This window comes from Bacillus sp. PK3-037, assembly GCF_054161355.1.
The window spans coordinates 3,218,888-3,334,230 of sequence record NZ_CP096408.1; the positions used below are offsets into that span (position 1 = coordinate 3,218,888).

Annotated in this window: 107 protein-coding genes and 5 pseudogenes; 41 read left to right on the forward strand and 71 right to left on the reverse strand. The window is 44.7% G+C overall.

Annotated elements, in window-relative coordinates:
* Window positions 1-34: 34 nt before the first annotated feature.
* Window positions 35-1,066 carry a FecCD family ABC transporter permease gene (locus M1D69_RS16665; RefSeq protein WP_458105474.1) on the reverse strand — a complete coding sequence of 344 codons (1,032 nt, stop codon included), beginning with the start codon at window positions 1,064-1,066 and terminating at the stop codon, window positions 35-37.
* Window positions 1,063-2,064, reverse strand: coding sequence for a FecCD family ABC transporter permease (locus tag M1D69_RS16670; protein WP_458106125.1), 1,002 nt, complete (start codon window positions 2,062-2,064; stop codon window positions 1,063-1,065). Before M1D69_RS16670 ends, M1D69_RS16665 begins: the two co-directional genes overlap by 4 nt.
* A 156-nt stretch (window positions 2,065-2,220) precedes the next feature.
* Between M1D69_RS16670 and M1D69_RS16675 the strand changes: the two genes are divergently transcribed.
* Window positions 2,221-3,198, forward strand: a complete 978-nt coding sequence (locus tag M1D69_RS16675; RefSeq protein ID WP_213418442.1) for an ABC transporter substrate-binding protein — start codon at window positions 2,221-2,223, stop codon at window positions 3,196-3,198.
* Window positions 3,199-3,215: 17 nt separating this feature from the next.
* Here the strand turns inward: M1D69_RS16675 and mprF are convergent.
* Window positions 3,216-5,787: pseudogene (gene mprF / locus M1D69_RS16680) on the reverse strand (bifunctional lysylphosphatidylglycerol flippase/synthetase MprF).
* 172 nt (window positions 5,788-5,959) lie between these two features.
* Here mprF and M1D69_RS16685 point away from each other — a divergent pair.
* A complete protein-coding gene (locus M1D69_RS16685) occupies window positions 5,960-6,442 on the forward strand; it encodes a MarR family transcriptional regulator (RefSeq protein ID WP_059291612.1) in 483 nt (160 codons plus the stop codon).
* Window positions 6,443-6,555: 113 nt separating this feature from the next.
* Complete coding sequence (locus tag M1D69_RS16690) at window positions 6,556-8,112, forward strand: MFS transporter (protein ID WP_458105473.1); 1,557 nt, start codon at window positions 6,556-6,558, stop codon at window positions 8,110-8,112.
* Here M1D69_RS16690 and bstA read toward each other — a convergent pair.
* The gene (bstA, locus tag M1D69_RS16695) at window positions 8,109-8,645 is read right to left on the reverse strand and encodes a bacillithiol transferase BstA (protein WP_458105472.1); all 537 of its coding nucleotides are present in this window, start codon (window positions 8,643-8,645) and stop codon (window positions 8,109-8,111) included. The two genes, M1D69_RS16690 and bstA, sit on opposite strands and share 4 nt — an antisense overlap.
* A gap of 122 nt (window positions 8,646-8,767) precedes the next feature.
* Between bstA and M1D69_RS16700 the strand changes: the two genes are divergently transcribed.
* Together M1D69_RS16700 and M1D69_RS16705 are read left to right on the forward strand one after the other, a co-directional pair.
* Window positions 8,768-10,021, forward strand: coding sequence for an MFS transporter (locus M1D69_RS16700; RefSeq protein WP_458105471.1), 1,254 nt, complete (start codon window positions 8,768-8,770; stop codon window positions 10,019-10,021).
* Complete coding sequence (locus M1D69_RS16705; RefSeq protein ID WP_458105470.1) at window positions 9,987-10,604, forward strand: TetR family transcriptional regulator; 618 nt, start codon at window positions 9,987-9,989, stop codon at window positions 10,602-10,604. The genes M1D69_RS16700 and M1D69_RS16705 overlap by 35 nt, the downstream gene beginning before the upstream one ends.
* Window positions 10,605-10,641: 37 nt before the next feature.
* On the opposite strand, the gene M1D69_RS16710 is transcribed toward M1D69_RS16705, so the two are convergent.
* Window positions 10,642-11,730: an acyltransferase family protein gene (locus M1D69_RS16710; protein ID WP_458105469.1), complete on the reverse strand. Its 1,089-nt coding sequence runs from the start codon at window positions 11,728-11,730 to the stop codon at window positions 10,642-10,644.
* 602 nt (window positions 11,731-12,332) lie between these two features.
* On the opposite strand from M1D69_RS16710, the gene M1D69_RS16715 reads away from it, so the two are divergent.
* The 4 genes from M1D69_RS16715 (at window position 12,333) to M1D69_RS16730 (ending at window position 15,427) form a co-directional block, all read left to right on the forward strand.
* Window positions 12,333-13,052, forward strand: coding sequence for an ABC transporter ATP-binding protein (locus M1D69_RS16715; protein WP_458105468.1), 720 nt, complete (start codon window positions 12,333-12,335; stop codon window positions 13,050-13,052).
* Window positions 13,049-14,056 (forward strand): ABC transporter permease, encoded by a 1,008-nt coding sequence (locus tag M1D69_RS16720; protein WP_458105467.1) that lies wholly within the window; start codon window positions 13,049-13,051, stop codon window positions 14,054-14,056. The genes M1D69_RS16715 and M1D69_RS16720 overlap by 4 nt, the downstream gene beginning before the upstream one ends.
* Window positions 14,057-14,072: 16 nt before the next feature.
* Window positions 14,073-14,711, forward strand: coding sequence for an NAD(P)H-binding protein (locus M1D69_RS16725; RefSeq protein WP_458105466.1), 639 nt, complete (start codon window positions 14,073-14,075; stop codon window positions 14,709-14,711).
* A gap of 74 nt (window positions 14,712-14,785) precedes the next feature.
* Window positions 14,786-15,427 (forward strand): TetR/AcrR family transcriptional regulator, encoded by a 642-nt coding sequence (locus tag M1D69_RS16730; protein WP_458105465.1) that lies wholly within the window; start codon window positions 14,786-14,788, stop codon window positions 15,425-15,427.
* A gap of 187 nt (window positions 15,428-15,614) precedes the next feature.
* Here M1D69_RS16730 and M1D69_RS16735 read toward each other — a convergent pair whose 3' ends face one another.
* Complete coding sequence (locus M1D69_RS16735; RefSeq protein ID WP_458105464.1) at window positions 15,615-16,247, reverse strand: esterase/lipase family protein; 633 nt, start codon at window positions 16,245-16,247, stop codon at window positions 15,615-15,617.
* Window positions 16,248-16,602: 355 nt separating this feature from the next.
* On the opposite strand from M1D69_RS16735, the gene M1D69_RS16740 reads away from it, so the two are divergent.
* Together M1D69_RS16740 and M1D69_RS16745 are read left to right on the forward strand one after the other, a co-directional pair.
* Complete coding sequence (locus M1D69_RS16740) at window positions 16,603-17,166, forward strand: PadR family transcriptional regulator (protein WP_458105463.1); 564 nt, start codon at window positions 16,603-16,605, stop codon at window positions 17,164-17,166.
* Window positions 17,167-17,201: 35 nt separating this feature from the next.
* Window positions 17,202-17,801, forward strand: a complete 600-nt coding sequence (locus M1D69_RS16745) for a GNAT family N-acetyltransferase (RefSeq protein WP_458105462.1) — start codon at window positions 17,202-17,204, stop codon at window positions 17,799-17,801.
* 32 nt (window positions 17,802-17,833) lie between these two features.
* On the opposite strand, the gene M1D69_RS16750 is transcribed toward M1D69_RS16745, so the two are convergent.
* The 12 genes and pseudogenes from M1D69_RS16750 to glvA form a co-directional block, all read right to left on the reverse strand.
* The gene (locus M1D69_RS16750) at window positions 17,834-18,991 is read right to left on the reverse strand and encodes an ABC transporter permease (RefSeq protein WP_458105461.1); all 1,158 of its coding nucleotides are present in this window, start codon (window positions 18,989-18,991) and stop codon (window positions 17,834-17,836) included.
* Window positions 18,992-19,005: 14 nt separating this feature from the next.
* Window positions 19,006-20,195: pseudogene (locus M1D69_RS16755) on the reverse strand (ABC transporter permease).
* An 11-nt stretch (window positions 20,196-20,206) separates the two neighbouring features.
* Complete coding sequence (locus M1D69_RS16760; RefSeq protein WP_458105459.1) at window positions 20,207-21,142, reverse strand: ABC transporter ATP-binding protein; 936 nt, start codon at window positions 21,140-21,142, stop codon at window positions 20,207-20,209.
* Window positions 21,143-21,285: 143 nt separating this feature from the next.
* A complete protein-coding gene (lnrK, locus tag M1D69_RS16765) occupies window positions 21,286-21,948 on the reverse strand; it encodes a two-component system response regulator LnrK (protein ID WP_059353371.1) in 663 nt (220 codons plus the stop codon).
* Entirely contained in the window at window positions 21,945-23,147 is a 1,203-nt protein-coding gene (locus M1D69_RS16770) for a sensor histidine kinase (protein ID WP_458106124.1), read from the reverse strand. Before M1D69_RS16770 ends, lnrK begins: the two co-directional genes overlap by 4 nt.
* A gap of 280 nt (window positions 23,148-23,427) precedes the next feature.
* Window positions 23,428-24,285 (reverse strand): VOC family protein, encoded by an 858-nt coding sequence (locus tag M1D69_RS16775; protein ID WP_458105458.1) that lies wholly within the window; start codon window positions 24,283-24,285, stop codon window positions 23,428-23,430.
* 17 nt (window positions 24,286-24,302) lie between these two features.
* A complete protein-coding gene (gene catD, locus M1D69_RS16780) occupies window positions 24,303-24,707 on the reverse strand; it encodes a DoxX family oxidoreductase CatD (RefSeq protein WP_458105457.1) in 405 nt (134 codons plus the stop codon).
* A gap of 162 nt (window positions 24,708-24,869) precedes the next feature.
* Entirely contained in the window at window positions 24,870-26,684 is a 1,815-nt protein-coding gene (locus M1D69_RS16785) for an ABC transporter ATP-binding protein (RefSeq protein ID WP_458105456.1), read from the reverse strand.
* Window positions 26,678-28,399: an ABC transporter ATP-binding protein gene (locus tag M1D69_RS16790; protein WP_458105455.1), complete on the reverse strand. Its 1,722-nt coding sequence runs from the start codon at window positions 28,397-28,399 to the stop codon at window positions 26,678-26,680. The genes M1D69_RS16785 and M1D69_RS16790 overlap by 7 nt, the downstream gene beginning before the upstream one ends.
* A gap of 104 nt (window positions 28,400-28,503) precedes the next feature.
* The gene (malP, locus tag M1D69_RS16795) at window positions 28,504-30,090 is read right to left on the reverse strand and encodes a PTS maltose transporter subunit IIBC (RefSeq protein WP_458105454.1); all 1,587 of its coding nucleotides are present in this window, start codon (window positions 30,088-30,090) and stop codon (window positions 28,504-28,506) included.
* A gap of 14 nt (window positions 30,091-30,104) precedes the next feature.
* Window positions 30,105-30,869: a MurR/RpiR family transcriptional regulator gene (locus M1D69_RS16800; protein ID WP_458105453.1), complete on the reverse strand. Its 765-nt coding sequence runs from the start codon at window positions 30,867-30,869 to the stop codon at window positions 30,105-30,107.
* Between the two features lie 65 nt (window positions 30,870-30,934).
* Window positions 30,935-32,284, reverse strand: coding sequence for a maltose-6'-phosphate glucosidase (gene glvA / locus M1D69_RS16805; RefSeq protein ID WP_458105452.1), 1,350 nt, complete (start codon window positions 32,282-32,284; stop codon window positions 30,935-30,937).
* A 334-nt stretch (window positions 32,285-32,618) separates the two neighbouring features.
* On the opposite strand from glvA, the gene M1D69_RS16810 reads away from it, so the two are divergent.
* Genes M1D69_RS16810 through M1D69_RS16835 form a run of 6 tightly spaced genes read left to right on the forward strand, consistent with a single transcriptional unit; the run spans window position 32,619 to window position 36,462 of the window.
* The gene (locus M1D69_RS16810; RefSeq protein ID WP_458105451.1) at window positions 32,619-32,933 is read left to right on the forward strand and encodes a WXG100 family type VII secretion target; all 315 of its coding nucleotides are present in this window, start codon (window positions 32,619-32,621) and stop codon (window positions 32,931-32,933) included.
* A gap of 5 nt (window positions 32,934-32,938) precedes the next feature.
* A complete protein-coding gene (locus tag M1D69_RS16815; protein WP_458105450.1) occupies window positions 32,939-34,162 on the forward strand; it encodes a hypothetical protein in 1,224 nt (407 codons plus the stop codon).
* A gap of 11 nt (window positions 34,163-34,173) precedes the next feature.
* On the forward strand, window positions 34,174-34,941 hold the full coding sequence (locus M1D69_RS16820) for a hypothetical protein (protein ID WP_458105449.1): 768 nt from the start codon (window positions 34,174-34,176) through the stop codon (window positions 34,939-34,941).
* Window positions 34,942-34,972: 31 nt separating this feature from the next.
* Window positions 34,973-35,530, forward strand: coding sequence for a YfjD family protein (locus M1D69_RS16825; RefSeq protein WP_458105448.1), 558 nt, complete (start codon window positions 34,973-34,975; stop codon window positions 35,528-35,530).
* Between the two features lie 10 nt (window positions 35,531-35,540).
* Window positions 35,541-36,083: a YfjD family protein gene (locus M1D69_RS16830; RefSeq protein WP_458105447.1), complete on the forward strand. Its 543-nt coding sequence runs from the start codon at window positions 35,541-35,543 to the stop codon at window positions 36,081-36,083.
* Window positions 36,084-36,132: 49 nt separating this feature from the next.
* A complete protein-coding gene (locus tag M1D69_RS16835; RefSeq protein WP_458105446.1) occupies window positions 36,133-36,462 on the forward strand; it encodes a YnfA family protein in 330 nt (109 codons plus the stop codon).
* 35 nt (window positions 36,463-36,497) lie between these two features.
* Here the strand turns inward: M1D69_RS16835 and M1D69_RS16840 are convergent, their stop codons facing one another.
* The 21 genes from M1D69_RS16840 to M1D69_RS16940 all read right to left on the reverse strand — a co-directional run bounded on the left by M1D69_RS16840 (window position 36,498) and on the right by M1D69_RS16940 (window position 59,516).
* Window positions 36,498-36,677 (reverse strand): small acid-soluble spore protein H, encoded by a 180-nt coding sequence (locus tag M1D69_RS16840; RefSeq protein ID WP_003239795.1) that lies wholly within the window; start codon window positions 36,675-36,677, stop codon window positions 36,498-36,500.
* A gap of 52 nt (window positions 36,678-36,729) precedes the next feature.
* The gene (locus M1D69_RS16845) at window positions 36,730-38,547 is read right to left on the reverse strand and encodes a sigma-54-dependent Fis family transcriptional regulator (protein ID WP_458105445.1); all 1,818 of its coding nucleotides are present in this window, start codon (window positions 38,545-38,547) and stop codon (window positions 36,730-36,732) included.
* 104 nt (window positions 38,548-38,651) lie between these two features.
* The gene (lpdA, locus tag M1D69_RS16850; RefSeq protein WP_458105444.1) at window positions 38,652-40,028 is read right to left on the reverse strand and encodes a dihydrolipoyl dehydrogenase; all 1,377 of its coding nucleotides are present in this window, start codon (window positions 40,026-40,028) and stop codon (window positions 38,652-38,654) included.
* A gap of 16 nt (window positions 40,029-40,044) precedes the next feature.
* Window positions 40,045-41,241 carry a dihydrolipoamide acetyltransferase family protein gene (locus tag M1D69_RS16855; RefSeq protein WP_458105443.1) on the reverse strand — a complete coding sequence of 399 codons (1,197 nt, stop codon included), beginning with the start codon at window positions 41,239-41,241 and terminating at the stop codon, window positions 40,045-40,047.
* A 13-nt stretch (window positions 41,242-41,254) separates the two neighbouring features.
* Window positions 41,255-42,283: an acetoin:2,6-dichlorophenolindophenol oxidoreductase subunit beta gene (acoB, locus tag M1D69_RS16860; protein ID WP_458105442.1), complete on the reverse strand. Its 1,029-nt coding sequence runs from the start codon at window positions 42,281-42,283 to the stop codon at window positions 41,255-41,257.
* 1 nt (window position 42,284) lies between these two features.
* The gene (gene acoA / locus M1D69_RS16865) at window positions 42,285-43,286 is read right to left on the reverse strand and encodes an acetoin:2,6-dichlorophenolindophenol oxidoreductase subunit alpha (protein ID WP_458105441.1); all 1,002 of its coding nucleotides are present in this window, start codon (window positions 43,284-43,286) and stop codon (window positions 42,285-42,287) included.
* A 229-nt stretch (window positions 43,287-43,515) separates the two neighbouring features.
* Window positions 43,516-44,205 (reverse strand): YfjL-like protein, encoded by a 690-nt coding sequence (locus M1D69_RS16870; RefSeq protein ID WP_458105440.1) that lies wholly within the window; start codon window positions 44,203-44,205, stop codon window positions 43,516-43,518.
* 2 nt (window positions 44,206-44,207) lie between these two features.
* Entirely contained in the window at window positions 44,208-44,687 is a 480-nt protein-coding gene (locus M1D69_RS16875; protein ID WP_458105439.1) for a DUF6884 domain-containing protein, read from the reverse strand.
* Window positions 44,688-44,814: 127 nt separating this feature from the next.
* Window positions 44,815-45,375: a GNAT family N-acetyltransferase gene (locus M1D69_RS16880; protein ID WP_458105438.1), complete on the reverse strand. Its 561-nt coding sequence runs from the start codon at window positions 45,373-45,375 to the stop codon at window positions 44,815-44,817.
* A gap of 255 nt (window positions 45,376-45,630) precedes the next feature.
* Window positions 45,631-46,614, reverse strand: a complete 984-nt coding sequence (locus tag M1D69_RS16885; RefSeq protein WP_458105437.1) for a tRNA dihydrouridine synthase — start codon at window positions 46,612-46,614, stop codon at window positions 45,631-45,633.
* A gap of 1,151 nt (window positions 46,615-47,765) precedes the next feature.
* Entirely contained in the window at window positions 47,766-48,887 is a 1,122-nt protein-coding gene (locus M1D69_RS16890; protein ID WP_458105436.1) for an alcohol dehydrogenase catalytic domain-containing protein, read from the reverse strand.
* 37 nt (window positions 48,888-48,924) lie between these two features.
* Window positions 48,925-49,740 (reverse strand): ABC transporter permease, encoded by an 816-nt coding sequence (locus tag M1D69_RS16895; protein WP_010787966.1) that lies wholly within the window; start codon window positions 49,738-49,740, stop codon window positions 48,925-48,927.
* Window positions 49,737-50,666, reverse strand: a complete 930-nt coding sequence (locus tag M1D69_RS16900; RefSeq protein WP_121591531.1) for an ABC transporter ATP-binding protein — start codon at window positions 50,664-50,666, stop codon at window positions 49,737-49,739. The genes M1D69_RS16895 and M1D69_RS16900 overlap by 4 nt, the downstream gene beginning before the upstream one ends.
* Window positions 50,667-50,715: 49 nt before the next feature.
* The gene (locus tag M1D69_RS16905; protein WP_458105435.1) at window positions 50,716-51,423 is read right to left on the reverse strand and encodes a hypothetical protein; all 708 of its coding nucleotides are present in this window, start codon (window positions 51,421-51,423) and stop codon (window positions 50,716-50,718) included.
* 53 nt (window positions 51,424-51,476) lie between these two features.
* A complete protein-coding gene (locus M1D69_RS16910) occupies window positions 51,477-52,379 on the reverse strand; it encodes an ABC transporter ATP-binding protein (protein WP_458105434.1) in 903 nt (300 codons plus the stop codon).
* Between the two features lie 693 nt (window positions 52,380-53,072).
* Window positions 53,073-53,960 (reverse strand): T3SS effector HopA1 family protein, encoded by an 888-nt coding sequence (locus tag M1D69_RS16915; RefSeq protein WP_088679810.1) that lies wholly within the window; start codon window positions 53,958-53,960, stop codon window positions 53,073-53,075.
* A 28-nt stretch (window positions 53,961-53,988) separates the two neighbouring features.
* Complete coding sequence (locus M1D69_RS16920; RefSeq protein ID WP_072183600.1) at window positions 53,989-54,957, reverse strand: phosphotransferase; 969 nt, start codon at window positions 54,955-54,957, stop codon at window positions 53,989-53,991.
* Between the two features lie 3 nt (window positions 54,958-54,960).
* Entirely contained in the window at window positions 54,961-56,076 is a 1,116-nt protein-coding gene (locus M1D69_RS16925) for a serine hydrolase (protein ID WP_072183599.1), read from the reverse strand.
* A 100-nt stretch (window positions 56,077-56,176) separates the two neighbouring features.
* Window positions 56,177-56,341 carry an LxmA leader domain family RiPP gene (locus tag M1D69_RS16930; RefSeq protein WP_200900436.1) on the reverse strand — a complete coding sequence of 55 codons (165 nt, stop codon included), beginning with the start codon at window positions 56,339-56,341 and terminating at the stop codon, window positions 56,177-56,179.
* 797 nt (window positions 56,342-57,138) lie between these two features.
* Window positions 57,139-58,539 (reverse strand): 23S rRNA (uracil(1939)-C(5))-methyltransferase RlmD, encoded by a 1,401-nt coding sequence (gene rlmD / locus M1D69_RS16935; protein ID WP_458105433.1) that lies wholly within the window; start codon window positions 58,537-58,539, stop codon window positions 57,139-57,141.
* 113 nt (window positions 58,540-58,652) lie between these two features.
* Window positions 58,653-59,516, reverse strand: coding sequence for a DNA-3-methyladenine glycosylase family protein (locus tag M1D69_RS16940; RefSeq protein ID WP_458105432.1), 864 nt, complete (start codon window positions 59,514-59,516; stop codon window positions 58,653-58,655).
* Between the two features lie 118 nt (window positions 59,517-59,634).
* Here M1D69_RS16940 and corA point away from each other — a divergent pair, with 118 nt between their 5' ends.
* Together corA and M1D69_RS16950 are read left to right on the forward strand one after the other, a co-directional pair.
* Window positions 59,635-60,594, forward strand: coding sequence for a magnesium/cobalt transporter CorA (gene corA, locus M1D69_RS16945; RefSeq protein ID WP_458105431.1), 960 nt, complete (start codon window positions 59,635-59,637; stop codon window positions 60,592-60,594).
* 99 nt (window positions 60,595-60,693) lie between these two features.
* Complete coding sequence (locus M1D69_RS16950) at window positions 60,694-61,557, forward strand: NAD(P)-dependent oxidoreductase (RefSeq protein ID WP_458105430.1); 864 nt, start codon at window positions 60,694-60,696, stop codon at window positions 61,555-61,557.
* Between the two features lie 34 nt (window positions 61,558-61,591).
* On the opposite strand, the gene pdaA is transcribed toward M1D69_RS16950, so the two are convergent.
* Both pdaA and M1D69_RS16960 read right to left on the reverse strand, forming a co-directional pair.
* Window positions 61,592-62,383 (reverse strand): delta-lactam-biosynthetic de-N-acetylase, encoded by a 792-nt coding sequence (gene pdaA / locus M1D69_RS16955; RefSeq protein ID WP_458105429.1) that lies wholly within the window; start codon window positions 62,381-62,383, stop codon window positions 61,592-61,594.
* A 99-nt stretch (window positions 62,384-62,482) separates the two neighbouring features.
* Window positions 62,483-62,668, reverse strand: a complete 186-nt coding sequence (locus M1D69_RS16960; RefSeq protein ID WP_010333401.1) for an SE1561 family protein — start codon at window positions 62,666-62,668, stop codon at window positions 62,483-62,485.
* A gap of 145 nt (window positions 62,669-62,813) precedes the next feature.
* Between M1D69_RS16960 and yfkAB the strand changes: the two genes are divergently transcribed.
* Both yfkAB and mscC read left to right on the forward strand, forming a co-directional pair.
* Entirely contained in the window at window positions 62,814-63,935 is a 1,122-nt protein-coding gene (yfkAB, locus tag M1D69_RS16965) for a radical SAM/CxCxxxxC motif protein YfkAB (protein ID WP_059291645.1), read from the forward strand.
* The gene (gene mscC, locus M1D69_RS16970; RefSeq protein ID WP_458105428.1) at window positions 63,936-64,778 is read left to right on the forward strand and encodes a mechanosensitive ion channel protein MscC; all 843 of its coding nucleotides are present in this window, start codon (window positions 63,936-63,938) and stop codon (window positions 64,776-64,778) included. It abuts the gene before it with no gap.
* A gap of 34 nt (window positions 64,779-64,812) precedes the next feature.
* Here mscC and M1D69_RS16975 read toward each other — a convergent pair whose 3' ends face one another.
* A complete protein-coding gene (locus M1D69_RS16975) occupies window positions 64,813-65,607 on the reverse strand; it encodes a YfkD family protein (protein WP_458105427.1) in 795 nt (264 codons plus the stop codon).
* A 70-nt stretch (window positions 65,608-65,677) separates the two neighbouring features.
* A complete protein-coding gene (gene cax, locus M1D69_RS16980; RefSeq protein WP_458105426.1) occupies window positions 65,678-66,733 on the reverse strand; it encodes a calcium/proton exchanger in 1,056 nt (351 codons plus the stop codon).
* A 167-nt stretch (window positions 66,734-66,900) separates the two neighbouring features.
* Here cax and M1D69_RS16985 point away from each other — a divergent pair, with 167 nt between their 5' ends.
* On the forward strand, window positions 66,901-68,076 hold the full coding sequence (locus M1D69_RS16985) for an MFS transporter (RefSeq protein ID WP_458105425.1): 1,176 nt from the start codon (window positions 66,901-66,903) through the stop codon (window positions 68,074-68,076).
* 116 nt (window positions 68,077-68,192) lie between these two features.
* Window positions 68,193-69,343, forward strand: a protein-coding gene (locus tag M1D69_RS16990) for an IS3 family transposase (RefSeq protein WP_458105424.1) whose coding sequence is annotated in 2 segments (ribosomal slippage) — window positions 68,193-68,466 and window positions 68,466-69,343 — 1,152 coding nt in all. Because the reading frame shifts where the segments join, the coding sequence is not laid out codon by codon here.
* Between the two features lie 223 nt (window positions 69,344-69,566).
* Here the strand turns inward: M1D69_RS16990 and M1D69_RS16995 are convergent.
* Genes M1D69_RS16995 through M1D69_RS17005 form a run of 3 tightly spaced genes read right to left on the reverse strand, consistent with a single transcriptional unit; the run spans window position 69,567 to window position 71,230 of the window.
* Complete coding sequence (locus M1D69_RS16995; protein ID WP_458105423.1) at window positions 69,567-70,394, reverse strand: YihY family inner membrane protein; 828 nt, start codon at window positions 70,392-70,394, stop codon at window positions 69,567-69,569.
* Window positions 70,395-70,417: 23 nt separating this feature from the next.
* Window positions 70,418-70,741: a hypothetical protein gene (locus M1D69_RS17000; RefSeq protein WP_458105422.1), complete on the reverse strand. Its 324-nt coding sequence runs from the start codon at window positions 70,739-70,741 to the stop codon at window positions 70,418-70,420.
* 18 nt (window positions 70,742-70,759) lie between these two features.
* Window positions 70,760-71,230, reverse strand: a complete 471-nt coding sequence (locus M1D69_RS17005) for a low molecular weight protein-tyrosine-phosphatase (protein ID WP_059291648.1) — start codon at window positions 71,228-71,230, stop codon at window positions 70,760-70,762.
* 198 nt (window positions 71,231-71,428) lie between these two features.
* Between M1D69_RS17005 and M1D69_RS17010 the strand changes: the two genes are divergently transcribed.
* Window positions 71,429-71,644 carry a DUF1128 domain-containing protein gene (locus M1D69_RS17010; RefSeq protein WP_044163637.1) on the forward strand — a complete coding sequence of 72 codons (216 nt, stop codon included), beginning with the start codon at window positions 71,429-71,431 and terminating at the stop codon, window positions 71,642-71,644.
* Between the two features lie 163 nt (window positions 71,645-71,807).
* Window positions 71,808-73,004: an MFS transporter gene (locus tag M1D69_RS17015; protein ID WP_458105421.1), complete on the forward strand. Its 1,197-nt coding sequence runs from the start codon at window positions 71,808-71,810 to the stop codon at window positions 73,002-73,004.
* Between the two features lie 34 nt (window positions 73,005-73,038).
* Here M1D69_RS17015 and M1D69_RS17020 read toward each other — a convergent pair whose 3' ends face one another.
* Window positions 73,039-73,557, reverse strand: coding sequence for a type 1 glutamine amidotransferase domain-containing protein (locus M1D69_RS17020; protein WP_059336024.1), 519 nt, complete (start codon window positions 73,555-73,557; stop codon window positions 73,039-73,041).
* A gap of 242 nt (window positions 73,558-73,799) precedes the next feature.
* Between M1D69_RS17020 and M1D69_RS17025 the strand changes: the two genes are divergently transcribed.
* Window positions 73,800-78,176, forward strand: a complete 4,377-nt coding sequence (locus M1D69_RS17025; RefSeq protein WP_458105420.1) for a multifunctional 2',3'-cyclic-nucleotide 2'-phosphodiesterase/3'-nucleotidase/5'-nucleotidase — start codon at window positions 73,800-73,802, stop codon at window positions 78,174-78,176.
* A 34-nt stretch (window positions 78,177-78,210) separates the two neighbouring features.
* Here the strand turns inward: M1D69_RS17025 and M1D69_RS17030 are convergent, their stop codons facing one another.
* The 4 genes from M1D69_RS17030 to treP all read right to left on the reverse strand — a co-directional run bounded on the left by M1D69_RS17030 (window position 78,211) and on the right by treP (window position 82,925).
* Window positions 78,211-78,876, reverse strand: a complete 666-nt coding sequence (locus M1D69_RS17030; protein WP_044163631.1) for an NAD(P)H-dependent oxidoreductase — start codon at window positions 78,874-78,876, stop codon at window positions 78,211-78,213.
* Window positions 78,877-79,014: 138 nt separating this feature from the next.
* Window positions 79,015-79,731: a trehalose operon repressor gene (gene treR, locus M1D69_RS17035; protein ID WP_024120578.1), complete on the reverse strand. Its 717-nt coding sequence runs from the start codon at window positions 79,729-79,731 to the stop codon at window positions 79,015-79,017.
* Between the two features lie 20 nt (window positions 79,732-79,751).
* Complete coding sequence (gene treC, locus M1D69_RS17040) at window positions 79,752-81,440, reverse strand: alpha,alpha-phosphotrehalase (protein ID WP_458105419.1); 1,689 nt, start codon at window positions 81,438-81,440, stop codon at window positions 79,752-79,754.
* A gap of 72 nt (window positions 81,441-81,512) precedes the next feature.
* Window positions 81,513-82,925: a PTS system trehalose-specific EIIBC component gene (gene treP / locus M1D69_RS17045; RefSeq protein ID WP_458105418.1), complete on the reverse strand. Its 1,413-nt coding sequence runs from the start codon at window positions 82,923-82,925 to the stop codon at window positions 81,513-81,515.
* Between the two features lie 520 nt (window positions 82,926-83,445).
* On the opposite strand from treP, the gene M1D69_RS17050 reads away from it, so the two are divergent.
* Window positions 83,446-83,628, forward strand: a complete 183-nt coding sequence (locus M1D69_RS17050) for a hypothetical protein (protein WP_458105417.1) — start codon at window positions 83,446-83,448, stop codon at window positions 83,626-83,628.
* Between the two features lie 133 nt (window positions 83,629-83,761).
* Here M1D69_RS17050 and M1D69_RS17055 read toward each other — a convergent pair whose 3' ends face one another.
* Together M1D69_RS17055 and M1D69_RS17060 are read right to left on the reverse strand one after the other, a co-directional pair.
* Window positions 83,762-85,177: an alanine/glycine:cation symporter family protein gene (locus tag M1D69_RS17055; protein ID WP_458105416.1), complete on the reverse strand. Its 1,416-nt coding sequence runs from the start codon at window positions 85,175-85,177 to the stop codon at window positions 83,762-83,764.
* A gap of 138 nt (window positions 85,178-85,315) precedes the next feature.
* Window positions 85,316-85,708, reverse strand: a complete 393-nt coding sequence (locus M1D69_RS17060; RefSeq protein ID WP_044163616.1) for a DnaJ family domain-containing protein — start codon at window positions 85,706-85,708, stop codon at window positions 85,316-85,318.
* Between the two features lie 255 nt (window positions 85,709-85,963).
* On the opposite strand from M1D69_RS17060, the gene ltaS reads away from it, so the two are divergent.
* Window positions 85,964-87,910 (forward strand): lipoteichoic acid synthase, encoded by a 1,947-nt coding sequence (gene ltaS, locus M1D69_RS17065; RefSeq protein ID WP_458105415.1) that lies wholly within the window; start codon window positions 85,964-85,966, stop codon window positions 87,908-87,910.
* 34 nt (window positions 87,911-87,944) lie between these two features.
* On the opposite strand, the gene nagE is transcribed toward ltaS, so the two are convergent.
* A complete protein-coding gene (nagE, locus tag M1D69_RS17070) occupies window positions 87,945-89,303 on the reverse strand; it encodes an N-acetylglucosamine-specific PTS transporter subunit IIBC (RefSeq protein ID WP_458105414.1) in 1,359 nt (452 codons plus the stop codon).
* 169 nt (window positions 89,304-89,472) lie between these two features.
* On the opposite strand from nagE, the gene map reads away from it, so the two are divergent.
* The 4 genes from map to M1D69_RS17090 all read left to right on the forward strand — a co-directional run bounded on the left by map (window position 89,473) and on the right by M1D69_RS17090 (window position 91,168).
* Window positions 89,473-90,222 (forward strand): type I methionyl aminopeptidase, encoded by a 750-nt coding sequence (map, locus tag M1D69_RS17075; RefSeq protein WP_024120572.1) that lies wholly within the window; start codon window positions 89,473-89,475, stop codon window positions 90,220-90,222.
* 74 nt (window positions 90,223-90,296) lie between these two features.
* Window positions 90,297-90,611 (forward strand): DUF3243 family protein, encoded by a 315-nt coding sequence (locus M1D69_RS17080; RefSeq protein ID WP_458105413.1) that lies wholly within the window; start codon window positions 90,297-90,299, stop codon window positions 90,609-90,611.
* 105 nt (window positions 90,612-90,716) lie between these two features.
* A complete protein-coding gene (locus M1D69_RS17085; protein WP_458106123.1) occupies window positions 90,717-90,872 on the forward strand; it encodes a hypothetical protein in 156 nt (51 codons plus the stop codon).
* A 158-nt stretch (window positions 90,873-91,030) separates the two neighbouring features.
* Window positions 91,031-91,168 carry a YflJ family protein gene (locus M1D69_RS17090; protein WP_010333376.1) on the forward strand — a complete coding sequence of 46 codons (138 nt, stop codon included), beginning with the start codon at window positions 91,031-91,033 and terminating at the stop codon, window positions 91,166-91,168.
* A gap of 37 nt (window positions 91,169-91,205) precedes the next feature.
* Here the strand turns inward: M1D69_RS17090 and M1D69_RS17095 are convergent, their stop codons facing one another.
* Entirely contained in the window at window positions 91,206-91,871 is a 666-nt protein-coding gene (locus tag M1D69_RS17095) for an MOSC domain-containing protein (RefSeq protein WP_458105412.1), read from the reverse strand.
* A 67-nt stretch (window positions 91,872-91,938) separates the two neighbouring features.
* Between M1D69_RS17095 and M1D69_RS17100 the strand changes: the two genes are divergently transcribed.
* Entirely contained in the window at window positions 91,939-92,214 is a 276-nt protein-coding gene (locus M1D69_RS17100) for an acylphosphatase (RefSeq protein ID WP_010333374.1), read from the forward strand.
* Here the strand turns inward: M1D69_RS17100 and nosA are convergent.
* The 6 genes and pseudogenes from nosA to M1D69_RS17130 all read right to left on the reverse strand — a co-directional run bounded on the left by nosA (window position 92,205) and on the right by M1D69_RS17130 (window position 99,013).
* Window positions 92,205-93,296, reverse strand: a complete 1,092-nt coding sequence (nosA, locus tag M1D69_RS17105; RefSeq protein WP_458105411.1) for a nitric oxide synthase — start codon at window positions 93,294-93,296, stop codon at window positions 92,205-92,207. The genes M1D69_RS17100 and nosA overlap by 10 nt on opposite strands.
* 120 nt (window positions 93,297-93,416) lie before the next feature.
* Window positions 93,417-94,211 (reverse strand): MBL fold metallo-hydrolase, encoded by a 795-nt coding sequence (locus tag M1D69_RS17110; protein ID WP_458105410.1) that lies wholly within the window; start codon window positions 94,209-94,211, stop codon window positions 93,417-93,419.
* Window positions 94,212-94,266: 55 nt separating this feature from the next.
* Complete coding sequence (gene citM / locus M1D69_RS17115) at window positions 94,267-95,568, reverse strand: citrate transporter CitM (protein ID WP_458105409.1); 1,302 nt, start codon at window positions 95,566-95,568, stop codon at window positions 94,267-94,269.
* 198 nt (window positions 95,569-95,766) lie between these two features.
* Entirely contained in the window at window positions 95,767-96,726 is a 960-nt protein-coding gene (locus M1D69_RS17120; protein ID WP_059353399.1) for a tripartite tricarboxylate transporter substrate binding protein, read from the reverse strand.
* A gap of 2 nt (window positions 96,727-96,728) precedes the next feature.
* On the reverse strand, window positions 96,729-97,409 hold the full coding sequence (locus M1D69_RS17125) for a response regulator (RefSeq protein WP_101860956.1): 681 nt from the start codon (window positions 97,407-97,409) through the stop codon (window positions 96,729-96,731).
* Window positions 97,381-99,013, reverse strand: a pseudogene (locus M1D69_RS17130) (ATP-binding protein). Before M1D69_RS17130 ends, M1D69_RS17125 begins: the two are co-directional and overlap by 29 nt.
* 253 nt (window positions 99,014-99,266) lie before the next feature.
* Between M1D69_RS17130 and M1D69_RS17135 the strand changes: the two are divergent.
* Window positions 99,267-99,458, forward strand: a pseudogene (locus tag M1D69_RS17135) (glycosyltransferase family 2 protein); the annotation flags it as partial.
* Window positions 99,459-99,644: 186 nt separating this feature from the next.
* On the opposite strand, the gene M1D69_RS17140 reads toward M1D69_RS17135, so the two are convergent.
* From M1D69_RS17140 to M1D69_RS17150, 3 genes are all read right to left on the reverse strand, one after another.
* Window positions 99,645-101,081, reverse strand: coding sequence for an anion permease (locus tag M1D69_RS17140; RefSeq protein WP_024120552.1), 1,437 nt, complete (start codon window positions 101,079-101,081; stop codon window positions 99,645-99,647).
* A 128-nt stretch (window positions 101,082-101,209) separates the two neighbouring features.
* Complete coding sequence (locus M1D69_RS17145) at window positions 101,210-102,472, reverse strand: pectate lyase (protein ID WP_458105408.1); 1,263 nt, start codon at window positions 102,470-102,472, stop codon at window positions 101,210-101,212.
* A 202-nt stretch (window positions 102,473-102,674) separates the two neighbouring features.
* Entirely contained in the window at window positions 102,675-103,022 is a 348-nt protein-coding gene (locus M1D69_RS17150) for a general stress protein (protein WP_458105407.1), read from the reverse strand.
* A gap of 236 nt (window positions 103,023-103,258) precedes the next feature.
* On the opposite strand from M1D69_RS17150, the gene M1D69_RS17155 reads away from it, so the two are divergent.
* From M1D69_RS17155 to M1D69_RS17180, 6 genes are all read left to right on the forward strand, one after another.
* Window positions 103,259-103,627 carry a DUF3212 family protein gene (locus M1D69_RS17155; protein WP_024120548.1) on the forward strand — a complete coding sequence of 123 codons (369 nt, stop codon included), beginning with the start codon at window positions 103,259-103,261 and terminating at the stop codon, window positions 103,625-103,627.
* Between the two features lie 115 nt (window positions 103,628-103,742).
* The gene (locus M1D69_RS17160) at window positions 103,743-104,693 is read left to right on the forward strand and encodes an ABC transporter substrate-binding protein (protein ID WP_458105406.1); all 951 of its coding nucleotides are present in this window, start codon (window positions 103,743-103,745) and stop codon (window positions 104,691-104,693) included.
* 71 nt (window positions 104,694-104,764) lie between these two features.
* Complete coding sequence (gene fecD / locus M1D69_RS17165) at window positions 104,765-105,766, forward strand: Fe(3+) dicitrate ABC transporter permease FecD (RefSeq protein WP_458105405.1); 1,002 nt, start codon at window positions 104,765-104,767, stop codon at window positions 105,764-105,766.
* Entirely contained in the window at window positions 105,763-106,764 is a 1,002-nt protein-coding gene (gene yfmE / locus M1D69_RS17170; RefSeq protein ID WP_458105404.1) for a Fe(3+)-citrate ABC transporter permease YfmE, read from the forward strand. The genes fecD and yfmE overlap by 4 nt, the downstream gene beginning before the upstream one ends.
* A 12-nt stretch (window positions 106,765-106,776) precedes the next feature.
* The gene (yfmF, locus tag M1D69_RS17175; RefSeq protein ID WP_458105403.1) at window positions 106,777-107,574 is read left to right on the forward strand and encodes a Fe(3+)-citrate ABC transporter ATP-binding protein YfmF; all 798 of its coding nucleotides are present in this window, start codon (window positions 106,777-106,779) and stop codon (window positions 107,572-107,574) included.
* A gap of 108 nt (window positions 107,575-107,682) precedes the next feature.
* Window positions 107,683-108,702, forward strand: coding sequence for an NADP-dependent oxidoreductase (locus tag M1D69_RS17180; RefSeq protein WP_458105402.1), 1,020 nt, complete (start codon window positions 107,683-107,685; stop codon window positions 108,700-108,702).
* Window positions 108,703-108,756: 54 nt separating this feature from the next.
* Here M1D69_RS17180 and M1D69_RS17185 read toward each other — a convergent pair whose 3' ends face one another.
* Window positions 108,757-109,203, reverse strand: coding sequence for a GNAT family N-acetyltransferase (locus M1D69_RS17185; protein WP_458105401.1), 447 nt, complete (start codon window positions 109,201-109,203; stop codon window positions 108,757-108,759).
* A gap of 66 nt (window positions 109,204-109,269) precedes the next feature.
* Complete coding sequence (locus M1D69_RS17190; protein ID WP_458105400.1) at window positions 109,270-110,403, reverse strand: DEAD/DEAH box helicase; 1,134 nt, start codon at window positions 110,401-110,403, stop codon at window positions 109,270-109,272.
* 172 nt (window positions 110,404-110,575) lie between these two features.
* Between M1D69_RS17190 and M1D69_RS17195 the strand changes: the two genes are divergently transcribed.
* Window positions 110,576-112,132, forward strand: coding sequence for an ABC-F family ATP-binding cassette domain-containing protein (locus M1D69_RS17195; protein ID WP_458105399.1), 1,557 nt, complete (start codon window positions 110,576-110,578; stop codon window positions 112,130-112,132).
* Between the two features lie 119 nt (window positions 112,133-112,251).
* Here the strand turns inward: M1D69_RS17195 and M1D69_RS17200 are convergent.
* From M1D69_RS17200 to M1D69_RS17220, 5 genes and pseudogenes are all read right to left on the reverse strand, one after another.
* A pseudogene (locus M1D69_RS17200) lies at window positions 112,252-112,405 on the reverse strand (hypothetical protein).
* A gap of 384 nt (window positions 112,406-112,789) precedes the next feature.
* Window positions 112,790-112,948 (reverse strand): hypothetical protein, encoded by a 159-nt coding sequence (locus M1D69_RS17205; RefSeq protein WP_021481224.1) that lies wholly within the window; start codon window positions 112,946-112,948, stop codon window positions 112,790-112,792.
* A 170-nt stretch (window positions 112,949-113,118) separates the two neighbouring features.
* Window positions 113,119-113,295 carry a hypothetical protein gene (locus M1D69_RS17210; RefSeq protein WP_445209078.1) on the reverse strand — a complete coding sequence of 59 codons (177 nt, stop codon included), beginning with the start codon at window positions 113,293-113,295 and terminating at the stop codon, window positions 113,119-113,121.
* Between the two features lie 15 nt (window positions 113,296-113,310).
* Window positions 113,311-114,237 carry an SAR2788 family putative toxin gene (locus M1D69_RS17215; protein ID WP_021481226.1) on the reverse strand — a complete coding sequence of 309 codons (927 nt, stop codon included), beginning with the start codon at window positions 114,235-114,237 and terminating at the stop codon, window positions 113,311-113,313.
* Window positions 114,221-115,117: a S8 family peptidase gene (locus M1D69_RS17220; RefSeq protein WP_458105398.1), complete on the reverse strand. Its 897-nt coding sequence runs from the start codon at window positions 115,115-115,117 to the stop codon at window positions 114,221-114,223. The genes M1D69_RS17215 and M1D69_RS17220 overlap by 17 nt, the downstream gene beginning before the upstream one ends.
* Window positions 115,118-115,343 lie beyond the last annotated feature (226 nt).

The window sequence follows — 115,343 nt, forward strand, 5'->3', positions numbered from 1 at the left end:
CCCATTTTCTTTGCAGAGAAATGGGTTCTTACGATCAGGAATTTCTTGTTTTATAGAGCAAATAAATAAAATAGGGGGCGCCGATCGCCGCTGTAAAAACGCCTGCCGGAACTTCGATCGGAGCAAATAAGGTTCTGCCGATGATGTCTGCTCCTAATACGAGCAGAGCCCCGATCAGTGCAGATGCCGGGAGCAGCGCACCGTAAGACGAGCCGACGAGACGCCTTGCGATGTGCGGCGCCATCAGACCGACAAAACCAATCGTTCCGGCAACAGAAACCGCACAGCCCGTAAGAGCCGTACTCAGCAGAAGCAGGAAGAACCGGTTTCTTTGCACGGAGCTTCCCGCGCCTGCCGCAATATCTTCACCGAGCATCTGTATATTCATATTTTTAAGACAGATAAAACAAATGAATAAGAGAATGACAGACAGCAACACGGCTATTTTTACATGCTGCCAGTTAGATCCGTAGACCGAACCTGTTATGTATACATTGGCTTGGGACGCCCTGTAGATCGGTCCTTTGATCATGAGCAATGTGGTCATCGCTTGTGCAGACATTGAAAATCCGATTCCGATCAGCACCAGCCGAAACGTGGAGGCGCCATTTTTGTATGCGAGTAAATAAACGATAAGTCCAACAACTGATGCCCCGATAAATGCGGCAGCCGGAAGCCATGACAGACTGATCGTCAGTGAATCGCTTCGGTCTGAGAAGAACATCATGACAAGCACCACAGCCACAGCCGCTCCGCCCGTGATTCCGATAATATCCGGGGATGCGAGAGGGTTTCTGACCAGCCCCTGCAAAATTGCGCCTGCCGCAGCGAAGCAAACGCCGGCGCATACAGCTGTCAATATTCTTGGCATGCGGAACGACATCACCATCATTTCATCGAGCTTTGAACCTGCACCGAAAAATGTTTTGGCCACATCCCAAGGAGGAATGAACCGCTGTCCGAGACCGGCGCTTATAATGAACACAGCCGCTGTTAAACCGAGTAAAACAAAAAAGACAATCCATGCTTTCTTTTCAGCCGCTGTAATGCCAAAACGAAGTTTCATAGATTCGCCCCCCTTCTTGCGATGTAAACAAACACAGGCATGCCGATAATCGCCGTCATGACCCCGACAGGAACTTCCTGAGGCATAATGATATATCGTGCCCCGATGTCCGCGGCAACAAGTAAAATCGCACCCAAAACAGCGGAAAACGGCAGAACCCAGCGATAATCATTGCCGATGATAAAGCGGGCAAAGTGCGGGATGATGATGCCGATAAAGGAAATCGGCCCGGCAATGGCGACAGCCGAACCGGCCAGCAGGACAATGCATAGTGCCATAGCGAATTTCAGCAGTCCCGTTTTTTGACCAAGTCCTTTGGCAACATCTTCTCCCATTACAAGAAGATTAATTTTTCGGCCGAGGAAACAGCTGATCAAAAGCGCCGCCGCGGCATATGGAAGCATTGTCATCAGCAAATTGAGACTCCTGCCCTGCACAGAGCCCGTCAGCCAAAATAGCACCTGAGCCAGCTCGAGTTCATTGACGGAAAGCATGCCTTGTGTCAGCGAAGAAAACATTGCCGCCATGGCTGCTCCAGCCAGCGTCAATTTGATCGGCGTGAGCCCTTCTCTTCCAAGCGAACCTGCGGCATAGACAATCGCGGCGGTAAAGGAAGCACCGAGAAACGAGCTCCATACAAGCGCTTGGGGTGATTGAATATGCAGAAAAAATGATCCGGCAACAATAAAAAAGCCGGCCCCCGCGTTGATTCCGAAAATCCCTGGTGATGCTAGCGGGTTTTTTGTCAGCGCCTGCATCAGAGCGCCGGCAGCCGCAAGGGAAGCGCCGACGACCGTGGCAACCAAGGCGCGCGGGAGCCTGACGTCTTTAATGATGACTTGCTCATTTGATCCGTTAAAAGATGTAAACGCTTGATAGACCTGTCCCCATGACGTACCGGTATAGCCGTATATGACACTTGCGCAGACAGCCGCCAGCAAAACGAAAAGCAGACATAATAACAAAATCCATTTCGAATAAGCCTTTTTGAAGATCATCATCCAATTCTCCTAGTGATTTACTATGTAACATTCTTCAACATGACTGCAGTAAATTGATTGTTTTTGAGAATCATCCTCAATTAATGATTGACACTCTCACCACTGCTTATTATGATCTAAATGATAATGAATTTCAATATTGGGAGGAAAAAGATGAAAAAGCACATCAGCATGCTATTTGTATTACTTATGGCCGTTATGGTGCTTTCTGCCTGTAATAGTTCAGAAAGTTCAAGTAACAGCGAGGGGTCAAGCAGCAAAACAAGAACGGTTAAACATGCAATGGGGACATCAGACAACATTCCAGCCCATCCAAAACGGATTGTCGTCTTAACAAATGAAGGAACAGAGGCGCTTTTAGCGCTTGGCATTAAACCCGTCGGGGCCGTGAAGTCATGGAAGGGCGACCCGTGGTATGACTACCTGAAAGACGATATGGAAGGTGTTAAAAACGTCGGGCTAGAAACTGAACCGAATGTGGAAGCCATCGCGGAATTAAAGCCTGATTTGATTATTGGAAATAAAGTGCGCCAAGAAAAGATTTATGATCAGTTAAATGCGATTGCGCCCACGGTTTTTGCTGAATCTTTAGCCGGGAACTGGAAGGATAACCTGACTCTTTATGCCGACGCGGTGAATAAGGCGGACAAAGGCAAAGAAGTCATTGCCGATTTTGATAAGCGCGTTGCCGATATGAAAGATAAGCTTGGCGATCAGACAAACAAAACCGTGTCTGTTGTACGCTTTCTGTCCGGCGAGTCGAGAATCTATTATAAAGATTCATTCTCTGGCATTATTTTAGACCAGCTTGGTTTTAAACGTCCTGAGAAGCAAGTGGAACTATTCAAGAAACAAAAGGACCAATTCACGTTCTCAACAGACAGCAAAGAATCCATTCCCGATATGGATGGCGATGTGCTTTTTTATTTCACTTATAAAGCCGATAATGCAAAAGATAATGAGAAATGGGCCAATCAGTGGACGAGCAGTTCACTATGGAAAAACCTCAAGGCTGTAAAATCAGGGAACGCCCATGAGGTCGATGACGTCGTGTGGACAACCGCAGGCGGAATCAAAGCCGCAAACTACCTGCTTGACGATATTGAAACGTATTTCTTAAAGTCTAAATAAAAAAGAACTCCGTCTGTTTAGACGGAGTCTTTTTTGCTTTTGCCGATCAGACGCGTGACGAGGAACATCGTGACAGAAAGAGATCTGTTTTTCCGATACGCCAAGTATTTTCCGCGCCATTCGGGTTTGTATTTTTCTTTAAATGCCCGGAGCCCGCTGAAACTGTACATGTACCGAACATTATTAAAAATGACAGCCGCGAAGCGTTCTGACCAGAAGGATGTAAAGGCTGTGCCGACATTGGCCAAGGGCGCCATGCCCATGTTAAATGACGTGCACCCCTCCTCCTTCGCCCATAAAAACATGCGGATGAACAATGCATCCATAATACCGTTCGGGGCGTCGCTGCGATAGCGCATCAGATCGACCGAGATTTCACCCTCCTGATACATCGGCATGATATTTGCGAAAGCGACAATGTCCCCTTCGGCATTTTTCATATAGGCGATCGGCGCTCTCTGTAAATATGACGGATCAAAGAACCCGAGCGAAAAGCCCTTCTCCTTTTTCGAGCCGAGCCAATCATCGGAGATTTGTTTGAGCTCTTCTAAAAACGCTTCTGAAAATGGAGGATGATCTACATGGAAAGTATATTCCTCCCGTTCAAACCGGTTATTGATTGCCCGCAGGCCGGCTTTTTTCTTCCCTGATATGGTAAACGTGTTTAAATCCACATAGGCTTCCTCGCCAAGTTTAAAAAAGTTGTAGCCAAAATCGTGGTACAGCGCCATGTCCTCTCGTTCGATTTGATAGAACAGAACACTGAACCCTTTTTGATGTGCTTCGTTAAGAAATTCTTCGAGCACAAGCGGGAACGACTCCTTTTGGCCGGACGGATCGCCGAGCACGACCAGCCGTCTTGCGATTTTCCCAAACAGAAGCAATGCATTGCCATCGCTAGAGAAATAAAACCGCTTATCCCCCAGAAAGCCGAGATGGCTGAGCGCGTTGCCGCCTTTTTCATTCAAAAACTCAGCAAGACGTTCTGGATCAGCTTTTTCCCCAATTGGTTTGGTTTTCTTATGATACACCACTGTAAAAATAAAGAAGAACAGCGGAACGGCGATGACTGCCATGATGGTCGCATGTGTAATATGAGAAGTGCTGTGGACGAAATATTCGTGGCGCAGCACTTTTTTCATCCGATCCCAGATGAAGCTTGCGATAATGTTATAGTTAAACAGCGCCACAGTAAACAGGGCCGCAGCGAAAATCATTTGCCCGAGCGTATAGGAAGCCTGTTCTCTGACAAATTGTTTTTTCAGCAGCACAAGCAAGACGATGATAATCGGCAATATGAATATTGCACTGATATTGAGCCCTTTTAAAAAGCTGAAAACAAATCCGCCCACAAGTGCTGTAATCGCCATTGTATAGGACCGTTTTGTCCGTTTATAAAGCTCGATCGGCAATATCAGCAAAATGAGCGCTGAGCTTAAGGACAGCCCGTTGAACAGCAAAAGGACCGGGCGGGGAATGTGCGGAATGACTGTCAGCCGATCAATCGGCAGTGACACCGACGCAAGGACAATGAGACCGGCTACGAACACAATGAGTGAAAGCGATCCCTGCAAAATCCTCACTAACATGGCCCGCTGTACGACAAGCAGCACGTTTGTCGTTTCGATAGCCGGTGCAATTCGCGGGTTCGTTTCAAGCCGTTTCATCGTACTTTCGGTCAGATCGCCGGCAGCAAAGAACAGTCCCAAAACGAACGGGATAAATGAATAGACGAGCCGGTACAGCACAATCGACGTCACAATGGCTTCCTGATGGTAGCCAAGCTGCTCCATTCCGAGCAAAAACAAAAGGTCAAACGAGCCGAAGCCGCCCGGAACAAGACTGATCATGCCTCCGATTGCCGCAATCACGAAAACCCCGAACACATACCTGATGTCAGCATGAATTCCCATGGCGAACAGAGACAGATAGATTACGATTCCAGCCATAAGCCATTCTGCAACGGAAGCGCCCATATAAGCGAAAATCGGATTTTTCACTTTGTCTGCGCCCTCTTCATTCCCTGCTTTGCGGCCTTTTCGTTTAGCCGCCGCCAAAGAGATCGGCACAATCAGCGCGAAGCCGATAACAACCGCCCACAGCCATGGTTTTTCATTGATGACTTCATCCACGGGCAGCAATCTTGCGACAACGAAAATGCTGAAAAACTGAAAGGCCGAGCAGCATAGAAGATGTAAGCCAGGCAATTCCTTTCACCAGCGCTTTATGGTCTTTTGTATGCTCCTTATAAAACATCATTCTTAACCCGACTCCGGCTAGCCCTCCGAAGCCAAGGACATTATTAAATGAATTGGCAATCCAGGATACTCTGAACACCTTTCCGTTTGTGATCGAAAGGCGCAGCGAATATTTAAGAACGTAATCATATAGTGACATGGCCGCAACAGCAAGCAGGCCTATGAGCACAAGAATGAATAAATCGGTCCGCTCCAGCCCATTGATTACCATAAGCGTTCGTTTGAATGACAGGTTTGTCAATTCTTTTTTCGACTGATAAAACACAAATAGTAAAACAGCAACAGGAAAAACGATTTTTAAAATTGATAAAGCATTTTTTTTAATCAGCAATGGTCTCTCCAATCATATACAGTTCGATATTTCTTTCCCCAATAATCTCCAACTCATTATACACTACCGCTATTTTTCGGACAAAGTCTCATCTGCGGTTTATGCTGACTTTCTTTCAGCGGTTAAAATCGAGTAATATGGTAAGAGGAGCGAATGACGAGGAAGTGATCAAATGGAATATAACTTACATGATACAACAGTATTAAACGAAAATATTCTTTCATCTGAGGAACGTGAAATTTGGGTGCTTTATATGAAAGTCTTAACATCTGCCGGGCTCGGTGATGTGTCTGAGTGGATGAAGCTGGATATGAGCATGCCGCAAATGAAAGTGCTCATGCTTTTAAACAATCACGGAACGCTGAAGGTCAGTGACATTGCAGAGAAAATGGGGGCTTCCCTGTCAAATACAACCGGGCTGCTTGACCGCCTTGAGAAATCCGGCTTTGTTAAACGCTCACACTCTGAAGAGGACCGCCGTTCAGTGGTTGTTCATTTAACGGAGGATGCGAAAAATATTTTTCGCGGGCTTTATCAAAAGGGCCATATGAAATTGAAGCGTTCCTTGGAAATGCTGTCTCCTGATGAAAAGCAAGCTGTTTCCAAAGGGCTTTCTATTCTTTCCAGAGCGCTGGAACAGGCTAAAAAAGAATAATGTCAGCGAAGTCTGTCCTCACGCAAACTGCGGAGGCAGACTTTTTTTATTTGACATTTAGTTCATTTTAAATGAATAATATATTCCAAGTGAAGTAAAAGGAGTTGATGAATATGCATAAGACATTGGCAGATCAAAAAAGCCAAAAGTGGGCGATCAGCCTGTTTACCATCGGTGTGTTTATGGCTGCGCTGGATAACGGAATCATCTCCGCTGCGCTGACCACGATAAACGAATCGTTTGCCGTTTCTCCGTCTTGGGGTTCATGGGGCATTACGCTTTATACGCTCGGTCTCAGTGTCAGTGTGCCGATCGTCGGAAAGCTTTCCGACCGCTACGGCAGAAAAAAGCTGTTTCTTATTGAAGTCGGCCTTTTCGGGCTTGGTTCTTTGCTTGTCGCTTTAAGCCAAAGCTTTCCGCTATTTCTTATCTCACGGCTGATTCAGGCGCTTGGAGGCGGCGGGATATTCATCATCGGAAGTTCTCACGTCCTTGCTACACTTCCAAAGGAAAAGCAAGGGAAGGCCCTTGGTTTGCTAGGGGCGATGAACGGGATGGCTGCTGTGCTCGGACCCAATATCGGAAGCTTTCTGCTTGATTGGACCGGATCATGGCATTGGCTGTTTTTGATTAACCTGCCGATTGCAGTGCTGCTGATTGTTTTGGGTGCATTTTTCATTGTAGAAACCAAAGCGCCGGAGGCCAAACGTCTCGACACGGCCGGAATTTTTCTTCTGTCCTTGTCAATTTTGGCTGTCATGTACGGCATGACAAACCTTGACGGGGCAAATCTCTTAAAAAGCCTGGGAGATCCTGAGGTTTATGGATGTATTGTTTTCGGTATTTTTTGTTTTGCGGCGCTCGTATGGTTTGAGAAACGGATGGAAATGCGCGGGGGCGATCCCATTCTGGCGTATTCTTTACTTCGGAATCACATGTTTCAGCGAACGCTTATCATCGGTTTATTATCCGGGGGCCTCTTGGCGGCAGTTATTTTTATTCCGTCATATGTTGAGCAATATTTAGGCGTTCCTGCCGCAAAAGCGGGCTATTGGATGACACCTCTTGCCTTAGCTTCCGGAATCGGCGCTTGGCTTGGCGGAGCGCTCACCGACAAAAAAGGACCGGTGAAAACTGTTGTGCTTTCAGGAATTATTTCATGTGCGGGATTTGCTTTATTTCCGCTTTGGGTGACGGAAAAATGGGAGTTTGTCATTGCAAGCGTAGCGGCCGGCATCGGTTTTGGCTTTCTGCTAGGCGCTCCGCTGAATGTTCTTGTATCAGAAGCAGCTAAAGCGAATAAGGGCACGGCGCTCGGCACGCTTTCATTAGTAAGGCAAATCGGACTGACATTGGCGCCTACTCTTTATGCAGGTTTTATCACAGCGGGGTTTGACCAAATCGGCGATGAAATCAGCAGCCGCTTATCGGACAGCGGACAGTCAGGGAAGGCTATGCAAATGATTCCCGAGATCGACAGTTCAGATGTTTCTTCTTTACAAGAACAGATCGAACGCATTCCTGTGCCTGAAGTCAAAACCGCGATAAGCGATGCCATTCATGCCAGTGTCGCCAGCGGCTATGATCATTTATATGCGGCGGCGGCTGTGATTTCTCTGCTGGTGATTGCAGCAATCAGTCTCCCGGCTTTCCGCCGGCAAAAGCGTTAAGACCACCCCATCCGTTTGGAAAGCTCCGTAATATGAGCGATATGGTGATGTGAGTGCCAGACATACAGCCCGAGCGCGTTCTCTAGGGTAATGATATCTTTTGTATCGGGATGGTAAAATCCGCGCTGAAATTGCTGATCCGTCAGAGTGCGAAGAAGAGCCGTCCATCTTCCGTGAAGCTCCTGCAAAAGCGCAAGTGAACCGCTCGGCTCCGCTGTTTTGGAGTCTTCAAGCTCCGACCATGCTTTTTCATCATACGGACGGATGGCCGGCGTCTCTTCTGTCAAACTTAATTTAAAACGGATATAGCTATTCATATGACTGTCAGCCAGATGATGAACAACTTGCCGGACGGTCCATCCGCCGTCTCGGTACGGTGTGTCAAGCTGGCTGTCCGTCATACCTTCAACGGCTTGCTTCAGTTTGGCCGGCACTTTTTCAAGCGCTTGAATCCATACATCTTTTTGCTCCTTCGATACCGATTCCCTCGGCTGGTATTCTCCTATTGGATAGCTTAGATTGGCTGTTGTCATGTATGTTCTCCCTTCTGTTCAATCTTCTCCTTTATTTTACAAGAAAAAGATTGTATATTGTGTCTTTTTCCCATACAATAAAAACGACACAAGTGTCATTTTAATGATCAGGAGGATGAATCATGGAAAAACCATTGTTTCGCAATCAAAAAGGACTGATAACACTGTTAGCCTCGCAAACCATTTCTTCACTTGGAGACTGGCTTCACATTTTGGCCGTGCTAACATTAGCCGCTTTTCAGCTTCATGCTTCACCATTAGATATGTCGCTTTTAATGATGTCGTTTGCTTTGCCTGTCATTGTACTCGGACCTGTATCGGGTCTGCTTGCCGACCGTTTTGACAGAAAAACGATCATGTTTCTGTCTGAAATCGGCCGTGCCCTCACCGTTATCAGCTGCGTTTATGTCAGTGAGCTTTGGCAGCTTTACGTATTGCTATGTCTTCAGAGCTGTTTTTCTTCACTTTTTTCACCTGCTAAAAACGGAAAGCTTAAGGAATTGGCTCCGGAAGCACACCTTCAGCAGGCCGTTTCCGTCAGCAGCATCATTGATAACAGCGCAAAAATCTTCGGCCCTGCCCTTGGCGGCATGCTGATCGCTGCTGTCTCTATACATTCTGTTTTCTATATCAACGCCGGCACCTTTCTTCTTTCCGCTGTCATTTTGTTTTTCCTCCCCAAAGATGCTTTTTTACAAAAAGCCAATACACCTCAAGAAAAAACATCAGCACTTGCTTCTATCAAAGAAGGCCTTCAGTATTTGAAACGGATGCCGCTTCTTTTAACAGGCTTACTCACAGCTTGCGTCGTTCTCTTTGTTTTGCAGATTGGTGACTCCCAGGCTATCATTCTGATCCGTTCTTTTTCAGGCGCTCCGCCTGAGCTTGCAGGCTGGTGCATGGCCGTCAGCGGAGCCGGCATGCTCCTTACGGCGGCAATTGCCGGCAGACGGCGAATTACCTCTTATTTTCTTTATTTCTCAGCTGGGACCTTTCTGCTTGGACTAGCAACTGGAGGCGTGCCATTTCTGATCGGAATGGGAATTGCCGGCATTGCTCTTTTTATTTTCGCTTTTTTCATCATGGGAGCGGCTTTTGGTCTGGTCCATATTCCATTTCAAATTCTCGTGCAAACAACAGTGCCTGTCGATTATAGCGGCAGGGTATTTGGCGCCATTCAGAGCGCGACAACCCTCGCCTCCATCCTCGGCATGGCAGGCGGGGGCGTGCTGGCGGAATGGATCGGTGTATCACTTGCTTTTCTTGTCTGTGGCTGCTTGCTGATCATAGTCGGGTTGATTACACTTGTAGGTAAGAAAGTTGCAGAAAGCAGGCGATATCTTGTCACCGAAAGTAACAAAGGAGCACAAGGATAAACGGCAGGCAGAGATTTTAGAGGCTGCCAAAACGGTTTTTAAACGAAAAGGATTCGAATTAACGACAATGAAGGACGTTGTGGAGGAGTCAGGTTTCAGCCGAGGCGGTGTCTATCTTTATTTTTCAAGCACCGAGGAGATGTTTCGGCGAATCATTGAAGCAGGGCTAGATGAAGGGCTCCGAAAGCTTGATGACTCAGCTGAACACCGAAGTGTTTGGACCGCCATTTCCAGCTATTTGGATGAACTTGCTGAGGGCCTGCGTGATGCAGCGGACACACTGGCGCCGGTGCAATTTGAATATTTAGTGACGGCTTGGCGCAATGAAGAACGAAGGAAGTATTTAGAAAATCGGTATGATCTTTTTGTGGCAAGGTTTTCAAAGCTATTGCAAAAAGGAATCGATCAGGGAGAATTTCAGCCTCTGCAGCCTCTGGCGACGATCGCGAAATTTTTCCTCAATATGAATGACGGCATCATCCAGAACGCGCTTTATTTCGATGAAGAAAAGGCTGATGTATCTGGACTTGCTGAATCTGCAAAACTGTATTTAAAAACGGTGCTGCAAGTAGATGAGAAATAAAGAAATGCGGCAGGAACCTCTCTCCTGCCGCTTGTTTTCATCCTGCGTGATCACGCACTTCTAATGTGGCTTTCTTCTGTTTTGGCTGATAAATCTTCCCCACAAATAAATAACCGTATTTGAATTTATTCAGTGCCCATGAGGTCAGAATCGGACCGGCTGTGCACACGGCAAACAACAGGAAAACAGCCGGTGCGGCAGGAATCCCAGGCATATTTAACAGCAAAACGTAGCCTATGATCATAAAATAAGCATGAAGCAGATAAATCGAAAAGGAATAGTTGCTGATAAACATAATGATTTTCGGCACATGCTTCATTTTAGAAAACAAGTGAAAGCACAGGAAAATCATGCTTGTCGAATACAGCATGATATCAGGCCGTTTCGAGCTGATCATGCCGATCTCGCCGACATAAGAAACAGTGACAACCAGCGTAGCAGAAGCTAGCGCGCCGCCGTATATCACTAAACGATATTGGTTCAGCAAGGCTAAAAAGCGCTTATACTCCTTACCGCAATAGTAGGCAAGACAAAAGTAGAAAAGCCAGCCTGCGAACGGAACCCAGAAGAACGGAAACCCCCCGCCCTCTTCTGAAGCGGGAGCCGGGCTGACTGCTGAAAAATAGCTTAAATAGGCGGCTGTCACTACAAATGAGATGGACAGCATCCATTTCGGCGATGCTTTTTTCAAATACTCATGAAACATCATATGCAGAATGTAAAACTGAAAGATGACGAGAATAAAGTATCCGATAAAGTTTCCTAACAATACGTTCGCCAAATACTTTTGCACAATCGCGAGAAAGGTGATTTCTCCCCCCATCGCACTGGTCATCAGTAGTGCATCGATGGCCGCGATAAATAAAAAAGGAACGAAAATCACTTGTCCCCGCTTCTTTAAAAAACCGTCCGGCACACCGTCAGGATAAGAACGGGCCAGCAAAAATTCAGAAATGAAAATGAAGGCAGGCGTGCTGAACATCAGGAGTGTGCGGAAAGAATCTACGGTGTGAGAAATATCTGCGAGAGCTTCTGCCTGAAGCATCAGGACCATTGAAATGATATGGAGCAAGACGACACTTAAGCACGAAATGCAGCGAATCATAAAAATTTCTTTAATTTGCATAACTGCGCTCCTTTTATTTCAAATTTTTAGAAATCGATGGTTGTACCTTAACACACACGATTCATTTAAAAAAAGAGACTGATGTCTTATCTTTCTCTATGCATGAAAGACTAGCAGTTATTAATATCCATTATTTTCCAGTAGACATTCTCCAGCCATTTGTCCCGAACATTCAGGGTGCGATGTTTAATACGTGAAAACAAAGTCCTATTCATATATTTAATCCCGCAAAAATTGCAAAATGCCTTTCTTGATCATAATCCAATCAGCATCACGTTTTACCCGTTTCATGTACCAGGCGGGCGCAGCAGCCGTTTAAAAACGTGAGCCGATTTTGCTTTTCATAACCCTTTAGGAAGCAGCCCTCGGTTTCTCGTTCATGTTTCATATCAGACCTCCTGATCTCACCGCCATACCTCAGAGTCCACCAGTGTATATGACTGGCTAGCTTTCGAAATTTGGTGAACTTCCCCTTTTAAGCTTTTTCAAAAGCGATATTTTTCATTTGGATGTAAGTGATTACTCACTTTACAACCTTCTCTGTTCGTGGTAATTTGTTAGTGAGTGATTACTCACTTTAATAAATAAGGAGGCAGATCAATATGGACGTAATAGAAATGCGAGATGTCAGCAAACGCTTCAGCAGCAAAACTGTTTTAGAGCCGTTTACCTTTTCTGTGAATCAGGGAGAAATCTTTGGATTGCTGGGCCCCTCCGGATCAGGAAAAACAACGCTGATTAAAATGATGATCGGGATGCTGAAGCCATCCACCGGCACAGTTGCTGTGTGCGGAACACCGATGCCAAATTTGAACATGTTTCATCGGATCGGTTATATGGGCCAGTCTGACGCGCTTTATGAAGACTTGACTGCAAAGGAAAATCTTTCATTTTTTTCCGGGCTGTTCGGGATGAAAGGAAAACGAAAGCGTGAACGAATGGATCAAGTTCTTCACTTGGTTGACTTGACTGAACATGCCGAGAAGAAAGTAAGTGCTTTTTCCGGAGGGATGAAAAGAAGGCTGTCCCTTGCGATAACACTCGTTCACGAGCCGGACGTTTTTGCTCTTGATGAGCCCACTGTCGGAATTGATCCCGTTTTGCGCCGGTCGATCTGGGGTGAACTCGGCCGTCTGAAAGAAAACGGAGCCGCCATTCTTGTGACGACACATGTTATGGATGAGGCTGAAAAATGCGACCGCCTTGGACTGATCAGGGATGGCCGAATGATTGACAGCGGTTCGCCTAAAGAACTGATGACTAGATACAAAGCAGCATCTATTGAAGATGTCTTTCTTCTTTCTGGAGGGAGTGCAACATGAGAGTGACTGTACTTGCCGTAAAAATCATTCTGCAATTTTACCGGGATAAACGAACGCTGCTATTGATGCTACTGGCTCCGCTTTTGGTCTTGACTTTGGTTCACCTCATCCTTGATCATAAGGAGGACTCATTTCATGTCGGAGGGTATCATCTGCCGGACGAAATGACGCAGCAACTGGAGAAAAAAGATGTCAAAGTGACAGAATTTTCGAGCACCCATGCAAAACAGCATATAGATGATGACCAGCTGGACGCATTTATTTCATTCACAAATCAGCATATGAAAGTGACACTTGATGGCAGCCAGTCTAAGAACGAACAATTGCTTCAGATCATTACAACTGGAGGCAGCCAGCAAAAACAGCCAGCAGAGGTCTCTTATGCCTACGGCAAAAAGGATTTGAGCACGTTTGATTATACCGGTCCGACACTAATCGGCTTATTTATTTTCTTCTTTGTTTTTTTAATCGCAGGGATTTCTTTTTTAAGAGAACGGACAAACGGCACGCTTGACCGGATCCTCTCAACACCTCTGCGCCGCTGGGAAATTGTCGCCGGATACGGATTAGGCTTTGGCTTGTTTACAACCCTCCAATCTGTGTTGATCACTTGGTATGCTGTTCAAATTCTTGGATTGTATCAGGGCGGATCGTTCTGGCTTGTGTTAATCGTAACGGTAATGCTTTCTTTGACGGCTTTAACGCTTGGCACATTTTTATCAGCGTTTGCCAATAACGAGCTTCAGCTGATTCAGTTTGTCCCGCTCGTCATTGTGCCGCAGGTGTTTTTCTCAGGTCTTTTTCCGATGGATAGTCTGGCCGGCTGGCTTCAGTCACTGCAGCAGATCATGCCTCTGTACTACGGAGCAGACGCCTTGAAGCTGATTATGATGAAAGGCCAAGGCATGTCAGAGATCGCAAATGATCTTCTTATCTTGGCGGGCTTCACCATTTTATTCGCATTCTTAAACATTCTCATCCTGAAAAAATATCGAAGACTGTAAAAGAGGTGTTTTATGATTGACAAATCATAGTAAAAAAATCGCCATTATCGGAGGGACGGGTAAAGCAGGCCGTTTTATAGCCGGCCAGGCTCTTGCAAAAGGCTATCAAGTCCGTATGCTCGTCAGGCAGCCGGAGCGGCCCCCTCACATTGACGAGAGAATTGATGTCATTCGCGGAGATGCCCAGCACCCGCAAAGCATCCGCACGCTGCTGGAAGGATGCAGCGCCGTCGTCAATACGTTCGGACAGCCTGAAAGAGCCGTCCCGTTATACAGTACAGTGACAGAACTCATCGTTACTGTCATGAAAGAATGCAACATAGACAGATATATCGGAGTGACTGGCGCTTCGTTAGATATTGAAGGTGACCGAAAATCATTGGTTTTTAGAATAGGCGCGCTTCTCTTTCGCCTCCTCTATCCGCAAATGATTGCCGATAAAAAGAAAGAGCTTCATATATTATCACGCAGCGGATTGGATTGGACGCTTGTCCGCCTTCCTTTTGTTACAGATGCTCAGACTCAGGGCGCTGTGAAAGTTAATTTCTTCAATTCGCCGGGAATGAGAATCACCAATTTAGATATTGCAGCATTTTTAGTTCAGCAGATTGAGGGTCATTCCTTTTCACAAAAAACACCCTTTATCTCAAATTAACAGCGGGATCGGTTGTGTTCCCTGTCCGCCTTTTCTATAATAAAAGGAACAGGCTTTCAGAAGGAGTACGAACAATGGATGCGAAATCTCTAGAAGAATTATTGCATATAGAAGGCGAACAAATGAAAATGAGTGAAAAACAGCGGCACATTTTGAGTGCGGCTATTGAAATGTTTGCCGAAAAAGGATTTGCCTCGACATCCACGAGTGAAATCGCCAAAAAAGCTGGCGTTGCGGAAGGGACAATTTTCAGGCACTATAAGACAAAAAAGGATTTGCTGCTGTCCATTGTCATGCCGACCGTCACGAAGGTATTTGCGAAAAACTTCAGCAAGGAAGTGTTTGAGCAGGATTATCCGTCATATGAAGTGTTCATTCGGGAAGTACTGAATAACCGGTTTGATTTTGTCAAAAAGCACTTCCCCGTTTTGAAGATTTTTATTCAAGAAGCCTTTTACCATGAAGAATTCAGAAACGTGTATAAGCAAGTCTTCAATGATCATGTATATGAAAAGTTCAAGCATGTTATCGAGCATTTTCAAAGCACAGGAGAGCTGAGGGATCTTCCGGCAGAAACAATCATTCGTACGACAATTTCTTCTATTATCGGCCTTATCGTCACCCGATTCTTGCTGATGGGAGAAAAAATGGATGAAGAGCTTGAGAAAGAGCGCACGATTCAATTTATTCTATATGGCGTCACACAAAAAAGATGAGCACCGGCTCATCTTTTTTGTGTGATCGCGATATACACAGAGGGCATTCTAAAAAACGATTTACGCTGTATTAGAACTTACAAAAAGGTCAGTTTTAGTTCTGACTTTCTACTCTTTTCAACCTGTCAGAAAACAAAAAACCTGCTGTAACTGAACAGCAGGTTTTAACATAGCCGCATATCTTGCATCAGTTCGTATTTAGTCCCCCGCCATTCAATCCTTCTTTGATATAGCCGTTAACTTGGCTATTAGAAAGCAAGCCAATATGGCCGATGCCATACAGCTGGATGTTTCTGGCTCCTTGTAATCGAGACAAGCTATTGATTACAATTTCATCATTCAGACTGTAGATCGATGTATAGAGGATCTTTTGATTAGAATCTGTCCCCGGCAGCGCAACAGATGACACTAAACCATTAGCCCCTCCGAGTGTGACCACATTTTGAATCTTATTGCCCCCGCCTAAATATTTTATAGCATACAGCGTATTGGCTCCTCCCATACTATGAGCCACAATATCTACTTTTTTGGCTCCCGTTTCTTTTAAAACGCGGTCAACATATGAAGCGAGCTGCGGGCCGTTATTTAGATTGTTCCCTGTTTTATCATAAAAATCAATTGCATACAGTTTGTTGCTTTGCCAGCCTTGAGAGATTAAGTAATTTTTAATAGCAAAAAAATTGTATGATGCACCGCTAATCCCATGAACAAGAACAACAGGGTTATGTGCTGTTTCCGCCTTTGCACACGAAGGCGGAGCTGCTAGAATAGACAAAATCATTGATAGACAAATAGTTGATGCAATAAGTAATCTTTTCATTTTCCGTTTCTCCTCAATCATGTATTTACCAGAATGATTATACAGTTAAATTTAAACTTGATAAATACAAACTTGTCAGAATCTTCAATTTCATTATTGTTTTGATGAAAGCAGCAGTTGTCTTCCATACACTCGAAAGAAACTTGAAAGGACTATAAGCGTAAGGAGACATGCGGTTGTGTTCCCAGTCTCCCTTTCCTATAATATAGGGAACAGCTTAAAGCTAGACAAGAGAATAGTTGGCATTGAAATTTGTTTTTACCGGTAAAAGAGAAAAGAACAATACGATTTTGCGGCGGCAGGGCATTTAAAAAGTTTCCTTTTTGCAAAAACAGCCATAGACACGGAGGACAGCATGAGAGTATTAAAATACGCCATATTAGGGCTTTTACGAAAAGGCGAATTGAGCGGATATGATATTACAAGTTATTTCAAAGCGGAGCTCGGCCAGTTTTGGAGCGCCAAGCACAGCCAGATTTATCCGGAGCTCAAAAAACTGACAGATGAAGGCTTTATCACATTCCGGACAACGATTCAGGGCACAAAACTTGAGAAAAAAATGTATACCTTGACTGACAGCGGAAAACAGGAGCTTCACGTGTGGCTGACCCGCCACCACCCTATTCCGGAAACAGTGAAGGATGAATTTATGCTGAAGGCTTATTTCATTTCTTCTCTGTCACGCCAGGAGGCAGCCGCCTTGTTTACAGACCAGCTGCTGAAGCGCAAGGAGAAGCTCGCTGATCTGCAAGGAAGTTATGAAAAGCTAATGGCCTCAGCGGAGCCGATGTCGTTTTCTTCACCGGATTTCGGCCACTATCTGGTACTGACAAAAGCGCTGGAACGGGAGAAGAATTACGTATCCTGGCTGGAGCATATTTTAGCCAGGATACAAGAGGATACCCAGGAGCGGCCTTAAGGCTGCTCCGCTACTCTTATGCAGGAGGACGTCAAATGAATGTGACATTGAATGAATTAATGGGCAAACAGATCCGAGTGGTGCCGATGGACAGGAGCCATATTCAAGGTTTATATGAAGCGGCAAATGATGAAAGAATTTGGACCCATTTGCCGAAAACGATTGAAACCGCACATGATATGGAGGACTTTGTTGAGGAAGCATTGCATCATAAAAAATCCGGAGCAGCATTTCCTTTTGTGATCTTTCATCGTGAAACCGGCAAAATCGTCGGCACGACTCGTTTTCTGTATATGTCGCCTGACAGCAGAAGCCTGGAGATCGGCTGGACGTGGTTTCATCCTTTGGTATGGGGCACAGCCGTCAATACTGAGTGCAAATATTTACTTTTACAGTATTGCTTTGAACAGATGAACACCATTCGGGTGCAGTTTAAAACAGATGAACGGAATATCAAATCCCAAAAGGCGATAGAACGATTGGGAGCAGTGAAAGAAGGAATATTACGAAACCAAATGATCAGAAAAGACGGAACATTTCGTCATTCCGTCTTTTACAGTATTATCGAAAGTGACTGGCCGTCCGTCAAACAACACTTGGAACAAAGACTGAACCTGACAGAACACACGATATAATGATAAAAGCATCTGCCCGGAGGCTGATGCTTTTACGTTCGGAGCGCTTTCAGCCCCGCTGTGAAGGTGACGGCGGCAAAAGCAAGCAAGATGCCGCAAATGCCGAGTATATCCGTGATGGTTGCCCCGTTAGCGATAATGTCTGTCAGTCCGCTCATCGCCCACTTTTGCGGGAGAAATTCAGCAACGGACTGCATCAATTTCGGTTCAATGTCTATCGGCCAATACATTCCGCTTACCATACACGTTGCAATGATGAACAAGTTGCCGAACGCAAGCTGCTGTTCTGGCGTTCTGACATTGGCCGCAATCATCAGCCCGATGCCCACGACTGCTAACAGAAAAAAGGATACTAACACGATCAGCGCAGCCGGATTGCCCCAGCTGATTCCGAACAGCCAATGGGATGCGAGAAGCAGCATTCCAAATTGGATCCAGCCAATCACAAAGAACGACAGCACATACCCCGCTCCGATTTCCGCGCGGCTGACAGACGCGGTGAGCAGTCTCGGCCAGACGCCATTTTTCCGCGCTTCTAATATCGTGCCCGCTGCCCCCATCATTGTCAGCATCACAAACAGAATGGAAAAGCCTGCAGCTCGTGAAGCTGTGTCACTTACGCCCTTGCCTTCTTTTTTATCATTAAGAGATTCCCGTTTTACAGCTGGGGCGCTATCTCCATGGTCTTTGGCGATTACCGTTTTATAAGCCGATTTCCAGCTCTCCCCCGCCGCCTCGGCCGCTGTTTTTGCCGCGGTTACCTGAATGTTGAGCTTTGCCAGCTTGCTTTCGGCATACTGTTTAGCGACTGGCGCTTCTGTCAGCTCTGGACCGTGGCTGAAGACCAGCTCCGGCTTCTCTCCTTTTTCCAGCTTCTCTTGGAAAGAGCGGGAAAGGGTGATGACTCCGGCAATTTTCTTTTGTTTCAGTTTTTCTGAAGCTTTGCTTTTAGTCATCGTTTGAAATGTATACATATCATCATGTTGCTTGAGTTCCCGGATATAATGCTGTGAAAGAAGCGTGTCATCCTGATCGACGATCGCAAGCCGCACCTTATCATCATTTCCGCCGAGCATACCGCCGAATACAAAGGTCAGCAGCAGCGGGGCAGCGAACATCATTAAATAGTTCTGCGGCTTCTTAAAAATGAGAGAAAGCTCAATGCCGCAAATGGCTATGATTTTTTTCACCGTGTTTTACCTCCTTATCTTGTGTGAAGCCTTCTGATGCCAACAGCCAGTGAACAAAGACCGATTGCCGCAAAAAGAAGGACCGGCGTTTGAAGTTCAGCCCAGCCTCCCCCTCCATTAAGGAGAGAAAGCCCTCGAGCGCCCATCGATTTGGCACCGCCTTTGAAACAGATTGCAGAAAATCCGGAAATTGGTAAAACGGAAGCATAGAACCGCCGAGAACAGCAAGCACCTGAATGCCAAAACCTCCTAAAACATCTGCTGACTTCATATCGCTGATGCACGAAGCAAGAAGCATTGAAATGCCGGATACAGCTGCTGCGTAGGAAAGCCCCAGCACGCAGACTAACAAGAGATTGTCTCCCCAGTCCACATCAAATACATTGATGGTCACAATAAGAAAAATGAAAAATTGTATAATGGCAAACAAATAGGTTCCGAGCCACTTCCCGAAGAGAATGGCGTATTTTTGCGCAGGCGTCATCAGCAGTCTGGCAAGGGTTTCTGTTTCCTTTTCCAGCAAAAATGATTTCGCGCCGACCGTCATATGAAACAGCATAAACATGCAAAGCATTGCCGCCGAATAGTATTGAAAACTGGTAACTTCTTTTGCGCCGACTGATTTCTCCGTAACAGCAAGCCTGGCACCCGCTTCTTTTTCAAGCGTCTTAGCAAGATTTTCTGCAATGAGGGCAGGATTGAGCTTTCCTTGTTTTACAGCTTCCGTCTTGGTGACATATTCCATCGAGGCGGATGCCGCTTCTCGTACTGCCTTGTATTGGTCTATAAAAGACACTGCAGCCGTTTCTATGATAGAGCTTTTTAATTCCTGATCAGTGCCAGCATAGACAGCGGCCGGTTTCTTGCCGGATCCCCAATGTGCCGGGACGGCAATTCCGACGTCAATTTTCTTTTCCGCCAGCAGCTTTTTCATTTCCTTTTTACTGCCGGCTTCTGTGACCTTGATCATCTTCATTTTTTCAAGTACATCTGTTTTAAACATCTTCGACGCGCCTGACTGATCAGACTGGACATAGCCGACTTTGATTTCATCAATCTCGCTGCCTCCGCCAAGGATTGATCCAAGAGCGGCCCCTAATATGGCTGTTAAGATCAGCGGCATTAGGATAAGCAGCATAAACCCTTTTTTGTCCGTGATTCTGATTTTGACATCTTTCCATGCAATCCATATTGCTTTTTTCATCGCCGCCCCTCCTAATCCCGCAATGTGCGGCCTGTCAGATTCAGAAACAGCCGTTCCAGATTTGGTTCCTGCACCTGAAGAGACAGGAGATTCGTTTGATGGGCAGCGGCTTCCGTGAGCAGGCCGGTGACTACTTTCTCATGGTGCGCCGCAGCAACCTCAATTTTGAGCTCAGATTCATTCACTGTTACATCATTCACATGGGCAAGCGAGCGGATAGCAGAAAGAAATCCTTCATCTGCCCCGCTGACAGTCATCTGGATGATCGTGTCTCCTCCAAGACGGCTGCACAAGTCGTTTTTTGTGCCGATCGCAATCATTTCTCCCTGATCAATAATGCCGATTCGGTCACATAAATACTCGACCTCTTCCATGTAATGACTCGTATAGATCACGGTCATGCCTGTTTCGTTGAGCTGTTTGACTGTTTCTAAAATATGATTTCTCGATTGGGGGTCTATGCCGACGGTCGGTTCATCCATGATAAGCAGCTCAGGCTTATGCATAAGGGCGGCGCCGATGTTGATTCTCCGTTTCATTCCGCCGGAGAATGTTTCGATTTTATCTTTAGCCCGCTCAGTAAGCCCTACATATTCAAGAACTTCTGCTGATCGTTTTTTGGCCTCTCCATGCGTGAGTCCATACATTTTTCCCCAGAATATGAGATTCTCTTGAGCCGTCAGTGTCGGGTACAGCGCGATTTCCTGCGGGACGATGCCGATTTTTTGCTTGGCATTGTTCGTGTCTTTACCGATAGCATACCCGCCGACTGTAATCTCCCCTCCGTCAAGCGGCACAAGTCCGGAAATCATAGAAATGGTTGTGGACTTCCCCGCTCCGTTCGGTCCGAGCAGTCCGAACGACTCACCCTTTCTCAAGGAAAAAGAGATTCCTTTGACAATTGTTTTTTTTCCGTATGCCTTTTTGATATTTTCTGCTTGAAGCACGCCGTTTCACTCCTTTTTTTATCCCATTGCCATTGTAGAGGAGATTGAGGCGTGAAACATGTGGCGCCGGATAGAACATCGGGCATAAAAAAAAGGCCTGTGACAGGCCTTTTCAGGGCAACGCATATGCCAAACGTCATCTATCAAAAGACAGATACGCCATGTCTGACGGAATAAATGGCGGCTTGGGTTCTGTCTCTGACCGACAGTTTGCTGATAATGTTTGACACGTGATTTTTCACTGTTCCTTCTGTAATGTACAGCTTTTCGGCAATTTCTTTATTGTTCAGTCCGTACCCGAGCTCAGTCAGCACTTCCATTTCACGCTCGGTCAGGTCGAGCAGTTCCTTCGGTTTTTCTTTCTCTTCCGTTCCTTTCAGCTGTTTTTCCCGTTTCCATTCATTCAGCATTTGGGCTGTGAGTTCCGGCGGGAGCACCATTCCTCCTGATTGAACAGTCATCACCGCTTTCACAATCGTATCGGCAGACATGTCCTTTAACAGGTACCCGCTTGCCCCTTCTTCAAGCGCTTCGGCAATCAGCTCTGAATCTTTAAAGGTCGTCAGCATCAGCACCTTTACGCCCGGCAGCGAGCTGGTGATCAATTTTGTTCCCTCCACCCCGGTGGACACCGGCATGCGGATGTCCATCAATACGATATCCGGTTCCAGCTCTTTCGCCTTTTCAAAGGCTTCCTGTCCGTTTCGCGCCGTGGCGATGACATCGAGCTCTTCCCGGAGCTGAAGCAGAGACGCCAGCCCTTCTCTGACGATATCCTGATCGTCGGTAATGATGATTTTAATCATGATAAACTCTCCTTTTGCTGTGTGGGCCCAAAGCTCCATTTTTTATTGGCCAAAGAAAATTCCGCCATCACGGTAAATCCTTGATCCCGCTCGCTTTCAAAACGGATCATCCCGCCATGTTCGGCCGCCCGCTTTTTCATATTCAAGAGACCAAATCCCAGCGCGGCCTCAGGATTTCCTTTTCCGTCATCTTTAATCAAAAGACTGACTGTTTCCGGTGAACACGTGAGCTGAATCGAGCAGGCAGTGGCGCCGCCGTGACGTTTTGCATTGGTCAGCGCCTCCTGCACCGTTCTGATCACAGTCGGATGCAGAGACAGCGGGACCAGCGCAGGATCGCCGCTGACCGTCAGTTCAGATGTGACGCCCGCATTTTTGTAAAAGTCTTCTGTCAGTTGTTTCAGCGATTCAATGAATGAGGGATCGTTCTCCGTTTGCAGGGTTCGGACTGATAAGCGGATATCGCCGAGTGCTTCACGGGCGAGCGTTTCACAGACGCCGACTGTCTCATCTGCTTTTCGGCTGTCTCTTTTTTGCCATTCACGCAGAAGCTGCAGCTGGACAAGAAGCGCCGTCATTTTGTGCCCTACAGTATCGTGGATGTCCCGTGCCATTCTGTTCCGCTCGTGAATGGCGGTGAGTTCTTCGACCTGCTTCGCATATAAATGCAACTCCTGGTGTGCTGCTGACAGCGCCCGATGCGAATCTGTCAGTTCCTGAAACTGCTGTTTTGCCGTTTCTTGTGCTTCAAGAAGTTTGCGGATTAATTTGCCGACGACTCCGCAGAACACCACAAATGTCATGCTGGTGATGTGATCCATGACATATTCATTGCCGGCTAGCAGATATGTACGTATGAGGACAATTGAAAACAAAATTGAGCAAAGACATAACAGAAACCATGCCATTTTTCTATTGAACCCGCGCAGAAAAAATGCGACAGCTACCGGGCATAGCATAATAATGAACAAACCATTGCCGGGAAACATGAATCCGAACGAAAAGCCGACCGTAAGATCAATCAGACAAAACCAGACGTCATACTTCTCTGTTTTCAGCAGAAAATGATTGGCTGCATACACGGCAGCTCCTAACGCGATAAATAGATATTCAAACCAGTTATCATCCTTTACAAGGGACAGATACATTGAACAGCTCACCATCAAGGTGAATATTCTTGTAAATAAAAGAGCTTTCACGCTCATCACTCCTATAAGCAATTCCTTTCTTATCATACCTGCCTCCTGTTATTTTTTACAGGTGTTTCTGGAAAATAAAAACCGCATATGAACTTTATGTCATATGCGGTGCTTTCACTTATTTATTCGAATAATGGATGTAAAATGAGCTCTATTTAAAGCGATTGTGCCCGATACAAGATGGTTTCAAACGCCCCCTAACAGGTTGGTTCTCCCATCATAACAAGGCGGACAGAAATAAAAAATCCCTCTGCCGTTTTTTACGGCAAAGGGATGACAGTTAAATCACAAATTTGATATGTGCTCCGGAGACAGGGTCTTTCACAAGAAAATGGTTTTCCGTTTCTTCAAGCGAATATCCAGCGTTTTTGACTCGGTCCGACACACGTTTGAGTTCCTCCTGATGAGGCAGGACAACGGTGTAATAGTCGAGCCCGCTCGCATTTGCCGGTTTAGGCGGCGCGTTTCTTCCCGCCCAAATATTTAAGCCGATATGATGATGGTAGCCACCGGCTGAAATGAAGAGAGCAGACATGCCCGCATAGTCTCCGACAATGTCAAAGCCCAGCACATCTGTGTAAAACGCTTTTGCTTCTTTCAGATCGCTGACATGCAGATGAATGTGCCCGATGACCGTACCGTTTGGAAGTGTTGTTTTCCGCTCTTCTCCGGTCTCTTCCAAAAGGCCTTCGATGTCGACAGCAGTTGTTGTCATGACGTAGTTTCCTTCACGACCCCGCTGCCAAATGCTGCGAGGACGGTCAGCGTACATTTCAATTCCGTTTCCGTCAGGATCAGAGAGATAGAGCGCCTCGCTGACAGCGTGGTCTCCCTGTCCGAGGGCAATCCCGTTTTCAATCAAGCGGGCGAGCGCGATACCAAGTTCCTTTCTGTTGGGAAGCAAAATCGCAAAGTGATACAGACCCGTTACCGTGCGTTCAGGCAAGACGACAGCGCTCGGATTTTCTTCCAGAATAAGCAGGGGGCGTTTTCCGTCAGCCGTTAATTCAGCTTGGCGGTCCGTCTGATTCAAGACTTGAAAGCCGATCACGTTGCAGTAGAACTGAAGGGAACGCTCCAGACTGCGGATTGTGAGTTTGACATAGCCGATGGTTGTATCCTCATGAATGCTGGTCATGCTGTATGCCTCTTTTCTTATGCTGATACGTTTTCGTTCTTTTTTGCTTTAAACACGAATGGGTCCAGTGCCAGGAATCTGCTTCCAGTAAGCGCCAGGTGAATGGATGTCAAAAGCAGAAGGTAATCAAATTCCGCATTGCCCATGAATGGCGCTTTCAGCTTCACTGTGATGATGGCGCCGATCAGCGTAAGAGCGAACAGTACACCGACAATACGTGTAGCCAATCCGAAGAAGACAAGCACTCCGCCAACGAGTTCAATCGCTGCGATGACATACGCCATAAAGCTTGGAAGGCCTACGCTGCCGAAAAATTGGATGGTGCCCTCCATTGCCTGAAACTTTGATAAACCGTGAACAAAAAAGATAATACCTGTGATGACTCTTAAAAGTAATGTGCCAATTTCAAATGATTTATTCATTTTTATCCTCCTTGATAAATGTTATCACTTACTTAATGTAAGCTAGTATATATACATAACTTGTTTACGTCAAGTAAATTTGTTACATTTTACGAAATTGAAATAAAAGTACTATAAATCTGTAACAAAAAAGACCTTTGTGCAGGACAAAGGTCTTTTTCTTTATTTCTGAAATTGGCTTTCGTATAAGTCACTGTAAAATCCTTTTTGGCGTACCAGCTCATCATGGCTGCCTTTTTCAATCATTTCGCCGTCTTTTAATACGACAATCTGATCCGCTCTTTGAATGGTATTCAGCCTGTGGGCAATAATGACGCTCGTTCTCCCCTCCATTAAACGGGCAAGCGCTTCTTGGATTTTCACTTCTGTTACGGTATCAATGTTGCTTGTCGCTTCATCCAAAATGAGCAGAACCGGATCGGCCAGCACGGCTCTTGCTATGGAGATCAATTGTTTCTGTCCTTGACTGATGCCCGAGCCGTTTTGCGTCAGCACTGTATCATATCCTTTTGGCATCCGCTCAATAAAGCTGTGGGCATTCGCTGTTTTTGCTGCGGCCTCGACTTCCTGATCGGAGGCATCGAGCCTGCCGTAGCGGATATTTTCTCTGATCGTGCCTTGGAACAAGAACGAATCCTGAAGCACAAACCCCATATTTTTTCTCAGGCTCGCCCTTGTCAGCTTTTTAATATCAATCCCGTCAATTAAAATGCTCCCCTCTTCGGGTTCATAAAAACGGGCAAGCAGATTGGTAACAGTGGTTTTTCCCGCTCCCGTCGGGCCGACAAAGGCGATTGACTGCCCGGCCGGCACTGTGAATTGGAGGTGTTTCAGTGTCTGATTGTTTTCCTCGTAGCCGAAGGAAACATTTCGGAATTCAATGCTGCCTGTTTGTATCGGCTGATGCAGGGCATTCTTTTCATCCTCTCGCTCCTCTTTTTCATCCAGTACGTCAAACACCCGTTCAGCGCCGGCAATAGCGGACAGCATCGTATTAAACTGATTGGCCAGATCATTTAATGGACGCGTGAACTGTCTTGAGTACTCGGCAAAGACAACGATGGTGCCGATGGATATCCAGCCTTTCAGCGCAAACAGTCCGCCGATTGCAGCAATGATCGTAAAGCTTAAATTGTTTAAAGAGTTCATCACTTTCGGGATAAAGCCGGAAATCGTCTGTGCCCAGAAGCCTGAAGTCTTGAGCGCGGCGTTTTTTTTCAGAAACTCAGCTGTAATCTGGTCTTCCCGTGAATACGCTTTGATGACCTTTGCCCCTGAAATGCTTTCTTCAATATATCCGTTCAGCTCGCCAAGATTTTTTTGCTGTTCTTTAAACAGTTTTCCCGTACGGTTTGTGATCCATTTCAGACTTACGGCCATTACCGGAATGATCGTCAGCGTGATCACCGTCAGCAGCGGACTCATATACAGCATGACGGCAATCGTTCCGACGAAGGTGATGACACTTGACAGAATTTGAATCACCGACGTATTTAAAGTGGAGCTGACATTTTCAATGTCATTGGTCACCCGGCTCATCAGCTCACCATGCCGCTGTTTATCAAAAAACGGGATCGGCAGCTCATGCAGATGGGTGAACAGCTCGCTTCGCATTCTAAAAACTATGCCTTGCGAAATCGTGATCATCCAATAGTTTTGAAACCATAGTGATAAAGATTGAATGAGATATATGCCAAGCAGAATGAGCAGAACGGGAATAAGCCCGCTGACCGTCTGGCCGACGATGAAATGGTCGATAGCCTTTCCGATCACAAAGGGGCCGAGGAGCCCGAATATCGCGCTGATTACGACCATCAGCATAACGAGTAGGAGCAGCCCTTTTCGTTCTGCCAGGTAAGACCAGATTCGTCTCAGGGTGCCTTTTGTATCCTTTGCTTTCGCTCTTTTTTTAGCGCTTTCTTTTTTATCAATTGGGATTTTGGGGTATTGGAAAGGCTTGCGGATGTCTTTCAGCACGACTCGCTCCCCTCCCTTCCGAATTGCGACTCGTAAATGCGTTTGTATAAATGTGAGTCAGAAAGCAGCTGGCTGTGTGTGCCTTTTTCTATCAGCTCTCCATCCTCGAGCAGCAAGATTTCATCAGCTTTCATGGCCGTTGTTATTTTTTGTGTAATGATTAAGGTGGTGCACTCATATGTGCTGATGGCCTCAAGCAGATTCGCTTCCGTTTGCAGGTCAAGCGCGCTTGTGCTGTCATCCAAAAGAAGAATAGATGGTTTTCTGATCAATGCCCTTGCAATAGAAATCCGCTGCTTTTGGCCGCCGGACAAATTGACGCCTCTTTGTCCCAGGACGGTATCATATCCCTTCGGAAGCTTCATGATTGTTTCATGGATTTGCGCGTGTTTGGCCGCTTCCATTATTTCATCAAGCGAAGCATTTTCTTTGCCCCAAGCAATATTTTCTTTGATAGTGCCTGAGAACAAGAGCACTTCCTGGGGCACAAATCCGATTTGCTTGCGAAGGCCCTCCGCCGGAAAGTCATCACTAGGCTTTTCATCTATGTAAATGCTGCCCGAATCCGGCTGATAAAGCCGCGGAATGAGCTGAAAAAGCGTCGATTTCCCTGATCCCGTCGCCCCGAGAATCGCGATCGTGTCTTTCGGCTTTGCGGAAAATGAGACATTGCGCAGCGCTTCTCTGTCCATATCCGGATATCGGAAGGACACATCCTGAAAGTCAATTCGGCCTGACAAGCGAGCTGAGAGTAATCCTTCCTCCTGCTCGTCACCTTCTGTTTCAAGCACTTCGCCGATTCTGTCGCCTGAGGCTTTTGCCCGGGTGAAAATCATAATCAAAAACGGGAACATAGAAAGCGCACCCGTAATCCGTGTCGCATAGTTAATAACCGCAACGACATCGCCGACCTGAGAACCTCCGCTTGTGATGCTGTGAGCTCCCGCCCATAAAATAAAAAGAATGCAGAGGTTCATCAGCAGCATCAGCACAGGCATCGTAAATTCTACAAGCTGAAACGCCGAGACCGTTTTTCGCATCAGCATCGTGTTTGCTTTGATAAATCTCTTGACCTCATGGCTTCCGCGCAGCAGCGCTTTAATCAGCTTGATCGCGGTTAAATTCTCCTGCATGATCGTATTCACCTGATCCAGCCGTTTCTGCACAGACCGGAACAGCGCCCCGCCCTTTTTCAGTACCCAAAGCAAAAACAAAATCAGGATCGGAATCGTCACAAGAAGAAAAAAGCCGAGCTTCACATTAACAGCCAGTGACAGCGCAATGCCGCCCACAATCATTAGCGGCGCACGCAGCATAAACCTCAGACTCATAAAAATCAGGTTTTGCACCTGTGTCACATCGTTTGTCAGCCTTGTCATATAGGATGAGGACGAAAACTGTCCAAATGTTGAATAAGAGAAGGACTGGATTTTTTGAAAAAGCCCTTTTCTCGTGTCATAGGAAAAGCTTTGGCTCACATGGGCAGCGTAAAAGGAATTCAGCATCCCCGCCGCAAATGATAAAATGGTAAGACCGATCATGACCGCACCCCATATCCAAACGTGCCGCATGTCTTGCTTCAAAATCCCATCGTCGATGATTTTTGCGATCAATAGAGGCTGTACCAGTTCAACCGCGAGTTCCGTCAGCATGAGAATCAGCGCAATTCCCACCAGAAGTGAGTATGGTTTTAAATATGATAAAGCCTTTGACATGTAAAAGCCTCCAAATCCCTTATACTCGATTGTCTCTTTTTTTACTTTACTATGATGGTCTTTTTGACGGCAAACGAAAACCCTCCCAAAAAGGAGGGTCTGCTTTATTGATCTAATAGTTTTTCCACACGCTCCCGCATCTGCGGCACACTCAATCCGATAATCACCTGAAACGCCTTCCCGTTTCTGACGACGCCGTGTGCGCCAAGCGCGCGGAAGACACTGTCGGGTTCGACCTTTTTTTCATCCTTGACGCTGACTCTGAGGCGGGTGGCGCAGTTTGTGACCTCGGTGATGTTGTCTTTTCCGCCTAACGCTTCGATGTACAATGCAGCGGTTTCATCTGCCGTTTCTGTAGCGGAGGCTGTTTCGTCCTTTTTGTTTTTTCTTTCTCTGTATTCTTGTTTCGAATACAGCTTTGTTTCCTGCTGATCGTCAATTTCCCTTCCCGGTGTGGCAATATTGAATTTGAGAATCAGAAATCGGAAGACGAAAAAATAAATTGCAGTAAATGAGAGACCAATCAGAATTTGATACACATACGTCATACCATGGCTGCCAAAGAGCGGAATCCAGTTCAGGGTAACCGCCTCAATTAACCCGCCCCCCATGTTTCCGACAACACCGGCCATATACATGACCGTCGACATTGTCGCGGCGAGTACGGCGTGAACCGCAAATAGGAAAGGAGAGATGAATAAGAAAGTAAACTCAATCGGCTCTGTGATGCCGGCGACGATCGCCGTGAGTGTGACAGGAATCAGCAGGCCGGCGACAAGTTTTTTCTTTTCCTTTTTGGCTGTTACATAAAACGCGAGCGCAATTCCCGGAATGCCGAAGATTTTCGAGTTGCCGTGGAGCGCGAATCCGCCTTGCGGGAAGAGCTCCTTCAGCGGTTTGGCGCTTTGTGAATATTCACCAAGGTGCTGCGCCCAATACGTGACGATCCCGCCTTCCGCCACAGCCGGGCCGTAGATGAACGGCGTATAAATAAAATGATGAAGACCGGTCGGAATCAAAATCCGTTCCAATAATGTGTAAATCCAAACGCCCACCGCCCCGGAAGCGACAAGAAAGCTTTGAAGCGACCCGATTCCCGTTTGGACCATCGGCCAGATAAAAGACACGGCCAGAGCGACCGGAATCATAATGAAGAAAGAAATCATGACGATATACGTGGAGCCTTGAAAGATGCCGAGAAAATCAGGCAGTTTTTTATCAAAATAGCGGTTATGCAAAAATACGACAATGGAAGAAATAAAGATCGCTCCAATAATGTTGGTATCAAGCGTTTTAATACCGGCAATCATCGTTAATCCGCTCGTTCCGCCGACCTCTTGATTCATATCGACGCCAAAGGCGCCTCCCCAGACTGTCAGGATCGAGCTGACAAAATAATTAAACGTTAAATAAACCGTAAGCGCTTCCAAGCAAGCGCGCGCCTGGGCTTTTTTCGCCAAAGCGACTGGAATGCCGATGGCGAATAAAAGCGGCATTTGATTAAACACCGTCCAGCCGCCTTGCTCAATGATATACCAGCACTGATACCAAAACCCGTCAGGATCAGCGAGCGGCCCCATCAGGGTTTCGTTTTTGAAAAGCGTGCTGACACCCACGATAATGCCGGCGAACGCAAATAATAATACAGGCACAAACATCGCGCTTCCAAAGCGCTGGACTTTTTGCATCATACCAAAACCCCCTGCTACTCAATGTCGTTTTTTTCAGCTTCTTTGTAATCAACATATGCGCGGAACAATGCTTCGCCAACGAGAAAAAACGGCGCAAAAGCGACAATTTCTTTTTTATCACTCAATGTCACGGGCTTGCTTGTCGCATAAAGATTATGCGGCGTGAGCTGGGCGAGGACATTGTTTTTCAAATTCGTAATGGAAATAAAGGGAACTCCCTTTGCCGAAAGCATCCTTGCCTGCGGAATCAGCTCAGGCGTTTCTCCGGACAGCGAAATGATGATAAACAGGTCATTCACCTTAAAATCATCCTGCATCTGGTCAAATTCATTTCTGCCCTCAATTAAAATCAGATACTTATTGAGAGGGATAAACATTCTTTGCAAATCATGGGCGCATATCTTTTGCGCCGTTCCGGACCCGTATACGAAAATGCGGTCCGCTTCATCAATCAGCTGGCACATGTCCGTCATGTCCTTTGTTCTAATATATTTCAAATTTGCTTCAATATCATCCAGCAGCTTTTGAAAACTCATACTCTCGCCTTCTTCCGGCTGATCTTCCCACTTCAAAAAAACGCGAAATTCACTGTAGCCGCTGAAACCAAGCTTTTGGGCAAGGCGCAAAATCGAGGAACGCGATACGCTGCACGCTTTCGCAAGGGCATCGATTCCAAGACGATAGCACGTGCTCTTGTGATTCAATATATATTTCAAAATATGAAAATCATTGTCATTTAATTTACTGTAATGCTGATTAATCAGTTCTTCAAGCTGCATATCATATCCCCCCATTTTCTTTCTATTATATACAATATAGATTTCGAAAATGGGGGATTTTTCAGTTATGAGATACGGCTCGGGCTTTGATCAAGCTCAGGCCAGAAATCTTTGTTGGCCTCCAATAAATCTTCGAGAATAAGCCTTGCCACACGGGCGTTCGGCACTGTTTTTGAGAGAATGAGCGCCTGCCATAGCTTTTGGAAGGATTTTTCCGTCCACGCCTCAACTGTCAATTTCTCAACTGATACCTGCTGTTCCATCAGTCCTTTTTGGAATTGCGGAATGTTTCCGACTGTGATCGGTTCAGGCCCGTTTGAACCGACGATACACGGCACCTCTACCATTGCTGTCGGGTCAAAGTTTGCGATTGCCCCGTTATTTTCAACAATTAAAAGCATTCTTTCACCTGTATTGTAGGCAATGGCGCGGGCAAGATCAACGATATATGATGCGTGATCATCGATTTTGATGTCGCTGTTTTTCGAGGACTGCTCGCGCGTGATCATATCACATTGGCTGAAAATAAAGGCTTCGCGTCCTTCCATGACTTCGTTTGCCCGCGTATGGTTCGGATTTGATTTTTTCACCATGTCATCCGGGAACAGATAATATTGTAAATACGTATTCGGCAATGTGTCCGGATCGGCGGCCTGCACGTCACGCGCTTTTGCGAACGTGTCATTCCAGCTCGCCTCCACCGCCTCGGACTCTGCGTTCGGAATATATCCGTACTGAGACACATGTTCCTTCAGCTTCGGCATTAAATCATTGCCCTCTTGATCCTGAATGGATGTCCACCAGCCGAAATGATTTAATCCATAATACCGGACCTTCATTTCTTTTCTTGAGGACAGGCCGAGAATTTGCGCCATACGGTCTTCGATACCGACCGGCATATCACAGATGTTGAGGATTTTTGAGTTCGGTCTGAGGCGTCTCGTTGCTTCAGCCACAATCGCCGCCGGGTTGGAGTAATTCAGCATCCACGCATCTGGCGAGTATGTTTCCATGTAATCTAATATTTCAAGCACGCCGCCAATTGAACGCATACCGTATGCGATACCGCCCGGTCCGCACGTCTCCTGGCCCACAACTCCGTACTTCAGCGGAATTTGCTCATCAAGCGCACGCATCGCGTATTTCCCTACCCTGATGTGTGCCATGACAAAATCAACGTCTGTAAATGCTTCTTCCGGGTCAGTCGTTGCTGTAAATTCAATTTCGGGTGCTTTTTCCCTGATAAAAACGTCACAGGCCCCCGCGATCCGCTCCTGTCTTTCCTTATCATTGTCATACAGCTTCAGCTTTCTGATCGGAAACTCATCCAAATGGTCCAAGAGCATCAGAACAATCCCGGGAGTAAATGTGCTCCCTCCGCCCGCTATTACGATTGAGAATGATTTTTTCTTCATATGACGACCTCCTTGATAACGTTTACATTTTATTTATATCATGTTCCAGCTTGTCTTGTAATGCTTTTGGCACACTTAGGTCATTTGATCAGTTTTAGTTTTTTTTCCCATCGAGCGGGAAATTTCTCACTTATCTATCAGTTCAACAAATTTGATTTTTTTACCTTTTTGTAATCTCAAAGTCTCACCATCTGTGAAATTTGAGTGAATATACGCCCTTCCAATTCTTATGAAAAGGTTCTTTTGTACGATTCGGATACATGCCGAATTATTTATAATCATTTATATAAAACATCCATTTGTGCGTTAATTTAGGAAAGGCAGGGGACAAAAGTTGGACTCACATAAAGTCATCGAGCTTGCAAATCAGTACAGTGCAGCCGCAGAAGAGGTCAGAAGCTCAAAAATGCTCCTTGACTCCCGGTTATCTGCATTGGGCGATGCTTGGCAGGGAAAAGCAAGAAACACGTTCGACCAGGATTTCGAGGAAACAAAAGCCGCCTACGATCAGTTCGAACAGGAGCTGCTTGAAACAAGCCAGGAACTTAAGGCAGCAGCCGTAAAAATAGAAGAACGAAAAGCTGAGATTGCCAGAATGGAAGAATTAGAAAGAAAAGCAAGAGAGGAAAGACATAAACTCAAGAGGTGAATAGCGTGTCAGGAAACATTGCAGTTGATCCGGATAAGCTTGAACAGCTGGCAAATGATGTGGTCACAGAATTAACTGATATGGAAAACAAATATAAAGATTTGCATGCGGAGCTGGGACAGCTGATTTTACAATGCGATCCGCGCTACAGCAGCTGTTTTTCGGGGGTTGGGGATGCTTGGAGCTCAGGAAAAGCACTCGTCAGCAAGCTGAGTGACAATGAGATATTCATCAGAAAAACGGGCGATAAATTTGTTGAGCAAGACAATATTTTACGAAAGCTTTATAACGCTTACGACAAATACGGAACGATGACAAGCTTAACCGCCCTGATGCTGACACAGGGAAAATATTACGGATTAGGGCTTACGAAATTTGTGAAACAGCCAAGCGGCTTGCATACCGCCCAGCACTCAAAACTTCTATTGGATATTTCCAGAGCTGTTGACAGCTCGCGTTATCAAAAAGCGGCCAGAGTGCTTTTGAATCCTAAATATTTGTTTAAAAAGACTAACCGGCCATTTTCGGATTTGGTACATAAAAAATTTACAAAATACTTTCCTCAGGATACGGTGGATTTTTCAAACAGCGTCAGGAGCTACACAAAAGGATTTCTTAATGAGGCCGGCGTACGCTCAACTTTGAAGGATGTCGGAAAAACAGGATTGAAATTCGCGAAAGGAAATGCCATTACCGCCACACTGATTACCGGTGCGACCGAAACGTTCGGAGCGGGCTTGAAAATAGCTGAAAATTACGCGAAATACCAGGACAAACCGGAAGTTCTCAAGCGTGAAAACGCCAAGGCCGTCGGGAATGCTGTGAATAATACGATTTTTGTTGCCGGCGGTGCCACAGCTGGTGCTGTCATCGGCGGTGCAATCGGAAGCTTCGCAGGACCTGTGGGTACTGTCCTTCTTGGGGCAGCAGGTTCATACATTGGCGGAGTCGCCGGAGAACAAATCGCCAAATATACAGCCGGTTTTGCCGAAAAAGCAGCCTTAAAGCTAAAAGAACCGATCCATGCTGTCGTTGATACAGCCAAAAAAGGGCTGGAATCAGCCGGCAAAGTCGTCAAATCAGTGAATGACGGCATAGATGCGGCAAATAAAACGATACATAAAGGAATAGACAGCGCGAAAAAAGGAATGGAAAAAGCAAAGAAAACAGCGGATTCGCTTATACACGGCGCAACCCATTTCCTCAAAGGGAAACTTTCATTTGGATAGGAGAATAAACAATGAAGCAGTTTACGATCAGCATAGAAGAACTCTTATTTTGTTTTTACAGCGAAGGGTTTTTTGAACAGGGAATGGCCTTGAAGCAGGCCTATTTTCCGGAAATAGAAGATGAACAGCTCGGCGCTTTGTTCGAAGCAGCTTGCCGCTCACTCTTAGCTAAGGATGCAGCGGAATATCGGAACCATCAATATCGGTTAAAGGACGAGTACTGTCCGTTTATCCATGTATTAAACGACGCTGACTATACAGTGAAGCTTTCTAAATTTAACGGGCAAGGCGCCGAACAGAATGTGTCCTGCCATGTATCAAAATTCGGCACCTACTCTCACGAACTCCTTTTTGATGAACAAGTCCATCGCATGACAAAAATGGAATCAAGTGAAGGGTTACTTGCTAAGACAGATGAGTTTTTACATATAATAGATACAGAGGATAAAAGAGAATCGATTGTGACATTGACATCAAATGAATTTGAAAAGCTCTTGGAGGGCGCTTCAGACAACCCTTCATATCTAAAAGAGTTCCTTGAAAAACATGACCACCAAGAGGACGTTACCCGATTTGTAAATGATCTGGCTTTGCGGAAAGGGAAAATGGATACACTGATGCGTCTGGCATATGGCAAAGATAACACTCCTGAAGTGGCTGACATGGCATTTGTCCTGCCGGGGGCCCACCATACTTGGCTTGTCACAGGCATCACCCAGAATGAATTTTCTATCCTCCCTGCTCATAAGGATGTTGTAAATCAAATCATTTCAAAATGATAAGAATTGAATGAACAAAAGGAGAAAAGCATTGAAAAACCAAGAAATCATTGAAGTCAAAAGCAAAATGTTCCTGAGAATATGGGCTTTTGTCGGATCTGCCGGTATGGGATTAGCATGTTTGTGGCTCTTTTATATGGGTATTACGTTTCAAACGAAATATTACCTATTAGCCATTCCTGCTGGCTTTCTGTTCACCTTGTTTTGTTTATATTTATTTATCATCTTCTTTCCGGCTTTCACCCCGCGGGGAAATACCATTTTCCGTATCAAGACAGGAAAAGATGGAGAAGTGTTCACTGACAAAGTGTCTGTTACGTTTACTGATATCAAGAAAATTGAGATGAGCCGCTATAAATTTAGTCTAAAAGGAATTTTCCAGGAAGATATATTAATCCAAACCGTTGATCAGAAGACCATTCGCATTCCCACTTGGAACATCATTCCGAATCCGTTGTTTTTCGAAGCGGTTGAACGCTATATCCTTCCCCATCTGAATGAAGAGGCGAAAAGCAATTGGATCGGCCAGTTTACAGACATCCAACGCAGTGCGTATTTGAAGGAATTTGAGAATCATCCGAAGCTTTAGGGGCAGCACCATGATTGAAGTAAAAAGCATGATGTTTCTAAGGGCTTGGCTGTTTCTCGCCACAGGGGGCGCTTTTATTGCTGGAGTGTGGCTGGTGTTTGAAGCTCTCACATTTGAATCTAAGTATGCCCTGCTTTATTTGGGCGGAGGATTAATGGCGATCGTTTATGGATTAATCACATTTTTTATGGCTTTTCCGGCGTTCACAAGCCGGGGAAATGTCATTTTCAGCGTAAAGACTGGGCCTGATGGCGAGATCTTCTCGAGAAAGCGCAGCGTGCTGTTTTCTGAGGTAAAACGGATTTATATGGGACGGTATCATTACAGTTTGAAAGGGATCTTTTTTGAGGATATGATCATCGAGAAAACAGACGGCAAGGTTGTTCGCATCCCTACCTGGAATATTATCGCGTATCCTTCGTTTTTCGAAGCGGTTGAACGCTATATCCTTCCCCATCTGAATGAAGAGGCGAAAAGCAATTGGATTGGGCAGTTTACGGAGGGTCAGCGAAACACGTATTTGAAGGTGATGGAGAATCAGCCAAAGCTTTAACAGCACTCCTCCTTTATAATGAAAGTGAAAAGCAAGTTGAGGGGTGCGCGTGATGCTGATGACCATTCTATTATTTCTCGCGGCGGGGCTTGCCGAAATTGGCGGCGGGTATTTGGTTTGGATGTGGCTGAGAGAAGCAAAGCCAGCCGGCTATGGGATCGCCGGAGCGCTGATCCTGATTGTCTACGGCATTCTTCCGACGTTTCAGTCCTTCCCTTCCTTCGGCCGTGTATACGCCGCTTATGGCGGGGTATTCTTCGTGCTTGCGGTTCTATGGGGATGGCTTGTCGACCGAAAAACACCTGATCTCTATGACTGGATCGGCGCATTCATTTGTCTGATCGGCGTCTGTGTGATTTTATTTGCCCCGCGCGGATAACAAAATGGCCTGCTTATAAAGCGGGCCATTTTTGCTTAATCCTCTTTTAAGTTGGTCAGCTGTACTTCATGCTCCTGCTCAGGTTCGTCCAGCGGATAGATTCTCGCTGTTCCGTTTTCTTCATTCACGTGCTGAATGTAAATAGGAACGCCGTTATATGTTACTTTCTTCATGTCGGGAGATTCTACAATTTCTTTCGCCCTTTGACTATTCATTCTAACACCCTCCTTCATACATAACGTTTCCATTTATTGAAAGAAATATGCTTTATGATTCAGCGGACAAGTTGAATTTTTTCAGCCGTTTGTAGAAAGTGCTCCGGGGGATCCCACTGATTTTGGCGGCTTGAGAGACGTTTCCTTTTGCGGATTCAAGCGCTTTGATGATGATATCTTTTTGGATTTGCTCACGAAGGGTCAGCGCGCCGGCAGCAGCCGGCTTTTTTTCCGTCGGGATGATCGGCAGTCCTGCTGCTTCCAGTAAATCGGTAAGCGGCTCATCCCTCAGCCTTCCGTCCGGAAACCTAATGGAAAGGCGTTCAAAGACATTAAACAGCTCGCGAATATTCCCCGGCCACTTCCATTGCTTCAGTACGTCCAAAAAGGCAGGGGGAAGTTCGCCAGGCCAATGATTTTTCTGTTTGTAGTACTGAAAGAGGTCCGGAATATCCTCGGGGCGTTCGCGTAAAGGAGGAAGCTCAATCGGATAGACATGAAGGCGGTAAAACAAGTCCTCTCTGATTTTCCCGCTTTCGGCAAGCTCGCGCAAATCACAATGTGTGGCGGCAATGACTCTGATATTAACCGGAATTTCTTTCGTTCCGCCGACCGGCGTAATCTTGCGTTCCTGAAGCACCCGCAGAAGTGCAACCTGCATCGAGTGGGAAATTTCTCCGATCTCATCTAAAAATAAGGTGCCTTGATTCGCCTTTTGAAAGGCGCCTTTGTAGCCGTTTCGTTTCGCTCCCGTAAAAGCGCCCTCCGCATAGCCGAACAGCTCGCTTTCAATCAAATCAGACGGGATCGCTCCGCAATTGACAGCAACAAACGGGCCGTGCCGCCGCTCGCTGTTCTCATGAAGTGCGCGGGCCGCGACTTCCTTCCCCGTACCAGTTTCGCCCGACAGACAGACCGTTGCATCCGCCGCTGCCGCTCGTTCAAGGCTCTTCAGCATCGCTTGCGATCGGACGCTTTGCCCGATAACTCCGTTGAATCGAAACGCCGTCTTTTTCTTTTGTTCCGAGAGATAAAAACAAGTGCCGCTATCCCCCATGGTGACGGCTTTCTCGATTGAAAAGCCCCGTTCCTTCAATTCATACAGGTGCCTGCCCTGCCAATCCGGCATTGAGGTTCGAATCGCTTCACTCGCGCTGATGATATGCTGTTTGGTATTGCAGAGCACCATCGGCACACGTGATGCGGCTCTATCCGCAAAACGGCTGATCAGCTCCAGCTCTTTCTCACGGCTTTTAGCTGCGAGTTCCCGTTCAGCGGCATAGGCAATCGCCGTGGCAATCCCGAGCATATGAGGATGCGCGCCTGCCGCCGGGCATGATATGTCAATTACACCCGCAAGGCTGCCATCCTCATGGTGAATCGGAGCGGCTGAACAGTTCCAAAGATGGGAAGCGATAGAGTAATGCTCTGATCCTTGTATTGCAACCGGCTCGCTGATGTGGAGCGCCGTGCCAATCGCATTTGTTCCGACAGCCGTTTCCGTCCAGCATGCCCCTTCGACGAAATTGATGCGTTTAGCTTCATAGAGCGCGCGGGGATGGCCGTCTAATGCCAGGACAACACCATCTGAATCAATTAACAGCGCCATCATTTCCATTTCTTTTATGGCAGGCAGCAGTTTGTCGAGATAAGGCTGTGCGGTCGTCAAGAAGAATGAATGCTTGTTTGACTGCTGAACCAGCTCCGTTTGCTGTAAAACCTTCGGACCTTTTTCTAAATAAGGATTGACCTCAGCTTTTTTGCAGCGATGCCATGACTCGGCGATCCGTTTTCTTATTCGGGCTTCATCAAGCACACCGTCTTTCACAAAACGTTTCCAGGTTTGCAAATCGTTTGGGACCGAATTCATTTCCTTGATCGCTCCTCCCTTACACGCCGTTTTCATCTATTGTAGGGGAAAAATAAAGCGCTTTCAACAATAAAAAAAGCCGGCGCACTCGCCAGCTTTTCTTGTTATGCATGCACCGCAAGCCCAATCGTGCTTAACAATGCTTCGTGCAGTGTTTCCGACAGTGTCGGATGGGCGGCGATAAAATGCTCCGCCATATCTGCCGTCATTTCTCCGTTCATGATGGCAGCCGCCTGGCCGATAAGCTCGGTCACATCCGGTCCGATCATTGAGACTCCGACGATTTCGCCGAATTCCGGTTCCGCCACGATCTTGACCTTTCCTTCCGCTTGGTGTTTGATGAGCGCCTTCCCGTTTGCGGCAAAAGGAAATTCACCAATCTGTACATCTCCGTAAACGTGTCTTGCCTGTTTTTCCGTCAATCCGATACACGCGATTTCCGGTGATGTATAGATGCAGCGGGGCACATGTTTCTCATTGATTTTGACATCCCTTCCGGAAGCATGAGAAGCAGCGACGATGCCCTCGTGGAAAGCCGCATGCGCCAGCTGAATGCCTCCGATTGCGTCTCCGCACGCATAAACATGAGGCACGTTCGTCTGCATGTGCCCGTTTACCGGAATGCCTTTTGGAGAAAAATCAACTCCGGCCTGCTCCAGCTGTAATCCGTCAAGACGGGGTTTTCTGCCGATCGCCACCAGCACATAATCGGCCTTCGTCTTAAACTCACGCTGTCCGCTTTTCCATATCGCCGTTTTGGCTGCTTGATCAACACGCTCTAATCGGGAGGAGGTGTGAACTTCAACTCCGTCTTCCTCAAGCTTTTCCTGAAAGAGACGGGCGATATCCTCGTCCTCTGCCGGGATCAGCTGGCCGGCCGTTTCAATGATCGTCACCTTCGATCCAAGTCTGGCGAACAATCCGGCATACTCGCAGCCGATCACACCGCCGCCGACAATCACAAGCGAACCGGGAATTTCAGAAAGGCCGAGTGCATCTTTGCTGTCGATCACCCATTTGCCGTCGAACGGGGCAAAGGGCAGCTGGATCGGCTCTGATCCGGAAGCAATCAATATTTGTTCAGCCTCTCTGATTTCTTTTCCGCTCTCCCCTTCGATTAAGAGCTTCTTGTCAGAAAGAAAGGAGGCCTCTCCCTTCACGACTTGTATTTGATTTTTTTTCATTAAGTACTGTATGCCTTGGACAAGCTGGCTGACAACCTGCTGTTTTCGGCTCTGCATTTTGTCCCAATCAACCGATATTGCACCGGGCGGGAGTTCAATTCCGAAGCGCCCGGCATGTTTGATTTTATCGAGCACATTTGCGCTTTCTAACAAAGACTTCGTCGGAATGCAGCCTTCATTCAGACAGGTTCCTCCAAGTGAGCCTTTGTCAATGAGCAGCACCTTTTTTCCCTGCTGTGCCGCTGAGACTGCTGCCGCATAGCCCGCTGGTCCCCCTCCGATAATGGCTAATGTCATGTTCTCACCTGCTTTTCTATAAAATTAACGCTGCCGGTTCCTCCAAATATGTTTTGATCGTCTTCAGAAATTTTGCTGCCGGAGCGCCGTCACAGGTTCTGTGATCAAACGTCAGGCTGAGCGGCAGTATCGTACCTCTGACAATCTCCTCCCCTTGAAAAACCGGCGTGTCATAGCTTGCTCCGATGCCGAGAATGCCTGTTTCCGGCGGATTTAATATCGGGGTGAAATGCTCGACTCCAAAAGCGCCAAGATTTGTAATGGAGAAAGTGGAGCCTTGCAGTTCTTCGCTCCCCGCCCGTCCCTCGCGTGCTTTTTTGGCGTTTTCTGAAATGGTTTTGGCCAGCTCAATCAGCGGCAGTTTTTCAGCATGACGAATGACAGGGACAACCAACCCTTTTTCAAGAGCAACAGCCATTCCGAGATGAACATGAGGATGTGTGATAATGCGCTCATTTTTGTAGAAGCTGTTCAGCATAGGGTGTGATTGGAGAGCGAGCACCGCAGCTCTTGAGACAAAATGAGTGATCGTCAATTTCGTGCCGTGCCGTTCCTCCGCTGTCGGCGAAAGCTGTTTTTGAAGAGCTCCCAGCTTAGTGATATCAGCCTTCATTGTAATCGTCAGCTGGGCGCTGTTTGCCAAGCTTTCCTGCATTCTGGACGCGATCACTTTTCTCATGCCAGTAACTGGCATTTCCTGCGCCTTTTGTTCGGAAACTGGCTCAGCCTGTTCCCTTTTTTGTTCAGAAAGCGCCTTTGTGACATCATCCTTTACGATTCGTCCGCCCGGTCCCGTGCCTTTCAGATTTTTCAGGTCTAACCCTGCTTTTTCCGCTATTTTTCTGGCGACTGGAGAAATTTTCAGTCTGTCTTTTTTAGTGTTTGCGGGTTTGTTCTCCTGTTTAGGAGGCGGGGGATTGGCTTGCCTGCTAGCTTCAGCGGCTGGCTCTTTCGCCTCTTCCTGTACCGATTCATTAGCGTCCCCGATGTAGCAAATGGCCGTACCGGGCGGAACCTCTTCCCCTTCTTTCACCTTAATATCAATCAGCGTGCCCTTTTCAGGCGCTTCGATGTCCATTTCAATTTTCTCCGATTGAATGCTGGCAATGCTTTCTCCCTTTTCAACCGGGTCGCCTACTTTTTTATTCCATATCGATACTTCCCCTTGCTTCATCGCCATTCCCAACTTTGGCATCACTACTTTGACCGCCATATGTGTCCCCCCTTTAATTCACTGCCGGCTCGCCAAGCAATTCAAGCGTAACGCTGACGATTTTATCTGGTGTCGGCAAATATTGGTCTTCAAGCACTGGCGAAAACGGCACAGGTGTGTGCGGCGCTGTAATCCGCTTAATCGGCGCATCCAGCAGATCAAAGCCTTTGTCGGCCACAATCGCGGCTATATCTGTGGCTATGCTGCATCGCGGATTGGCTTCGTCAATGATGATCAGCCGGTTTGTTTTTTCTAACGATGTGAAAATCGCATCCTCATCCAGAGGAGACAGACTGCGCGGGTCAAGCACCTCGGCTTCAATGCCTTTTTCTGATAATTGTGCTGCCGCTTCGAGTGCGGTATTGACCTGCTTGCCGATCGCAAACAGCGTAATGTCGCCGCCCTTGCGTTTGATATCCGCTTTTCCGAGCGGGATTGTATAATACTCTTCCGGCACTTCCCCTTTCATGTTGTAGGACGTTTTGTCTTCAAAAAAGAACACCGGATCGTTGTCTTCGATCGCCGCAAGCAGCAGACCTTTGGCATCATACGGATTCGACGGAACAACCGTCTTCAGCCCCGGAATGCTTGTGAAAAGGCCGTACAGCGTTTGGGAGTGCTGTGCCGCAGCCCGGAAACCCGCTCCGTATGTGGTGCGGACGGTAATCGGCACTTGCGCTTTTCCGCCGAACATATAGCGGAATTTTGCCCCTTGGTTGATGACCTGGTCAAAGCACGTGCCGATAAAGTCGTTAAACATCAGCTCCGCAATCGGTCTCAGCCCGGTTGATGCCGCAGCCATAGCCGCACCCATGTAGCCCGCTTCAGAAATCGGTGTGTCCAGCACTCTTGTGCGCCCGAATTCCTGTACGAGCCCTTTTGTGACCCCTAATACGCCGCCCCATGCTTCGTCATCCTGCAAATGATCGACCGCCGCTCCTCCGGCTACATCCTCGCCGATCAACAGCACATTTTCGTCTCTTCTCATCGCAAGCTTCATCGCTTCATTGATCGCGTCTGACATGCTTATGACTCTTGCCATCTTACATTCCTCCTTTTTCATATGAGACATATACATCTGCCAGCAACTCTGATTCTTTCGGATATGGGCTGTCTTGGCTGAAGGAGACTGCTTTTTCAATTGCTTCATTCACGCTTTGTTCAATGTCTGCCAGTTTTTTTTCATCCGTCTCTTTTAACAGATAGTTTTTAAAGCCTTGAATGGCGTCCTTTTCTTCAAGGTGCTCAACTCTTTCATCCTTCGTTTTATAGGTCTGGGCATCCCCTTCGAAATGGCCGTAGTTTCGGTAGGTCATGCATTCAATTAAAGACGGGCCTCCGCCGTTTCTTGCTCTTTCTATCGCTTCCTCGGCTGCCTGGTAAACTGCTAAAATATCTTTCCCATCAACTGTAACCCCCGGCATGTTATAAGCAGCCGCCCGGTCGGCGATTGAATCACAGGCTGACGCGTACTCAAATGGGGTAGCTTCACCATAGCCGTTGTTTTCAGCAACAAACACGACAGGAAGGTTCCATACAGCCGCTAGATTCAGTCCTTCGTGGAAGGTGCCTTGGTTATTTGCCCCGTCCCCAAAAAAGCAAACGCTTACATTTTTGGTCTGTTTATATTTAGCCGTGAGCGCTGACCCGCATGCGAGCGTAAATCCGCCCCCGACGATTCCATTTGCCCCTAACATACCTTTATTGAGATCGGCAATGTGCATTGAACCGCCCTTGCCTTTACAAAGCCCGGTCGCTTTCCCGAAAATTTCCGCCATCATGCCATCCAGATCACAGCCCTTGGCGATACAATGCCCATGCCCTCTATGTGTGCTTGTAATGCTGTCGCCATCATCTAAGTGAGCGCACACGCCTACAGCTACCGCTTCTTCACCGGCATACAAGTGGACGAATCCGGGAAGCACTCCCTCTGCGAACAGTTCATGCACTTTGTCCTCAAAGCCCCTGATTTCCAGCATCTTTTGGTACATCCACAGCGCTTTTTCCTCAGTTAATGACAAGCCTTCTCGTTTTAACAGTTCCATTGTGTGTGCCTCCTTCTATTTAGGGTTCACCTTAATGAATGCAAGAAGTGTGCCAGCTATTGGATGCCCGTAAAATCAGTCTTTTATGTTGATACCATGAGACAGTTTGAGACAGGTGTCTCATTTTGTCTCGATCTGATCCGTTTGTCTCGTTTTATGGCATGCAAAAAAGACCGGGCATCACCCGATCTTTGACAAAGATCGACGTATTTATTTCCTCGGAAATCTTTTAACTGCCTAATTCCTCTGCATTGTTTGGCTGAATAGCTGTTTCCGGAAGAAAATCAATTGAATATTTGACATAACCGAAACCGCCGTCCCCGTCCTTCTGCATACAGTCTATCGTGCCGTTTGAGTATGTATATTCCTTTTCATTAAGTGTTTTTCTTACTGTTTCCGCCATCTTTGCAGCCTCTGTTTTTGATAACCCGCTGGCATCTAACTGAATCACCATACTCATAGGCGCTTTTTTTGCCAGCTGTTTGTTCCATTTTGTATCTAATGTGAACTGGCCGTTTTCAAGAATCAAAGCAGCGTCAGCTTTTATGATTTGCGGCACCTCTTTTGTCAGATCTGCTTCGATTTCTTTCGATGCTTCTTCATTTAAGTGTTTTGCTACTGATTCGGTATACGCTTCTTCAATTCCATCACAAGTGACTTTCGGATGGAGAAATCCCTTCGTACACATCGGATAGTGATGAGATTGGGTGTTTGCTTGAAAGACATATTCCGAGGTTTTAACGTTATATACCCCATTCGTGATCTTGATTTCTTTTTGAGGATAGGTTTCTTTCACATAAGAGACAAGCTTTTGCTCTGCGGTATTTTTCGTAAATGGATCACCGAAACATACATGATAGATGAATAGTCCGCATCCGAATAATGCAATGGCAAGCAAGCCAACCACAAGTTTTTTCATGTTCACACCCTTTTCTTCATCTGTACGTTCTGCAGTTCATGCTTTTCTTCAACAGCCCGATTCAGCGCTTGAAGCATGTAACCAATGCCTTTGTACGATGACAGAGGCCAGCTGATATTCTGATGTTCGTCAATGACGGTGTTTAGGACGTATCGGTGTTTTTTCCCGCCAAGCATAACAAGCTGTTCGATGTCGGAAAAGCCTTTTTCGTGAAATTGACGGCGCAGCTCGTCCGCTGCCATAATCTCCGGATGAGCGGTTCCAAAAGTGACATCGTAATTTTCGGGTACGATATCATCTGGGCGAAGGAATCCGTGCTTAGCCGACAAAATCACCCACTCATCGAAAAATGATGTCGCATATCGCTCGCACGCCTGATGAAACGGGCTGAGATAAGCGTCTTCCGCTCTTACCGGACCTGTATCTGGCCGGATGTCCCATATTTTTTTCTTGCCGCAGGGGATGATGCATAGTCGTTTCATTTTTCTCTTCCCCCTATTTCTGTTTCATATAATAGTTGAAATAACAAGCGCCCCTGTTTCATTTTCCATATCCCGGGCAGTTAGTTCCTCACATTATTGTGAAAGAGGCATTTGTTAAAATTTATTTTTATCTTTTCCCAAACCAGCTGTAAAAATCTCCTTTGATCATTGAATACATATATAAATCTTCAAATTTACCACAAGCGAATTCATAATGTCTCAACAAACCCTCTCTTCTAAAACCTTGTTTTTCTACTAGTTTTATCGATGGGATATTAGAAGGTTCAATAAGAGCTTCAACTCTTTCCAGCTGCAAGTGGTTATATCCATATTTGACAACAGCCTCTAATGCTTCACTGACGATTCCTTTTCTCCAGTAATCTTTGCTTAATTCGTACCCAACTTCAGTTCGATAATGTTTTGCAAGTCTGTTAAGAAATCCACAACTTCCTATTACGATGCCAGAATCTTTAAGTGTAATTCCCCATCTGATTCCTGTACCTTTTTCATATATGGATTTATACCACCTAATCTCTTCCCACACATCTTTAGTTGTTTCAAAGGGGTCTAACCCCATCGGCTTAACAACATCTTGGTCTGAAAGATATGGTAGCATATCTTTGGCATCTTCAAAGTTTACTTCTCTTAAACATAATCTTTTTGTTTCAATTATAGGAAATTCTTTCACCGTAAACTTCCCCCCCTTCATTGTTTCCGCACCATCTCCTGTTATTACCATGTATTTTATCTTATCCATTTAGATAAAAAAAGATAGCAAGGACAATTTCCCTGCTATCTTGATTCTTATAATACTTCAACAGCTTCTAGGCAGCATGTCTCCCTGAATATCGAGATGAAAATTTGCAGGAATAATCCGGCGCAATACCGCATTCACACCAGTTTAATGTCCCCACTTCGCTTCCACCTTGAATTGGAATACTTTTTACTTTGGCTCCGCCCCATCAAGATACTTCCTCTCAAATTCATCGAGCAATGCACGCACTTCATCTGTTGACTTTGTGTTCATGCATTGATTTCTTAATTCACTGGCCCCTCTGAATCCGCGGAGGTAAATCTTGAAAAAGCGAGGAAGAGGCTTGTACGGACGGGCTTCTAATGCTGAATATTTATCATGAAGATCCAGATGCAGCCGTAAGAGATCAAGCAATTCCTTGCTGCTATGCTCTTTCGGCTCCTTTTCAAAGGCAAATGGATTTGTAAAAATACCGCGGCCAATCATAATCCCATCAACACCGTATTGTTCAGCAAGTTTCAAGCCAGTTTGACGGTCAGGAATATCTCCATTAATAGTAAGAAGAGTATCCGGTGCCACCTCGTCACGAAGTTTCTTAATCTCCGGGATAAGTTCCCAATGCGCATCCACTTTGCTCATTTCTGATCTTGTACGCAAATGGATAGAAAGATTCGCAATGTCTTGTTTCAGTACGTGTGTCAGCCACTCACGCCATTCGTCCACATCTGTGTAACCAAGCCTTGTCTTCACACTTACAGGCAATCCGCCTGCTTTTGCGGCTTGTATTAGTTCTGCTGCAACCTCTGGACGACAAATAAGGCCGCTTCCCTTTCCATTTCCCGCAACATTAGGTACAGGACAGCCCATATTGATATCTAGACCCTTAAACCCTAATTCCGCCATACCAATACTCATTTGGCGAAAGTTCTCAGGCTTGTCTCCCCATATATGAGCTACCATTGGCTGTTCATCCTCTGTAAAAGTCAAACGGCCGCGCACACTATCCTTCCCATCCGGGTGACAATAGCTCTCCGAGTTTGTGAATTCTGTAAAGAACACATCCGGTCTGCCTGCTTCACTTACTACATGGCGAAACACAACATCCGTCACATCTTCCATTGGTGCCAGTACAAAAAAAGGCCGTGGTAATTCACGCCAGAAATTATCTATCATAACAAATTCAAATCCTTTCATTATGAATACCAAAAACCGATATCCCTAAAATAAAACAGTTCCTTGTCTGCTATACACTTATAGCATGATTAAGCTCTTTTTATCAATCGATAGTGAATTTTGTGATTAATACGTATAACTAGGAATGGAAAAGAAAAACTGACTAAGAAATGGAAGGTTAGATCTAGATTTCTATAGAATATTCATGGACAATCGGCTCTCACATACTTAGTATTGCTCAGATTACTGAATTGCGGAAACGAATAATTAGTTTTATTGAGTATATCCCATTTTAACTATCTTTAAATCAGTAATGTTCTTTTTTCGCTATTCTTCTCCTCTATTTTCCGACTACTAAAACTAAGATTATTGAAAAGGGAAAGAAGAGTAATTCGAGAAAAGACAGTCAGAGCAAAGACTGCCCATGAAAAAGACCCAGAAATCAGCACTGTTCATTCTGCCGAAATCCAGATCTAATTAAGATTTGTTTATTTTAGATAGACGACTTAAAACCAAGCCTTGCCATAGCTTCATCAATTGTCGCTGCCAGTCACTACTATATTAGACTCCAAATTTAGCAAGCTATAAAAGGTTATTGGTGCTCATCATAAAATCTTACATTCATATGATAACATGCTTTTATAAGTAATACTTTAAAAATCTAAACTGGTTTTTACCAGTACCTCTATCAATACTTTTTCCTTTTAATTTGTTTCCTGATCTTGCAATACCACCATTCACTTTCTTATTAAGTATACATGGTTTAGATCATCTATTACTTTATCAATATCTTTATAACTTACATTAAGGAATGCTCCTAATCAAATTTAGTTGCTGGCAAGAGAATGATACAGATCCTAAAAAGCAAGTATTTCAACTTAAAAATAGCCATCTTCTATGCCTGAAGATGGCTAATAAATATAAAGCAGTTTATTGTTAACCGATTTACTGACCATGCGATGACCAAAGAGTACTCACATCTAATATAGATTAGCTGATAATATATTACACTGATAGAGTTCTTAAATGAAGAGCTCCTTCTGAAATTGCCGAAAAAAAATACTTCAACTATTTCATGTATGTTTTTAAACAATATGATCTATAGAACTCTATTAATACAATAGAATTTGAATTTTGACTATTTTGCTAACTTATCTATATATCAATACCGTTTTCCCTAAACGAGTATTTCTATTATAAGTTCTATCTATAAATTTGTCTCCATTCTCTATTGAGTATGTATTATCAACTGGAACAATAAATTTATTCGGGTCAAATTTTTCTATTGACTTATTTAGATCATCAGATGTGCCGATGCAATTACCTATAATTGATAAGTTATTAATTGTTAGAGTAAGCATACTTTTGTGTATCCGTTCTGAATCAGTCTTCCTATCACTAGCTTCAACAAAATGTGGATGTTGATTTTTATATCCACATGTAATATAACGTCCGCCTTGTTCTAATAGATCAATTGCATTAATAAGATGTAAATCAAAATAAGGATCAAAGATTACATCAAATTTGCCCAAGTCGGAATATTCAGACCAGTCAGCTGCTCCTCTTTCTATTTTAAATAATCTTGTAGGAGAAATGAGTCTCTTCTCATCTTCTGACCAGTCTGATGTCGTGAGGGCTGTTGTTTCAATACCTTTTGAGATTAAACCATTTAAAATAAACATTGAAGTATTCGACCGTGAACTTAGAACAAGTGCTTTCTCACCTTTTTGAACACCTGTCTTCCTTATCATACTTGTGGAGGTCTGTCCTCCTATAGAATAGGAAGCTGCAATTTCATCATCCATAAAATCAGGGATACCTATCAGCTTAGATTTGTGTAATCTTAACCATCCTTTTGAAGCTTCGTTAGTTACAACGCCTGGTGCAACACTAGGGAATGGCGGTTCTGGATAAGCACAATCAGGGATAACTCTGTCTCCTATATCAAAGTGATCTACATCAGTACCTTTTTTTATGATTCTGCCGACAAAATCTGAACCAAAGAAAGCAAAAGGAAGTGAATCTACTCCTGTACTTCCAGCCATCTTCAAAGCCGATTTTAATATTAATGCTTTGTCTCTGTAATTACATGAAAACGCATCTACTTTAACTAGCACAAAGTTTCGGTTATCTTCATGATTTGGATCAAAATGTGGCTCGTCAACCTCCACTATCCCTAAATGTAAATCAGTACCCGCCAGATTCACTGGTGACAATAATTGTATGTCAGAATCTGAAACTAAATTAGTATTAATTAATGATAAAGTTTTCATTTTTGTCCCGCCCGGCATTAGATTATTTTGTAATGTTCTATATTCTCATAATAAACTTCTCTCTATTAAATTTTTTGGAAATAATAAGAAATATAACGATATCAATTATTATTAACACTAATGATAATAATAATGTAATTTTAATTCCAAATAGCATGACACCTCCTGCTTGAGATATAATAAGACCCATAATAGGTAATACCATAACCACGGCAACAGATTGTGCCGATTTACTTGTCTTTACTCGTTGAGAAACTGTAATGATAAGTGAAATAGCCAAGAAGACAATTAATGGATCTAAGATGAGCCCAATAATTAACCAGTTTATATCAGGAAATATCATTTCACCAAAGACATAAAAACCAAACGTATCTAAAATAACTCCATATACAATCATTGATAACCATGTAATAATCATAGAAGGTATAGCAGAGGCAAGAATCTTTCCAAGCATTAGTTCTTTATTAGTTAAAGGTGTATATAATAAACCTTCAACAGTTTTGTTTTCTTTTTCGCCAACAAAACTTGAACTAGATATGACTGTCGAAATGATAACTGGAATCAAGAGAAATAAAGGTTTGAAAAAATACATCAATACCGCATATGCTGCTGATTTTTCCTGATTTAGTCCTTGCTGCAACACCATTTCTTTTGGCAACCTTTCAAGAAATACGCTTATTCCGCCTATAGAATTGGTAGGTAAACTACTGGTGCCGCCCAAAAGGATAATTAATGGTAAAAATACACTAAATATAAATGGAACAACCAAAAGGGAAGCTATCGCCGCCTTATCATTCTTGATTTCTAATAAATCCTTGTTGATTAAATTGGTTACCTTATGGTTTCTAATCATGATTGCAATTCACCTATCTTATTAAAATACAATTCCTTAATTGTATGCTGCACTTCTGCAACTGAATATACTTTAATATCTGCTAAAATCAATTGCCTGATTAATAAAGTGATATCATCTGCTTGATTTAAGCGTACACGAACGTATGGTTGATCATTATTATGTATCTGCTCTGCTTTACCGAATGTCTTGCTTGTGCTGATTGTTTTCTCGATGGGCGTAGCTTTAATATCAAATTCGAAATAAGGCCATTCTTCCTTTAATACGTCTTGTACAGGTCCTAATGTTTTAAAACACCCATCTTGAATAATACCAATATCATCTGCTAATTCTTCTAATCCTTGTAATTGATGAGTACATATTATAATTGATGCACCATCATTTTTAACCATCTCCCGAAGATGATCTGTTAGATTTTCAGATGTCACTGGATCAAGTCCTGAAGTGGGCTCATCCAGTATTAATAGTTCAGGTTTATGCAGCATAGCTCGGGCCAAAGCTGCCTTCTGTTTCATCCCTTTACTAAAAGTACCCAACTTAGATTTGGAACGATCCGTTAACTCAAAAACATTTAGTAATTCTTTAATCCTTTTCTTTCTATCATTTGCGCTTATGCCATAAAACTTTCCCCAAATGTTTAAGTTTTCAACAAGAGTAAGGCTTTCATATAAATTACCATCATTTTGAACACCAATCCTATTTCTCAGTGATGCACTATTCTTCTGGGTAAGGGGTTCATTAAACAACTTAATTGTTCCGTTCGTGGGAGATAACAGGCCGGTAAGTAAACGTACTGTAGTAGTTTTACCAGCACCATTAGGACCTAGGATTGCAAAAGTATGTCCCGTTTCTACACTAAAAGATAAGTCTTTAATAATTTCACGATCATTCATCTTTTTACTCAAGTTAATCACTTCTGCTATCATTAATGTTTGCACTCCTATCGATCTTCTCAAGTAAGCAATTATTTTAATATTATCTGTTCTTATATCTAAGCGGTCTTATATAGATGAATACTAGACAAATTACAAGTGTGAAAATACTAGTGATCATTGAATGGCCAACCGCATCAAACTCAATTCCATTTTTTAAAACATCCGTTGGTGAGAGAAGAGTAGTCGGGGACCAATTTTTAAATTGGTGAATATCCTTCAAAAAACTGGATATGAAAATAATTATTGTTACTAGCAATGCTGATATAAATGGTGAATTAAGCCATACTGAAATTGTGGCACTAACAATTATAAAGAGCAAAAACCCAAATATCTGAAGTGCAAATGCAGCAATAAGGTTTCCAAAATCCAAGTCATCAAAGAAGACCCAGGTTTCATATGAAGCAAAAATACTCCCAACTACCGAAGCAATAAAAGTAATTGCTACACTTACTATTACTTTAGGCCAAAACACTATCCAGGCATTTTCACCACGGCTTTTATAAAAGTGTTGTAAAGATTTATCTTTACCAAACGCACACATATCGGCAACCAGATAAGCACAGATTAACATAACCAGCTGGGAGGAATTTTTAAAATAAGACGTAATTAATTCCTGCCAATGCGGATCTGGTAATATCAATTTAGCATCATTAGATCCGCTTAAATTACCAATTATATCGCCTGCATAGTATGTAAACAATGGAGAGGTTAGAGCTGAGAATATAAATACACCTATTAATACCAACATTCTTTTACTTCTTAGCCAATGTAGAAATTCAATCCTAAAAATTAAAATCACTCCTAAGATATTTTAAATGACCGTACCAAATTTGAAAAAGCATCATCCAAACTCATTTTTTTATTGCTGCATGATTGTATATATTGTGATATGTTAGCTGATATAGACAGCACAGACGAGAAATACTCTTTCGGGAACTTTATAACTCTTGGATTCTGTGACTCTGTAAATACATCTACTCCATTATCTCTAAAATAACTTAGAACATAATCTAATGAAGTGGAATCTTTAATTTCAACCTCTGCATACAAGCTGCCTTCACTTAAAAAATTTATTAACTTGCCGCTAAACAATAAATTTCCTTTATTAAGCACTAAGAGTGTATCAGCAATCTTCTCTATATCATTTAGTGAATGGCTCGAAATAACTATTGTAAAGCTTTGAGCAATATTAGAGATTAAAGAAAGTATATCTGCTTTTCCAAAGGGATCTAAAGCACTCGTTGGTTCATCTAAGAAAATTAATTTTGGTTCTAGTATAATTGCAGAAGCAATACCAAGTCGTTGTTTCATCCCTCTAGAAAATGATCCAACAAATCTGTTTTTAGCGTCTTGTAATCCAACTGAACTTAATATAGTGTCGATATTTTCACTATTCTTTCTAATATTTTTGCGTTTAAGCCTCAATGATTGTTCTAAAACTTCTTCAGCAGTTAGATATGGTTCAAATGAAGGCATATCAGGGCAGTAAGCAATGTCGTTATGATCACAAAAGACAGTCCCATTTGAAATTTTCACTTGTCCTAGAATAGTATTTATTAATGTTGTTTTCCCTGCACCATTGGGCCCTATTAAGCCTACTACTCCCGAATTTTCATTTATGGAGCAGGAAATATTATTTAATGCGGTAAAGTCGCCAAAAGAAACAGTCAGATTCTCAATTTTTATAATCTCATCTATTTTCATTTCCTAAACCTCCGCGCCCCCAAATAAAGTATATGATCCCCCCTAATGGAATTGATATGCAACAAATAATCGCCCAGACCCATTTAGGGAATAAATTAGTCTTGTTAATTTTAATTAAATCACTAAAACAAAAATAAAAGTAGATTATAACCAGTACTATGATAGGTATAATTATTTTTACTTCCATAATCAACTTCCTTTGACAAATAATATCCATTAACCTCGGCCAATGGGATGCGCTTCATAACTCTTAGCCCTTCGGGTAAACACTGTATCAAGAAAAATTGACACCCATAATGTATAAAACGGTTGTTTAAATATTTAAACAACATAATTTGCAACTACACTTAAGATATATAATTCTCTTTTAATGTCACGTTAAATAAAGTATATTGGCTATACTTTAAACCTACCTGTAAGAAATCTTAATAGAAATGCAATTTCAACCTATTGAATCGTACGCTTTTGAATATAGCTAGTTGTGTTCTGAAATAACTTCCAAGGCATTTCGTATGATAGTTATGCAGCAGATGTGACGCCCAGATTGTTAAACAGCCCCTGGCCGGGGCTTTTTCAAGAATAAATAACTTAAAGTTACTCAAATGTTAATAGAGACCCATGCTTAAAAATCTTCACTTCAACAAAGTCGCAAATAGATGATACCTCAAAGGTGAGCTTGTCAATAATCAAATATCAAGAATTGGAATAAAGAATGTTTTTTGACAAGTCTTCCGGATCAATGTGATATGCTTTTAACCTTTGCTTTAAAAGCAATTTAAAATCTACGCTTGTGACAAAATGGTCTTGAATTGCATCAGCGATTGCACTGCATCTATTCTCACCGAAACTTTGCTGTACGCCGTTTTTAACAATCGGCTCTTCAGCTGTGTATAAATTATAAGCAATCTTTTTGTAAAGCAGGGAACCTGGCATTTCTTTATTTGGATGTTCAACAACTATATCGGTTAATATTTTTTCAACCTTATCAGAATCCTCACTGCTATAAAAAACAATAGCATCATTTCTTGGGTAACTAGATGTATTTGATAAAATCTTCCCTGAAAAACTTAATTTTTCTTTTACTAACTTTGTTATTGATTTACTCCAAACCGAAATGGCATAATTCGGATGATCAGCAGCTATATAGTGACGTTTAACAGACTGGCCGTGTTGCCCAGACTTAGTATGTACAAACATAAAGAAACCGGGAGTTAAGTTAGGACGAAAACAAGGCAAACATACAGTACCCTCAGAATTAAGTTTACTATTTATTCTAACCCCATCCACTTCAACTAAAAAGGCATCCTTTATTTTAACATCTTTCGCAGGAACTAACAATGTTGGATCTTTCACACTGTTAGAAATTATATCATCTAAGTTCGTACTATGATATCTTTCAATGTTATCCATCAATGATAAATTACCAGTATGCAATGTACAATATAACCATTGAACAAGTTGACTTTTGGGTTTCTTAAGTACTTCAGAATACTTTTCGCCATTAATTATAATAGTATCCAGATCAGGCTTAAGGGCGATTAAATTATATAATTCATTAATCGAATTTGTATTGGTTTTCATCTTATTCACCTCTATCTTTTAAATCAGATCACTTAGTATCAAAAAGATCTTGCATGTACTCCGGATACAGTATGGCCTGTCTGCCAACTCCTAATATTGCTTTATCCATAGCTGATAAACGAAATGAAAATTTCGCTCTGCTCATAATACGCTCTATTACAAACCAGCCTATATTAATTACTAGCCTTTTCTTATCTATTTTGTAGCTAACTGTGTCTTGATAAGCCTTAAAAGCACAATGCATAACTGATTCACAGTTATCTAAATAAGTTTTACCTCTTTCGACAAAATCTTTATCGATCTCTTTCGGCTCAGAAGAATCCTGTATACTTGAAGAAAATGTTTTTAATAATGCCTCAAAGAAAATACAACCTATGAGTCCTGCTAAATCTCTTAATATATCACCGTAATGAAATTCTTCAAAATCTATTATCCATACTTTCTCACCATCATATAGAAATTGATCTAACCGTATATCTCCGTGACACATCCCCATCATATTTTCTTTGTCATTGTAATGATTAAATAAAGCATTAAACAATTCATTATCATGTTGGAGAAGTGAAAAAAGCTCTAATTCTGCTCCTGTGCAGTTCGCATATTCTTCTATTTCTAAAGCTAAAACAGGTCTGTACCAGTTTTGTCTATGAATTTCACTTGCATTTTTTTCCTCAGGAAGCGAATGTATTTTCGCCAATATAACAGCTGCTCTTTTTACTAACTCATCTATGTTATCATCTGCTTCTGAAAGCAGACTTTGTAATGATTCAGCATTTTCAATCCACTCGTACTGAAGGGTAAATTCTTTTGGATCTGAATTTGTTATTCTTAATGAATTAAAATCAATCGCCCCTTCTAGCACTCTATCCCATTTTAGTAGGTTATTGTACCTTCTGAAAACATCCTCTTGTTGTCCAAGTAATTTTTTTTTGAAAAAGTACTTATTATTATGAATCTCTTTATATGATATATTACGTCCACTTCCTATTAATTCCATATCTCACACCCTCATTTCTGATATATTAAGCATTCCAATGTTCGTAAGAAGTTTATTAGCGCATTCAAATATGTATAGTTCTTCAATTATTGTTAAGGGATAAGTCCTATTCAATGAGAAAATTAAAGATAATTCCCCGTCTTTGATATGACGGGTTGACCATAATGCTGATAATACTCCCGGAGCTGAACCACCTTTATATATTATGGCAGGTGTTTGCTTTAGTTCATCCCAAGGCACCCAGTCGTTTTTGATAATATTATTAACTAATATCACTATCATTTCTAAAGGGATAAAGTAATCAAGACCTTTTACCCAAGCTACATTTTTAAGAGCCCTATCCCTCCATGTGGATTCCGGTGAATGATCATAGCACCATGCATCTCCAAAGATTTCTTTTGTAGGGTTAATATTAGGATTGGAGAGTGTTATATGATTTTCAGAGGCTATATTTATTAAAGAGTCCCTAATTCTGTCTTTTCCGATGACTCTAATTAAAATATCCATTGCACTATTATCTGAGACAAGCAGCATTAATGATAATAATTCCTTTATGCTGTGATGTTCTCCTACATTTTTTTCTGATAATCCTGCAGTAAGGACACTTAAGTCCTCGGAGAATATTTCTATTTTTGAATCTAAATCTATTACTTTTTCATTTACAGCTTCATAAACTGCATTTGTTATAGCAATCTTCACCAGAGAAGAAATTGCAAAGTTTTTCTGCTCTCCATTTACAAAGGACTCCTTCTCCCCGTTACGGGAAAATATTATTTTAAATGAAGCATCTAATTTCAGGAAAGCATCCTTAAGAGATTTAACATCTGAAATATCTGGTGTATGAGGAATAATCAACATTTTATCCAGAAATCCTTCAGTATCAGTTTCCAGCTTTATTTCACCGCATATCTGTTGATCAGATATTTTTATTACATCATTCTTGCCATCATAAGTGTATCGAACTGAACCTAATTTCAGGCCTGTAATAATCTCCGACAAAGCTCTTATTTCGGTTTCTTTTTTTATTGGTGATACCAGTTTCGCTGCTTCCTGATACACACTTTCCTCTTTATTATTTAACAAATATAGAATTTTCTTATAAATACTATAATCATTCATATGATCACCGCCCCATTTACTAAAATGTATGTAGTATCAACCTATAATCCTATAATAACAATAGGCTTGATTAACACTCTCTATAATATTATCTAAAAAATTAAAAACTAACGGACCAACTCCATGATACAGAAGCAGAGTATGAGACTGAGAGAGACAACGAGAGTGAAGTACCGACATTACCCAGTTGGTTTTCCTCGTTAGCACTTTTTTGGACTTCTACTGGAGAAGTATAAGCAGTATAGCCTGAAATTAAATTTTTCATAATGATTATCACCTCATAAATTATTTGAAAAAAAGATCAGTTTAAGATAAAATTGGTGGAAAAGTTCCACAACATTCAAAAACAAAAAATAACATTTTAGTAATAATGAGGCAGCGACATTTTTACTATAATAAATTTCATGGAAAAAAACAAGTAAATTTCCATAAAATTATATTAAAGTTTAAAGAGGAATCCTACGGTTCTTGAGAGTGATAATACTGAAAAGGTACCAGGAAACAGAAAAAACCTTATAAGGACAAGCTTAGATCCTCTAAAACAAAAAAGACCGACTCTATTAGATCCGGTCTTCGAAATGATATTGGTTTTGAAAAAAAAGCTTCGTTCATCTTTTTCCATTCTTACACAACTTTTGGCACCATCTTTTTAGCAGAGAGAACGAGAAAGTGTCAGAGAGACAAAGAGTTGTAAGATAGAGTTACAAATAAACTGCAGCAAACATAAATTCTTTTTAACATATTTTATATTATGAACTAAATTTCCATTTCTTTGGTCTACTATATACACAAAAATAAACATTTCCCAAAACCAGCCCCAACAACTCGCATTCCATCGTCCTAGTTAAAATACCTCCACTTTTAAAATTTTTCTGTTTAAAATCGTTTTCGTCTTCTTTTCCATCTGTTTTTTCACCTTTTGTCAGTTGAGATATAGTTTTTCGAATAAGATGCGAAAGGAGAAGAAAGAAGAGAAGAGACATAGGGCTGCACATGAAAAAGACCCAGAAATCGGAATTGTTTATCGTACCGAAATCCAGGTCTGATTAGGAATTGTTTATTTTAGTTAGACGATTTTAATACAAGCTTCGCCACGGCTTCCACGTGAGCCGTCTGCGGAAACATATCGACAGGCTGAATATATTCCACGCGATAGTCTTTCGACAGCGCCTGTAAATCCTTCGCAAGCGTGGATGGATTGCAGGAAACGTACACAAAGCGTTTCGGTTTGACTTTTTTGATCGTATCCAGGAACGTGCTGTCACAGCCGGTTCTTGGCGGATCAACGATGACGACGTCCGGGCGGAAGCCTTCTTTCGTCCATTTCGGGAGCCAGTGCTCGGCTGTTCCTGTTACGTAGGTGGCATTTGTCATGCCGTGTTTTTTGGCGTTTTTCTTGGCATCGTCAATCGATTCTTTGATGACGTCCATGCCGCGGACTTCCTTCGCTCCGTCCGCCACCCACATGCCGATGGTGCCGACGCCGCAATACGCGTCAACGACTTTCTCTTTTCCGGTCAGCTGCGCCGCTTTTTTCACTTCGTCATACAGCTTGACGGTTTGCTCCGGATTGAGCTGGAAGAAAGCGCGGGCGCTCAATTCAAATGAAACGTCTCCGAGCACCTCTTGAATCACGGTATGTCCGGCGAGCGGTTTTGATTTCTCACCGAAAATAACAGAGGTTTTCGCTCCGTTTACATTTTGAATAATGGATTTGACCTCAGGCAGGCGCTTTTGGATCGCGTTGACGATTTCCTCCTTATGCGGAAGCGTTTCTTTTGCTGTCACAAGCACGACCTGCACTTCGCCTGTTTCAAAGCCGACTCTCGTCACGATCGTGCGAACGTCGCCTTTTCGTTTTCTTTCATTATAAACAGACACATTGAAGTCCTCAAAAATGCGGCGGACGATGCCTGTTGTTTTGTTGGTTGCCGGATGCTGAACGATGCAGTCTTTGATCGGCACGATATCATGAGAATCAAGGCCGTATAAGCCGGCGATGATGCTGCCGCTTTGTGAGCGTCCGATCTGGAATTGGCTTTTGTTGCGGTAATTCCATGGGTTGTCCATGCCGACCGTTTCTCTAATATCCATGTTTTCGACTTTAAACTTCGTATGGCGCTCCAGAGACTGGATGACGATGTCGCGCTTTTCCCGAAGCTGCTGGCTGTATGCAAGATGCTGAAGCTGGCAGCCGCCGCACTGCTCGTAGACAGGGCAAGGCGGTGCCACCCGATGCTCCGAAGCCTTGCGAATCTTCTTGATCCGTCCCTCCGAAAACTTCGGCTGCACTTTCGTCGCTTGGACGACAACCTCTTCACCTGGAAGCGCGCCGGGCACGAACACGACTTTTTTCTTGAAATAGCCGACGCCTTCCCCGTTAATTCCGAGACGTTTAATCGTCAGCGGAAAGGTCTGTCCGACTTTCAGTTCGACGGGCGCCTTTTTGTTTTGTTGGTTCACGTTGTTCTCTCCGTTTCTATATGAAGCTTTCTGCAGATGGCAGAAAGTGAAATGGTTTTTTCACATCTTTCTAGTATAACACGTTTGCACGATTTCCTTCATTGTCAGACGAATTATTCTATACTCCTCCACAAATACAACGACGCATAGCTCAAATAAGGCTCCCACTCCTTGCTCATCGCGAGCATAACATCCTTTGCCGGTTTGTCTTCCAAATTGAAATGGCGTTTGATCGCGTTTTGCAGTCCGATATCGGCCAGCGGGAATAAATTGGGCCGTCCGAGCCCAAACATCAGCACGTTTTGTACCGTCCACGGGCCGATGCCTCTGATTTTGATCAGTTTCTTCATGATGTCTTCATCCGTCAGTTGGGGCAGCTCTGACAAGTCGAGTGTGCCTTCTGCGATCATCCTTGACGTATCAATGGCGTATTCCGCTTTTCTCATGCTGAACTGGAGCTCGCGGAGATCTTGATAATCCAGCGCCGCAATCGTTTCCGGCTTCGGATAGCACCACACGCCGTCCTTCTGCTCGCCGAACGCATGGACAAACCGTTCTGTCAAAGTGTACGCAAAAGATAGATTCAGCTGCTGGTGCACAATGCATTTCATGATACAATTGTACACGCTGTAGTCTAATACAAGCGGCGTGCCTGCATGCTCTTCAAAAATGGCGGAAAGATTCGTTTTTGAGAAATGATCAAGGACATGCTGCAAATCATGTTCCCATTGAAAAATCCGTTTGATTTCCTTCATCATGTCTTCCTGCTCTGTTTCCCCGCTGACGAGAAACTCGGGCTCGTCCGCATGGCCTAACGCCTGCACCTTCACAATACATACGTCACCGGCCTTATTTCTGATCGGCACTCTTATGTCCCGCGCTTTCAAATCAACTGCATTCAGAGGATCTAACGACAGCCTGTCGAGCACACGGTCAAAATGGTACGGCGGTGTGACCGATACTTTTTCTTTCCACATATGATCAGCCCTTTTTCCGTTTTTTGTTCAGTATACCACGCCGCTGGAAACCTGTAGAAAACACTGTATACTTTTCTGAAAAAGGCCGCATGATATAATGGCAGGTGGAGGGTTGTTTATGATCAACATTACCGCTATCACAACACAGCATCAGCTTTTGAAAAATATACCGATCGAACGGGTTGAACAGCCGGATATTGCGTGGTACTGGGTTGATTTTTACGGCCCGGAGGAAACGGAAACCGCGTTATTGAGAGATTTTTTTCATTTTCATCCGCTTGCGATTGAAGATTGCTTTCAGCATATGCAGCGCCCGAAGCTTGACCATTACGACGGCTATCGCTTTTACGTGCTTCATGCGCTGAATCAGGAAACACTTGAGACCGAGGAAGTCGATATCTTTCAAGGCGAAACATTTGTCGTCACCTTTCATTTACACGAAACGCCCGGTATCGCCAAAGTGCGGGAGCGATTATATGCTTCACCGGACATGTTTAAAAAAGGGCCGGGGCATATTTCTTACATGATCATGGATCAGCTTGTTGATGAATATTTTCCTCTGGTGTACAAAATAGAAGACCGGCTGAATGAGATTGAAGACAGCCGCAGCCACAAAACATACGGGACGCTGATGAGCGAGGTGTTTGACCTCAGAACAGATCTATTGCATCTTAGGCGGACCATTATTCCGATGCGTGATTTATTGTATCGGATTTTAAGCCTTGACCATGTGAAAGAGCAGCGGGAAACAAAGGCATACTTCAGCGATATTTACGATCATTTATTAAAGCTTTCAGAAATTGTGGAATCTAACCGCGACATGACGTCCGATTTGCGTGACAGCTACGTGACACTGAATTCGAACCGGATGAATGCAATTATGATGACATTGACCATCGTGTCTACGATTTTTATCCCGCTCACGTTTATCGCCGGCGTTTACGGCATGAACTTCGACAACATGCCGGAGCTTCACTGGAAATACGGATATTTCGCTGTGCTTGGCCTGATGGCCGCTCTTGTGGCCGGCATGCTGATATGGTTTGTACATAAAGGATGGTTCAACATCTTTAAATGAGGACAGCGTGAAGCTGTTCTTTTTATTTTGGTAAGCCGATTTCCAGCATATCCTGTTCATTTTGTATATAATGAAAAAAATGTTCAGGGAGTGATCAGATTGAAAATCGCTGTAATCGGACTCGGCAATATGGGACAGCCCATTGCCCGGAACGTGCTTCAAGCAGGCTATCATTTGACAGTATACAATCGGACGAAAGAAAAGACGGAAGAATTCTCATCCCAAGGCGCCCAAGTGGCAGAAACGCCGCGCCAGGCGGCCGAGACCGCTGATATCGTTGTGACAATGCTTTCTGATGACAATTCTGTCAGCGCCGTGACATTCGGCAAAGACGGATTGATTGAAGGATTATCAGAGAATGGCATTCACATGTCGATGAGCACGATCAGTGTTGAGTTCTCAGAAAAACTCGCGGCCGCCCATGCAGAAAAAGGACAATCCTTCCTTGCGGCTCCTGTGCTGGGAAGACCGGATGCCGCCGCAAAAGCCGCGCTTCGCATTATAGCGGCAGGACCCGCGGAAGCGAAAAAAACAGCAAAACCCCTGCTCGAAAGCTTGAGTCAGCAAGTGTTTGACGTCGGCGAAGAAAGCAAAACAGCAAACGCAGCGAAAATCAGCATCAATTTCCTGCTCGTATCTATGCTGGAGGCGTTATCTGAATCATTCTTAATGATGGAGAAGTTCGGTTTAGAACAAAAACAATTTTTAGAAATCGCCAGCGCGCTCTTTAGCTCTCCTGTCTACCAAAATTACGGAACCATCATGGCTGAGCAGAAATTTGAGCCGGCGGGCTTTAAAATGTCATTAGGGTTGAAGGACACCAATCTGGCGCTCGCCGCCGCGGAGCAGGTTTCTGCAAACCTCCCTCTTGCCGAGCTGGCGAAAAGCCATTTTGAAAGCGGTATTGAAAAAGGGCTTGGAAACCTAGATTGGGCCGCATTAATAAAATGCATAGAAAAATAGTAAAAGCCTCTCCATTGCGGAGAGGCTTTCTTGCTTACAAAGACGGCAGCTTCATTTCTTTCTCAAACATCAAGTCATCAATGCTTTTAAAGGTATAGCCTTGTTTTTTCAGGTCGGTAATCGCATCGTCCAGCGCCTCGGCATTGTCCTTGGAGACAGTGTGAAGCAGGTAAATCGCACCCGGATGCGCCTGTTTGATCATGTGATCGTAGGCGTATTTTTTTCCTTTTTGATGATTGATTTTCCAGTCGACAAAAGCGACGGACCAGAAAACGGTTTGATAGCCCATGCGTTTTGTTTCTTTCAGCACATATTCACTGAACACGCCGCGCGGCGGCCGTAAGTACAGGTTGTCCTGCTTTCCCGTGATCTTATAAACTTCCTCGTTGACTGAATCAAGCTCGTCCTGAATTTGGTCTGCTGTTTTTGTCGTCAGATCCGGATGGTGAAAGGAGTGGTTGCCGATGATATGCCCTTCATCCGACATCCGTTTGATCAGCTCGGGCTGATCCTTCACGAAATGCCCGGTGACAAAAAACGTTCCTGTCACGTGATGTTTTTTTAAGACATCAAGCACCTTTGGCGTATAGCCATTTTCGTAGCCGTTATCAAATGTTAAATAAATTGTTTTTTCTTTTGTATTGCCTAAATAAAACGCGTCATATTCTTGGATCAGGCTGTTCAGCTGTTTTCCCGCATCTGGCGGCTGATGATTAACGCTTCGCTTAAAGCCCCAATTAATCGGCTCATTCGGTACCGCATCTGCCTGTTTTGCTCCTGCTGCAAGCAGGACGGCGGCGCAGCATATTGCACACATCCACTTCATGGCCAGCGCTCCTTCTGCATTTTTTCTTATTTTATAGAAAGGCGCTCTGTTTTATACTGACGCTTTATGCCAATATAAAAAACCGCGGCATGCGCGGTTTTATTCCCAGTCTTTTTTAAATCGTTCATATTTGGCTTCCAGGTCATCCAGCATGCCGATGAGCCTGTCTATATCTTCAACGTCTGTTGCTTCAGGGTCTAATGAATCGATGACGTTCATAAACATGTCTAGTCTGTTCTTTAAATAATCAAGCTGCTGATCTTTATTGTTTACTGCGTTCCCCATTCTGCGCCTCCATTCATTTTTTATTATGGTAGCTCATTTTTTGCTGTTTTTCAATCGCCCCGCTACTTGCGATCTTGGCAAATCAGGTCTAAAATTAACTGTTGGCAGCGTTAGTATGCCCCATTTATAAAGGAGTTAGATAGTCATGACACAAAACACGAAGCTGCGTCCGATTACACCTGAGTTCGACCCTTGGGAAGCCTATATGGATGTCGACCAGTATGGAGATATGCAGCTGACGAACGTTGAATTTACAACGACGACACTGTGCAATATGAGATGCGAGCATTGCGCTGTAGGCTATACATTGCAGCCCAAAGACCCGAATGCTCTGCCAATAGATCTTCTGTTAAAACGGCTGGAGGAAATTCCCCGTCTCAGATCCATCAGTATTACAGGCGGAGAGCCGATGCTTTCATTAAAATCTGTAAAGGAATATGTCGTGCCGTTATTGAAATACGCCCACGAGCGCGGGGTGCGGACCCAAATCAATTCAAACCTGACTCTCGATATCGAGCGATACGAATGGATTATTCCGTATCTTGATGTGTTACATATTTCTCATAACTGGGGAACGGTTGAAGAATTTGCGGAAATCGGTTTTGCTATGATGGACAGAAAACCGACCTTCGAACAGCGCGCGCGCTATTTTGATAAAATGATCGAAAACAGCCGCAAGCTAGTGGATGCCGGAGTGATGGTATCAGCGGAAACGATGCTGAACAAACGCACACTTCCGCACATTGAGCATATTCACCGCCAAATCACAGAAGATATGAAATGTCAGCGTCATGAAATCCATCCGATGTATCCGAGTGATTTTGCGAGCGCCCTTGAATCTCTCAGCCTGAAGGACATGAGACAGGCGATTCACCGTTTGCTGGATATTCGTGATGAAAAGACATGGATGCTGTTCGGCACACTGCCGTTTTACGCATGCAGTCCTGACGAAGAGGATCAAGAGCTGCTTCGCCGGCTTCGCACGGCGAAAAACGTGACAGTGAGAAATGACCCTGACGGCCGGTCGCGCCTGAATGTCAATATTTTTGACGGGAATATTATTGTGACCGACTTTGGCGATACACCGCCGCTCGGCAATATACAGACGGACAGCCTGCCTTCCGCCTATCAAAAGTGGAGAGAAACAAAGCTGGCCAAAGAACTGAACTGCCACTGCCCGAATGTCCGGTGCCTCGGACCAAACGTTCTCGTCAAAAACAGCTACTACCAGGATACAGATTTTTCAAAACGTCAAGCCAGGAGTTAGATGCGGATGGAAGAAACACTTATGGAGATTTTTCAGAATAAAATCGTTGATATTCTCCTCGTCGCCGTCATTTTGTGGATCGGTGTTTTTATCATTAACCGTTTGGTGCAGTTATTTTTTAAACGGACGGACTTTATTGAAGAAAGAAAAGAGAAAACCATTGAAAGCCTTGTCCGTTCTATCACCCAATATACGGCGACGATCGGTTTCATCTTTTATGTTATTTCTTTATTTGTGCATGATTTCGGCAAGATTTTAGCCGGGGCGGGCGTAGCTGGTATCGTCATCGGTTTTGGCGCCCAATCACTGATTAAGGATGTGCTGGCGGGTGTGTTTTTAATTTATGAACGCCAGCTTCATAAAGGCGATTATGTGACGGTAAACAATTTATTTAACGGCACCGTCGAAGAAATCGGCCTGCGCTCGCTGCAAATTCGTGAATGGAGCGGAAAGCTTCTCACCATCAGCAACGGCGAGGTCAGACAAATAGAAAATTATAATATTGATTTTATGCGGATTACCGAATCCTTTCTCATCAGCTTTAAAGAAGATCCAGATCGTGTATACAGTGTGCTGGAGCAAGCGTGCGACATGCTGAATGAAGAGCTTCGCGATTCACTGAAGCGGGATGAATTCGGAAACCTGATAGAGCCTTTTCAAATACACGGCATCACCGCTTTGAATAAAATCAACCGCGGGGTTGAATTTACCGTAAAGGGCATGGTCCGGGATGAAGATTATTTCAGCGCCAGCCTTGCCGCCAGACGGGTTCTCGTTCGCCAGCTGTACCAAAACAATGTGCAAATGCTTGAGGAAGCTGTAAGAATCGAAAGAACCCAATAAAAAAACTGATTCCATAATGGAATCAGTTTTTTGTTTATCTTGGCTGTGAGGAAAGCTGGAAGCTAAACGTGACATGGTCTTGAACCGGAATCCACGCGCCAATTCCCTGTGACGTGACATTTTTCACTACAAGTTTTCGTTTATTGCCTTTGAGCACTAAATAGACTTCTCCGTAAGTCACTTTCCCTTTTTCATTCACAGCCGGAGCATATGCGTTTAAATAACCGAGTTTTTTCGGAGCGACTTTATAAATTTGATCTCGTTTTGTTCCCGCTCCGATGACCGTTTCAAATGCAAGCGGAAGATTTGTTTTTTTCATCGCCTTCAGCATCATCATGCTTTTGACATCTTCCGTGTTTGGAACTTTTGCTGTCAGGCCGCCCGTTACTCTATATTGCTGCTCTTGGTCATAATGCATTTCAGCCGTTTGTTTTCCGCCGCGGTTATCCGCGCGGTTTGTATTGATTTTTTTATACTCCCAGTTGGCGACTGTTTCATTCGATTCATATCCAAGCGCCCATTTCCCGAGAAATATTGTGGCTCGGTAGCCGACCGCAAGCGGTGTGCCAGAGACCGTAGACTCGTTCAGCATTTTGATGAGGTGCGGATTTTCGATCTGTACCTCTGATGAACTCAGCAGTTCCTTAGCCAGCTTGCTCGGCTGAAGCATCGGCTGATCCTGTGAAGGATTCGGATACGTGTTTTCCTTCGAAATGCTTGCTACAGAATTCGGCACCTTAAACTGCTTCTTCGCGTGGATGGGCTGAACGCCGAAAAAACTAAAGAATAACAACACAATAAGTGTGGAATGAAATAGCTTTTTCATCATATCACTCTTTCTATCGCATTTTCCCTTAGTCTTTTCATCCCGCTTTGTTGTTATCCATCATTTTTTCAGGTTAAAGAAGGAAAAAGCCGATCGCCATAATGACATAAGCCGCTAGCAGCGTGGCACCTTCAAACCAGTTGGAATCACCATCATTCGAAATGGCAATCATCAAGAGAACGGAAGATACCATCGCGACAAGCTCTGGCAGTGTAAACACAAGCGGCATGCTTACCGGGAAAAAGATAGAGCAGATCACGAGAACCGGCGCGACAAACATGGCAATCTGCAAAGTGGAGCCGACAGCGATCTCCACCGCAATATCCATTTTATTTTTATAGGCCATAATGATGGCTGACGCGTGTTCCGCCGCATTACCGACAATCGCAACGATGATGACCCCGATAAACAGCTCGCTCCAGCCGAACTGTTCAGCAACCGAGTGGAATGTGTGCACCAGGTTTTCGGATATGTACGCCACGACAATTGTTGCCGCAAACAAAACAATCGTGGCAACCTTCCCTGACCATTCCGGCTGCTCCTCTTCCTCAGGCTGGACAGCATTGTTCGGCTGATATACACCGCGGTGCGTGACAAGTTTAAAGTAAAGAGCCGCCACATATAACAGAATCAAAATGATGCTGATCCCGATGCTTAAATTAAGCTTGCTTGTATCCCCCATTCCAACCGAAAACACCTCAGGAATTACGAACGCCACAATAATGGCGAAAATCAAAAGCCCGGAATTATGGCGTGCATCATGGATATTAAACTCCTGCCGCTTGTATTTTAAACCCCCGACAAAAAACGATAAGCCCGCAACCAGCAGGAGATTTCCCAGCACTGAACCTGTTAAAGAGGCAAGCACGATTCCTGTAAGGCCTTCCTTTAATGCAAATAGCGAAATAATCAGCTCAACCGCATTCCCGAAGGTCGCGTTCAACAGACCGCCGATCCGCGGCCCGGCAATAATGGACAGCGATTCTGTCGCTCTTCCCATATAGCTTGCCAGAGCAATAATCGTTACACAATAGACTGCAAAGAGAATGGCAGAAGGCCAGTGCATCAAACTGCCGATAACAGAAAGCGGAATACCAGCCGCCACTAATATAAAAAAGATACGATTCATAGTGAATTGACTCCTTTTGTATGACTTGTTTTATTTTTATTCTTCACAAAAATCATCATGATTACACGAGGTCAAATGTTTGCGCGCGATATAGGCTTTTTTCAGGTTGCCGGCTTTTGGAAATCGGTGTACGATCAACATAGATCTCGCAAAGGAGAACAGACACGATGTCACGAATGCATTTTTTCATTCTGGTTTTGCTCGTTTCCATATCCGGGTTTTCACAAGGCATGCTGCTGCCCGTCATCTCGATTATCTTTGAAACAAATGGTGAATCAGCGGCGATGAACGGCCTGCATGCGACCGGGCTGTACATCGGAGTGCTATTGGCTTCTCCGTTTATGGAGGCCCCGCTTAGAAAACTGGGCTTCAAACCGCTGATCGTCATTGGCGGAAGCATCGTCATTTTAAGCTTGTTCGGGTTCATTTGGCTTCAGTCGGTTTGGGTGTGGTTCCTGCTTCGTCTTTTCATCGGGATCGGCGACCATATGCTTCACTTTTCTACGCAAACGTGGGTGACCTCCATGTCGTCAAAGCAAAACCGCGGGAGAAATCTTTCCATTTACGGACTCTCCTTTGGCCTTGGTTTTGCTGCTGGCCCATTTATGGTCCCGTTTGTTAAGCTGAGTCCGGCACTGCCTTTTATCGTGTCAGGCTGTATCAGTTTGCTTGCGTGGCTCTTTGTTTTCTTGCTACAAAATGCATACCCGGAAACCAGCCCTCACGAAACCAAATCGGACAATAGTTTCAGACGCTTTTACCAGGCTACGCTGTTTGCATGGGTGGCGTTTATGCCTACGTTCGGGTACGGATTTCTGGAGACTGCATTAAATGGAAGCTTTCCTGTGTATGCGCTGCGTCTCGGTTTATCTGTGGACGCTGTCGCTTTGATTCTTCCTGCATTTGCGATCGGAAGCATTATTTTTCAATTCCCGCTCGGCATTCTCAGCGATAAATACGGAAGACGGAATGTGCTGCTTGTGATTTTGCTGACGGGGGCCTTTTGCTTTCTCATTGCAGGCGTGTTCCCTTTTCCTTACGTGATCGGCTGCTGCTTCTTTATTGCGGGCATGGCAGTCGGGTCAACCTTTACACTCGGCATCAGCTTTATGACAGACCTTCTTCCGTCCCACCTGCTTCCGGCGGGGAATTTGCTTTGCGGCATTTCATTCAGTCTCGGCAGCATTTTCGGACCGATCGCAGGCGGCTGGTATATGCAAACCTTCGAAAGCGCTAACTTGTTTTATTTGATCACCCTCATTCTGGCCGCTGTCTGGCTCGCTATCGCTTTAGGCAAACCGAAAAGCTGGCCAGCGGCTGAGACCTATTCTTCCTCTTCATAAGAAAAAGCCTCCTGACACAAAGGGACTGACCCCATAAGATGAGACAAATAAAAAACACCTTCTAGTTTGAAAACGGATCGTTGTTATCCGAAATAAGACTTGGAGGTGTTTTTTCTATGGGGACAAGAGTGAGTTATCCGGTTGAAGTGAAACAGAAGGCTGTAGAAATGAGATTGGCAGGCGTGCCTATGAAAGAGATCATGGAGAAATTAAAAATTAAGAATAAGACACAGATTAAGACGTGGGTTAGATGGCATAAGGCTGGGGATACACATCGATTCGAACAGCCTGTTGGAAAGCAATACACTTACGGAAAAGGGCCGGAGTATGCTTCCGATTTAGAGAAACTGCAGGCAGAGAATCGTTATCTGAGACAACAAAATGAAGTTTTAAAAAAGTACAACGAATTGGAAAGGAAGTTGATAGCGAAACGTCAGTCGAACTTGTAGAAGGATTGCGCAGCACAATGACCGTGCAGGATATCTGTATTCATTTAGGTATCTCTCGAGCGTCTTATTATCGTTGGAAGAAGAATCAGACGAAAGATCATCCCAAGCGCTATTTTGAAAAACAAATCGGCACGTTGTGCCGAGAGCACAAGTATCGATATGGATATCGGAAAATCACAGCCATACTAAAAAAGACAATGCGTATCAACCATAAAACGGTTCAGCGTATTATGCAGAAAAATCAATGGCAATGCCGGGTTAAGGTGAAAAAGCGCAAGAAGAATGGACAGCCATATGCCGTGGTCGATAATATATTGGATCGGAATTTTCAGTCTGATCGCCCTCTTGAAAAACTAGTAACGGACATCACATATTTGCCTTATGGACAGAAACAATTGTATCTTTCCAGTATATTAGATGTATACAATGGAGAAGTGATTGCTTTTACGATTGGCGATAAGCAGGACACAGACTTTGTCTTAAACACACTTGATCAACTGCCAACACTGCCTCAGAACTGCGTGTTACATAGTGACCAAGGATCTGTGTATACATCTTACGAGTATCAAAAAGCTGTTAATACAAAAGGCATTACCATGAGCATGTCCCGCAAAGGGACGCCCGCTGATAATGCCTCCATCGAATCGTTTCATTCCTCACTAAAGTCTGAAACGTTCTATCTTAACAGCATTGATCGAACCACGACCGCCATCGTAGAACGCACTGTCAAAGAATACATTTATTATTATAACAACATTCGTATTCAAACGAAACTAAACAGCCAATCACCGATAAGCTATCGGCAATTGGCTGTATAAAAGGTATTTTGATCCCTGTCTCAAAAACGGGGGTCAGTCCCACAAAGTCAGGAGGCTTTTGTTCTAATGATAGCCGTTTTGTCCGTTGGCACTTCCGCTTGTTTTATGACTCGATTTGCTCTTTGAATTCTGTTTGTTATGGCTTCCGCCTTTTTTCGTATGCTTTGTCATCACGTTTTGCCCCCCGGATCATTTTTGAACTGAAGTTCCTTTATAGGGTGCGCTAATTGTAGGGATTTTCATCAGGAAGCTTTTTACGTTTATGTAAAAGCGCGTTGATTTCTCCCCCTAAAATAATTAGAATCCCGCTTAAGTAAAACCAGATCATCAGGACGATGATCCCCCCAATGCTTCCGTATGTGGCGCTATAGTTCGCAAATGTACTGACGTAAAACGAAAACAGGGTGCTGACAACAATCCAGCCGATGGCCGCAAACAGCGCACCCGGCATTACAAAGCGAAGCGACAGCTTTTTGTTAGGCGCGATGACGTACAAAGCGGAAAAAACAATCAGCAGCACAAGCGGGCTGACTCCCCAGCGGATCGCAGTCCAGATGGATAAAAACAGGTCCGAAGCGCCGACAAAGTCCGCAGCAAGCATTCCGATCTGCCGGCCGAATACCGGCAGAAGCAAGGCAACTAAAATGGTAAACACCATGGCGATCGTCAGAAAAATTGAGGTTAGACGTACAATGATAAAAGAGCGGTTTTCCTCCACTTCATACGCGTGGTTTAACGATCTGACGATGGCATTCATTCCATTAGACGCAGACCATAACGCCGCGATGATCCCGAATGACAGCAATCCGCCGTTTCGGTCATTTAATGTTTGGTGGGTAATGGATTCAACGAGGGACATCGCACTTCCGGGAGCGTATTGTTTTACAACCCCCAGCACGTCATCTGTGGAAATCGGAAGATACGCGGTGAGCGTCAGCATAAACATCAAAAACGGGAACAGCGATAACAGAAAAAAATACGCCAGCTCCGCAGATTTGCTTTGCCCCTCATGAAGGGTGTATCTGCCGAACAGCTCTTTCAGAAAGTTCATGTCGTCTCACCTCGAATGTTTAATCATTTATCTTTTGTAAAATGTTCCTTTGTTTCCTGTACCAGCTCCATCACTTTCGGCGTTGTTTTCTTCAGCTCTTTGACTTGCTGATTAACGAAGCCGACTTCATCTGACAGCGTCTGGGCCAGCTGTTTGGCTTCATCAATTTTTGTCATGACATTGTTTTTCAATAGCTCAGGATTGTTTTTGTACAGAGTCATTTTATGCTTGCACGTCATCCATCTCATGCCGCAAGCCTGTCTCGTCGGCTTATGGAGCAAGGATAGCGCCGCGCCTGCCGCAGCTCCGAGAATGACACCTTTCAGCAACCAGCGTTCATTATTCATGATGAACTCTCCTTTCCCTCACAATTGTTTTTCTTCTTGAATGGATGCAAGCAGATGCTCACAGCCCGATCTGATCAATTGGTAGACCTCGTCAAAGTTCCCAGTGTAGTAAGGGTCGGGAACGTCCGCAAGATCTGAATCATCAACGTAGTCAAGCAGCCTCTTGATCTGTGCGGCTTTTTTAAAACCCGCCATGCTTCTCAGGCTTCCGATATTTTCTGCATCCATCGCAATGATGTAATCAAAATCGGTTAAATCCTGTTCGCGCACCTGGCGCGCCAGCATGCCTTCAAAGCTGATTCCTTCTCTGTGCAATATCTCCTGCGTTCCTTCATGCGGAGGATTGCCGACGTGCCAGCCGCCGATGCCGGCTGAGTCTGTTCTGATTTTCCCCTCTAATCCTTTTTTCGCTGCCAAGTCCCGAAATATCGCTTCCGCCATCGGAGACCGGCAAATGTTTCCCAAGCAAACAAATAACACGCTGATCATGTTGCGCAACCTCCCTATTCATTGCCCATATTTCTCTAAAAAGAAACCTTTACCGCTATCTTAGTAGGATGTTCAATCACTTTTCAACTGATGTCACCACTTTTTTGAAATAAATGGCCGAAATGAGAATAGGGTTTTTTTCTGATGGAATTCTGTTAGAATAAAACATACCAAACGCGAAAGAAAGGATGGAATCATTTGTCCAGCCAAAATACAGAAACATTAACTCAAATGATTGAAGAGATATCACAAAAACTGAACATGCTGAATGTCGGGGTTATCAAAGCGGAAGACTTCAGCGACGAAAAAATAGAGGACCTCACCTACCTTCATAAAATGGTGATGAAAAAAGCAGCATTCAGCCCGAGCGAGATGCAGGCGATCGCTCAAGAACTTGCATCACTTCGAAAATAATGGGGCTTGCCGACATCCGGCAAGTCTTTTTTCTTATTGATGAAGATGATTCTTTTTGCTTTCGTTTATTAGGGAGCCGGAAAGACGCGGCAGCAAGGCGCCGGGCTTCCTGAGACCGGCGAATACAGCAAATGACCGAATAAGATTTTGAAGGAGTACTAGAATGAAAACGAAATACGTCAAAACAGCAACCGGAATGTACATCAACTACTTCTTGCTCGGAATGGTCAATATCATTCTCGCATCCAACATGTCCTCCTTAACGAAACAGTGGAATACCGACCCGACAGGCATCAGTTATGTGATCGCGGCTATCGGATTCGGCAAGCTGCTGACATACGGAATATCTGGCGTTTTATCAGATAAAATAGGCAGAAAACCGCTTATTGTGGCTTCCGCCGGAATGATGGCTGTCTTTTTAATCGGTATTCCATTATCACCGAGTTATGAACTTGCGTTTGTGTTTGCTTTATTAGCCGGAGTCGCAAATTCGGCCATGGACGCAGGAACATATCCGGCTTTAACGGAGCTCTTCCCAACTGCTCCCAGCTCGGCGAATGTCTTGGTAAAAGCTTTTATGTCTCTCGGGGGCGCTCTTTTGCCGCTCCTGATTACAGTTTTGGCAGACCATAGCCTGTTCTACGGATATGCATTTTATTTGCCGGCAGCTGTCTATGTGCTGAACATCCTCTGCTTATCAGCGGTTTCGCTGCCAAAAAAACAGAAACAGCCCATCAGCACCGGGCAACAGGGATCTCCTGCTTTCTTATCTGAACCCGACATGAAGAAAGAAGGCGCCGCGCTGATTATCATTGGTTTTACATCAACGGCTTTATTCACAGTATCTCAAATCTGGCTTCCAAGCTTCGCCCAAAAGGCTGCAGGGTTAGCTGAATCAGCTTCCGTACAATTGCTGAGCTACTATAGTATAGGCGCTTTGGTATCTGTTTTATTATTGGCCCTTCTGCTGAACAGATGGGTAAAACCAGTGATGATTACGCTGCTGTATCCGATTATTACATTATGTACGCTTGCCGTTATGCTGACAGTTCACGTCCCAGTTGTACTGGACATCACAGCCTTTTTCTTAGGATTTTCAACCGCGGGTGTGTTTCAAATTACCATTACATTAATGACAGAGCTTTTCTGGAACCGCAAAGGCACCGTCACCGGAATTGTTGCGACAGCTTCAAGTATTGCCTCGATTCTGCTGCCGATCGCCACCGGGCTCATCGCAAAAGCGGGAGGCATAGCCCATATCTTTATGTTCGACTTCGGCATTGCCCTCATCGGAACAGCCTCTGCTGCCTTTTTGTATTACAGATACAATAAACTGACCGCAGGTTCCAAGCTATCATGAAAAAACGGACGTCCCCGCAGGGCGTCCGTTTTTGTTATTTTTCAAGCAGCGCCAAAGATTCGCGGTTAAATGCAGGAATGTCATCCGGCGTGCGGCTGGTGACCAATTGATTTTGGCAAACCACGACTTCCTGGTCGACGACATCGGCCCCCGCGTATTCCATATCTACACGAATGGACGTATAACCTGTCGCTTTTCTGCCTTCCAGCGCTTTAGCAGTAATCAGCAGCTGCGGGCCGTGACAAATCGCAAATACCGGCTTTTTGTCCGTCATAAACGCTTTTGTAAACTGGACGAAACGCTCATCGGCACGAAGCTGGTCAGGTGAAAAACCTCCCGGAATTAATAGCGCGTCAAAGTCGGAAGGGTTTACGTCATCAATGGACGCATCGACTGTGACTTGCGCATTCCCCTGCTTGCCTTTTACGGTTTTCCCTTTTTCATTTTCAATAACGGTCAGCTCATGCCCCGCTTCTTTAAATGCTTTGGCTGGTTCAGTATACTCGCTGTCTTCGAAATAATCTGTCAGCACAACTGCGATTTTTTTACCCATGATTGATAACCTCCCCCTTAATATGTCTACATAAAACACTCTACCCCAGCCACAATATAATAAACATTTTGCAGAGCTGATATACGGTAAGCATAATGACCCAATCCACATCACCCAAAGATGATACATAATACTTATTTTTCTCCCTTTTACAATAATCATAAAGAAACATCTACAAATGCTTACAAAATATTCTTACAATAGAACCAGTAACACAAATTTCGTTGAAAGGTGGAGAACTGGTGAGAATACAGAAAAGACGAAAAGACGTCAGTAACATTCTCCGTATTCTGCTGCCCCCAATTATGATACTTAGCCTAATCCTCCCAACACCGCCCGTTCATGCAGAAGAAAACAAGGCTCCTCAAGTGAATCTCAGTATTTTGGCTACAACTGATATTCATGCCAACATGATGGATTACGATTACTACAGCGACAAAGAAACGACAGAATTCGGGCTTGCCAGAACGGCACAGCTGATCCAAAAGCACCGTGAGCAAAACCCAAACACCCTGCTCGTGGATAACGGTGACTTGATTCAGGGAAATCCGCTGGGCGAATACGCGGTGAAATACGAAAAAAACAACATTATCTCCGGCGCGAAACCCCACCCGATTATCAGCGCCATGAACGCGCTGAAGTATGACGCAGGAACACTTGGCAATCATGAATTCAATTACGGGCTCGACTTTCTCGACGGCACAATCAAAGGAGCCGATTTCCCGATTGTAAACGCCAATGTGAAAACAACTGGCGGCGAACACCGTTATACGCCCTATGTAATTAACGAGAAAACAGTCACAGATGAAAACGGAAACGAACAGAAGATCAAAGTAGGCTACATAGGTTTTGTCCCGCCACAAATCATGACCTGGGACAAAAAGAATCTCGAAGAACAGGTTCGGGTGCAGGATATCGTCGAATCTGCCAATGAAACGATTCCGAAAATGAAGGCAGAAGGCGCGGATGTCATTATTGCCCTTGCCCATACCGGTATTGAAAAGCGGGCGCAATCGTCAGGTGCAGAAAACGCCGTTTTTGACCTGGCCACGAAAACAAAGGGCATTGATGCGATTGTCTCCGGCCATCAGCACGGACTCTTCCCTTCCGCAGAATATGCGGGTGCCGCTCAGTTCGATGTTGAAAAAGGAACCATTAACGGCATTCCGGTCGTCATGCCTAGCAGCTGGGGCAAATACTTAGGCGTCATTGACCTCAAGCTTGAAAAAACAGACGGCTCGTGGAAGGTCGCAGATTCCAAGGGCAGCATCGAATCAATTTCCGGCAGCGTCACATCCAGAAACGAAGCCGTCACAAAAGCCATTCAGCAAACACATCAAAATACACTGGAATATGTCAGAAAGCCTGTCGGAAAAACAGAAGCCGACATTAACAGCTTCTTTGCACAAGTCAAGGACGACCCTTCTATTCAAATTGTGACAGATGCGCAAAAATGGTACGCGGAAAATGAAATGAAGGATACCGAGTATAAAGATCTTCCGATTTTGTCAGCAGGCGCGCCGTTTAAAGCCGGCGGCAGAAACGGTGCCAATTACTATACAAACATTCCGGCCGGGGATCTTGCGATTAAAAACGTCGGAGACTTGTATCTGTACGATAATACCCTCCAGATCGTGAAGCTGACCGGCAGCGAGGTGAAGGACTGGCTCGACATGTCAGCTGGACAATTTAATCATATCGATTCGTCAAAAGGCGGCGACCAGGCCTTGCTGAATGAGAATTTCCGCTCCTACAACTTTGACGTGATTGACGGCGTCACCTATCAGGTCGATATCACAAAACCGGCTAAATACAACGAAAACGGAAAAGTGATTAACGCGGATTCAAGCCGGATCATCAACCTCTCCTATGAAGGCAAACCGATCAGCCCGAGCCAGGAATTTCTCGTAGTCACGAATAATTACCGCGCTTCCGGCGGCGGCGGTTTTCCTCATCTGACGAGTGATAAGATTGTCCACGGCTCCGCAGTTGAAAACAGACAGGTACTGATGGATTACATTATTGAACAGAAAACATTAAATCCAAAAGCCGATAACAACTGGTCGATTGCACCGGTTTCCGGCACGAATTTGACGTTTGAATCTTCGCTTTTAGCCAAGCCTTTTGCGGACAAAGCCGATGATGTCGCTTACGTGAGACATTCATCAAATGAAGGCTATGGCGTGTACAAGCTTCAATTTGACGACGATTCAGATACCGATCCTCCTGAAGGCGGATTATGGGATCTTACCGTCATGCATACAAATGATACGCATGCGCACCTTGATGACGCAGCCAGACGAATGACGAAAATCAACGAAGTAAGAAACGAAACAGACCACAACATCCTGCTTGACGCGGGAGATGTGTTTTCCGGCGACCTGTATTTCACGAAATGGAACGGTTTAGCCGACCTGAAACTGATGAACTTGATGGGTTATGACGCCATGACCTTCGGAAACCACGAATTTGATAAAGGTCCGTCCGTTCTTTCTGACTTTCTCAGCGGGAACAGCACAACTGTCGATCCGGCGAATCGCTATCACTTTGAAGCGCCTAATTTCCCAATCGTCAGCGCGAATGTGGATGTATCAAATGAACCTAAGCTAAAATCATATGTCAAAAAGCCGCAGACCTATACTGCGGGAGAAAAGAAAGAGCCGGGCATCCATCCGTACATTCTGTTAGACGTTGACGGCGAGAAAGTGGCCGTGTTCGGACTGACAACAGAAGACACAGCCACAACATCAAGCCCGGGCAAAAGCATTGTATTTAACGACGCATTTAAAACTGCGCAGAACACCGTGAAAACGATTCAGGAAGAAGAAAAAGTAAACAAAATTATCGCGCTCACCCACATTGGGCATAACCGCGATCTTGAGCTAGCCAAAAAAGTGAAAGGCATTGACTTGATCATCGGCGGACACACCCACACTCTCGTGGATAAAATGGAAGTCGTGGAAAACGACGAACCGACAATCGTGGCGCAGGCAAAAGAATACGGCCAATTCTTAGGGCGTGTCAATGTTGCGTTTGATGATGACGGTGTCGTTCAAACAGACAAATCAAATTTAAGCGTACTGCCGATTGATGAGAATACTGAAGAAAACGCGGGAGCAAAAGAAGAGCTCGATCAGTTCAAAAAAGAATTAGAGGACGTCAAAAATGAAAAAGTCGGCTACACGGATGTGGCCCTTGACGGCCAGCGTGAGCATGTGCGCACGAAGGAAACGAACCTCGGAAACTTCATCGCGGACGGCATGCTTGCGAAAGCGAAAGAAGCAGCCGGCGCCACCATTGCGATTACAAATGGCGGCGGCATCAGAGCAGGCATTGACAAAGGCAAGATCACACTTGGCGAAGTACTGAACGTAATGCCGTTCGGCAACACGCTTTACGTGGCTGATTTGACCGGAAAACAAATCAAAGAAGCTCTTGAACAAGGATTAAGCAATGTGGAGAACGGAGGCGGGGCCTTCCCTCAGGTGGCCGGAATTGAATATACCTTTACATTAAACAACGAACCTGGACACCGTGTGTTAGACGTGAAAATCGAATCGCCTAACGGAGACAAAGTTGATCTGAATACAGATGATACCTACCGCGTCGCAACAAATCATTTTGTCGGCGCAGGTGGAGACGGATACTCTGTCTTTACAGAAGCTTCCCATGGTGAAGACCTTGGCTACGTAGATTATGAGATTTTCACCGAACAGTTGAAAAAGCTTGGTGACAAGGTCTCTCCTAAAATCGAAGGACGGATCAAAGAAGTATTCCTGCCGACAAAGCAGAAGGATGGAAGCTGGACACTCGATGAAGACAAATTTGCGATTTATGCCAAAAATGCCAACAAGCCGTTTGTCTATTATGAAACATCAGAAGGATCACAAGAGAAACCAATCCATCTAAAAATGAAAAAAGACCAAGTCAAGCTATTGAAGGATAGAGAATTAGATCCTTCCCTGACGGTGTTCAACTACTGGTACAGCATGAAGCTTCCAATGGCGAATATCAAAACCGCGAACACTGAAATCGGAATCAAATCTAAGGGAGAATTAAACGTCTCCCTATCAAATGTATATGACTTTACAGTGAAGCAAAAAGGAAAAGAAGTGAAATCATTCAAGGAACCGGTTGAGCTATCGCTTCGGATGTTTGATATTGAACAAGCTCACAATCCTGCCATTTACCATGTCGACCGGAAAAAGAAAACTTTTACAAAGACAGAAAAAGGATCAGTTGACGATGATATGGTGACAGGATACACAAACCACTTCAGCGAATACACGATCTTAAATTCCGGTGCTCACGATAAACCGCCGGCGTTCCCGTCCGATCAGCCGACAGGCGGCGGTGATGACGGCAAGAATGGCGGAGGGTCCGACAATCCAGGCGGAAAGCAGCCGAATGACGGCAAAGGCGGCGATCAAACACCTCCCGGCACTGAACCGACAAATGGATCGGGCGGATCGGGAACCGACGGACCGGCTGGCGGCTTGCTTCCTGACACAGCCACCTCCATGTATTCCATCCTGCTGGCCGGATTTCTGATCAGCGCACTCGGAACAGCATTGTACTTGCATCAGAGAAGAAAACAGAACAGAGCGAATCAGGCATAAAAAAAGCTGCTCGCTTAGCGAGCAGCTTACTTTTTTATACCCATTTCACAACATCTTCAACTGCAGATCTTGTTTTCGGACGAGGGTCTCGCACACGGTAACCGAACGCCACCATAACAGAAATATCAAAGCTTCCGTTTTCCAGAAGGCCTTCTTCTTCAAGAATGCGATGAATTTCATCATATTGGAAGCCTTCCACAGGGCAGGAATCAACGCCGATTTGCGCAGCGGCTGTCATCATGTTGCCAAGCGCAATATAGGTTTGTTTGGATGCCCAGTCAAACAGGGTTCTGTCGCTTTCAAGCAAATGTAAATCGTGTTTCTGGAACTCCTCTGTTTTGCTCAGGTAGCCTTCGTACACGTCTTGCGGCATTTGTTTTACTTCTTTTAAATGACGTTTGATGTAGTCCGCATTATATTTGATGTCCTTCGCTGTACGCGCCAGAATCAGGACGAAATGGCTTGCAGTCGGAAGCTGCTTTTGCGCGCCCCATGTGTATTCGCGAAGCTTTTCGCGGAATTCGGGATTTTGAACAACAACGAATTTCCAAGGCTCAAGGCCGAGTGAACTTGGAGACAGTCTTCCTGTTTCTAAAATAAATTCAAAATCGCTGTCTGATACTTTTTTATTCGGGTCAAATTCCTTTGTCGCATGTCTGAAATTGTATGCGTCCAGAATTTGTTTCTTTACATCTGCCATGTTAAGCACCTCTCCTTTTGGTTACTCTCACTTCTATTGTAGCCATTCTCACAAAAAGTAAAAGTACGCACATTTTTGTATGATAGTATCAATTTTGATACCAAGAGAAAAAAGCGCTCTGCCGCAGGCAGGCGCTTTTTATTTTCCCCGTCGCGCAAAATCGACAAACCTGAATTTGTCCAGACGGTGTCTGCTTTCCGTATATTGAAAGAGACTTGTATCCTCTAAAAAGACATAGTTTCTCACAACCACCATATGGTCATAGCCTCGTAAATCAAGCAATTCCCTGTCCTCATCCGTACACGGCTCGGCCACAATTTCTTTCTGCGCGTAACTGATCGAAAGACCAAGCTCTCCTTCAATATATTCATAAATGGAGTTTTCGCAAATTTCTTTCGTCAGGTGAGGCACATGCTTTCTGAAAAAATAGTCCTTGTCCAAAATGACATGCTCCCCGTCAATCTTTCTTGACCTGATCACTTCCCATATGTCATCATCCGGCTGTGCCCGAAGCTGTTTTTGGATCAGATCTGACGGGGGCACCAGCCCGAATTTGTGAACGGCTGTTTTCGTTTCTTTCCCCAAAGTTTGCGCCAGTTCCTTGAAGCTGACAAGCCCAGAGACCGGAAACTGCATTTTTTCACGGTTGAGAATCACGGAGCCTTTCCCCCTGATTTTCTGGATATATCCATTTTGAGCCAGCATGTGAAGCGCCTTTCGGACCGTTTCTCTTGATGTGCCGTACTGTGCAGTTAATTCATGTTCAGACGGAAGAATCTCCTCCGCCTTCCATCGGCCGTCTTCAATTTGCTGTGCGATGTCTTTATAGATTGTGATAAATTTATTCACCTTCATTTATGACCACCCAGCTTAGTTTAGCACGGTTTTGTTAAATGATAAACAATGGACTCATACGGGCGGAGCGTCATATTCTTCAGTTCTTCTCTCTCTTCATCGTTTGTCAGAAGCACCTCTGCCTTCCACTCGCCGGGCTTCAGCGTGTCCGGCAGTGTAAAGGCTGCCTCCGTCCCGTAAAAATTATTGATGATGAGCAGCTTCTCATTTTCGCCATGTCTCATATACGCAAAAACGTTCAGATCATCCTTTGCGATCAATTCATACGTTCCCTCTGTGACAATGTCATAGGTTTTTCGGATCTGGATCAGCTTCCGGTAGTGATAAAAGACCGAGTGTTTATCCTTCAGCGCCGCCTCGGCATTGATCTCCCGGTAATTTCCGGCGGCCGGTATCCATGGCGTGCCTGTTGTAAATCCGGCATTCGGCGTATCATCCCACTGGACGGGTGTTCTGGAATTGTCACGGGATTTTTCCTGTAAAATGGCTAAAATCTCTTTCTCCGCCATGCCTTTTTTCTTGAAGGCGTGATACATGTTCAGCGACTCGACATCCCGATAGGAGCTGATGCTGGTAAACTTCGGATTGGTCATGCCGAGCTCTTCCCCCTGATAAATATAAGGCGTGCCCTGCATCATATGAATGGCCGTCGCAAGCATTTTTGCTGATTTCACCCGATATGGCCCGTCATTTCCATATCTCGATACAATGCGCGGCTGATCGTGATTGCACCAGAACAAAGCGTTCCAGCCCCCTCCCGCCTGCATCTCCGTCTGCCATGCAGATAAGATCTCCTTCAGCTTCAGAAAATCGAACGGAGCCAAGGCCCATTTTTCTCCGTTTGGATAATCGACCTTGAGATGATGGAAGTTAAACGTCATATCAAGCTCTTCATTGCCGGGATTTGTATATCGGATGCAATGATCTACAGTTGTTGAAGACATCTCACCGACCGTCATGCTGTCATAATGTGAAAACACCTTTTCGTTCATTTCATGCAGAAATTCATGCACCCGCGGCCCGTCAGTGTAAAAGGTGCGGCCATCATCGCCGTTTTCCGCATTCGGAAAGCGCTGGTCTTTTGAAATCAGATTAATGACATCAAGCCTGAAGCCATCAATTCCTTTTTCAAACCAAAAATGCATCATCTCATAGACATGCTTTCTGACCTCTTCATTTTCCCAATTCAAATCAGCCTGTGTGACATCAAACAGGTGCAGATAATATTGGCCTGAGGCTTCGTCAAGCTTCCATGCCGAGCCGCCGAATTTCGATTCCCAGTTTGTCGGGGCTGTGCCGTCTTCGTTCGGGTTTTTCCATATATAAAAATCACGGTATGGGCTGTCTTTTGAAGAAATCGCCTCTCTAAACCATTTGTGCTCAGTTGACGTATGATTGACTACAAGATCCATGACGACTTTTAAGCCTCTTTTGTGCGCTTCAGCTAATAAGCGTTCAAAATCTTCCATTGTGCCGTACTCTTGATCAATCGTGTAGTAGTCACGAATATCATACCCATTATCATGCTGCGGCGAGTCGTAAATCGGCGTTAACCAAAGAACATCCACCTGAAGCGTTTTTAAGTAATCAAGCTTTTCAATCACTCCATTCAAATCGCCAATGCCGTTTCCCGTCGTATCTTTAAAGCTTTTCGGATAAATTTGATAAACCACGGCTTTTTTCCACCATGGTGTTTGTTCTGTTTTCATCTGTCTCCACCACCGTCTTTTTTAATGAAAATGGGAAAAGGGACCGTCAAAAATACGTCCCGCTCCCCTTTGTTATTTACGTTTCAGTCGCGCATAAGCGTATGTTCCGGCAAACGGAACAATCAAGACAATCGCCATCCCGATTGCGAATGCGCCCCAGTACTGGCTCATAATCGAGAAAATGCCGGGCACGCCGCCAACACCGACGGAGCTTGCCAAAACGCCTTGAGATGAGATATACATACCGGCAAGCCCTGAGCTGATCATCGCAATGATAAACGGAAATCTGTAGCGAAGGTTCACCCCGAATATGGCAGGCTCTGTAATGCCCAGATAAGCGGAAATGCCTGATGTTAAGGAAAGGCCTTTTTGTTTCTCGTCCTTTACGATAAACATCATCGCCAGCGCCGCTGACCCTTGAGCGATATTTGACAGCGCCAGCATCGGCCATAAAAAAGTGCCTCCGAGCTTGGAACCGATCAGCTGCAGATCAACTGCCAAAAACGTATGATGCATTCCGGTAATTACCAGTGCCGAGTATAAGCCGCCGTACAGCAGCCCGCCCAGCGCGGCAAATGAGCCGAACACCGAGATAAGCCCCGAAGTTAACACATTCCCGATCGCAAATGTGACCGGTCCGATAATGATAAAGGACGCAAAACCGGTCACGAGCAGCGTAATCGGCGCGACGACTAAAAGCTGTATCCCCTCGGGTGTCCGTTTCGTCAAAAACAATTCAATCTTGGCGAGCAAATACGAAGCGAGCAAAATCGGGAGCACCTGCCCCTGGTAGCCGACCTTCTGCACCTCAAGGCCGAAAAGATTCCATACAGGGATCTCTCCGCTTTGTTCCGCAGCGCCATACCCCCACGCATTCAGTAAATCAGGATGTACGAGCATAACGCCGAGCACAATACCGAGGAGCGGATTGCCGCCAAACCGTTTCACCGCCGACCAGCCGATCAGCGCTGGCAGGAACGTAAAGGCCGTGCCTGCGATTAAATTGATCATATTGGCGAGATCCGCCCACTGCGGGTACACTTGCACAATCGATTTTGTACTGAAGAAAATCCCCTGCGCCGTTAAAATATTGTTGATCCCCATTAAGAGACCCGCCGTGACAATCGCCGGCAAAATCGGAATAAAGATATCTGCAAGCGTTTTCACAGCACGCTGCAAAGGATTCATATTTTTTTCTGAGGCCTTCTTCACGTCATCCTTTGTTGACTCGCCAATCCCCGTTCCCTTGACCAGTTCCGCATATACTTTGTTGACTGTTCCCTGGCCGATCACAACCTGAAACTGCCCGTTTGTCGAAAACGACCCCTTTACAACATCGATTTGATCCAGCACCTCTTGGTCAACCTTGCTTTCATCTATTAACGCGAAGCGTAAACGTGTTACACAATGAGTTGCCGCTGCAATATTTTCAGCACCGCCGACTGCTTCAACAATTTGCCGTGCCGATCTGTTCAGTTCCCCCATGCCAACCCCTCCGTTTGATAACTTGTATATACAACTTATGTCTATATTGTATGCCTGTATATACATGTAGTCAACAACTTTTTATAGCGCTTTCATACTATTCGTAAAGTCATAGAATATCTTAAACAGACAGGGTTGCTCTAAAGAATAAACACGAGAAAGCCCTGCAGCTCCTGCGTAAGCTCGAAGACAAGAAGGAAAGGCCGATTTCTCCCCTCTCAAGGAAAACTCTGACCTTTTTAACAGAAGGCTGCTCAGATTTGTGTTTACAAAGTTGGACTTCGGAAATGTGCATGCGAATGTATTGTATATATCGAAGGAATCGTAAAATCTGAATCTATTCAGGATCACGTCCTCCATCTTTTTTTGCGGCATCTGAGGGATGAAATAAGGAAAACGAAGTATCTCAGCCGATATGCTGTCTATTTCCAGCGTATCGGCTGAGACGAGTTTAGATCTATTATTTTGTGAACGGCAAAATGCCTGATTGTAAAAATAAAAGGCGGCCAAAGGAGAGTCATTGAAGAACCCATCACCGAGTCCATCAGAAACTTTACAGAAAGCCTCAGAGCCAATGCCGCTCTTGCGCTTTCGCGTCAAATCACTTCAGCTTAAAACGATCGCTTTTAAAATCGGCACGAGAACCAAGACCGACATTGTCTTGGCCTATATCGGACGGAATGGCAGATCCGCAGGGCATTGACAAGATGAAAAAAGAATCAAAACAGATAGACTTAACAGAATTAAACCGCCGCTCATTAATGTGGTGATGCGGTCTTGCTGCCTTTGTTCATCTAATTGATCATCAAGAGTAAGACGATGTTGAGCCAAAAACCCTAAGAGTTTTCAGCTTCTTTTGTCTGGTAAACAGCACTCTGTTTCGTTTTTCTTCTATCTTTCAGGTAATACTGTTCAGATGTGAAAAATTCGGTATACAGCGCTTTTACCTTCTTGCTCAATAATAACAGCGCAATCACATTCGGAACGAGAATGAAAACTAACGCTAAGTCCAGAAAGCCCCAGATGGCTTTTGCTCCGCCTGCGGCACCTATGATAATAGCCGCTAAATAAACGAATTTAATCACATGCCCCGACAGCCGTCCGAATAGAAATTCAGCTTGTTTTACGCCGTAAAAGATGACAACCATAATGGTCGAGACAACAAAAAAGACGAGAGAAATCGAAACGAAGTACCCTCCGCCAGATCCGAAATAATGCTGAAATGCAGCCGTAGTCAGTGCTGCCGGGTCACTTGAGGCGTTCTTTCCTGTCCAAACACCGGATGCAAGGACGACAAATGCCGTGGTGGTGCAGATGATCAAGGTGTCAATGACGATGCCGATCACAGACCAGAAGCCTTGTCTTACGGGGTGGTCAGTCATTGCGGCCGCATGTGCAATCGGGGCGGTTCCCATCCCGGCTTCATTAGAATACAGGCCGCGGGCAAACCCCCAGCGGATGGTTTCAGCCAAGGCAGCGCCTGCAAATCCTCCTGCTGCCGAAGAAGAAGTAAACGCATTCGAAAATATGAGAGAGAAAAACGCCGGAACAGATGAAAGATTCATAAGAACAATCAGGAGACCGGCTCCCGCGTATGCCCCTGCCATGAGAGGCACGACAAACTCTGTTACTTTTCCGATCCGCTTAACCCCGCCAATTACAACTAAACCAATCAAAAACGCGAAGCCGATTCCGGCGTATATTTTATTGAAAGAAAACGTTTCGGCAAGAGAGACTGAAACTGAATTCCCCTGAACCATTATGCTTGGAATCAGCTCTACGATCAGTGCAACAGAAAAAAACACACCGAGCCATTTCATGCGCAGCCCTTTTGTTATGTAATACATCGGTCCCCCGACAAATTCACCCTGCTCATTTTTTTCTCTGTAATGAACCGCAAGCACACTTTCTGAAAACTTAATTGCCATAGCAAATAAGGCAACCAGCCACATCCAAAAAACAGCCCCGGGACCGCCAAACATGATAGCCGCAGGCACTCCGACAATGTTCGCCGCCCCAATCGTCGAACTGAGGGCTGATGTCAATGCCTGAAGCGGCGTAACTGTCCCCTCTCCCTTCGGCTTTTTTCCTACGCTGCCGATCGTCTGCTTCAAAATGTATAATGGATAGCGAAATTGAAAAAACTTCAGCAAAATGGTGAAGTACAATCCCGTCCCCGTCAGTAAGATAATCAGCGGCGGCCCCCACAGCCAATCAGATATACGCTCTACCCATTCTAATAGTTGTTCCATCCCATCACCCTTTCCCGTTTATGGGTCAATTCCCCACAGATGGAAAAACATAAACCTTTTAGGGCAGACAGAAATGAGTCAAATTGAGGAAGAAAGGAAGCTGGACGGTGGGTAAAAAACATCGCCTGACAAGGAAAACTAAGTGGAAGAAGGTCTGTTTCGTCCCAGCCGCTCATATACTTGATTCTTATAAAACGATGACGCTGGTTTGGAAAACATGCCTTTTTTGTCGGCAAGCTTATCGAGCATCAGCTGCTTCTCTGATTTTTTTCTTACTAATTGCTCACGTTCCTTTTCGTCATAGCACTTGGAGATTAAATGGTTGAGAGTCATAAGCTCTTTTTTCAGTGCACCCTCATCCTCAGCCATCCCTGCATTTTTTAACATTCGGTATCCCATCCGCAGGGATTCCGGCAAGTGGGCCGCATCATCCTTTGGCAGCGGTTTTCCCATTCCCGGCAGGTTGTCAAATTCTCCGTCTTTGATGGCGCGTTTAATCTTATCTTCAGACACAATATGAGAAAAATCCATCGTCCCACCTCTTTTCATTAATGAACATATTTTATCATACAGCCGCCACAAACCATATTATTCCTTTATTTACAGTAATAAACCTGTTTTTACATCTGGCGATTTCCTAAGAAAACGCTGATTCGACGGCGTTTTTCGCCACTTTTTCCATCGGACGATTTTCACTTTTCTAATCCGCTGATTCGTGTTATATTTGATACGTTCGTTTTTTCTATCGTTTCGCTCGAACTGTGATCGGAAAAAAGGAGTGTAACAATGAAAACATTTATAAAAGAAAGAGGACTGGCCTTCTTCTTAATTGCGGTCGTCCTGTTATGGGTAAAGACGTATGTCGGTTATGTCCTGAACTTCAATTTAGGAATAGACAATACGATCCAGAAAATATTGCTTTTTGTGAATCCGCTCAGCTCAAGCTTATTCTTTCTTGGATTTGGACTTTTGTTCAAGAAAAAATTACAGCAGACAGCCATCATAGTGATTCATTTTTTAATGTCTTTTTTACTGTACGCAAACATTGTGTATTACCGATTCTTCAATGATTTTATTACGATTCCGGTCATTATGCAGGCTAAAACAAACGGCGGCCAACTCGGTGACAGCGCATTTTCGCTGATGAGCCCGACTGACGCCTTTTACTTTATCGATACGATCATTCTGATTATCTTAGCGTTTAAAGTGAACAAGCCTGCCGAGACGTCTAACAAAAAATCATTCCGAATCGTTCTTGCGTCTTCGATTCTCGTTTTCTTAATCAACCTGGCAGTTGCGGAGTCAGACCGTCCTGAATTGCTGACGAGATCATTTGACCGAAACTATCTTGTCAAATATTTAGGAACATACAATTTCACGATTTATGACGCTGTGCAGAATGTCAAATCCAACAGCCAGCGCGCACTTGCCGATTCAAGCGACGTAACGGAAGTTGAGAACTACATGAAAGCCAATTACGATGTGCCGAACAATGTGTATTTCGGCAAAGCGGAAGGAAAAAACGTCATTTACGTTTCACTTGAATCTTTACAGTCCTTTATCATCGACTATAAAATTGATGGCAAAGAAGTGACACCGTTCTTAAATAAACTGGCGCACGATAACGAAACGTTCTACTTTGATAACTTTTTCCACCAAACAGGACAAGGTAAAACATCGGATGCAGAATTTATGATGGAAAACTCTCTGTACCCGCTGGCTCAAGGTTCCGTTTTCGTGAACAAAGCGCAAAACACGCTTCAATCCGTTCCGGCGATTTTGAAGTCTAAAGATTACACATCTGCGACGTTCCACGGGAATACGCAGACGTTCTGGAACCGAAACGAAATGTACAAAGCGGAAGGCATTGATAAGTTCTTCGACTCTGCTTACTATGACATGAACGAAGAAAACACGAAAAACTACGGCATGAAAGATAAACCGTTCTTTAAAGAATCAATGCCGCTGTTAGAAAGCTTGCCGCAGCCGTTCTATACGAAGTTCATTACCCTGTCTAACCACTTCCCATTCGGAATGGATGAGGGGGATACTGACTTCCCGGCTGGAGACTTTGGCGACTCTGTCGTCAACAACTACTTCCAGTCAGCCCATTACCTTGATCAATCCATTGAACAATTTTTCAATGACCTGAAAAAAGACGGGTTATATGATAAATCGGTTATCGTGATGTACGGAGACCACTACGGCATCTCTGAAAACCACAATAACGCGATGGCCAAAGTGCTTGGCAAAGACGAAATTACCGATTATGACAACGCCCAGCTTCAGCGGGTGCCGCTCTTTATCCACGCTGCCGGCGTGAAGGGCGAAAAAGTTCATAAATATGCCGGAGACGTCGATGTGGCTCCAACCCTTCTGCATTTGCTCGGAGTGGATACGAAAGACTACTTGATGTCCGGTTCTGATATTTTATCTAAAGAACACCGTGAAGTGATTCCGTTCCGTAACGGAGACTTTATATCACCGAAGTACACGAAAATATCCGGCAAGTACTATGACACAAAAACCGGTAAACAGCTTGATGAATCTGAGATCGACAAGTCAGAAGACTCACTCGTCAAGAAGGAACTCGAAATGTCCGATAAAATCATAAACGGAGACCTGCTCCGTTTCTACAACCCGAAAGGTTTTACAAAGGTGAACCCTTCCGATTATGATTACACAAAACATGGCGAGGATTCAGAGACATCAACAGAAGACGAAGATAAATAAGAAAAAAGCAGAGAGGCAAGCCTCTCTGCTTTTTTTATTTCACTGCAGCACGTAATTCCTCTGCCGCAAACTCTACATTCGGGCCAATAATGACTTGTACTGATTGCCCGCCCGATTTGACGACTCCTTTTGCGCCTGCTTTCTTTAATAACGCTTCATTTACTAAAGACGTATCTTTCACTGTCAGTCTCAGCCTTGTCGCACAGTGATCAATCGTCTGCAGGTTTTCTTTTCCGCCAAGCCCCTTCAGCATGATGTTTTCATTGACAGACTGCGCTGTGTTCTCGTCCAGCACTTCATCCAAGTCATCATCCTCACGTCCCGGCGTTTTCAAATTCAACGTTTTAATTAAGACGTAAAACACGACAAAGTATACAGCCGCATAGCATATACCTACCAGAAGCAGCAGCAGCGGCTTTTCCGCAATTCCGTAGCTCAAAAGATAATCGATCGCACCGGCTGAAAAAGAAAATCCAGAGCGTATGCCGAGCAAATTAACGATGAATAACGACAGTCCGGTTAAGACTGCATGCACAGCGTATAACAGCGGAGATAAGAACATAAATGCAAACTCAATTGGCTCCGTAATCCCTGTGATAAACGCAGTCAACGCAAAACCAATCATCATTCCCGCCGTTGCCTTCCGTTTTGATGGCTTGGCAGTCATAACCATAGCGAGACATGCCGCCGGAAGACCGAACATCATAATCGGGAAGAATCCCGTCATGTATGTGCCCGCAGTCGGGTCTTTTGCGAAAAAGCGCGCCAAGTCACCTGTCACTCCGTTATATTCGCCGAATTGGAACCAAAAAATATTATTCAGCACGTGGTGAAGACCGAGCGGAATTAACAGCCTGTTGAATAAGCCGAATATGCCCGCGCCGATTCCGCCAAGCCCAAGCATCCACTCCCCAAACGCGTTAATTCCCGATTGAATCGGCGGCCATATCGACCCGAATATTCCTGCTAAAATGATTGTAAAAATAGCGGTGACAATCGGCACAAGCCGTCTGCCGCTGAAGAACCCGAGATATTCCGGCAGTTTTGTATCCTTGAAGCGGTTATAGGTGTAACCCGCAATTAAACCGGCAATAATTCCCCCAAATACCGCCATGTTGTTTGCTTCATTAATCGATTTTGTTGCCGCGTCGAGCATCAGATACGAAATCGCCCCTGATAAACCCGCGGCCCCATTGCTGTCCTTTGAAATGCCGATGGCAATCCCAATCGCAAATATCAGCGGCAGGTGATCAAAAACAGCAGTTCCCGCTTGATAAACAAACGGGATATCGAATAAATCCTCCCTGCCAAGTGCAAGGATAATCCCGACTGCAGGCAAAACCGCAATCGGGAGCATAAATGACTTTCCAAGCTTTTGTAAAAATGAAAGCATACCCATCCCCCTCTTACCCTTTTTTAAAAATATACCATACAAGATATCTAGTGATCTATACCAATTTTCCCGGCATATTTCTTTTTTCCCAGGTTCGTGTGTTTCCTATTCTAGAGCCAATTGTGGTAAGCTTAAACTAGATTATTTAAAAAGAAAGCGGGAATGACAGATGATTGTAACAAACGATCAAGAATTAGAAGGCCTGAAAAAAATCGGCAGAATCGTCGCGCTGGCGCGTGAAGAAATGAAACGGAAAGCAGAGCCCGGCATGAGTACAAAAGACCTTGACCTTATCGGAAAAGCGGTGCTTGACGAGCATGGCGCTGTTTCGGCTCCGCAAAAAGAATACGACTTTCCTGGTGTTACATGCATCAGCGTAAATGATGAAGTGGCGCATGGTATTCCAAGCACATCCACTATTTTAAAAGCCGGAGATCTTGTGAACATTGATATCTCTGCTGAATTCGGCGGTTTCTACTCCGATACAGGCATCTCGTTTGTGCTCGGTGAAGGAGAAGAACGCCTTCACAAGCTATGCCAATGCGCGGAAGATGCCTTCCAAAAAGGGCTGCAGCAGGCAAAAGCCGGCAAGCGCCAAAATCAGATCGGGAGAGCCGTTTATCATGAAGCACGTTCTAAAGGATTTACCGTCATTAAAACCCTGACCGGCCACGGAATCGGCAGAAGCCTTCACGAAGCGCCGAACCACATCATGAACTATTATGATCCATTTGATAACGCGCTTTTCAAAAACGGCACCGTGATCGCACTTGAACCATTCATTTCAACAAAAGCGGAAACCATCGTCGAAGCTGGAGACGGCTGGACCTTTAAGACGCCGGATAAAAGCATGGTCGCCCAAGTTGAGCACACCATCGTCATCACCAAAGACGAGCCGATTATCCTGACAAAGCTGTAAAAGCACATTTGGTATGTTTAACCTCCTCCTTTTACAGGTAAATCATCACTATTCTGCAGGAGGAGGCACCGTAAATGAACAGAGATCAAGAAAAAATCCAAATTGAAAACGAAATGAATGCAATGCATGGAACAACAAAAGAAGAAGCGTTAAAAGACTTTGAAGAATTTAAAGACTACCTGAAAAAACAAGTTAACCGAGGCAAAAAATTAGGATTAGATGACGGCAAACTTGTCAAAAGCGCTGGGATCCTGGGAGACTACCTCGCAAAGCATGAAGAACCTCAAAACGGTGAAGAAATGCTGCTGCAGGAGCTTTGGAGCGTTGCGGATGATGATGAGAAAAAACATTTGGCACAGCTGTTGGTCAAATTGGTTGAGAAACAATAAATACCTAAGCCGGGCGTATGCCCGGCTTCTTTATATTGTCACAAGCCCGGCCCATCCAGATATGCTACACTAGGATTAATGTCTGTGAAAGGAGCCATTGTCCGCATGTGGTTTATTATTTTAGGAATTGTCTTTTTCATTGAAGGCATCATCATGACCGTTTTCGGCGTGAAGAAAAAAAACGGGATGCTTACATATATCGGTATTGTGTTCAGCATCATGACCCTTGGCATTGTCATGCTGAAACTCACCGGGCATTAAATCATATTCAGCGTTTACTCCGCATATACATACAGAAAGAAGTTTCGCATCACTAGTGCGAAAGACTCAGTTTTTCCCGCATCTCTTTTCAGCATCTTTTAATAGATGTTACAATGCCAATCGTTTGGTCAATCAGATAGGGAAAGGAGTTTTCTGACATGCATTACGGCAGTAAAGGCTGGTATGTAGCAGAATTAAAAAAGCAGGGTATCACGAAATATGAAGGAAGAAAGCTTCAAAGCTATAAAACCTATTTTCTTGCCAACCTGCTTGAAACAAAGAAAAAACAATCCTGACATGGTAAAGCCGCGCACGTTTAGTTGCGCGGCTTTTTTATTGAATCGGAAGCAGCCTGTCCCGTTTTTTGATAAAGGAAGATCTCCAGCTTTCCGACAATGCTTCTTCACTTAATATCCGTTCAATGGCGGCAAGATTTTTTGTGTCATGGTATTTGATATGGTTTGCGAATTGGACGGATATGCCTTTTTCGCCTCTGGACAGCAGGTCGAGCTTGGCGCCCGGAGCAACCCTGCCCTCTTCCAGCACGCGAAAATAAAATCCCGTATATCCGGTTTGCTGAACTTTCAGCACCATATCCTTTGCACCGAACTTTTTGGCAAGCTTTATACACGGCTGACGCGGCTGGCTGACCTGAACAACGGCGTCATCGAGCTGAAAGACATCGCCTATGCAAACGTCCTCCTCAGTCAGGCCTTGCACCGTGAGATTTTCACCAAACGCGGCGCTCGGGAGCGGTCTTGAGAGAAACTCCGCCCAAAACGGATAGTGCTCCGCCGGATAGACACAGACAGCCTTATCAGGGCCGCCATGATTGACGAGATCCGCTTGTCCGTCTCCCTCAAAATTCTCCCGATACAGCATCACTGCGGAATCTGCCGGCCGCTTCATAATGCCGGTCTCTATTTTCTTTCCGTCATATTCAAGCGTCTTCGGCTTTCCCAGATTAAGAGAAAGAATGGAATAATGAGCTGGTGTCATACGAACACATCTCCTTTACAGGATATAAAATGATTGATTATCATAAAAAGAAAAGGTGGTTTTTTACATGCTTCAATATCGAATCGTTGCAGACGGCCGGGTTCAAGGTGTCGGTTTCCGCTACTTTGTTCAAGCGGAAGCCGATAAGCATAAACTCACCGGCTGGGTCAAAAACCGTGATGACGGGCGTGTCGAGATTTTGGCCGAAGGGCCGGAAAACGCCTTGCAATCATTTCTTGAGGCCGTGAAGAAAGGCAGCCCCTTTTCAAAGGTTACCGGCATCTCTGTCACTGAATCCAGCAGCCTTGAAGGCCATCACCGGTTTTCAATTGTCTATTCATAAGGTTTATCCTGATAAAAGTAATTCGGCTTGACGATTGTATTGTCATAAGACCGGTGAAAAATATGTGTGGAGGCGGGTGAAATCGGCGGTATCAGCCACGTCCAGTCACCCGTCAGCTTTCTGCCCGCTTCTTCCTCCTGTTCTTCAAACCGTTTAAACTGGCTTGCAGCCGTGTGATGATCGACGATGCTGACGCCGTGCTTTTTATACGAGTGCAAGACAGCTTTATTCAATTCAACAAGCGCCTGATCCTTCCATAAATCCGTATTGTAATCAGCAGCGATGCCGATCACGGACGCCACTTTTTTCAGCATGTCGTACCGCTTCACATCTGCCAGGTTTCTTGCTCCGATCTCCGTCCCCATATACCAGCCGTTAAACGGTGCGGCATTATAATGAACGCCCCCGATCTCAAGCCTCATATCCGCAATAATCGGCACGCCGTACCATTGCAGCTTCAAGTCAGAAAACGCTTCGAATTCCGGGTGGGTCAGCGGAACTTCTATCACCAGTGAGCGGGGCAGCTCATACCAGACCGGCTGCTTATCACCCTTCATGCGGAAAATAAGGGGAAGAAGATCAAAATCGGTCCGCTCTCCGCGCCAGCCGAGCTGTTCACAGGCTGCGGTGAGAGAACGGGAAGCAGGATCGCCGATTCTTTCTCCGTCTGACTCATATCCCGCGTACCGGATCAGCTGATGATTCCAGATCTCGACTTGCTTTTCGCCCTTCTCTTCCGGAGGGAAAATCGTAATGGTCGGCCTGATTTTCCCGTTATTTGTGGCGGTTTCAATGTGATGAAACAGAGCGTCCCGTACTTCTTCTTTTGTCCGGACGTCACGTCTGTCAATGACATTCAGCGAATTCCAGAACAGTCTGCCGATGCAGCGGTTGCTGTTTCTCCAAGCCATTTTCGCCCCGTGCGCCAGCTCTTCCTTTGTATGGTCATAGCTTCCAGTCCGGTCAATCTCACTTTTAATGTCATCGAGACGGTCTTGCATTTCCTCCTCCTTTCCGAGTTCCTGATAGCAATTGGCAATAAACGCTTTCGCTTCGTTCCAGAGTATTTCTTTATCTTCCAACAAACTCTCTCCTCCAAATCGCATTCTGCTTCTCATTGTATCGTTTTTGAGCGGGAAGACAAATGATTTTTCTGCATCTTCTTGGAAAAACAAATAAAAAAACACCCGCGTTTGCGAGTGTCAAAGGGATGATAAATGATGGGCCAATTCCATTAAATCACTGCGAAAGTTTCTGCCTGTCATTGGGATGCCGTGCCCGGTCAGCATCGCTTCCGGTTCTTGTTCGGCAAGTCTTTGAATGGACTCGGCGGCCATCTCAGTGTCAGGTGTGAAATAAGCCGGCGGGCCGTGAAGCTCCTGTTTTTGAATGAAGACGTCAGCCATTTTTTCCTGTTCAACTGTAATCACCGCATCGCCGGCGACAAGCACACGGCCGTCCTCGCGGAATAATGAAATATGGCCCGGTGTGTGGCCCGGTGTTGCGATCCAGATCCACTCGTCCAAAAAAGGAACAGTGCCGTCTTCAGGCAGCGCTTGAACATGAGAGGAAATATCGATCGAATGGCGCGGAAACAGCGGCGACAGCTTGGCAACCAGCCCGCTTTTGCTGTTTGGGCGCGCCGGCGGATAATCCTCTTTTCCGGTCACAAAAGGCATTTCCCGCGAATGAACATAAACAGGAACATCCCAATGCTCTAGGATCTCTTCAATGGCCCCGATATGGTCAAAGTGCCCGTGTGTCAGAATAATGGCCTTCAAGTGATAGTCATCACCGAATCTTTGTTTTGCTTCGTTTAAAATCATGCCGGCTGATTGAGGCATGCCGGCATCTATTAAAATAAATGAACGAGGTTCAGAAGGATACTGAATAAAATAGACATTCGCAATTTGCACGGTCAAGCCGTGCACCCCTTTTGCCGCTTCGAACCCCGTTCCGCTTCTGACCGAAGTCAGCGGCATATAAGGATCACTCATGATGACACCTCCGGTATGTTGTATGCCGTTAGTGTGTGTCATTACGCTTGAATTATCATACGGAAATAGAGATTGCACCGATCAATAGAGCGGCAGCTGTCATGACGATCACTGCGAGAACCGCCCATTTCAACGCGAATTTTTGATGGTCGTCAATAGAAACCCCGACAAGTCCGACTAGCAAATGAGTAGACGGCACAAGCGGGCTCAGCATATGGATCGGCTGTCCGATAATCGAGGCTCTGGCAATTTCGACTTTATCAACACCGTATGCGACAGCCGTTTCTGATAAAATCGGCAGCACTCCGTAAAAATACGCGTCATTCGGCATGAGAAATGTGAAAATGCCGCTAGTTAAGGCTACAATCGCCGGGATCAACCCGCCCATTTGTTCAGGAATCATCGACACAAGCGAAATCGCCATTTCGTCAACCATTTTGGTGCCTGTTAAAATTCCCGTAAAAACGCCTGCTGCAAAGATCATGGAGCCAATGGCCAGCACGTTGCTTGAATGTGCTGAAATACGCTGTCTCTGATGATCGAGGTTCGGATAATTCACAATGAGTGCAATACAGAATGCGATGACAAACAGCACCGTTAAACTGACTTTGCCTGATACTAAAAAGCCTATTAACGAAAGCGTTAACAACAAGTTAAACCACCAAAGCTTCGGCCGCTTCCACTCGTCTTCAACCGCAGCGGCTGGTTCGTTGACATCGGCCGGCTGTTTCAGCTCAATCACGCCGAGTCGTTTGCGCTCCGCTTTCCCCAGCACATACGCAACTGCGACCATACAAAGCATTCCGCTCGCGATCACGGGGATCATCGGCCCGGTCAGCTCAGCCGGATCAACCCCGAGCGCGCTCGCCGCCCGCGGCGTCGCGCCTCCCCACGGAATCGTATTCATAATCCCCATGCCGACACCGGCGATTCCCGCCAATATAATCGGCCGGATGCCGAGCAGCAAATAGAGCGGAAGCATCGCGCTTGTTGTAATCATATAGGTTGTTGAACCATCTCCATCCAATGCAACAAGCATCGTAAGAACCGCTGTCCCGACAACGATTTTTAACGGATCGCCTTTGACCATATTTAATATTTTGGCAACCATCGGATCAAAAAGCCCAGTGTCAATCATGATTCCAAAATATAAAATCGCAAACATAATCATAACAGCCGTCGGCGCCACCTGCTGAATCCCCGAGATCATCATATCGCCAACTTCAGTGAACCCGAAACCGGCTATCAGCGCAAACACAATCGGCGTCAAAACTAATGCTGTTAAAACAGAAAGCCGTTTTGTCATGATCAATGCCATAAACACAAGCATCATAAGAAATCCTAAGATTGCTAACACATTCATTCCCCCTTTAAATGAATCCGCTTACATTTTATCCCCTATTCCCCTTTTGCCTTTTTGTCATCGTATGAGAAAAACGGTCTCAAGTAAATAATTTGGTTTTTTTGTATTTTTAATTTTTTAAAACCGTTTTGTTCTTTTTGGTCATTTCTAAACACGAAAAAAGCATTCCGCCTACGGCAGAATACTTTTTGCTTAATTGCCTGTCATGATGGTTTGATAAAACGCTGATTGTTCTTCAAGAAACCGTTTCGTTTCCTTGCTGTTTAAATAAAAGCTCTCCCAGTCCTGCTCGTTTATTTTCTGCTTCCATTCGGGCGAGGATGTCACCTTTTTTAATGCTTGGTCCCAGTAAGAAATCTCTTCCTCAGACATGTTTTTCGGCCCCAGCACCCCTCTCCAATGAGAGAAGACAAACGGAATGCCCTGCTCTTTCCACGTCGGCACTTTTGGAAAACCGGGCAGCCTTTTATCTGACGTGACGGCGGCTAATGTAATCTCGCCGTTTCGCTCGTACGGCTTGGCTTCTGAAACAGTCATGGAAGCTGCTTCTATCTCATGCCTGATCAGCGCCTGGATCAATTCTTCACTGCTGTCAAACTGTAAAAACTCAATGTCGAAAGGGTCAATCCCGTACATATCAGCTGCTCTGACGAACGAGAGCTGATCGTCATTGCCAAGCCCCGGGGAAAAACCGATTTTGACTTTGCCAGGATGCTTCTTGATCTCTTTCAGCACATCCTTTCCGCTTTTCAGCGCCGACCCTTTCGGAAGAGCGACAGTCTGCCATTCCTTAGCGAGAATCGCCAGCGGCGTAAAATCATCAGTTTTTAATTTACTTTGTCCGAGCAGGTAATTGCTCAGGATTAAACTGGACATCATACTGATAGTCTTCCTGCCGCTTTGGTTGACATATTTCCAGCCTTTATCGCCTCCGCTCCCAGGCTTATACACAATATGAATCCCGCCTTTCATCAGCTGTTTTTGCCTGAGCACGGATTGAATCGCCTGCGCCGTTACATCCCAGCCCCCGGAAGGCTCGGCAGGCACAACGATTTCAACCGGCCCGTCCGGCAGACGTGGAGCGGCCGCCTTCCGGATGTCACCTTGCATGAAGACCAATAGACAAATAAATAGGATCACACATTTTTTCATCGCTATTCAGCCGCCAAATAATATTTTCTCTCCGGTCTGCCGATAATCCCGTACTCCAGCTCGGCTCGCGCTTCTTCCTTAGACACAAGATATTCGGCATAGCGGCGGGCTGTTGTTCGTGACGCGCCCATTGCTTCGCCAAGTTCTTCAGCTGTCATTCCTCCGTCCGCAGTACGCAGCGCCTCTTTAATTTTTTTCAGCGTGATCGGATTGATGCCTGTCGGCAAATCCTCCGCAGTGACAGCTCCCTTAGAGCTGCCCCCAAAAATATGGTCAATCATGGATTGGCTGACCTCCGGCTGAGACAGCAGCACCTGCCTTTTTTCTTTATACTGGAGCAGCACCTGTTTGAACTTGTCAGCCGATACAGGCTTTATCAAATAGTTTGCGATCCCTGCCCGCAGCGCTTCCTGTAAGTGGCGGGTTTCCGTTGCGGCTGTGATGATCATAATATCCACTTCCGGAAACCGTCTCCGTATCTCTGGAATCAATGCTGTTCCTAGCTCGTCCGGCATATAAATATCCAATAGCAGCAAATCAGTTTTGTGTGTCTCCAAAAGCAACATTGTCTCTTTGGCATTGCCCGCTTTGCCGATAATGCTGAATCCATCAAGCTGCTGAATCAATCTCTCATGGATTTGCGCAACCCGAAAATCATCCTCCGCAATCACGATGTGAATCAAATGGATTCCCCCTTTGTCTGTTTCTCCTTCGGTATAAAAACAGTAAATACCGCTCCCCCGCTTTTTTGATTTGCCAGCTCGATCCATCCTCCCAGCTCACGCACTGACTCTTTTACGTTGGCGAGTCCGTAGCCTCTCTTCATCCCCTTTGAAGAGTAGCCCCTTTCAAACACCGTCTCCATTTTATCAGGCGGCACTCCCAGTCCCGTATCGGATACTTCGATAACAATATCCCGTCCGATATCTGTAATAAAACATGAAACCTCCTGTACGCTTTGATCCGCTACAGCTTCGAAAGCGTTATCAATCAAATTGCCGATAATTGTAATGAGATGGGACAAGCCGACATGAGGAGGAAGAGGCCCAAGCGTGCTGTTGTCATCGATCGACAGCTTCACCTTTTTTTCCGATGCTTTGCTCATCTTTCCTAACAAAATCGCCTGCACCTGCTGCGAATGAATATTTTGGAATAAAATATCATGCTGTTCATTTTGGATGGCGTATTCCTCTTTAATCAATTCAATCGCTTCCTCATATTCGCCAAGCTCAAGCAGCCCTAAAATCGCGTATAGCTTATTAGAAAATTCATGAGTCTGGGCGCGCAGGTCCTCTGAGTATTTTCGCACCTCTGTCAGCGTGTCAATCAGCTTTTTCAGTTCTGTTTTTTCTCTGAAGCTGATAACAATTCCATACGCCTGTCCGCCTTGTGTCATGACTTTTGTATTGATAATAAAGACTTGATCGTTAACGCATACCTCCTGATTCGGCGGCATTTCTTCCTGCCCAAGCACAGACATCAGCTCTGCTCCCGGCATCACGTCATCAACAGGCACGTTCATCACAGGCTCGGGTAGCTTAAGCATCTCAGCCGCCGATACGTTCATCATCGTTACAATGCCATCACGATTGGTGGCGATAATCCCTTCCTTAATCGCCCGCAGCATCGCATTCCGCTCCCGATAGAGAGAGGCAATTTCGTGCGGTTCAAGGCCAAGCGTATCCTTTCTGATGCTTTTGGCAAGCGCGGCGGCACCGGCAAATCCAAGCAGCAGCACGAGTACAGCCATGAAGCTTAAGTCTCGCAGATGTTTCTTGATGCCTTGCTCTGTCTTGGTTTGCAGAAAATCAACGGACACGCTGCCGATCACGTGGCTGCGCCCCTTTTGTTCCTCGATAATCGGTGCGCTCCCACGGATCACCCTTTGTCCATCCGCTTTTGTCTCTGAGACGTGAGAGCCTCCAAACAGGATTTCTCTGCTTCTCGTCAGATGCTTATTTCCGCTATTTTCCGAGGCGGTTCGGACCATTCCTTTTTCATCAAGCACATAAATCGCATAAGCGCCGGTCTGTTCTTTCATTTGTTCAATGACCTCCTGCGCCTCGGCAGCTTGCCCGCCTTTCGACACGATAAGCTCCTTTGCCGGCGGCATATAGGAAATCGTTCTCGCCGTCTGCACCGCCAGCTGCTCTGCCTGTTTTCGCCCTTCTTTTGTTTGCTGAACGGCAAACGTGACTGTCAGCACGCCAATCACAAAGATCAGCAGCGCCGCAATCAACCCCATTATTTTTGTTTGCAGAGAAAAATGGAATCGCTTTTTCACCACAGCACCAGCCGTCCTTTCTACCTAGATCATACCATTTTTCGCCCGGAAATTTTCTTATTTTTCAAAATCCATTTCTTTGGTGATCAGGATCTATTATTCAGATCAGGATCTATTATTCAGATCAAGATGTTTCCTTTTCACATTGTCCAGTTTTGCTGAACAATCCTTTTTTCATGAAGGAATCATTCCGTCTGAACATTTCGATATACATATAGATATAGTATCTGAGTGATATGGTGAAGGGCGGGAGGTTATGGTGAAAACAAGTTTTATTGTGCTGACTTATAATCAATTGGCGTTAACAAAACAATGCTTGGAGAGCAGATGGACGCATACCGATGATGACTGTATAGAAGGGATTGTTGTAGATAACCGGCTCTCTATCAAAACGATTTTTAATGAAACAAACGAAGGGTTTGCGAAAGCCTGCAATCAGGGCCTTGAGGGATAAGGTTTCTTGGTATCATTTACACGGATATTAGAACAAATGAATTAAGTGACTGATCATCCTCTATGATTTGTCTAGTAAAGTTCGAGTTAAATGTTGCCGTGACATCTCCAAAAATGACCGAGTCTCATTTGTCATGTGATCGAATATAAAAAAGGCAGACCGCGTCTGCCTTTTTTCTTTCTACCATATCCCTAATAATTTCCACCATAATCCGCCGATCACAAGCCATGTGACAATATGAACGATCGACAGGATAAATCCGATAGACCACCATTTGCCTTGCGAAATGTAGCCCGCTCCGAAGAAGACCGGAGCCGCTCCAGAACCGTAGTGGGTTGTTGACCCGAACAGATTGCTGAAGAACGCGAGGCTCAGCGCTGCTAAAAGCGGCGGTGCGCCCGCTGCCACGATAACAGCCAAAAACGCTGAATACATCGCACTGATATGGGCTGTCGCACTTGCAAAGAAATAATGAGAGTAATAGTACACAACAATTAAGATTAAGAATGCCACAATCCAAGAGAATCCTGATACTGATGATTTCATGGCGTTGCTGAACCAAGAAACCATGCCTAATTCATTCAGGAAGTTGGCCAGCATAACAAGCGCCGCAAACCAAGTGAGCGTATCCCAAGCGCCCTGTTCTTTCTTGATATCATCCCAGGTCAGAACCTGTGATAATAAAAGAACTGACAATCCGATCAGTGCGGTTGTGGTTGCGTCGATGTTGAAACTGCCGCCAAAAATCCAAAGAGCAAGCACTAAAAGAAACACGATAACCATGGAAAGCTCTGATTTTTTAAATGGTCCCATTTCTTTCAGTTTTTCGGTTGCGATTTTCGCCGCGTCCGGTGTTTCTTTGATTTCCGGCGGATACAGCTTGTAAATCACAAGCGGCGTGATGATTAAGCTTACAAGTCCCGGTACAATCGCGGCAATTGCCCAGCTTGTCCATGTTAAGTCCACCCCTGCGACATCATGGGCCAGCTTGGCAATCAGCGGGTTCGCCGCCATCGCTGTCAGGAACATAGCAGATGTAATCAAGTTTCCCTGAAAACCGGTTTTTAATAAGAAAGCTCCGATTTTTCTTTCTGTTCCATCTGCCGGGCTTGATCCGAATGTTTCGGATAATGATCTGATAATAGGAAATATAATGCCTCCTGCACGCGCCGTATTACTTGGAATAGCAGGTGAAAGTATTAAATCACTGAATAGCAGTGAATAAGAAAGTCCAAGGGTTTTTTTCCCGAATTTCTGAACGAATACATACGAAATTCTCGCACCGAGCCCGGTTTTGATAAATCCCCGGGAAATAAAGAATGCGATGACGATAAGCCAGATGGTCTTATTCCCGAATCCGCTTAATGTATCCTCAATGGATAATGTTCCAGTTAATGCAGTAACCGCCAATGCAAAAATTGCAATTGCACCCATTGGCAAGGGCTTGGAGATAAAGCCGATAATTGTCGCGACGAAAATCGCAAACAAATGCCATGCTTTAGGTTCAAGTCCGGACGGAGCGGGAATAAACCAGATGATTAGTCCCACAGCGACAGTAATAAGCAATGGAACAAGCTTTACTGCTGACTGTTTTCCTGCGTCTTTTTCTGAAGCCATAAATAGGTCTCCTCCTATATACTTGTTTTCCGATCCCCTTTTTCATTCTACTCCTTAACTAAGTTAATAAACATTTTAATTAATTAAAAAACACAAAGGTGAGCAGCCCTTTGTGTTTTTTTCATTTCTTAATTTAGTTTACCCGCGCCCGCTTGAGATATAACATTTGACTTCACATTCGCGGAAGCATCAATTGATCCGTGCAAAGATGGCGTCCATCCGACAGAAGAGCTCAGCCCGTTTGCAGCCGATGCGTTGATCTGCGTACCGTTCAGCAATGTGCCGGAATCGTATAAAGCCGTCCCCCCGCTGAATACGCTGATCGTTTTAGCAGCAGTCAATCCCGGAACGTCAATGGCATTGTTTTGTGCATAGATTTTAGATGATTTTCCGATTCCCCACGCATAGCTAAAGGCATACTCTGATGAGTTTTTATTGCCTTCATAATAGTTGTTGTAAACGTGTACCTGCCCAAAACGGACTCTCGGTGCGCGCTGAACGATATTTTTGTAGCGGTTATGATGCAGTGTGATTTTTAATTTGCCGTCATCGGAAGTTTTGCTGTCGCTTGATCCGAAAATGGAGCTTTTATCATGATCGTGATAGAAGTTATAAGACATTGTAAGGTAATTAGCGCCGTTAGAGGCATCCGTTTGGCCGTCATGGTGCTGATATTCTCTTCCAAAATACTTTGGAGAGGTGCTGTCTGGACGCGAACCGTCATTAAATGTACAGTGATCGATCCATACATGTGTACCGCCGTTTATTGTGATGTTGTCATATTGTGAGTTCCAGTTTCCTGAACTTCCGTCAGTAGGGTCCCATTGCGGGAAATAGTCATATGCGTCTTGGAATTCGATATTGCGGATAATGACGTTATCGCTCTTGATCTGGAAGTTTCCGCCCAGAATTTTAGCATTTGACCCTGAACCGACGATCGTCGTATTTGCAGGGATATCCACCATCACGCGTGCCTTTTGGTTTTTCTGTGAGCGTGCTCTGGCCTCTTCCTGTGTTCCGGATGGTTCTTTTTTGCCCCATGTGCTTGGGTCATAGGCTTTCAAATATTTGTTCAAATCGTACTCTGGATCTTTATAATCATTCAGACCAAGCGGTTTCAGATTGTCATCGACATTCATGTCAATCGTTCCCTTGATATAAATGATTTTTGGCGTAGTGTTGGTGTCCTTGCCCAAAGCCGAAACGAGCTGGCTTCTGTTGCTGACTGTATACACGTGGGATGACGAGGCTTTTGATCCGCCTGTCGTGCCGGTCGAGTACGCTCCCCAGCCATCATTTGACCCTAACGTCTGATGACCCAAATCCGCTGCGTTCGCCCCAACCGGAGTCAAGCCTAATAACAAAGCCGTGGCTAACATCACTTTTTTCATGCAGTATGAACCCCCACTTTCTATTTTTTGTGAGAATTTGTTCCATATTCTCACAAAAAACATAATAGCAAATTCATGGGCATCCATAACCGAAAATGTACCTCTTTTTATTGCGGCATCCTGCAAAAAAAACACCGCAAAGACCGCAAATATAAAAAACCCCAAAAGGACGATAATCGCCTTTTGGGGTTACACTCCTGCATTATGCCCAAGATTTTACTTTTTCGTTGTCTGTCACAAAGAGAAGCACTTTCCCTTCATCGAGCCGTTTTTCAAACTGAGCCGCTTCGTCTTCTGAAAAACCGATTTCGTTGATTTTATTGCGAAGCTCGTCTCCTTTTTTATTAAATATGTTTCCTACCGCATGTTTGAAACCTGTTTCTTTGGCTCCGATCGTGTTGGCATTCGTGTTGTCTGCCAGTCGTTCCGTTCTGTCATCGTCGTGAGCTAAGACGTATACATCCTCTTTTGCGACACCCATTTGCTGTAATTCTTCTACATCCTTCATGAGCTGTTCGTCGTTTGTATACTCTCTTACAACTGGTTTCATATCCAATTCCTCCTTCATCATGTCTATGTTATATTTCATACCCGATCCTTTTTCTATGAAACAGCATCCAGAGCATTGGGCACAAAAACAGGAAGAATGGTAGTAGATATTTCATTTCTAACCATGGTAAAGTGATAAAAGGAGATTATTTTCAGAATAGTCAAAACCGAAACCGCTGCACGGAGCGTCCGAACATGAATCGCCATTTTTATCCGTACAAGCAGGAGGTATGTCCAATGCAATACTTTTCACCAGAACAGCAATACAATGCGTGGGTTGTGAGTGATTTAGTAAAACAGGTCTTCCATCAGCGTGTCGGCTATTCAGCCGGCATTCACCAGCTTGCCATCTTTGCCGAAGAAACATTTCACATTGATATCGACTTTGTTTTCTCTATTGTCATGAATATCGGAGACATTGAATTTGCGCTCTCTGAAGAAATCGAAAGAAAATTGTCCGGCTATCTCAGCGTTCTTCTTCCCCATGTCAGCAGAGATATGCTTGAAGCCTCTAAAGCCAACGCCAGTTCGTTTTTATCCCACAGACACGGCGATGCTGTGTACGATTTATTTGTGCCATATGACCCATACATCAAAAAAACATAAAGCAGCGGTTTCTGTTTCTTTATTTAAAAAATATTGACATAGGAAGCCATGCTATTATAGTGTTTATTTGTGATAATGATTCTCATTATTAAATTCAGAAAAAAGGAAGAAAACAATGCGCACCTATCCTAACAAGTTTATTGCCATCATCAGTGTTCTATTAATCGCTTGTTTCATTATATCCGGCTGTTCATCAAGTCAGGATAACAGCGGCGGCAAAGCCGGCAGCAAATCTAATGATTCAAGAGTCATTCAGCACGAAGCTGGGAAAACAACAGTGACCGGCTCACCTAAAAAAGTCGTTGTGCTTGAGCTTTCATTTCTGGATGCTGTTTACAATCTCGGCATCACGCCAGTAGGCATCGCCGATGACAACAAAAAAGACATGATTCAAAAGCTGGTCGGCAGCGCGATTGATTATACATCCGTAGGCACGCGAAGCGAACCGAATCTTGAGGTCATCAGCTCCTTGAAGCCTGATTTAATCATCGCTGACGCTGAACGTCATAAAAACATTTACAAACAGCTGAAACAAATCGCGCCGACCATTGAATTAAAAAGCCGGGAAGCGACTTATGATGAAACAATGGACAGCTTCAATACCATTTCTAAAGCATTAAATAAAGAAAAAGAAGGAAAAGAAAAACTCGCCGACCATACAAAGGTCATTGACGATCTGAAAGCGGAGCTTCCGAAAGATGAAGACCGCAGCATCGTTCTCGGCGTGGCAAGAGCCGATTCCTTCCAGCTTCATACGTCATCTTCTTATGACGGAGAAATCTTCAGCATGCTCGGCTTTACGCACGCCGTGAAGTCAGATAACGCGTATCAAGAGGTCAGCCTCGAGCAGTTAAGCAAAATCGATCCAGATATTTTGTTTATTTCAGCCAACGAGGGTAAAACAATCGTAGATGAGTGGAAAAAGAATCCGCTCTGGAAAAACCTAAAAGCGGTGAAAAACGGACAAATCTACGATGCAGACCGCGACATTTGGACAAGATTCAGAGGAATCAAGTCCAGTGAAACAAGCGCCAAAGACGTGCTCAAAAAAGTGTATAATAAATAGGACAAAAGAGAAGCGAGGAGAATCCTTGCTTCTTCGTTTTTGCAAACAGACGCAGCAAGGAAGTGAGACTGTTGTATTACTCAGCCAAACGGCGCTCATCATCAAGATTGATGGTTTTTATCATTTCACTGATCATTCTTATTTTCGGGCTTGGACTGAATCTCTCAGTAGGCGCCTCAGACATCGGCATCATTGATGCTTTGACATATCTTTTTGTATGGGACGGATCAAAAGAACAGCTTATCATCTCTACTCTTCGCCTCCCCCGCACCTTAATCGGCGTTTTCGTCGGCGCCAGCCTGGCTGTAGCAGGGGCGCTGATGCAGGCCATGACAAGAAACCCTCTGGCTTCACCTCAAATTTTCGGTGTGAATGCGGGTGCATCGCTGTTTGTCGTTGCTTCTCTCGTCATTCTGCCGGCGTCGTCCTACTCTTCGGTTGTGTTCGCTTTTGCAGGTGCGGCGGCAGGCGGCGCAATTGTGTATATGATTGCCTCTTCCGGCGGAATGACACCTGTCAAACTGGCGCTGTCAGGAGTGGCGGTGCATTTGTTCCTGTCATCTATGACACAGGCGATTATTATTTTAAATGAGTCGGGAGAGGATGTGCTGTATTGGATGACGGGTGCGATTGACGGCAGCAATTGGCAGGACGTCATGACCATTGCCCCGTTTTCTGTCATCGGCATTGGACTTGCCCTTGTGTTTTCAGGTCCCGTTTCTGTTCTCGGTCTCGGTGATGAAACCGCAAAAGGACTCGGACAAAACATGAACGGCATGCGGATTCTGATCAGCTTTATCATTTTAATTCTTTCCGGCGCTTCTGTGGCGGTTGCCGGCCCAATCGGCTTTGTCGGGCTGCTCGTCCCGCATATCGTCCGCAAGCTGATCGGAGAAAATTACAAGTATGTGCTGCCGTTTTCGGCGCTGTTCGGCGCCATCTTATTGGTGTACGCAGATGTCCTGGCCAGATGGATTGCATTCCCTTATGAATCTCCGGTCGGCATTGTCACCGCCATTATCGGAACACCATTTTTCTTATATTTAGCAAGGAAAGGGCGAAATCTGAAATGAAGAAATCAACCAGAAAACAAAAACGCCCCTTGCTGGCCATCCTCATATTGGCTGTCATCTTGCTAGTGCTGTCCATGATCAGCATCGGCTTCGGGGCATTGTATATTTCACCTTATGCGGTGGTTACGAATCTGTTAGGAGTGGATCATTCCTTCGAGTTTATTATTCAGCAGTACCGGCTCCCCCGCATTATACTGGCGATTCTGGCAGGCGCCGGGCTTGCCGCTGCCGGAGCCATTTTGCAGGGTGTCATCCGAAATCCCCTTGCGTCCCCGGACGTTGTCGGAATTTCAAAAGGGTCCGGACTGGCCGCCATGGCCGTTATTCTCATTTTTCCTGAGTCTCCGGTCTACGTGCTGCCGTTCTCCGCATTTGCCGGAGCAGCCATTATTGCTGTAGTATTATTAATGATAGCCCGCAAGAAAAGCATTCATCCCTCTTCATTGGCTTTATCAGGCATTGCCTTAGGCGCGGTCTGCCACGCCGGCATGCAATATATGATGGTCAAATTTCCGGGGGACGTCAATGCAGCGCTCATTTGGCTGACAGGCAGCCTCTGGGGGAGAAACTGGGAAGAAGTCAAGCTCCTTGCACCATGGCTTCTTGTCCTTTTGCCGATTGTCTGCATCCTCATTCCGAAGCTGGATCTGATGTCACTCGGTGATGAGCTTGCGCAGGGTCTCGGCGAAAACGCAAACAGGCTGAGATTCACCCTGATTTTCACCGCAGTTGCACTGGCGGGGAGCTGTGTAGCCGTCGTCGGATCAATCGGTTTTATCGGGCTGCTTGCTCCGCATATCGCCAGAAGGCTTGCCGGAGAAAAAGCTAAATATTTACTGCCTGCATCGGCATTAATCGGTGCTATTATATTATTAATCGCAGATACATTAGGACGCGGCATCATGCCTCCGGTTGAGATACCCGCCGGAATATTGACAGCTGTGATCGGCGCGCCTTATTTTTTATATTTATTGAAATTCGAAGCGAGGAAACAGTAGGGAGAGGATACCATGAGAAAACTGGCTGCAGACCAGCTCACTCTTTCATATGACAGCACAGTGATTATTGACGGAGTCGATTTAAAGATTGAAGAAGGAAAAATCACTGTGCTCATCGGCGCCAACGGCTGCGGAAAATCAACAATCCTCAAATCGCTTGCCAGGCTGATGGCCCCAAAAAGCGGCACGGTCCTATTAGAAGGAAAAGATATTCATCGCCAGTCGTCCAAAGAAGTGGCTAAAAAGCTGGCGATTCTTCCTCAGTCTCCTCAGGCGCCTGAAGGATTGACGGTACAGGAACTATGCTATTTCGGCAGACATCCTCATAAAAAACTGTTATCCAAGCATACACAAGAGGATCACGATATGGTAGAGTGGGCGCTTGACGCAACCGGAATGAATGAGCTGAAGGATCGGACACTTGATGCCCTTTCAGGCGGTCAAAGACAAAGAGCCTGGATTTCCATGGCGCTTGCACAAGGCACTGATTTGCTTTTGCTCGATGAACCAACCACTTACTTGGACATTTCTCACCAAATTGAGGTGCTGGAGCTGCTGAAAAAGCTGAACCGGGATCATGGACGCACAGTTGTCATGGTGCTTCACGACTTAAACCAAGCCGCTCAATATGCTGATTATCTGATCAGCGTACTGGACGGAAAAATCTACAATGCCGGAACGCCGGAAGACGTCTTTACCCAGCCGTTTTTCCGGGAAGTCTTCGGCTTGGAATGCTGCATCATGAGAAGCCCGATCGATCAGAAGCCGATGTGCCTGCCGATGGGACTATGCCCAAAATTACGGACGTGATGAACAAGGAGAGGAATCTGCCTCTCCTTTTTTTTATGCGGCTTACTTTTTGTATTTCATCACTTGTCCATGTTACATTGGTGTCAATCAAATGATAGGAGGATGAATATGACAACAGCTCAACAGCAGATTCAATTAGCAAGACGTCCGCAAGGGGTGCCCGTTCACGAAGATTTCCGCTTTGAAACGATCCCCGTTCCTGAGCCGAAACAAGGTGAGGTGCTTGTCAAAACACTCTATGTGTCAGTCGATCCTTACATGCGCGGGCGAATGCAAGACACGAAGTCATACGTAGAGCCATTTGCCTTAGACGAAGCGCTGTCAGGCGGTGTCATTGCTGAAGTCGTGTCGGACGGAGATAAGCTGAAACAAGGAGAAATCGTAATCGGAAACCTGAACTGGCAGGAATATTCCGTTGTCAGCGAGTCCGCCGTGCGAAAAATTGATACAAGTCTCGCCCCTGCTTCAGCGTATCTCGGCATTTTAGGAATGACCGGTTTGACGGCATATTTCGGCCTGCTGGACATTGGCCGCCCGAAAGAAGGCGAAACCGTGGTTGTCTCCGGAGCTGCAGGAGCTGTCGGTTCCGCTGTCGGACAAATCGCCAAAATCAAGGGAGCACACGTCGTCGGTATCGCAGGCTCTGATGACAAAATTGAACACCTAAAGAATGAACTGCAATTTGACGAAGCGATTAATTATAAAACCGCAGATGATATTCAACAAGCGCTTGCTGACGCTTGTCCGAACGGTGTCGATGTGTATTTTGACAATGTCGGCGGGCCGATTTCAGATGCGGTCATGAACCTCCTCAATGAGTTTGCCCGTATCCCTGTGTGCGGCGCCATTTCTTCCTACAACGCGGAAAACGAAGCGGATGACATGGGCCCTCGCGTCCAATCCAAGCTGATCAAAACGAAGGCGCTGATGCAAGGGTTTATCGTAAGCGACTACGCCGACCGTTTTCCTGAAGGCGCAAAACAGCTGGCAGAATGGCTGAGAGACGGAAAGCTTCATTATGAGGAAACGATTACTGAAGGCTTCGAAAACATTCCGGACGCATTTCTTGGCTTATTTAAAGGAGAAAATAAAGGAAAACAGCTGATCAAAGTCAGTGATCAAAGCTGAGATTACACCTAAAAAAGGAGGGCTTTCCGCCCTCCTTTTATTTTCGAGAATACGTCAATGACGAAGAGTCAAAGTAAAAAATCCATCTTCATCCGGTTCTGTTTCTGCCGACATAAACCCGGCTGCTTTAAAACAGGATAAACTGATTTGATTGTCTTCTTCAATGCAGGCAGCCCATTCACTTACCTTCGCAAAATTGGGATCATCAATTAATTTACGTAATATCGTTTTCCCATAACCTTGAAGATGCTGCTGAGGATTTACGATCAATCCAACATACGCCTTGTCTTCCACGAACTCAATGACGGCCATCCCTGCCGGCAGCTGTTGGTCATATGCCATCATGACAGCATTGCTTTCATCATTAATCACTCGGGCGTACCACTGATGTAATGGCAGCATTCCATCCATTCTCTCCCTGACATTCTCATTCTCAAACCACTTTTCAATAATGTTCAGCTCAGACTCCTTCAAAAAACGAAAACGGTCTATCGAAGCCATCTCCTCACCCCGCTCCTATTTTCTGTTATTTTACAGCAAAAAGGAAGGGCGATTCCGCCCTTCCTTTTATTTCGTATTCAGGTTACCGCCTGAATAAACAGCTTCACTCAGCTCCACTCCAAGTTTCTTCGCCATTTTCTTCAGCTTTGATTCTTCCATACGCGTGACAAGACTCAGCACGTTCCCTTCTTTTCCAGCCCGTCCTGTTCGCCCTGATCTGTGAACATAGCTGTCTTCATCAGGAATATCGGCGTGGATCACATACGGCAGGTTTTCAATATCCAAACCGCGCGCGGCAATGTCAGTTGCCAAAAGCAGCGGAAACTCGCCCTGCTCAAACGCTTTAATGATCTTCGCCCGCTCCATCTTTTTCGCCTCACTGTGAAGGATGCCAAGGCCGACATGATGGTACGCCAGCTTTTCCGCGTACACACTAAGGTTACCGATATCTCTCACAAACACAAGCGCCTGCATGCCATGAAGTCTTGAAAGCTTTTGCAGCAGCTTCACTTTGTCGCGCTGGTCACAGATGATGTATTGATGCTTCACTTTTCCAGCTTCCGTTTTGCTGCGTTCTACCTTCAAAACCTCGGGCTCTTTCGTCATGTCGCGGAGCACGTCTTCTGTTTCTTTCTTCAGTGTGGCTGAAAAACAAAGAAGCTGGCGGTCTCTTAATGTCGTTTTAATGATTTGCTTGATTGTTTCACGATGCTCCGGCAGGACAAGCTGATCGGTTTCATCAAGTACGATCGTTTTCACTTCATGCATCTTGAGTTTTTTCGCTTGAATCAGCTCAAACACCCTGCCCGGCGTCCCGACGATAATATGCGGATGATTCTTTTTTAGCTTTTCGACCTGCTTTTTCACATTCGCTCCGCCGATTAAGGAAACTGCCCGTAATTCTGATCCCGTTTTCCAGTCCTGAATCACCTGAAAAATCTGCATCACCAGCTCACGTGAAGGTGCTAAAATCACCGCCTGCGGATGCTTCTGATCAGGTTTGATGCGCTCCAATACCGGCAGTGCGTAGGCAAGCGTCTTACCTGTTCCTGTCGGCGATTCTGCGATGACATCCTTACCTTCCATGATGAGTTGGGCCGCCTGCTCCTGCACAGGAGTCGGCTTTTCAAAGCCTGAAGCGTTCCAATTTTCTTTGATAAATGATTGTGCATTATGTAAAAATGGCCAAGTTTGCGTCATTTTTGTTCTCCTCGATTCCTAAAATCTATTCCATAGTATCTCAAAACAGCGCGCAGAACGCAATTTTTCTTTTTCTTTCCTATGCCTTTCAACAATCGTCTTCCTCCTTTATAATCAAAAGGTGAGAAATACACGCCATATAGCGTGTTCGATAAACGATAGAGGTGTAAACATGAGTATTTTATCTGTAAAGGACTTAAGCCACGGCTTTGGTGACCGGGCCATTTTTAATAATGTATCTTTCCGTCTATTAAAAGGCGAGCACGTCGGTCTGATCGGCGCGAACGGTGAAGGAAAATCGACCTTCATGAATATTATTACCGGAAAGCTTGAGCCTGATGAGGGAAAAGTCGAATGGTCAAAAAACGTCCGTGTCGGCTATCTGGATCAGCATACCGTGCTTGAAAAAGGAAAATCCATCCGTGATGTGCTGAAAGACGCTTTCCATTATTTATTTGCAATGGAAGAAGAAATGAATGAGATTTATAACAAAATGGGCGAAGCAGATCCTGACGAGCTTGAAAAGCTTCTTGAAGACGTCGGTGTGATTCAAGACGCGCTGACGAACAATGATTTTTATGTGATTGATTCTAAAGTGGAAGAAATTGCACGCGGACTCGGCTTGAGTGATATCGGACTTGACCGTGACGTTACTGATTTGAGCGGGGGTCAGCGCACAAAAGTGCTTCTCGCCAAGCTGCTTCTGGAAAAACCGGAAATCCTGCTTCTCGATGAGCCGACCAACTACCTTGATGAGCAGCATATCGAATGGCTGAAACGCTACCTGCAGGAGTACGAGAATGCGTTCATCTTGATTTCCCATGACATTCCGTTCTTAAACAGTGTCATCAACCTGATTTATCATGTAGAAAATCAAGAGCTGACACGCTATGTCGGCGACTACCATCAGTTTATGGAAGTCTACGAGGTGAAGAAACAACAGCTTGAAGCAGCCTACAAAAAACAGCAGCAGGAAGTCGCGGAGCTGAAGGATTTCGTTGCCCGCAACAAAGCCCGCGTCAGCACGCGAAACATGGCGATGTCCCGCCAAAAGAAACTCGACAAGATGGATATGATCGAGCTGGCGGCGGAAAAACCGAAGCCTGAATTCCACTTCAAGCCGGCCAGAACATCAGGAAAGCTGGTTTTCGAAACGAAGGATCTCGTGATCGGTTACGATTCCCCGCTCTCGCGTCCGCTGAACCTCCGCATGGAGCGCGGGCAAAAAATCGCCCTTTACGGCGCAAACGGGATCGGGAAAACGACATTGCTGAAAAGCCTGCTTGGCGAAATCCAGCCGCTCGAAGGCTCTGTTGAACGAGGCGAACACCTCTTTACCGGCTATTTCGAGCAAGAGGTCAAGGACACAAACAACAATACGTGTATTGAAGAGGTTTGGAGCGAATTCCCTTCGTATACACAGTATGAAATCCGCGCCGCTCTGGCAAAATGCGGACTGACGACAAAGCATATCGAAAGCCGCGTATCCGTATTAAGCGGAGGCGAAAAAGCGAAGGTCAGATTATGCAAGCTGATCAATTCGGAAACCAACCTGCTGGTGCTCGATGAGCCGACAAACCACTTGGATGTCGACGCCAAGGAAGAGCTCAAGCGCGCGCTCAAAGAATACAAAGGCTCCATTCTGCTCATTTCTCATGAGCCAGATTTTTATATGGATATCGCGACAGAAACGTGGAACTGCGAGTCATGGACGACAAAAGTGCTTTAAACCGAAGAAAACCCGCCTGCTGAAGGGCGGGTTTTTTTACTGCCATTTTTTCTGAACGATTCTCAACAGCTCTCTGTCTTTTAAAATGAGCTGCAATGGCGAGGTGAATTCATCAAGGGTCAGCTCTCTTTTGGCAGACAATTCAAAGTCTTCCTCATCAGCCCAAGCGGTGAACCACTCTACAGAAAAGCTGTTTTTCATGACGCTGTGTATGTATTGATAGAGCGTTTCTAAACATTTTAAATCTAACTCTGTAGGTACTGGTTTGTCCATTGCAAAAGTGCCTAAATACTCATGAATTTGTACTTGATAAGGTAAAGTGAGATTATTAGAAACATTTCCGATTTCTTCAACATAAATACCAGCTGCCTCAGGCCCTGTCCTTACTGGATGACCTTTATTAGTTGTAGCTTTTGTATGACCAAAAAAACCTGTTTTTAATGGTTTTTTTGCAGCTAGGTAATAAAATTGAGTCATTTTTTCTCTTTTCCTTCCTGTTTTAATACTATAATATAAATTAATGACATCAACTATTCATAAAATAGACATTAATCCATTGTGCAAAATAAATGTGCCAAAAAACTAATGCCTTGTCAACTATTTACTAAAATATAATTTAGGTCAACTAGTGAATCTAAGTAATATTGAAATTTTTGATTAGTTATTTTTTTCTTTTTCAAGAATCCCTCTAATAAACACTAATTCTTTCTCAATTTTTTCCACATTACCTTGTACTGTAAAATTACTAATATAGTTACCATCTTTACTTTCAAAAATTTTGTTTACTCTTTTACCATTTTGAATTGATTCCCACATTAAAGCTCTTCTGTAATCCTCATTATTATTGTACTCACTTCTTTGAATATTTTCATGGCGAGACTCAGAGATGGTTTCCTGAACTTCAAATTCTTCTCTTTTACTTGGTAAACTTTTTAATAAAGCTTCGTCTTGAATAGCAAAACATTTTATTATTTTCTTAAAATTAACTAAATGATCTTTTTTAAGTCGGCGATTTCTTCTTTATTAAATTCAATTGCATTATATTTATCAATTAAGACTTGACTAGCTTGTTTAATATTAAGAGCTAATGGAATATTACTACTTTCAAATCGTTTAATTAACTGCTCATATTTAAACTTATCTGTTTTTGAAAAAATTATCAACCGCATACCCCCATATCAATAGAATGAATGTCCGCCTTTTCTATTGTATGTATGGTAATGATAATAATAAGTACCCTTCTTTATCTTACCATCTTTCTTATTATGAATTTCTGGGCCAACAGGTTTTCTTCCACCGCCCGCAGTTTGTGCAACATTTTTTGCTTTGCTTTTAGAAACTGACCATACGTCTCCCTTTCTTAGTCTAGAAACTGCTTGTTTTTTCGATAGTGCTGGTCCAATATACATATTTGTTTTATTCTTATTTAGAGTCGCAGCATAATAATAGTACTTTTTCTTTTTCTTTAATTTGCTTCTTACTTTAGTAGCAACAGTATACGTTACACCCGCTATAACTATAGCCAAAGAAGCAGCAACCAAATGCTCAACTAAAGCGCCACCAACTACAACAGCAATTGGAACTAAAAAAGCGAAAGACGCTTGTGCTTCTTTAGTATTTACATCATAAACTTGATTGGTATCAAGGTCTTTGAAAGTAGCCACAATATCATCGCCATCAGCTTCTTCGATATCAACTTCATATTTTTTTTCGATATCTTTTCCATCTTCATCTTTTTCCACAGATGTTACAATAGCTGTCGCGTCCTCTTTATCAACTTCTGCAGTTACTGTTTCAGAACTACTTTCATCTAAATCTTCATCAATCAGTGATTCTGAGTCACTCCCATCTAAATCTTGATCAATTCCGAAATCATCTGTTTGGACGTCCACTTCAGCTTTAATCGTGTCTTCATTATTTTTAACTATTTCAACTGAATCCGGATCCACTATATCTCCATTTTCCACCAATGCTCTTTGTAGGTCTTCATTTGTAATCTCTACTGGTGTTTCAGCACCTGCACTCGCTACATTTTTTTCAGGGATAATAGATACAATTATGGCGAATATTAGTGAAATCGCTATAAATTTAATTGATTTTTTCATTGTTCGTCTCCTTTTTTAGACTAATTAAGCCATTCCCCAAAGATTTCATATCTGACTTTTCAGATAAATAAGGCGTTGAGTATTTTTTTAAAGTTTTATAAATGGAAGTAAAGCGGCTCTTTGTTTTACTATATTTAACTGGTTCTTGCATTATTATATTAGCAATAACTCCACTAACAAAAGGAGTTGCCATGGATGTTCCACTAACATTGATATAATTATCCTTAGGAGAAGTTGTAAGAATATCTTCACCTGGAGCAACAAAATCTATTTTTCCCCTTGCAGAGTATTTTGCTCTTTTCATTTTTTTATTTATAGCTCCAACTGAAATTACATTTTGATATCTTGCAGGATAATCAGCATTTAATCCATAATTATTTCCAGCAGCAGCTACTACAATAACTCCCTTTTCGTTAGCCTCATCTATAACTCTTTTTAATTTTTGATCACTTTTTTTCAATCCAACACTAATGTTAACAATATCTACATTATTATCTATTGACCATTCAATCCCCTTAACAATAGACTCTACACTACCACGTCCTTTATCATCCAATACTTTGACCGAATAAATATCTGCATAGGGAGATATTCCTAATGTACCAATCTTATTATCATTAGAAGCTATGATTCCAGCTACTGCAGTTCCGTGGCCAAACTTATCCTCGATAACACCTTCACTAGGTTCAAGAGCATTATATTCTTTCTTTACAACACCTTTTAAATCTTCATGATTTGAATCTATTCCACTATCAAGAATGGCTATAGATATGTTGGATTTTTTCTCTATTTTTTCATTCTTCCCAATTAGCCTTAATCCCCAAGACTCGACTTGTTGAGTCTTATAATCTTTTGTTTCTTGCCCCTTTTTTCTTAGCACTTTACTCCCTTGGGATTGATTTAAATCAATGAAAAATAGTAATATTATAATGGATAATATGGAAATAAAAATAAAAATATACCTTTTCAGTTAATTACACCTCCTTTTTCCAATAGTATTCTACTACAAAATGTAATCTCCCTCAATATATATTTCCCATAAATATAAAAATACAAGAGAAAAAATAGTTAAATAAACTCATTAAACCCCCAGAACGTTCTCTTGT

Bases quoted from the DNA above. Each gene is read 5' to 3' on its own strand.
- M1D69_RS17160 (WP_458105406.1), top strand. From the start codon at position 103,743: ATGCGCACCTATCCTAACAAGTTTATTGCCATCATCAGTGTTCTATTA.
- M1D69_RS17205 (WP_021481224.1), bottom strand. From the start codon at position 112,948: ATGTGGGAATCAATTCAAAATGGTAAAAGAGTAAACAAAATTTTTGAA.
- yfmF (WP_458105403.1), top strand. From the start codon at position 106,777: ATGAGAAAACTGGCTGCAGACCAGCTCACTCTTTCATATGACAGCACA.
- M1D69_RS17095 (WP_458105412.1), bottom strand. From the start codon at position 91,871: ATGACACCAGCTCATTATTCCATTCTTTCTCTTAATCTGGGAAAGCCG.
- M1D69_RS16940 (WP_458105432.1), bottom strand. From the start codon at position 59,516: ATGTGGAAAGAAAAAGTATCGGTCACACCGCCGTACCATTTTGACCGT.
- M1D69_RS16930 (WP_200900436.1), bottom strand. From the start codon at position 56,341: ATGAAAAATTTAATTTCAGGCTATACTGCTTATACTTCTCCAGTAGAA.
- M1D69_RS16985 (WP_458105425.1), top strand. From the start codon at position 66,901: ATGTCACGAATGCATTTTTTCATTCTGGTTTTGCTCGTTTCCATATCC.
- M1D69_RS16745 (WP_458105462.1), top strand. From the start codon at position 17,202: ATGAATGTGACATTGAATGAATTAATGGGCAAACAGATCCGAGTGGTG.
- M1D69_RS16870 (WP_458105440.1), bottom strand. From the start codon at position 44,205: ATGAAAAAACTTGTGGTTGGCTTGCTTGCCATTGCATTATTCGGATGC.
- M1D69_RS17185 (WP_458105401.1), bottom strand. From the start codon at position 109,203: ATGGCTTCGATAGACCGTTTTCGTTTTTTGAAGGAGTCTGAGCTGAAC.
- lpdA (WP_458105444.1), bottom strand. From the start codon at position 40,028: ATGACATTAGCCATTATCGGAGGGGGACCAGCGGGCTATGCGGCAGCA.
- M1D69_RS16895 (WP_010787966.1), bottom strand. From the start codon at position 49,740: ATGATTAGAAACCATAAGGTAACCAATTTAATCAACAAGGATTTATTA.
- M1D69_RS16885 (WP_458105437.1), bottom strand. From the start codon at position 46,614: ATGATAGATAATTTCTGGCGTGAATTACCACGGCCTTTTTTTGTACTG.
- treC (WP_458105419.1), bottom strand. From the start codon at position 81,440: ATGAAAACAGAACAAACACCATGGTGGAAAAAAGCCGTGGTTTATCAA.
- M1D69_RS17110 (WP_458105410.1), bottom strand. From the start codon at position 94,211: ATGAGTGATCCTTATATGCCGCTGACTTCGGTCAGAAGCGGAACGGGG.
- M1D69_RS16730 (WP_458105465.1), top strand. From the start codon at position 14,786: ATGGATGCGAAATCTCTAGAAGAATTATTGCATATAGAAGGCGAACAA.
- M1D69_RS17215 (WP_021481226.1), bottom strand. From the start codon at position 114,237: ATGAAAAAATCAATTAAATTTATAGCGATTTCACTAATATTCGCCATA.
- lnrK (WP_059353371.1), bottom strand. From the start codon at position 21,948: ATGATTAAAATCATCATTACCGACGATCAGGATATCGTCAGAGAAGGG.
- M1D69_RS16715 (WP_458105468.1), top strand. From the start codon at position 12,333: ATGGACGTAATAGAAATGCGAGATGTCAGCAAACGCTTCAGCAGCAAA.
- M1D69_RS16670 (WP_458106125.1), bottom strand. From the start codon at position 2,064: ATGATCTTCAAAAAGGCTTATTCGAAATGGATTTTGTTATTATGTCTG.
- M1D69_RS17150 (WP_458105407.1), bottom strand. From the start codon at position 103,022: ATGAAACCAGTTGTAAGAGAGTATACAAACGACGAACAGCTCATGAAG.
- M1D69_RS16925 (WP_072183599.1), bottom strand. From the start codon at position 56,076: ATGAATGATTATAGTATTTATAAGAAAATTCTATATTTGTTAAATAAT.
- M1D69_RS17190 (WP_458105400.1), bottom strand. From the start codon at position 110,403: ATGACGCAAACTTGGCCATTTTTACATAATGCACAATCATTTATCAAA.
- acoA (WP_458105441.1), bottom strand. From the start codon at position 43,286: ATGGAACTGTTAAAACGAGAAGGCTTGTCATTAACTGAGGAAAAAGCG.
- M1D69_RS17100 (WP_010333374.1), top strand. From the start codon at position 91,939: ATGCTTCAATATCGAATCGTTGCAGACGGCCGGGTTCAAGGTGTCGGT.
- M1D69_RS17000 (WP_458105422.1), bottom strand. From the start codon at position 70,741: ATGAATAATGAACGCTGGTTGCTGAAAGGTGTCATTCTCGGAGCTGCG.
- M1D69_RS16830 (WP_458105447.1), top strand. From the start codon at position 35,541: ATGATTGAAGTAAAAAGCATGATGTTTCTAAGGGCTTGGCTGTTTCTC.
- M1D69_RS16845 (WP_458105445.1), bottom strand. From the start codon at position 38,547: ATGAATTCGGTCCCAAACGATTTGCAAACCTGGAAACGTTTTGTGAAA.
- M1D69_RS16665 (WP_458105474.1), bottom strand. From the start codon at position 1,066: ATGAAACTTCGTTTTGGCATTACAGCGGCTGAAAAGAAAGCATGGATT.
- pdaA (WP_458105429.1), bottom strand. From the start codon at position 62,383: ATGAAGTGGATGTGTGCAATATGCTGCGCCGCCGTCCTGCTTGCAGCA.
- glvA (WP_458105452.1), bottom strand. From the start codon at position 32,284: ATGAAGAAAAAATCATTCTCAATCGTAATAGCGGGCGGAGGGAGCACA.
- corA (WP_458105431.1), top strand. From the start codon at position 59,635: ATGATCAACATTACCGCTATCACAACACAGCATCAGCTTTTGAAAAAT.
- ltaS (WP_458105415.1), top strand. From the start codon at position 85,964: ATGAAAACATTTATAAAAGAAAGAGGACTGGCCTTCTTCTTAATTGCG.
- malP (WP_458105454.1), bottom strand. From the start codon at position 30,090: ATGATGCAAAAAGTCCAGCGCTTTGGAAGCGCGATGTTTGTGCCTGTA.
- M1D69_RS16740 (WP_458105463.1), top strand. From the start codon at position 16,603: ATGAGAGTATTAAAATACGCCATATTAGGGCTTTTACGAAAAGGCGAA.
- M1D69_RS16775 (WP_458105458.1), bottom strand. From the start codon at position 24,285: ATGACCAGCATTCATGAGGATACAACCATCGGCTATGTCAAACTCACA.
- bstA (WP_458105472.1), bottom strand. From the start codon at position 8,645: ATGACAACAGCCAATCTAAGCTATCCAATAGGAGAATACCAGCCGAGG.
- M1D69_RS17180 (WP_458105402.1), top strand. From the start codon at position 107,683: ATGACAACAGCTCAACAGCAGATTCAATTAGCAAGACGTCCGCAAGGG.
- M1D69_RS16690 (WP_458105473.1), top strand. From the start codon at position 6,556: ATGCATAAGACATTGGCAGATCAAAAAAGCCAAAAGTGGGCGATCAGC.
- M1D69_RS17140 (WP_024120552.1), bottom strand. From the start codon at position 101,081: ATGGCTTCAGAAAAAGACGCAGGAAAACAGTCAGCAGTAAAGCTTGTT.
- M1D69_RS17120 (WP_059353399.1), bottom strand. From the start codon at position 96,726: ATGAAAAAATGTGTGATCCTATTTATTTGTCTATTGGTCTTCATGCAA.
- M1D69_RS16995 (WP_458105423.1), bottom strand. From the start codon at position 70,394: ATGAACTTTCTGAAAGAGCTGTTCGGCAGATACACCCTTCATGAGGGG.
- cax (WP_458105426.1), bottom strand. From the start codon at position 66,733: ATGAATCGTATCTTTTTTATATTAGTGGCGGCTGGTATTCCGCTTTCT.
- M1D69_RS16710 (WP_458105469.1), bottom strand. From the start codon at position 11,730: ATGCAAATTAAAGAAATTTTTATGATTCGCTGCATTTCGTGCTTAAGT.
- M1D69_RS16840 (WP_003239795.1), bottom strand. From the start codon at position 36,677: ATGAATAGTCAAAGGGCGAAAGAAATTGTAGAATCTCCCGACATGAAG.
- M1D69_RS16700 (WP_458105471.1), top strand. From the start codon at position 8,768: ATGGAAAAACCATTGTTTCGCAATCAAAAAGGACTGATAACACTGTTA.
- M1D69_RS16960 (WP_010333401.1), bottom strand. From the start codon at position 62,668: ATGGGGAACGCAGTAAACAATAAAGATCAGCAGCTTGATTATTTAAAG.
- M1D69_RS17090 (WP_010333376.1), top strand. From the start codon at position 91,031: ATGCATTACGGCAGTAAAGGCTGGTATGTAGCAGAATTAAAAAAGCAG.
- M1D69_RS17015 (WP_458105421.1), top strand. From the start codon at position 71,808: ATGAAAACGAAATACGTCAAAACAGCAACCGGAATGTACATCAACTAC.
- mscC (WP_458105428.1), top strand. From the start codon at position 63,936: ATGCGGATGGAAGAAACACTTATGGAGATTTTTCAGAATAAAATCGTT.
- M1D69_RS16905 (WP_458105435.1), bottom strand. From the start codon at position 51,423: ATGTTGGTATTAATAGGTGTATTTATATTCTCAGCTCTAACCTCTCCA.
- M1D69_RS17085 (WP_458106123.1), top strand. From the start codon at position 90,717: ATGTGGTTTATTATTTTAGGAATTGTCTTTTTCATTGAAGGCATCATC.
- M1D69_RS17030 (WP_044163631.1), bottom strand. From the start codon at position 78,876: ATGGCAGATGTAAAGAAACAAATTCTGGACGCATACAATTTCAGACAT.
- M1D69_RS17005 (WP_059291648.1), bottom strand. From the start codon at position 71,230: ATGATCAGCGTGTTATTTGTTTGCTTGGGAAACATTTGCCGGTCTCCG.
- M1D69_RS17145 (WP_458105408.1), bottom strand. From the start codon at position 102,472: ATGAAAAAAGTGATGTTAGCCACGGCTTTGTTATTAGGCTTGACTCCG.
- M1D69_RS17080 (WP_458105413.1), top strand. From the start codon at position 90,297: ATGAACAGAGATCAAGAAAAAATCCAAATTGAAAACGAAATGAATGCA.
- M1D69_RS16720 (WP_458105467.1), top strand. From the start codon at position 13,049: ATGAGAGTGACTGTACTTGCCGTAAAAATCATTCTGCAATTTTACCGG.
- catD (WP_458105457.1), bottom strand. From the start codon at position 24,707: ATGAATAAATCATTTGAAATTGGCACATTACTTTTAAGAGTCATCACA.
- M1D69_RS17060 (WP_044163616.1), bottom strand. From the start codon at position 85,708: ATGGATTTTTCTCATATTGTGTCTGAAGATAAGATTAAACGCGCCATC.
- treR (WP_024120578.1), bottom strand. From the start codon at position 79,731: ATGAAGGTGAATAAATTTATCACAATCTATAAAGACATCGCACAGCAA.
- M1D69_RS16800 (WP_458105453.1), bottom strand. From the start codon at position 30,869: ATGCAGCTTGAAGAACTGATTAATCAGCATTACAGTAAATTAAATGAC.
- M1D69_RS16900 (WP_121591531.1), bottom strand. From the start codon at position 50,666: ATGATAGCAGAAGTGATTAACTTGAGTAAAAAGATGAATGATCGTGAA.
- M1D69_RS16735 (WP_458105464.1), bottom strand. From the start codon at position 16,247: ATGAAAAGATTACTTATTGCATCAACTATTTGTCTATCAATGATTTTG.
- M1D69_RS16975 (WP_458105427.1), bottom strand. From the start codon at position 65,607: ATGATGAAAAAGCTATTTCATTCCACACTTATTGTGTTGTTATTCTTT.
- M1D69_RS17020 (WP_059336024.1), bottom strand. From the start codon at position 73,557: ATGGGTAAAAAAATCGCAGTTGTGCTGACAGATTATTTCGAAGACAGC.
- M1D69_RS16915 (WP_088679810.1), bottom strand. From the start codon at position 53,960: ATGAAAACCAATACAAATTCGATTAATGAATTATATAATTTAATCGCC.
- treP (WP_458105418.1), bottom strand. From the start codon at position 82,925: ATGGGGGAACTGAACAGATCGGCACGGCAAATTGTTGAAGCAGTCGGC.
- M1D69_RS17055 (WP_458105416.1), bottom strand. From the start codon at position 85,177: ATGGAACAACTATTAGAATGGGTAGAGCGTATATCTGATTGGCTGTGG.
- M1D69_RS17195 (WP_458105399.1), top strand. From the start codon at position 110,576: ATGAGTATTTTATCTGTAAAGGACTTAAGCCACGGCTTTGGTGACCGG.
- M1D69_RS16910 (WP_458105434.1), bottom strand. From the start codon at position 52,379: ATGAAAATAGATGAGATTATAAAAATTGAGAATCTGACTGTTTCTTTT.
- yfkAB (WP_059291645.1), top strand. From the start codon at position 62,814: ATGACACAAAACACGAAGCTGCGTCCGATTACACCTGAGTTCGACCCT.
- M1D69_RS16920 (WP_072183600.1), bottom strand. From the start codon at position 54,957: ATGGAATTAATAGGAAGTGGACGTAATATATCATATAAAGAGATTCAT.
- nagE (WP_458105414.1), bottom strand. From the start codon at position 89,303: ATGCTTTCATTTTTACAAAAGCTTGGAAAGTCATTTATGCTCCCGATT.
- M1D69_RS16685 (WP_059291612.1), top strand. From the start codon at position 5,960: ATGGAATATAACTTACATGATACAACAGTATTAAACGAAAATATTCTT.
- M1D69_RS16675 (WP_213418442.1), top strand. From the start codon at position 2,221: ATGAAAAAGCACATCAGCATGCTATTTGTATTACTTATGGCCGTTATG.
- yfmE (WP_458105404.1), top strand. From the start codon at position 105,763: ATGAAGAAATCAACCAGAAAACAAAAACGCCCCTTGCTGGCCATCCTC.
- M1D69_RS16875 (WP_458105439.1), bottom strand. From the start codon at position 44,687: ATGAAACGACTATGCATCATCCCCTGCGGCAAGAAAAAAATATGGGAC.
- map (WP_024120572.1), top strand. From the start codon at position 89,473: ATGATTGTAACAAACGATCAAGAATTAGAAGGCCTGAAAAAAATCGGC.
- acoB (WP_458105442.1), bottom strand. From the start codon at position 42,283: ATGGCAAGAGTCATAAGCATGTCAGACGCGATCAATGAAGCGATGAAG.
- M1D69_RS17155 (WP_024120548.1), top strand. From the start codon at position 103,259: ATGCAATACTTTTCACCAGAACAGCAATACAATGCGTGGGTTGTGAGT.
- M1D69_RS16890 (WP_458105436.1), bottom strand. From the start codon at position 48,887: ATGAAAACTTTATCATTAATTAATACTAATTTAGTTTCAGATTCTGAC.
- M1D69_RS16855 (WP_458105443.1), bottom strand. From the start codon at position 41,241: ATGGCGGTCAAAGTAGTGATGCCAAAGTTGGGAATGGCGATGAAGCAA.
- M1D69_RS16790 (WP_458105455.1), bottom strand. From the start codon at position 28,399: ATGTCAAAGGCTTTATCATATTTAAAACCATACTCACTTCTGGTGGGA.
- M1D69_RS16820 (WP_458105449.1), top strand. From the start codon at position 34,174: ATGAAGCAGTTTACGATCAGCATAGAAGAACTCTTATTTTGTTTTTAC.